The sequence below is a fragment of the Streptomyces sp. NPDC031426 genome (assembly GCF_055581585.1).
This window is the reverse complement of sequence record NZ_JBVIJE010000005.1, coordinates 351,395-465,592: the sequence shown is the minus strand read 5'-3', so window position 1 is coordinate 465,592 and position 114,198 is coordinate 351,395. Positions and strand designations below refer to the sequence as shown.

General features: G+C 71.3%; 102 protein-coding genes, 3 pseudogenes and 1 riboswitch (2 of these 106 only partly in view). Of the genes and pseudogenes, 20 read left to right on the top strand and 85 right to left on the bottom strand.

The genetic code is table 11. The annotated features are described in order from the left end of the window. On the bottom strand, positions 1–132 hold the start of the coding sequence (locus ACZ5NH_RS12935) for an acyl-CoA dehydrogenase family protein (RefSeq protein WP_468774826.1). Its footprint begins 1,041 nt before the window's first position; the window shows 132 of its 1,173 coding nt (coding positions 1–132); it begins with the start codon at positions 130–132; its stop codon lies off the left edge, out of view. Between the two features lie 334 nt (positions 133–466). Between ACZ5NH_RS12935 and ACZ5NH_RS12930 the strand changes: the two genes are divergently transcribed. Continuing rightward, on the top strand, positions 467–1,699 hold the full coding sequence (locus tag ACZ5NH_RS12930) for a glycoside hydrolase family 18 protein (protein WP_468774824.1): 1,233 nt from the start codon (positions 467–469) through the stop codon (positions 1,697–1,699). 57 nt (positions 1,700–1,756) lie between these two features. Here ACZ5NH_RS12930 and ACZ5NH_RS12925 read toward each other — a convergent pair whose 3' ends face one another. From ACZ5NH_RS12925 to ACZ5NH_RS12905, 5 genes are all read right to left on the bottom strand, one after another. Next, the gene (locus ACZ5NH_RS12925; RefSeq protein WP_468774822.1) at positions 1,757–2,410 is read right to left on the bottom strand and encodes a TetR/AcrR family transcriptional regulator; all 654 of its coding nucleotides are present in this window, start codon (positions 2,408–2,410) and stop codon (positions 1,757–1,759) included. Between the two features lie 81 nt (positions 2,411–2,491). After that, positions 2,492–2,638: an SCO1431 family membrane protein gene (locus tag ACZ5NH_RS12920; protein WP_468774820.1), complete on the bottom strand. Its 147-nt coding sequence runs from the start codon at positions 2,636–2,638 to the stop codon at positions 2,492–2,494. 69 nt (positions 2,639–2,707) lie between these two features. Continuing rightward, complete coding sequence (locus tag ACZ5NH_RS12915) at positions 2,708–4,078, bottom strand: peptidase C39 family protein (RefSeq protein ID WP_468774818.1); 1,371 nt, start codon at positions 4,076–4,078, stop codon at positions 2,708–2,710. A gap of 256 nt (positions 4,079–4,334) precedes the next feature. Further along, positions 4,335–5,876, bottom strand: coding sequence for an amino acid permease (locus ACZ5NH_RS12910; RefSeq protein WP_468774816.1), 1,542 nt, complete (start codon positions 5,874–5,876; stop codon positions 4,335–4,337). A 51-nt stretch (positions 5,877–5,927) separates the two neighbouring features. Further along, positions 5,928–6,884: a hypothetical protein gene (locus tag ACZ5NH_RS12905; protein WP_468774814.1), complete on the bottom strand. Its 957-nt coding sequence runs from the start codon at positions 6,882–6,884 to the stop codon at positions 5,928–5,930. Between the two features lie 216 nt (positions 6,885–7,100). On the opposite strand from ACZ5NH_RS12905, the gene ACZ5NH_RS12900 reads away from it, so the two are divergent. Then, entirely contained in the window at positions 7,101–7,664 is a 564-nt protein-coding gene (locus tag ACZ5NH_RS12900) for a uridine kinase family protein (protein WP_468774903.1), read from the top strand. A gap of 485 nt (positions 7,665–8,149) precedes the next feature. Then, positions 8,150–10,012 carry an AAA family ATPase gene (locus ACZ5NH_RS12895; protein WP_388626066.1) on the top strand — a complete coding sequence of 621 codons (1,863 nt, stop codon included), beginning with the start codon at positions 8,150–8,152 and terminating at the stop codon, positions 10,010–10,012. A 106-nt stretch (positions 10,013–10,118) separates the two neighbouring features. Here ACZ5NH_RS12895 and ACZ5NH_RS12890 read toward each other — a convergent pair whose 3' ends face one another. The 9 genes from ACZ5NH_RS12890 to ACZ5NH_RS12850 form a co-directional block, all read right to left on the bottom strand. Further along, on the bottom strand, positions 10,119–11,192 hold the full coding sequence (locus ACZ5NH_RS12890) for a hemolysin family protein (RefSeq protein WP_388626067.1): 1,074 nt from the start codon (positions 11,190–11,192) through the stop codon (positions 10,119–10,121). Continuing rightward, positions 11,189–12,523, bottom strand: coding sequence for a hemolysin family protein (locus ACZ5NH_RS12885; protein WP_388626069.1), 1,335 nt, complete (start codon positions 12,521–12,523; stop codon positions 11,189–11,191). Before ACZ5NH_RS12885 ends, ACZ5NH_RS12890 begins: the two co-directional genes overlap by 4 nt. 226 nt (positions 12,524–12,749) lie before the next feature. Further along, complete coding sequence (locus tag ACZ5NH_RS12880; RefSeq protein ID WP_468774811.1) at positions 12,750–13,202, bottom strand: PH domain-containing protein; 453 nt, start codon at positions 13,200–13,202, stop codon at positions 12,750–12,752. A gap of 15 nt (positions 13,203–13,217) precedes the next feature. Further along, positions 13,218–14,066, bottom strand: a complete 849-nt coding sequence (hisG, locus tag ACZ5NH_RS12875) for an ATP phosphoribosyltransferase (protein WP_388626072.1) — start codon at positions 14,064–14,066, stop codon at positions 13,218–13,220. Between the two features lie 54 nt (positions 14,067–14,120). After that, on the bottom strand, positions 14,121–14,393 hold the full coding sequence (locus ACZ5NH_RS12870) for a phosphoribosyl-ATP diphosphatase (RefSeq protein WP_351809542.1): 273 nt from the start codon (positions 14,391–14,393) through the stop codon (positions 14,121–14,123). A 34-nt stretch (positions 14,394–14,427) separates the two neighbouring features. Next, positions 14,428–14,913, bottom strand: coding sequence for a 6,7-dimethyl-8-ribityllumazine synthase (gene ribH / locus ACZ5NH_RS12865; RefSeq protein ID WP_388626074.1), 486 nt, complete (start codon positions 14,911–14,913; stop codon positions 14,428–14,430). Between the two features lie 24 nt (positions 14,914–14,937). Continuing rightward, positions 14,938–16,251 carry a bifunctional 3,4-dihydroxy-2-butanone-4-phosphate synthase/GTP cyclohydrolase II gene (locus ACZ5NH_RS12860; RefSeq protein ID WP_451553038.1) on the bottom strand — a complete coding sequence of 438 codons (1,314 nt, stop codon included), beginning with the start codon at positions 16,249–16,251 and terminating at the stop codon, positions 14,938–14,940. After that, positions 16,248–16,889 carry a nicotinamide mononucleotide transporter family protein gene (locus ACZ5NH_RS12855; protein ID WP_451007526.1) on the bottom strand — a complete coding sequence of 214 codons (642 nt, stop codon included), beginning with the start codon at positions 16,887–16,889 and terminating at the stop codon, positions 16,248–16,250. Before ACZ5NH_RS12855 ends, ACZ5NH_RS12860 begins: the two co-directional genes overlap by 4 nt. Further along, a complete protein-coding gene (locus tag ACZ5NH_RS12850; protein ID WP_468774807.1) occupies positions 16,886–17,494 on the bottom strand; it encodes a riboflavin synthase in 609 nt (202 codons plus the stop codon). Before ACZ5NH_RS12850 ends, ACZ5NH_RS12855 begins: the two co-directional genes overlap by 4 nt. A gap of 158 nt (positions 17,495–17,652) precedes the next feature. Continuing rightward, positions 17,653–17,783, bottom strand: a riboswitch (FMN riboswitch). 292 nt (positions 17,784–18,075) lie between these two features. On the opposite strand from ACZ5NH_RS12850, the gene ACZ5NH_RS12845 reads away from it, so the two are divergent. Together ACZ5NH_RS12845 and ACZ5NH_RS12840 are read left to right on the top strand one after the other, a co-directional pair. Continuing rightward, the gene (locus tag ACZ5NH_RS12845) at positions 18,076–18,966 is read left to right on the top strand and encodes an RNA polymerase sigma-70 factor (protein WP_468774805.1); all 891 of its coding nucleotides are present in this window, start codon (positions 18,076–18,078) and stop codon (positions 18,964–18,966) included. Between the two features lie 104 nt (positions 18,967–19,070). Then, positions 19,071–19,814 (top strand): SDR family oxidoreductase, encoded by a 744-nt coding sequence (locus ACZ5NH_RS12840; protein ID WP_468774803.1) that lies wholly within the window; start codon positions 19,071–19,073, stop codon positions 19,812–19,814. A 39-nt stretch (positions 19,815–19,853) separates the two neighbouring features. Here the strand turns inward: ACZ5NH_RS12840 and ACZ5NH_RS12835 are convergent, their stop codons facing one another. After that, a complete protein-coding gene (locus ACZ5NH_RS12835; RefSeq protein WP_468774801.1) occupies positions 19,854–21,140 on the bottom strand; it encodes an ROK family transcriptional regulator in 1,287 nt (428 codons plus the stop codon). Between the two features lie 130 nt (positions 21,141–21,270). Between ACZ5NH_RS12835 and ACZ5NH_RS12830 the strand changes: the two genes are divergently transcribed. Beyond that, the gene (locus tag ACZ5NH_RS12830) at positions 21,271–22,485 is read left to right on the top strand and encodes an MFS transporter (RefSeq protein WP_468774799.1); all 1,215 of its coding nucleotides are present in this window, start codon (positions 21,271–21,273) and stop codon (positions 22,483–22,485) included. Here ACZ5NH_RS12830 and ACZ5NH_RS12825 read toward each other — a convergent pair. Both ACZ5NH_RS12825 and ACZ5NH_RS12820 read right to left on the bottom strand, forming a co-directional pair. Next, a complete protein-coding gene (locus ACZ5NH_RS12825) occupies positions 22,445–22,903 on the bottom strand; it encodes an acyl-CoA thioesterase (RefSeq protein ID WP_468774797.1) in 459 nt (152 codons plus the stop codon). The genes ACZ5NH_RS12830 and ACZ5NH_RS12825 overlap by 41 nt on opposite strands. 76 nt (positions 22,904–22,979) lie before the next feature. Continuing rightward, a complete protein-coding gene (locus ACZ5NH_RS12820; protein WP_468774795.1) occupies positions 22,980–24,260 on the bottom strand; it encodes an alginate lyase family protein in 1,281 nt (426 codons plus the stop codon). Positions 24,261–24,404: 144 nt separating this feature from the next. Between ACZ5NH_RS12820 and ACZ5NH_RS12815 the strand changes: the two genes are divergently transcribed. From ACZ5NH_RS12815 to ACZ5NH_RS12805, 3 genes are all read left to right on the top strand, one after another. After that, positions 24,405–25,811, top strand: a complete 1,407-nt coding sequence (locus ACZ5NH_RS12815) for a uracil-xanthine permease family protein (RefSeq protein ID WP_468774793.1) — start codon at positions 24,405–24,407, stop codon at positions 25,809–25,811. 500 nt (positions 25,812–26,311) lie between these two features. Then, complete coding sequence (locus tag ACZ5NH_RS12810; RefSeq protein WP_468774791.1) at positions 26,312–26,998, top strand: DUF5995 family protein; 687 nt, start codon at positions 26,312–26,314, stop codon at positions 26,996–26,998. Positions 26,999–27,100: 102 nt separating this feature from the next. Then, on the top strand, positions 27,101–28,030 hold the full coding sequence (locus tag ACZ5NH_RS12805) for an LLM class F420-dependent oxidoreductase (RefSeq protein ID WP_468774789.1): 930 nt from the start codon (positions 27,101–27,103) through the stop codon (positions 28,028–28,030). Between the two features lie 39 nt (positions 28,031–28,069). Here the strand turns inward: ACZ5NH_RS12805 and ACZ5NH_RS12800 are convergent, their stop codons facing one another. From ACZ5NH_RS12800 to ACZ5NH_RS12750, 11 genes are all read right to left on the bottom strand, one after another. Then, on the bottom strand, positions 28,070–29,767 hold the full coding sequence (locus tag ACZ5NH_RS12800) for a flavin monoamine oxidase family protein (protein ID WP_468774787.1): 1,698 nt from the start codon (positions 29,765–29,767) through the stop codon (positions 28,070–28,072). A 53-nt stretch (positions 29,768–29,820) separates the two neighbouring features. After that, positions 29,821–30,609: a carbon-nitrogen hydrolase family protein gene (locus ACZ5NH_RS12795; RefSeq protein ID WP_468774785.1), complete on the bottom strand. Its 789-nt coding sequence runs from the start codon at positions 30,607–30,609 to the stop codon at positions 29,821–29,823. Positions 30,610–30,781: 172 nt separating this feature from the next. Beyond that, a complete protein-coding gene (locus tag ACZ5NH_RS12790) occupies positions 30,782–31,402 on the bottom strand; it encodes a DUF4232 domain-containing protein (protein WP_468774784.1) in 621 nt (206 codons plus the stop codon). A 117-nt stretch (positions 31,403–31,519) separates the two neighbouring features. After that, positions 31,520–31,900 (bottom strand): DUF742 domain-containing protein, encoded by a 381-nt coding sequence (locus tag ACZ5NH_RS12785; protein ID WP_388626099.1) that lies wholly within the window; start codon positions 31,898–31,900, stop codon positions 31,520–31,522. Between the two features lie 7 nt (positions 31,901–31,907). Then, complete coding sequence (locus ACZ5NH_RS12780) at positions 31,908–32,345, bottom strand: roadblock/LC7 domain-containing protein (RefSeq protein WP_451007540.1); 438 nt, start codon at positions 32,343–32,345, stop codon at positions 31,908–31,910. Then, entirely contained in the window at positions 32,335–34,989 is a 2,655-nt protein-coding gene (locus ACZ5NH_RS12775) for a sensor histidine kinase (protein WP_468774781.1), read from the bottom strand. Before ACZ5NH_RS12775 ends, ACZ5NH_RS12780 begins: the two co-directional genes overlap by 11 nt. 94 nt (positions 34,990–35,083) lie before the next feature. Beyond that, complete coding sequence (locus tag ACZ5NH_RS12770) at positions 35,084–36,550, bottom strand: HAD-IA family hydrolase (RefSeq protein ID WP_468774779.1); 1,467 nt, start codon at positions 36,548–36,550, stop codon at positions 35,084–35,086. A gap of 14 nt (positions 36,551–36,564) precedes the next feature. Continuing rightward, a complete protein-coding gene (locus ACZ5NH_RS12765) occupies positions 36,565–37,641 on the bottom strand; it encodes an ABC transporter ATP-binding protein (protein ID WP_468774778.1) in 1,077 nt (358 codons plus the stop codon). Positions 37,642–37,650: 9 nt separating this feature from the next. Beyond that, positions 37,651–38,472 carry an ABC transporter permease gene (locus ACZ5NH_RS12760; protein ID WP_388626108.1) on the bottom strand — a complete coding sequence of 274 codons (822 nt, stop codon included), beginning with the start codon at positions 38,470–38,472 and terminating at the stop codon, positions 37,651–37,653. Beyond that, positions 38,457–39,356, bottom strand: a complete 900-nt coding sequence (locus tag ACZ5NH_RS12755) for an ABC transporter permease (protein ID WP_388626109.1) — start codon at positions 39,354–39,356, stop codon at positions 38,457–38,459. Before ACZ5NH_RS12755 ends, ACZ5NH_RS12760 begins: the two co-directional genes overlap by 16 nt. Next, positions 39,353–40,513, bottom strand: coding sequence for an ABC transporter substrate-binding protein (locus tag ACZ5NH_RS12750; protein WP_468774775.1), 1,161 nt, complete (start codon positions 40,511–40,513; stop codon positions 39,353–39,355). Before ACZ5NH_RS12750 ends, ACZ5NH_RS12755 begins: the two co-directional genes overlap by 4 nt. Before the next feature lie 204 nt (positions 40,514–40,717). On the opposite strand from ACZ5NH_RS12750, the gene ACZ5NH_RS12745 reads away from it, so the two are divergent. Next, a complete protein-coding gene (locus ACZ5NH_RS12745; protein WP_468774773.1) occupies positions 40,718–41,458 on the top strand; it encodes a GntR family transcriptional regulator in 741 nt (246 codons plus the stop codon). 21 nt (positions 41,459–41,479) lie between these two features. Beyond that, a complete protein-coding gene (locus ACZ5NH_RS12740) occupies positions 41,480–41,944 on the top strand; it encodes a hypothetical protein (RefSeq protein ID WP_468774771.1) in 465 nt (154 codons plus the stop codon). A 67-nt stretch (positions 41,945–42,011) separates the two neighbouring features. Here the strand turns inward: ACZ5NH_RS12740 and ACZ5NH_RS12735 are convergent, their stop codons facing one another. The 9 genes from ACZ5NH_RS12735 to fmt all read right to left on the bottom strand — a co-directional run bounded on the left by ACZ5NH_RS12735 (position 42,012) and on the right by fmt (position 51,235). Next, positions 42,012–42,464 carry an Lrp/AsnC family transcriptional regulator gene (locus tag ACZ5NH_RS12735; RefSeq protein WP_031174468.1) on the bottom strand — a complete coding sequence of 151 codons (453 nt, stop codon included), beginning with the start codon at positions 42,462–42,464 and terminating at the stop codon, positions 42,012–42,014. 27 nt (positions 42,465–42,491) lie between these two features. Continuing rightward, on the bottom strand, positions 42,492–43,982 hold the full coding sequence (locus tag ACZ5NH_RS12730) for an amino acid permease (RefSeq protein WP_388626115.1): 1,491 nt from the start codon (positions 43,980–43,982) through the stop codon (positions 42,492–42,494). Between the two features lie 288 nt (positions 43,983–44,270). Next, positions 44,271–45,713 (bottom strand): GuaB1 family IMP dehydrogenase-related protein, encoded by a 1,443-nt coding sequence (locus ACZ5NH_RS12725; RefSeq protein WP_468774759.1) that lies wholly within the window; start codon positions 45,711–45,713, stop codon positions 44,271–44,273. 132 nt (positions 45,714–45,845) lie between these two features. Next, complete coding sequence (locus tag ACZ5NH_RS12720; RefSeq protein ID WP_468774757.1) at positions 45,846–46,160, bottom strand: barstar family protein; 315 nt, start codon at positions 46,158–46,160, stop codon at positions 45,846–45,848. Further along, a complete protein-coding gene (locus tag ACZ5NH_RS12715; protein WP_468774755.1) occupies positions 46,157–46,597 on the bottom strand; it encodes a guanyl-specific ribonuclease in 441 nt (146 codons plus the stop codon). Before ACZ5NH_RS12715 ends, ACZ5NH_RS12720 begins: the two co-directional genes overlap by 4 nt. 257 nt (positions 46,598–46,854) lie before the next feature. Next, positions 46,855–47,898 (bottom strand): sugar-binding transcriptional regulator, encoded by a 1,044-nt coding sequence (locus ACZ5NH_RS12710; protein WP_055704927.1) that lies wholly within the window; start codon positions 47,896–47,898, stop codon positions 46,855–46,857. Between the two features lie 90 nt (positions 47,899–47,988). Continuing rightward, entirely contained in the window at positions 47,989–48,675 is a 687-nt protein-coding gene (gene rpe, locus ACZ5NH_RS12705; RefSeq protein WP_468774753.1) for a ribulose-phosphate 3-epimerase, read from the bottom strand. Between the two features lie 129 nt (positions 48,676–48,804). Beyond that, on the bottom strand, positions 48,805–50,223 hold the full coding sequence (locus ACZ5NH_RS12700; protein WP_468774751.1) for an RsmB/NOP family class I SAM-dependent RNA methyltransferase: 1,419 nt from the start codon (positions 50,221–50,223) through the stop codon (positions 48,805–48,807). A gap of 79 nt (positions 50,224–50,302) precedes the next feature. Next, positions 50,303–51,235 (bottom strand): methionyl-tRNA formyltransferase, encoded by a 933-nt coding sequence (fmt, locus tag ACZ5NH_RS12695; protein WP_468774749.1) that lies wholly within the window; start codon positions 51,233–51,235, stop codon positions 50,303–50,305. 533 nt (positions 51,236–51,768) lie between these two features. Here fmt and ACZ5NH_RS12690 point away from each other — a divergent pair. Beyond that, entirely contained in the window at positions 51,769–52,317 is a 549-nt protein-coding gene (locus ACZ5NH_RS12690; RefSeq protein ID WP_468774747.1) for a hypothetical protein, read from the top strand. Positions 52,318–52,486: 169 nt separating this feature from the next. On the opposite strand, the gene ACZ5NH_RS12685 is transcribed toward ACZ5NH_RS12690, so the two are convergent. The 14 genes and pseudogenes from ACZ5NH_RS12685 to pyrR all read right to left on the bottom strand — a co-directional run bounded on the left by ACZ5NH_RS12685 (position 52,487) and on the right by pyrR (position 69,164). After that, positions 52,487–54,646, bottom strand: a complete 2,160-nt coding sequence (locus ACZ5NH_RS12685) for a primosomal protein N' (protein WP_468774745.1) — start codon at positions 54,644–54,646, stop codon at positions 52,487–52,489. A gap of 247 nt (positions 54,647–54,893) precedes the next feature. Continuing rightward, positions 54,894–56,102: a methionine adenosyltransferase gene (gene metK, locus ACZ5NH_RS12680; protein ID WP_450983187.1), complete on the bottom strand. Its 1,209-nt coding sequence runs from the start codon at positions 56,100–56,102 to the stop codon at positions 54,894–54,896. A 240-nt stretch (positions 56,103–56,342) separates the two neighbouring features. Beyond that, positions 56,343–57,545: a bifunctional phosphopantothenoylcysteine decarboxylase/phosphopantothenate--cysteine ligase CoaBC gene (coaBC, locus tag ACZ5NH_RS12675; protein ID WP_468774742.1), complete on the bottom strand. Its 1,203-nt coding sequence runs from the start codon at positions 57,543–57,545 to the stop codon at positions 56,343–56,345. A gap of 88 nt (positions 57,546–57,633) precedes the next feature. Then, entirely contained in the window at positions 57,634–57,906 is a 273-nt protein-coding gene (gene rpoZ / locus ACZ5NH_RS12670; RefSeq protein ID WP_003982715.1) for a DNA-directed RNA polymerase subunit omega, read from the bottom strand. Between the two features lie 52 nt (positions 57,907–57,958). Next, positions 57,959–58,549, bottom strand: a pseudogene (gene gmk, locus ACZ5NH_RS12665) (guanylate kinase); the annotation flags it as partial. Between the two features lie 27 nt (positions 58,550–58,576). Continuing rightward, positions 58,577–58,900, bottom strand: a complete 324-nt coding sequence (locus ACZ5NH_RS12660) for an integration host factor (protein ID WP_003977346.1) — start codon at positions 58,898–58,900, stop codon at positions 58,577–58,579. Positions 58,901–59,199: 299 nt separating this feature from the next. Further along, on the bottom strand, positions 59,200–60,045 hold the full coding sequence (pyrF, locus tag ACZ5NH_RS12655; RefSeq protein WP_388626137.1) for an orotidine-5'-phosphate decarboxylase: 846 nt from the start codon (positions 60,043–60,045) through the stop codon (positions 59,200–59,202). Further along, the gene (locus ACZ5NH_RS12650; protein WP_468774740.1) at positions 60,042–61,148 is read right to left on the bottom strand and encodes a quinone-dependent dihydroorotate dehydrogenase; all 1,107 of its coding nucleotides are present in this window, start codon (positions 61,146–61,148) and stop codon (positions 60,042–60,044) included. Before ACZ5NH_RS12650 ends, pyrF begins: the two co-directional genes overlap by 4 nt. A 76-nt stretch (positions 61,149–61,224) precedes the next feature. Then, entirely contained in the window at positions 61,225–64,533 is a 3,309-nt protein-coding gene (gene carB / locus ACZ5NH_RS12645; protein ID WP_388626140.1) for a carbamoyl-phosphate synthase large subunit, read from the bottom strand. Next, positions 64,526–65,668 carry a glutamine-hydrolyzing carbamoyl-phosphate synthase small subunit gene (gene carA, locus ACZ5NH_RS12640; protein WP_468774737.1) on the bottom strand — a complete coding sequence of 381 codons (1,143 nt, stop codon included), beginning with the start codon at positions 65,666–65,668 and terminating at the stop codon, positions 64,526–64,528. The genes carB and carA overlap by 8 nt, the downstream gene beginning before the upstream one ends. After that, on the bottom strand, positions 65,665–66,225 hold the full coding sequence (locus ACZ5NH_RS12635) for a PH-like domain-containing protein (RefSeq protein ID WP_388626144.1): 561 nt from the start codon (positions 66,223–66,225) through the stop codon (positions 65,665–65,667). Before ACZ5NH_RS12635 ends, carA begins: the two co-directional genes overlap by 4 nt. Further along, entirely contained in the window at positions 66,222–67,508 is a 1,287-nt protein-coding gene (locus ACZ5NH_RS12630) for a dihydroorotase (RefSeq protein ID WP_468774735.1), read from the bottom strand. Before ACZ5NH_RS12630 ends, ACZ5NH_RS12635 begins: the two co-directional genes overlap by 4 nt. A gap of 6 nt (positions 67,509–67,514) precedes the next feature. Continuing rightward, complete coding sequence (locus tag ACZ5NH_RS12625) at positions 67,515–68,495, bottom strand: aspartate carbamoyltransferase catalytic subunit (RefSeq protein ID WP_388626147.1); 981 nt, start codon at positions 68,493–68,495, stop codon at positions 67,515–67,517. A gap of 90 nt (positions 68,496–68,585) precedes the next feature. After that, entirely contained in the window at positions 68,586–69,164 is a 579-nt protein-coding gene (pyrR, locus tag ACZ5NH_RS12620) for a bifunctional pyr operon transcriptional regulator/uracil phosphoribosyltransferase PyrR (protein ID WP_388626149.1), read from the bottom strand. A 253-nt stretch (positions 69,165–69,417) separates the two neighbouring features. On the opposite strand from pyrR, the gene bldD reads away from it, so the two are divergent. Further along, positions 69,418–69,921: a transcriptional regulator BldD gene (gene bldD / locus ACZ5NH_RS12615; RefSeq protein ID WP_043498969.1), complete on the top strand. Its 504-nt coding sequence runs from the start codon at positions 69,418–69,420 to the stop codon at positions 69,919–69,921. Between the two features lie 157 nt (positions 69,922–70,078). On the opposite strand, the gene nusB is transcribed toward bldD, so the two are convergent. The 13 genes from nusB to ACZ5NH_RS12550 form a co-directional block, all read right to left on the bottom strand. Beyond that, positions 70,079–70,513, bottom strand: coding sequence for a transcription antitermination factor NusB (gene nusB, locus ACZ5NH_RS12610; protein ID WP_388626150.1), 435 nt, complete (start codon positions 70,511–70,513; stop codon positions 70,079–70,081). Between the two features lie 2 nt (positions 70,514–70,515). Continuing rightward, positions 70,516–71,082, bottom strand: coding sequence for an elongation factor P (gene efp / locus ACZ5NH_RS12605; protein ID WP_014671526.1), 567 nt, complete (start codon positions 71,080–71,082; stop codon positions 70,516–70,518). A 49-nt stretch (positions 71,083–71,131) separates the two neighbouring features. Continuing rightward, a complete protein-coding gene (locus tag ACZ5NH_RS12600) occupies positions 71,132–72,250 on the bottom strand; it encodes an aminopeptidase P family protein (protein ID WP_468774731.1) in 1,119 nt (372 codons plus the stop codon). Positions 72,251–72,343: 93 nt separating this feature from the next. Further along, entirely contained in the window at positions 72,344–73,282 is a 939-nt protein-coding gene (locus tag ACZ5NH_RS12595; RefSeq protein WP_468774729.1) for a Pro-rich N-terminal domain-containing protein, read from the bottom strand. Positions 73,283–73,457: 175 nt separating this feature from the next. Then, positions 73,458–74,549: a 3-dehydroquinate synthase gene (aroB, locus tag ACZ5NH_RS12590; protein WP_468774727.1), complete on the bottom strand. Its 1,092-nt coding sequence runs from the start codon at positions 74,547–74,549 to the stop codon at positions 73,458–73,460. Further along, entirely contained in the window at positions 74,546–75,028 is a 483-nt protein-coding gene (locus ACZ5NH_RS12585) for a shikimate kinase (protein WP_450983270.1), read from the bottom strand. Before ACZ5NH_RS12585 ends, aroB begins: the two co-directional genes overlap by 4 nt. A 32-nt stretch (positions 75,029–75,060) precedes the next feature. Continuing rightward, positions 75,061–76,245, bottom strand: coding sequence for a chorismate synthase (gene aroC, locus ACZ5NH_RS12580; protein ID WP_388626158.1), 1,185 nt, complete (start codon positions 76,243–76,245; stop codon positions 75,061–75,063). A 163-nt stretch (positions 76,246–76,408) separates the two neighbouring features. Further along, the gene (locus ACZ5NH_RS12575) at positions 76,409–77,248 is read right to left on the bottom strand and encodes a shikimate dehydrogenase (protein WP_468774725.1); all 840 of its coding nucleotides are present in this window, start codon (positions 77,246–77,248) and stop codon (positions 76,409–76,411) included. Next, positions 77,229–78,896 (bottom strand): endolytic transglycosylase MltG, encoded by a 1,668-nt coding sequence (gene mltG, locus ACZ5NH_RS12570; protein WP_468774723.1) that lies wholly within the window; start codon positions 78,894–78,896, stop codon positions 77,229–77,231. Before mltG ends, ACZ5NH_RS12575 begins: the two co-directional genes overlap by 20 nt. A gap of 121 nt (positions 78,897–79,017) precedes the next feature. Continuing rightward, positions 79,018–79,482 carry a Holliday junction resolvase RuvX gene (gene ruvX / locus ACZ5NH_RS12565; RefSeq protein WP_388626163.1) on the bottom strand — a complete coding sequence of 155 codons (465 nt, stop codon included), beginning with the start codon at positions 79,480–79,482 and terminating at the stop codon, positions 79,018–79,020. 25 nt (positions 79,483–79,507) lie between these two features. Next, entirely contained in the window at positions 79,508–82,180 is a 2,673-nt protein-coding gene (gene alaS / locus ACZ5NH_RS12560; RefSeq protein WP_388626165.1) for an alanine--tRNA ligase, read from the bottom strand. Then, positions 82,180–82,551 carry a hypothetical protein gene (locus ACZ5NH_RS12555; RefSeq protein WP_468774720.1) on the bottom strand — a complete coding sequence of 124 codons (372 nt, stop codon included), beginning with the start codon at positions 82,549–82,551 and terminating at the stop codon, positions 82,180–82,182. The genes alaS and ACZ5NH_RS12555 overlap by 1 nt, the downstream gene beginning before the upstream one ends. A gap of 16 nt (positions 82,552–82,567) precedes the next feature. Continuing rightward, a complete protein-coding gene (locus tag ACZ5NH_RS12550; protein WP_209438828.1) occupies positions 82,568–83,002 on the bottom strand; it encodes a DUF948 domain-containing protein in 435 nt (144 codons plus the stop codon). 152 nt (positions 83,003–83,154) lie between these two features. On the opposite strand from ACZ5NH_RS12550, the gene ACZ5NH_RS12545 reads away from it, so the two are divergent. Then, a complete protein-coding gene (locus ACZ5NH_RS12545) occupies positions 83,155–85,344 on the top strand; it encodes an ATP-binding protein (protein WP_468774717.1) in 2,190 nt (729 codons plus the stop codon). A 415-nt stretch (positions 85,345–85,759) separates the two neighbouring features. Here ACZ5NH_RS12545 and rpsD read toward each other — a convergent pair whose 3' ends face one another. The 3 genes from rpsD to ACZ5NH_RS12530 form a co-directional block, all read right to left on the bottom strand. Continuing rightward, on the bottom strand, positions 85,760–86,374 hold the full coding sequence (rpsD, locus tag ACZ5NH_RS12540; protein WP_055705441.1) for a 30S ribosomal protein S4: 615 nt from the start codon (positions 86,372–86,374) through the stop codon (positions 85,760–85,762). A gap of 316 nt (positions 86,375–86,690) precedes the next feature. Then, positions 86,691–88,046: a replication-associated recombination protein A gene (locus ACZ5NH_RS12535; protein ID WP_468774715.1), complete on the bottom strand. Its 1,356-nt coding sequence runs from the start codon at positions 88,044–88,046 to the stop codon at positions 86,691–86,693. 46 nt (positions 88,047–88,092) lie between these two features. Next, the gene (locus ACZ5NH_RS12530) at positions 88,093–88,749 is read right to left on the bottom strand and encodes a vitamin K epoxide reductase family protein (RefSeq protein ID WP_468774713.1); all 657 of its coding nucleotides are present in this window, start codon (positions 88,747–88,749) and stop codon (positions 88,093–88,095) included. 208 nt (positions 88,750–88,957) lie between these two features. On the opposite strand from ACZ5NH_RS12530, the pseudogene ACZ5NH_RS12525 reads away from it, so the two are divergent. Both ACZ5NH_RS12525 and ACZ5NH_RS12520 read left to right on the top strand, forming a co-directional pair. Further along, positions 88,958–89,194 (top strand): annotated as a pseudogene (locus ACZ5NH_RS12525) (ATP-binding cassette domain-containing protein); the annotation flags it as partial. A 48-nt stretch (positions 89,195–89,242) separates the two neighbouring features. Next, a pseudogene (locus ACZ5NH_RS12520) lies at positions 89,243–89,800 on the top strand (response regulator); the annotation flags it as partial. Positions 89,801–89,843: 43 nt separating this feature from the next. Here ACZ5NH_RS12520 and hisS read toward each other — a convergent pair. Then, on the bottom strand, positions 89,844–91,106 hold the full coding sequence (gene hisS, locus ACZ5NH_RS12515; RefSeq protein WP_388626175.1) for a histidine--tRNA ligase: 1,263 nt from the start codon (positions 91,104–91,106) through the stop codon (positions 89,844–89,846). A gap of 12 nt (positions 91,107–91,118) precedes the next feature. After that, the gene (locus ACZ5NH_RS12510) at positions 91,119–91,832 is read right to left on the bottom strand and encodes an MBL fold metallo-hydrolase (RefSeq protein WP_388626177.1); all 714 of its coding nucleotides are present in this window, start codon (positions 91,830–91,832) and stop codon (positions 91,119–91,121) included. A gap of 170 nt (positions 91,833–92,002) precedes the next feature. Between ACZ5NH_RS12510 and ACZ5NH_RS12505 the strand changes: the two genes are divergently transcribed. After that, positions 92,003–92,830: a peptidylprolyl isomerase gene (locus ACZ5NH_RS12505; RefSeq protein ID WP_388626179.1), complete on the top strand. Its 828-nt coding sequence runs from the start codon at positions 92,003–92,005 to the stop codon at positions 92,828–92,830. Between the two features lie 155 nt (positions 92,831–92,985). Next, complete coding sequence (locus ACZ5NH_RS12500) at positions 92,986–94,215, top strand: DUF349 domain-containing protein (protein ID WP_468774710.1); 1,230 nt, start codon at positions 92,986–92,988, stop codon at positions 94,213–94,215. 66 nt (positions 94,216–94,281) lie between these two features. On the opposite strand, the gene ACZ5NH_RS12495 is transcribed toward ACZ5NH_RS12500, so the two are convergent. From ACZ5NH_RS12495 to pgsA, 15 genes are all read right to left on the bottom strand, one after another. Next, complete coding sequence (locus ACZ5NH_RS12495) at positions 94,282–96,819, bottom strand: RelA/SpoT family protein (protein ID WP_468774708.1); 2,538 nt, start codon at positions 96,817–96,819, stop codon at positions 94,282–94,284. 297 nt (positions 96,820–97,116) lie between these two features. Beyond that, entirely contained in the window at positions 97,117–97,656 is a 540-nt protein-coding gene (locus ACZ5NH_RS12490) for an adenine phosphoribosyltransferase (RefSeq protein WP_450983164.1), read from the bottom strand. Then, entirely contained in the window at positions 97,653–98,756 is a 1,104-nt protein-coding gene (gene secF, locus ACZ5NH_RS12485; protein WP_468774705.1) for a protein translocase subunit SecF, read from the bottom strand. Before secF ends, ACZ5NH_RS12490 begins: the two co-directional genes overlap by 4 nt. A 3-nt stretch (positions 98,757–98,759) precedes the next feature. Then, positions 98,760–100,547 carry a protein translocase subunit SecD gene (gene secD, locus ACZ5NH_RS12480; RefSeq protein ID WP_468774901.1) on the bottom strand — a complete coding sequence of 596 codons (1,788 nt, stop codon included), beginning with the start codon at positions 100,545–100,547 and terminating at the stop codon, positions 98,760–98,762. A gap of 137 nt (positions 100,548–100,684) precedes the next feature. Next, positions 100,685–101,188, bottom strand: coding sequence for a preprotein translocase subunit YajC (gene yajC, locus ACZ5NH_RS12475; protein ID WP_450983161.1), 504 nt, complete (start codon positions 101,186–101,188; stop codon positions 100,685–100,687). Between the two features lie 189 nt (positions 101,189–101,377). Further along, a complete protein-coding gene (gene ruvB / locus ACZ5NH_RS12470) occupies positions 101,378–102,460 on the bottom strand; it encodes a Holliday junction branch migration DNA helicase RuvB (protein ID WP_468774703.1) in 1,083 nt (360 codons plus the stop codon). Positions 102,461–102,521: 61 nt separating this feature from the next. Further along, on the bottom strand, positions 102,522–103,130 hold the full coding sequence (gene ruvA, locus ACZ5NH_RS12465; protein WP_388626192.1) for a Holliday junction branch migration protein RuvA: 609 nt from the start codon (positions 103,128–103,130) through the stop codon (positions 102,522–102,524). Beyond that, complete coding sequence (gene ruvC, locus ACZ5NH_RS12460; protein WP_468774700.1) at positions 103,127–103,666, bottom strand: crossover junction endodeoxyribonuclease RuvC; 540 nt, start codon at positions 103,664–103,666, stop codon at positions 103,127–103,129. The genes ruvA and ruvC overlap by 4 nt, the downstream gene beginning before the upstream one ends. Positions 103,667–103,792: 126 nt before the next feature. Beyond that, a complete protein-coding gene (locus ACZ5NH_RS12455) occupies positions 103,793–104,545 on the bottom strand; it encodes a YebC/PmpR family DNA-binding transcriptional regulator (RefSeq protein ID WP_228618861.1) in 753 nt (250 codons plus the stop codon). A 48-nt stretch (positions 104,546–104,593) separates the two neighbouring features. Further along, complete coding sequence (gene pdxT, locus ACZ5NH_RS12450) at positions 104,594–105,202, bottom strand: pyridoxal 5'-phosphate synthase glutaminase subunit PdxT (protein WP_468774698.1); 609 nt, start codon at positions 105,200–105,202, stop codon at positions 104,594–104,596. A 39-nt stretch (positions 105,203–105,241) separates the two neighbouring features. After that, entirely contained in the window at positions 105,242–106,147 is a 906-nt protein-coding gene (gene pdxS / locus ACZ5NH_RS12445) for a pyridoxal 5'-phosphate synthase lyase subunit PdxS (RefSeq protein ID WP_388626197.1), read from the bottom strand. Positions 106,148–106,273: 126 nt separating this feature from the next. Further along, the gene (locus tag ACZ5NH_RS12440) at positions 106,274–106,816 is read right to left on the bottom strand and encodes a LemA family protein (protein ID WP_388626199.1); all 543 of its coding nucleotides are present in this window, start codon (positions 106,814–106,816) and stop codon (positions 106,274–106,276) included. A 518-nt stretch (positions 106,817–107,334) separates the two neighbouring features. Next, a complete protein-coding gene (locus tag ACZ5NH_RS12435; protein WP_468774695.1) occupies positions 107,335–108,495 on the bottom strand; it encodes a glycosyltransferase family 4 protein in 1,161 nt (386 codons plus the stop codon). After that, positions 108,492–109,400 (bottom strand): phosphatidylinositol mannoside acyltransferase, encoded by a 909-nt coding sequence (locus ACZ5NH_RS12430; protein ID WP_450983154.1) that lies wholly within the window; start codon positions 109,398–109,400, stop codon positions 108,492–108,494. The genes ACZ5NH_RS12435 and ACZ5NH_RS12430 overlap by 4 nt, the downstream gene beginning before the upstream one ends. Next, a complete protein-coding gene (pgsA, locus tag ACZ5NH_RS12425; RefSeq protein ID WP_450983269.1) occupies positions 109,397–110,119 on the bottom strand; it encodes a phosphatidylinositol phosphate synthase in 723 nt (240 codons plus the stop codon). The genes ACZ5NH_RS12430 and pgsA overlap by 4 nt, the downstream gene beginning before the upstream one ends. Positions 110,120–110,360: 241 nt before the next feature. Between pgsA and ACZ5NH_RS12420 the strand changes: the two genes are divergently transcribed. Next, positions 110,361–112,562, top strand: a complete 2,202-nt coding sequence (locus tag ACZ5NH_RS12420; protein ID WP_468774692.1) for an elongation factor G-like protein EF-G2 — start codon at positions 110,361–110,363, stop codon at positions 112,560–112,562. A gap of 212 nt (positions 112,563–112,774) precedes the next feature. Next, on the top strand, positions 112,775–114,198 hold the 5' portion of the coding sequence (locus ACZ5NH_RS12415) for a hypothetical protein (protein WP_451555276.1). Its footprint extends 223 nt past the window's final position; the window shows 1,424 of its 1,647 coding nt (coding positions 1–1,424); it begins with the start codon at positions 112,775–112,777; the stop codon falls past the right edge of the window.

Here is a 114,198-nt window from a genome sequence, read left to right as displayed (position 1 = left end):
TCCCGCGTCCTCCTCCTCGGCCGCCCTCGGCGCTATCTCGCGCTGGGCGATGTCCCGGACGAGGGCGAGCAGATCCCGCGCCTCCTCCGTCGGCAGCTGACGCTCCACCGGCTGCGGGTCGCGGTCGGACATGGCGTCGGTCTCCTCCCTGGTCGGGCACCGGCGGTCTGGCCCGTGGGGTGGGGGCGGCTCCGCCTGGTCTTTCCGGATGGCCGAAGGCGCCCTCTCCCGGGTCTCGGAAGCGGCTGACCAGCGGCTGTGCGCTGTGAGTATGCCCGATCAGCGACCTCCAGTCACCAGTTAACGACCGCTCACTTCAAGAATCCAGTCGGACGCCGCCACGAGCCCGAAATTGGTCCGAACCATTGACGCAGTGGTCTAGTCCTCCCCACTGTGCATGACCAACGCTTTACCGCGTTCATGCCAATCGGCACGCGTTCCCCTCTCCCCCAGGAGGAGACACCCGATGCACACTCCCCACCGCTCGCGACTGCGGGCGTTCGTCGCGACCGCGTGTACCGCCGTCCTCGGCGCCGGACTGCTCGCCGGCGCGGGCACCGCCACCGCGGCGGCCCCGGCCGCACCGCAGGTCAAGGCCGGCTCGAAGGTCGTCGGCTATTTCACCGAATGGGGCACCTACGACCGCAAGTACTACGTCAAGAACGTCGAGACCTCGAGGTCCGCGGCCAAGCTGACCCATATCAACTACGCCTTCGGCAATGTGACCGCCGGCAAGTGCGCCATGGGCGACTCCTACGCGGCCACCGACCGCGCCTACACCGCCGCCGAGTCGGTGGACGGCGTCGCCGACACCTGGGACCAGCCGCTGCGCGGCAACTTCAACCAGCTGCTGAAGCTGAAGAAGAGGCACCCGGGCCTGAAGATCCTTTGGTCCTTCGGCGGCTGGACCTGGTCGAGCGGCTTCGGCGAGGCCGCGAAGAACCCCGCCGCCTTCGCCCAGTCCTGCTACGACCTGGTGAAGAACGCCAAGTGGGCCGGGCTGTTCGACGGCATCGACATCGACTGGGAGTACCCGAACGCCTGCGGCAACACCTGCGACACCAGCGGCCGGGAGGCGTTCAGGAACGTGCTGGCGGCCCTGCGGTCGAGGTTCGGCGGCAGCGCCCTGGTCACGGCGGCGATCACCGCGGACGCCTCCGGCGGCGGCAAGCTCGACGCGGCGGACTACGCGGGCGCCGCGCAGTACGTGAACTGGTACAACCCGATGACGTACGACTACTTCGGCGCCTGGGACGCGAGCGGCCCCACCGCCCCGCACTCCCCGCTCACCTCCTACCCGGGCATCCCGAAGGCCGGCTACAACACCTCCGCGACCATCGCCAAGCTCAAGGGGCTCGGCATCCCGGCGTCCAAGCTGCTGCTCGGCATCGGCTTCTACGGCCGCGGCTGGACCGGGGTCACCCAGGCGGCGCCCGGCGGAACGGCCACCGGACCGGCGGCGGGAACGTACGAGCAGGGCATCGACGACTACAAGGTGCTCAGGACCAAGTGCCCGGCGACCGGCACCGTGGGCGGCACGGCCTACGCCAAGTGCGGCAGCGACTGGTGGAGTTACGACACCCCGGCGACCATCGCCACGAAGATGACGTACAAGAACCAGCAGGGCCTCGGCGGCACCTTCTTCTGGGAACTCAGCGGCGACACCGCGCACGGTGAGCTGATCAAGGCCATCCACTAGCCCCGCACCAGGGGGACTCGGGAGCGGAGGACCACGAGCCCTCCGCTCCCCGGTGTGTCAGGAGTCGCGGCGGGCCGGCAGCGGCGCCGGGTAGGCCGGGTCCAGTTCCTCGACGGCGCGCAGGGCTCCGCCGAGCGTCTTCACCAGCAGCTCGCGCACGGTGTCACGGGACAGCTCGGGGCGGTCGATCCAGTCCAGGGTCGCGCCCTCGACGCTGCACACCCAGGAGAGCAGGCCCATCCGGGCGAGCGGGGCGATGTCGCTGCGGCCGTAGGCCCCTTCGGCGATGGTGGCGATGATCGCCTCGCGCACGCCGTCCCGGATGGCGTGGACCTCGGTGTCGAAGCCGACGCCGCCGCTGACGATGGTGCGGTAGGCGGCCTGGTGGTGCTCGGCGTAGCGCAGATAGCCGTCGATGGTGCGGTGGACCCGGTCCACGGCGGGCATCTCCAGGCCGTTCGCGGCGAAGGTGACCAGGTCGGCGACCGAGTCCTGGACGATCGCCAGGTAATAGCCGCGCTTGGACTGGAAGTAGTAGTAGATCAGCCCCTTGGCGACATGCGCCTGGCGGGCGATGTCGTCCATGGACAGCGCGTCGTACGACGTGTCGGCGAACAACTTCCGGCCGATGGCGATGAGTTCGGCGCGACGGGCCATCGAGCGCTCGGTGCCGCGCATCCGGGGACGGGCGGCGGCACGCTGATGCGGCATGTTCAATTTCGGCCCTGTTCCAGGCGGTCGGCGGGACCACCGCAGTATGTCAGAACATGCCGCACACGTGAGCGGGTCGAGTCAGAGCAGGCCGAGCTGGGTCACGAACATCGCGACGACCGCCACGAGGACCCAGCCCATGACGTGCTCGAGGATCTTCGGGCCGTCCTCCTGGGGGCCGCCGGTGCGGGCGCGGGTGGCGGTGGCCGGGTGCGTGGTCATGTCCATTTGTCCACCTTGCCACCCGCGACGGCGTTCGCGGGCGATGAGCTTGCTCACACCCTCGTGCTCACCTGATCAGTGCACGCCCACCGCCGCGAGCGCCTTGCACTGGCGCGGGCTCGGGTGGGCCGGGAAGTAGAGGTAGCAGACTCCCCCGGTGCCGGAGACGACCTTGCCGGAGGCGTTGTACCGCTTGGTGCGCAGCCAGATGTTCTCGAACTCCCGGCGCAGATAGACCCGTCGTACGGCGTCGTCGCTGGGCGAGGCCGGGTCGTTGGCGATCACGTCGCCGTCCGCGGTGAAGCCGATCACCGTCATCAGATGGCCGGAGGTGCCGTAGCCGGCGCCGGTCAGCTCGGTCTTCAGGAACGACTGGGACGTTATGGCCGGGATGCCGGCCGCGATCAGCGTCTCCAGGTCGGTGAGCGAGGCGAGGCGGGTGACCACGCCCTGGAGACCCTCGAAGGTGGCCGCGTAGGCGGCGTTGAACGGCCAGTTGCCGCAGCCCTCGTACTGGTAGTCGTAGGTGAAGCGGGCGGCGTGGTCCACCTGCGGGTCGGCGTACGCCGGGTCGACCCAGGACAGCTGCTCGGGGGTGAGCCGGCCGCCCCAGTACTCGATGATCATCTGCGAGGAGGTGGGGCTGCACCAGGCCTCGCCGCCGTTGTCGTACTGCGGGTACTGGCCCTTGTGGATCTCCTGCGAGTAGCGCGGGACGGCCAGTTCCTGGGCGAGGCCGGGGGTGGAGGCGGGGACCGTGAAGCGGTCGGGGATGTCGGACCCCATGGCGCCCAGCCGCCACACGGTCGGCGTCAGCCGCGTCCCCGGCCTGCGGTAGAGGGTGAGGCGCAGCCGGTACGAGGTCAGGCGCAGGCCGGTGCTCGCGTCGTCGATGGCGAAGGTGTCGGTCCAGACGGTGCTCTTGCCGTCGGTCTGGCCGTCCACGGAGGTCCGCTTGATGTCCTGGTCACCGGCCGCCCAGCGACCCATCACGTACCACGGGGTCCCGGTGCCGTCGGAGTACGTGCCCTGGAGTTCCACCTGGAGCCAGGTGCCGTCCGGGGTGTGGGCGTTCCAGGAGGAGACGACCTCGGTGGCGGGGACGGTGAGCTTGTGGACCGGGGAGGTCCAGGTGGCGTACTCCCAGGTGGCGGTCGTACCGGTGTGCGGGTCGGTGTAGTCGGTGCGGCCGGCGGGGGCGCCGATCACGACGGCGGGGCGGGCGCCGGCGACGGGCCGGACGCCCTGGGGGGCGCCGAGGCGCCACTCGCTGTACGTGGTCCAGGCGTGGTAGTCGATCGGGCGGGCCGGCGCCCTGCCGGGGTCGTCGGCTTCGGTGCCGGGTCGCTGCGCGGCGGCGGCAGCGGGGACCGTTCCACCGGCCACCGCGACGGCGACGGCTGCGGTGAGGACGGTTCTGCGGGACGGCTGTTGGGCTCTGCTCATGGGCGCGATTACCCCCAGGTGTCCGGTGATCCGGTGCGGTGTGTGCGCCAACTATGGAGCAGGCGGCAGGGCGCTGCCAGCACTTCTGCGCGTACGGCGCCATCAATATTGGTCTCGGCCACTGGAACGGCAGAACGGGACGGTCGCGCCGTCCCCCGAAGGGGCGCGGGGAACCGCGCGACCGGGCCACCGGCCCGCAGCCGCACAATTCCCCGCAACCACCCGAGCCGGACGCCTCCTGCTGTGGTGCTCCGCGTCAGACGAGGTCCATCGCGGCGACCTCGTCGGGCCGCCCGTAGCTGATCGGCCCCTGGAAGCGGCGGCGGGCCGTGGCGAACCACCACACCGTCGCCACGACCAGCACGGCGGCGAGCGCGATCGGCGCGTAGTTGAAGGAGTCGACCGTGATCGGCGAGGCCTGCGGCAGCATGAACAGGACGCTGCTGAGCACGATCCAGATCACCGCGAGCCAGCCGACCGGCCGCCCCCAGCGGCCCAGCTGCCAGGGCCCCGGCTGGAACTCGTCACCGAGCCGGAGGCGGAGGAAGATCGGCACGGCGTAGGCGAGGAAGAGGCCGACCACGTTGACGCTGACGATCGCGGTGAACGCGGTGTGCGACCACCAGCCCGGCACGACCAGGGCCACCGAGCAGGCGACCGCGAGCCACACCGCCTTCACTGGCGTACGGGTGCGCGGCGAGACCGAGTGCCACCAGCGGGAGCCCGGCATGGCGCCGTCGCGGGAGAAGGCGAAGATCTGCCGGGTGTTGCTGGTGAGGTTGGCGAGCCCGCAGAAGAGCATCGCGCCGATGACGACGAGGAGCATGACCTTGGCGGTGCCGAGGCCGAGGCCGTCGATGAGGATCTGGACGGGCGGCGCCGCCGAACCGGCCACCTTGGCGTAGTCGCCGATGCTGTAGACCAGCGCCAGCATCAGGATCAGACCGGTGATCGCCGAATAGCCGATGGAGCGGGTGATCCCCTTGGGCGCGTTGATCGTCGCGTGGACCGTTTCCTCGGACATGTGGAAGCTGCCGTCGAACCCGGTGAACGTCCAGCTGGTGACCAGTAGGCCGAGCATGCCGCCGTAAAGTCCGTTCGTGAAGCCGGTGTTGTTCTCGAAATGCGTCACGAAGGACACCGGCTGATGGTGATCCGGCATCACTATGAGTGCGCCCACGATCACGACGAGTCCGATCAGCAGCCACCACACGGAAATGCGGTTCAGTACGGCGACGAGCTGCACCGTGTAGGTGTTGGCGAGGCCCTGCACGACGATGATCAGGGCCGTGATCAGCACCGTCTGGTGCGCGGTGGGCTGGTAGGAGGGCCACTGCAGCTGGATGAAGGCCTGGATGAAGGTGGCCGCCGCATAGCCGGTGGCGGCGGTGCCGCCGATCTGCCCCACGAAGTTCAGCCAGCCCGTGAACCAGGACCAGGCGCCCTTGTGCCGCTTTGCGAGTTTACCGGCGGAGAAATACAGGGCACCGCTCGTCGGATAGGCCGAGGCGACTTCCGCCATGGCCGCGCCGATGAGCAGCACCATGACGCAGACCCCGATCCAGCCGAAGACGAGAATGCGCGGTCCGCCCGCGTTCATACCGAATCCGAAGGACGAGAAAATGCCCGAGAGGATATTGATGATGGTGAAGGAGATCGCGAAATTGTCGAACGCCTGGAAGCGCCGGGTGAGTTTCCGCGGATAACCCATCGCGTGCAGGGTCGCGTCGTCGTCGAGCACGACCGCGCCCTCGCCCGCGCGGGCCTTCGCCCGGGACGCCGATGTCCGTTCCGACACAGTTCGGCCTTTCTCTGAGTGAATCGAGTGAATGGGCAGAGCATGTGCAGATCAGTCGGGCCGCGGGACGGGCAGGCCGCAGGCGCGGCGGGCCCGGGAGAGCTGCTCGGCGGGATCGCCGAAGGCGCTCCAGGGCATGCGCGAGGCGTACGGACCCATCGCCGTGAACACCGCCCGGGCCTCGAACTCGCGCTGGGCCATGACCAGGGCGTGCGCGAGGTAGGCCAGGTCGAGCACCGGGGTGAAGCGGTAGCGGGACACCGCCGGCAGCCAGTTCTGGTAGATCGCCAGCGCGGCGGAGCGCCACTGCGGCTCCTCCCAGACGCGTTCGGCGAGCAACTGGGTGGGGTTGTAGCTCTCCACCAGGGCCACCAGCGGCAGCAGCCGGAGGGCGGAGTCGGCGGGCGCCCGCTGGCTGAGGAAGGCGGCCACGTCCCAGGCCGCGTTGACCGAGCCGCCGTGGCGCGTGAAGAAGCAGGACAGGAAGCGGTGGTGGCCCTCGCGGTGCCAGGGGTCCAGCGAAAGGACGTGCGCGAACAGCCGCCAGGGGCCGGGCGGGGCGGTGAGCAGGCCCCGCGGGGCCGGGTCGCGCAGCCGGTGCAGCCGGGCCATGGCGAGCTTGGCGACCCAGGGTGTGGGGTCCTCGGGAGCCATGGCGGCGGCACGGTCGCAGGCGGTGAGCGCGATCCGCTCCAGCGCCTCGGCGCGCTCGTCGCGGGCGTCGGCGGCCCGCAGCGCGCGCTGCACGGCGACCCGGGCCCACATCAGCGCCGCCTCGGGTGTCGGCTCCTCGGCGAGCCAGCGCTCGACCAGGTCGGTGCCGGCCGCCTCGGAGGCGAGGACCAGCGAGCGATGGGCGCGCAGGGCGAAGTCGGTGCGCGTCTCGGCGAGGGCCTCGTGCGCGTATCGATAACGCCCGGCACGCACATCGACGCATACGCTCGCCAGGACACGGTCGTCGGCCGCCGGATGCCACACATAGTGCCCTTCGAATAGCTCCGCGGCCATGTCTCCCTGCCAGTCCCCGTACGGCGCACAGCGGTTGCGCTGGAGGCACCCTACTCAGCCGCGGGCATGCCCGGAACGCCTAATTCGACATATCGGTCAGGGGATTCGCAAATGTTTATCCGCGCCATTGACTGGCTGCCAGCCGATGGTTCAAAACGCGACCACTACTACACTGTTTCCGGAAAACCTCGCACACCGACCACCCCGGGAACCACCATTCATAACCTCGCCGCCCGGCTGCGCGGGCTTCCCCCCTCCCTCGGGCCGGTCCGGCTGATCGGCGTCGACGGACACGCCGGCTCGGGAAAGTCCACCTTCGCCGGACACTTGGCCGCCGCGCTCGGCGGGGCTCCGGTGCTGCACCTCGACGACATCGCCAGCCACGAACAGCTCTTCGGGTGGACCGACCGGCTCATGTCCCAGGTGATCGATCCGTTCACCCACGGCGAGAGCGCGTTCTACGAGCCCTACGACTGGCGCGCCCGCACCTTCGGCGCACCACGCCCGCTGCCGGCGGCGCCCGTGGTGCTCGTCGAAGGGGTCGGCGCCGGCCGCCGGGCGCTGCGGCCGCATCTGGCGCTGCTGCTGTGGATGGAGCTGCCCCGGGAGGAGTCCTGGACGCGCGGCCGGCAGCGGGACGGGGCGGAGCAGCGGGAGTTCTGGAGAGGCTGGGTCGAGGCGGAGCGCGCACACTTCACCGAGGACCCCTCGCGCCCCCATGCCGATCTTCTGGTGCTGCAGACGCAGGAGGGGTACGAGGTGCTGCCGGGTCCCCGGTGAACGCGTGGACCGGACCAAGGTGTGACCCAGAGTAATGGACCGTCCGCGTTGTGGTGAAGCTGTGAAGACCCTTGCGGAGGAACTTCTCCGACTGTCTCAACTCCGCTTGACCGGGGGGCCGTACAGGTCTTACGTTCTCAATGAGCGGTCATTCGGGACCGCCCCCAGACGCGAAGCCCCCGGTTGTTCCCCCGTGACCGGGGGCTTCGTTCTGTCCACGCACCCCTTTCCGGGCGCCCGGCGCACCGATCCGCTCACCCTCAGTCACCGAGCCGTGTGCGCCCCGTCTGCTCCCACCTCGCCAAACGGCCTGTGCGGCACACTTCGGCACGCGGTCATCGCGCGGGTACGATGCCCTCGGTGCGACCTTCGAGGCTGCCTGGCGCACCGGTAACTCCGGTCCGCGGCACGGCGGTTCGACCGCGGCGGCCGTCGGGCGACTGCCCGGTGGTGAACCACGGGGACACGGTCTGTGGGGGGACGGGATGGACTTCGGCACGCAGGGCCCCGAGGCCCCGGCCGACCTGGCCTGGCTGCGGGGTGTGGACGCCTACACGATGGGCGCCTATCCGCAGGCGGAGGAGGAGTTCCGCACCGCGGTGCGGATGGACCCGGGGATGGCCGACGGCTGGCTCGGGCTGCACGCGCTCCGGGTCGACACGACGACCTCACTGCTCAGGATGTTCCGGCACCGCGACCGCTTCGGCGAACAGCGCGCCCGGCACCGCCGCGCCCTCAACTCCTGGTACTGGCTGGGCTGGTGGGTGCAGCCGGTGCTGGAGAGCCCGCGCGATCTGCTGCTCGCGCACGCCTCTCACTGGCTGGACGGCCGGCATGTGCCCGAGCTGGACCGGGCCCTCGCCGGACTGCCCCCGGTCGACACCGACCCGCAGGTCCGCTTCCTGCACGCCTGCCGCGCCTATCTGGTCAAGGACTGGGAACAGCTGGTACGGCACACCGACCCGCTGCTGGACGATCCCATGCTCGGCATCGAGGCGGGCCTGTTCGGCGGCATGGCCAGAGTCCGGCTGGAGATGTACGGCCAGGCCGAGCCCCTGCTGTCGGCGGCTCTGATGCGCTGCCGCAGCGAGCAGCCGCAGCGCAAGGAGCTGCGCTACTGGCTGGCGCGGGCGCACGAGGGCACGGGCCGCTCCGCGGCGGCGCTCCCCCTGTACCGGGCCGTGCACCGGGTCGACCCGGCCTTCATGGACACCTCGGCACGGCTGGCCGCGATCTCCGAGGGCGACGGGTACGACGACACCGCCGACCTGGCCGCGATCACCCTGACCGGTGCGGGACAGGACAGCGTGGACGGGCCGGACGGATTCGATCCGCTCTTCGGCACCGAGGGGCGTGATCTGCGGCTGCCGGAACCGGATCTGCCGACCGGGCCCCTGCCGTCGGTGAGCGATCCGGGTGTCCGGGTGAAGACCGGGGTCTCCTCCTCCCCCATCCCGGCCGGTCCGACCGATCCCGCCCTGCTGGAGGAGGCGCTCGCCGAGCTGGAGCGCATGGTGGGGCTGGAACCGGTGAAACGTCAGGTCAAGGCGCTGTCCGCGCAGCTGAACATGGCCCGGTTGCGGGCCGGGCAGGGGCTGCCGGTGCAGCCGCCGAAACGGCACTTCGTCTTCTCGGGGCCGTCGGGGACCGGGAAGACCACGGTGGCCCGGATCCTGGGGCGGGTCTTCTACGCGCTGGGCCTGCTCGGCGGCGATCACCTGGTGGAGGCCCAGCGGGCCGATCTCGTCGGCGAGTACCTCGGGCAGACGGCCGTGAAGGCCAACGAGCTGATCGACTCCGCGATCGGCGGGGTGCTGTTCGTGGACGAGGCGTACTCGCTGTCCAACTCCGGATACGGCAAGGGGGACGCGTACGGCGACGAGGCCTTGCAGGTGCTGCTGAAGCGGGCCGAGGACAACCGGGACCATCTGGTGGTGATCCTCGCCGGCTATCCGGAGGGCATGGACCGGCTGCTGGCCGCGAACCCCGGCCTCTCCTCCCGGTTCACGACCCGCGTCGACTTCCCCTCCTACCGGCCGCAGGAGCTCACCGAGATCGGGAAGGTGCTGGCCGCGGAGAACGGGGACGTGTGGGACGAGGAGGCGCTGGAGGAGCTGCGCTCGATCGCTGGGCACGTGGTCGAGCAGGGGTGGATCGACGAGTTGGGCAACGGGCGGTTCCTGCGGACGCTCTACGAGAAGAGCTGCGCCTACCGGGATCTCCGGCTGTCGACGTATGCGGGGACGCTGTCGCGGGAGGACCTGGCGACGCTGCGGTTGCCGGATCTCATGCAGGCGTACGGGGAGGTGCTGTCGGGGCGGGGGCCGCAGGATCCGCCGGGTATCTGATGCGCCGCGAAGGGGTGCGGGGCCGTGTTTGGTCTGCGGCTCCGCTGCGCGGGCGCGACCGGCCACGACGCACCCGCGCCCGCGCAGCTCTCCGTGACCGCCCGAGCTAGGAGGCGAGCACCTGCTCAGGCTCCCCGCTCACCCGCGGCTCCGGCATCTCCCGGTGCGCCGGATCCCGTACCTCGCCCACCAGCAGTTCCAGGACGTCCTCCAGAGCGACCAGACCCAGCACCTTGCCGGAGGCATCGGCGACCTGGGCCAGGTGTGTAGCCGCTCGCCGCATGACCGTGAGGGCGTCGTCGAGCGGCAGCTCGGCCCGCAGGGTGGTCATGGGACGCCAGACGTGCTGCGGGACGGCCCGGTCGGAGTGCTCCAGGTCGAGGACGTCCTTGACGTGGACATAGCCCATGAAGGGGCCCTTGTCCGTCGCCGAGACCGGGAAGCGGGAGTACCCCGTGCGGGCCGTCAGCTCGACGATCTGGCCCGGGGTGACCGACGGAGCCACCGTGACCAGGGACTCCCGGCGCAGCAGGACGTCGGTCACCGGGCGGGAGCCCAGTTCCAGCGCGTCCTCCAGGCGTTCCCGCTCCTCGGGGTCGAGCAGGCCCGCCTGGCCGGAGTCCTCCAGCAGGCGGTTGAGCTGCTCGCTGGTGACGACGGCCTCGACCTCGTCCTTGGGCTCGACCCGGAAGAGCCGCAGGATGCCCTGGGCGCAGGCGCCGAGGGCCACGGTGATGGGCCTGCACAGGCGGGCGAACCAGACCAGGCCTGGGCTCAGCCACAGCGCCGCCTTCTCGGGGGCCGCCATCGCCAGGTTCTTCGGCACCATCTCGCCGATGACCAGGTGGAAGAAGACCACGGCGGCCAACGCGATGACATAGCCCAGCGGGTGGATCACGCCGTCGGGGAGGCGGACCGCGGCGAACACCGGCTCCAGCAGATGCGCCACCGTCGGCTCGGCCACCGCGCCCAGCGTCAGTGAGCAGACCGTGATGCCGAACTGGGCCGCCGCCATCATCTGGGGCAGGCGTTCGAGGCCGTGGAGCACCTGGCGGGCCCGGGCGGTGCCGAGCGGTTCGATCTGGCTGCGGCGCACGGAGACGAGCGCGAACTCGGCACCGACGAAGAAGCCGTTGGCGAGCACCAGCAGCGCGGCGAAGACCAGTTGGAGGACGCTCATCGGGCGGCCTCCAGCACGTTCACCGCGGGGGCCGTCCTGACCAGGCGGACCCGTTCGGCGCGGTAGTGGCCGACCTGGCGGACCGAGAGCCGCCAGCCGGGCAGTTCGGCCCGGTCGCCGGGGGCCGGGATACGGCCGAGCAGGTCGGCGACGAGTCCGGCGACCGTCTCGTACGGCCCCTCGGGCACGTCGAGGCCTATGCGCTGGAGGATGTCGACGCGGCAGCTGCCGTCGGCGTCCCAGGCGGGCCGGCCGTCCTCGGGCGGGGCGGGGGCCAGCTCGGGCATGTCCTTGGCGTCGTGCTCGTCGCGCACCTCGCCGACGAGTTCCTCGACGATGTCCTCCAGGGTGACCACGCCCGCCGTGCCGCCGTACTCGTCGACGACGACCGCGATGGGCTGCTCGGAGCGCAGCCGGGCGAGCAGGGGCCGAACCGGCAGGGTCTCCGGGACCAGCAGCGCCTTGCGGGCGATGCGGCTCACCGGGGTGCGCAGCCGGTCGTGCACGGGGACCGCGAGGGCGTCCTTCAGATGGGCCATGCCGACGATCTCGTCGATCTTCTCCCGGTAGACGGGGAAGCGGGACAGGCCGGTGGCCCGGGTGAGGTTGACGACGTCCTCGGCGGTGGCCGTGTCCTGAAGGGCGCTGACCTTCACGCGCGGGGTCATGACGTGCTGCGCGGTCAGCTCGCCCAGGGACAGGGTGCGGACGAACAGGTCGGCCGTGTCCTGTTCCAGGGCGCCGGCCTGGGCGGAGTGGCGGGCCAGGGAGACGAGTTCGCCCGGGGTGCGGGCGGAGGCCAGTTCCTCGGCGGGTTCGACGCCGAGAGCGCGCACCAGCCGGTTGGCGACGGTGTTGAGCGCGGCGATCACCGGGCGGAACAGGAGGGCGAAGCGGTGCTGCGGGCCGGCCACGAACCGGGCGACCTGCAGTGGCTTGGACACCGCCCAGTTCTTGGGCACGAGCTCGCCGATCACCATCTGGATCGCGGAGGCCAGCAGCATGCCGACGACCACGGCGACACCGGAGGCGGCGCCGTCCGGGATGCCGGTCGCGGCGAACGGGCCGCGCAGCAGCCCGGCCAGGGCCGGTTCGGCGAGCATGCCGACGACCAGGGAGGTGATGGTGATGCCGAGCTGGGTGCCGGAGAGCTGGAAGGACAGCTCCCTGAGCGACTCGGCGACCCTGTGGGCCCGTCGGTCGCCCTCGGCGGCCGCCTTCTCGGCCTCGGTCGCCTCGACGGTCACCAGACCGAACTCGGCGGCCACGAAGAAACCGTTGGCGAGGATCAGCAGGAAAGCCGCTCCCAGGAGCAGCAGGGAGATGGTCACGCTGCCACCGCCTTCCCGGTATGTCGGGTCGGGGCGGCGCAGGTACTACAGGACGATCCGTCCATCGCTGGAGGGAGTCACTCCTCGGGTAGCAGGAACCCCCGTGCACCGGGTGGTGCTCCAGGGGCGGGGCCGCAGCGAAACGGCCTCCGTCACCAGATTAATCAAGACACGGGCCGCTCGGGCAGGGTGTGCGCCCCCGAGTCAGCCCCGATCTGCCCCCGATTCAGCCCTGATCTTCCGCCGGGTGGGCCGTGGAGCGGGCTTCGGCGAGGGCTCGCAGGGCCTGCGCGTCGGCGATGGCGCGCTGCTTGGCGAGGCCCGGCTGGATGCCGAGCGCGGGCAGGCTGGTGCCGTCACTGAGGTTGAGGAACACCCAGGGATCCCCCGGACGGAGGTTCACCTGGACGATCTCCGCCCAGTCCAGGCGCCGCTGACCTGCGATGTTGACCACGGTGACCCCGGACTCGTCGGCGACGACCTTCACCCGGGACAGCCGGGCCAGCACCCAGAAGATCAGCGCCCCGGTGACGACGAAGCTCGCCCGCTCCCCCGGGCCGAGCTTCAGCAGCAGCGCGATCCCCGAGATGGTCAGGAAGATCAGCACACCGGCGGTGAGCAGGATCGCCCGGGTGTGGCCCGGCCGGAAGGTGACGGGAAGGGTAGGAGTGTCGGACATCTCGGTGCGCACCCCTTACAGGCGGCAGGCGTGGATGGCCGTGGTGAGGATGGCGCGGGCGCCGATGGCGTAGAGGTCGTCCATGATCCGCTGCGCCTCCTTGGCGGGGACCATGGCGCGGACCGCGACCCAGCCCTCGTTGTGCAGCGGGGAGACGGTCGGGGACTCCAGGCCGGGGGTGAGCGCGACGGCCTTCTCCAGCTGCTCGACGCGGCAGTCGTAGTCCATCATCACGTACGTCCGTGCGACCAGGACGCCCTGGAGGCGGCGCAGGAACTGCCGGACCTTCGGCTCCTCGCCGTCGGTGCCGGTGCGGCGGATGACGATCGCCTCGGACTTCATGATCGGCTCGCCGAAGACCTCCAGGCCCGCGTTGCGCAGGCTGGTGCCGGTCTCCACGACATCGGCGATGACCTCGGCGACGCCCAGCTCGATCGCGGTCTCCACGGCGCCGTCGAGGTGGACGACGGAGGCGTCGACGCCGCTGTCCTCCAGGTGCTTGGCCACGATGCCCTCGTAGGAGGTGGCGACCGTCCTGCCCTTGAGGTCCTCGATGCCGTCGGCGGTGCCCGGCTTGGCGGCGAAGCGGAAGGTGGAGCGGGCGAAGCCGAGCGGCAGGATCTCCTCGGCGTCTGCGCCGGAGTCGATCAGCAGGTCGCGGCCGGTGATGCCCACGTCGAGGCGGCCGGAGGCGACGTAGATCGCGATGTCGCGCGGGCGGAGGTAGAAGAACTCGACCTCGTTCACCGGGTCGACGATCCGCAGCTCCTTGGACTCACGGCGCTGCTGGTAGCCGGCCTCATGCAGCATCTCCGCCGCAGGGCCGGACAGTGAACCCTTGTTGGGGACGGCGATGCGCAGCATGAGGTCGGCTTCCTTTGCGTGAAGGGGTTTCTACGGCGGTTGTGGCGGGGCGGCTTACAGGTGGGCGTAGACGTCGTCCAGGGAGATCCCGCGCGCGACCATCATCACCTGGATGTGGTACAGCAGCTGGGAGATCTCCTCGGCGGCCGCCTCCTTGCCCTCGTACTCGGCGGCCATCCAGACCTCGGCGGCCTCTTCGACGACCTTCTTGCCGATGGCATGAACGCCCTTGCCGACCAGCTCTGCGGTGCGGGAGGTGGCGGGGTCCCCGTGGGCGGCCTTCTGCTGGAGCTCGGTGAAGAGCTCCTCGAACGTCTTCTTGGACATGGTGGTCCTTACCCTACGCGCTCCGGCCGGTGCCTCAGTGCCAGGGTTCGGATACCGAGCGGAGCGTGGCGGCGGTCGAGACCGCCGCGGTCACCGCCTCGTGGCCCTTGTCCTCGTTCGAGCCCTCCAGGCCGGCCCGGTCCAGGGCCTGCTCCTCGGTGTCGCAGGTGAGCACGCCGAAGCCGACGGGCACGCCGGTCTCGACGCTGACCTGGGTGAGGCCCTGGGCGACGCCCTGGCACACGTAGTCGAAGTGCGGGGTGCCGCCGCGGATGACGACACCGAGGGCGACCACGGCGTCGTAGCCGCGCCCGGCCAGCACCTTGGCGGCGACCGGGAGTTCGAAGCTGCCGGGGACCCGGATCAGGGTCGGCTCGTCGATCCCCAGGTCGTGCAGGGCGCGCAGGGCGCCGTTCACCAGACCGTCCATCACCTTCTCGTGCCACTGCGCCGCGATGACGGCGACCCTGAGGTCGCTCGCGTTGCGTACGGACAGTTCCGGTGCACCCTTGCCGCTCACGTGTGTCCTCTCAGTGCTTCTTGCTTACTGGTTGCCGCAGCCGGACGCGACCGCGGCCGCGGAAGCGGTCACGGCGGGCGTCTCCAGCCAGGGCAGGTCGTGTCCCATACGGTCGCGCTTGGTGCGCAGGTAGTGGAGGTTGTGCTCGCCCGCCTGAACGGGCATGGGCTCGCGGCCGGTGACCTTCAGGCCGTGGCGCAGCAGCGCGTCGGTCTTGTCGGGGTTGTTGGTCATCAGCCGGACGCTGTGCACGCCGAGGTCCGCGAGGATCTGGGCGCCGGCGCCGTAGTCGCGGGCGTCGGCGGGCAGGCCGAGTTCGAGGTTGGCGTCCAGGGTGTCGCGGCCGCGCTCCTGCAGCTCGTACGCCCGGAGCTTGGACAGCAGGCCGATGCCGCGCCCCTCGTGGCCGCGCAGGTAGACGACCACGCCCCGGCCCTCCTCCTGGATGCGCCGCAGGGCGGTGTCCAGCTGGGGGCCGCAGTCGCAGCGCAGGGAGCCGAAGACGTCACCGGTGAGGCATTCGGAGTGGACGCGGACCAGGACGTCCTCGCCGGCGCCGAGGTCGCCATGGACGAGGGCGACGTGTTCGACACCGTCGACGGTGGAGCGGTAGCCGTAGGCGGTGAAGGTGCCGTGCCGGGTGGGCAGGCGGGTCTCGGCCTCGCGGCGGACGGTGGGCTCGCTGCCGCGGCGGTAGGCGATCAGGTCCTCGATGGAGATGATCGTCAGGCCGTGCTTGCGGGCGAACGGGATCAGCTCGGGCAGACGGAGCATCCGGCCGTCCTCGCCGGCGATCTCCACGATGGCGCCGGCCGGGCGCAGGCCCGCGAGCCGGGCGAGGTCCACGGCGGCCTCGGTGTGGCCGTTGCGGACGAGGACGCCGCCGGGCTTGGCGCGCAGCGGGAAGACATGGCCGGGGCGGACGAAGTCCGTCGGCTCCGCCGTGCCGCTCGCGAGGAGCTGAAGCGTCGTCGCGCGGTCGGAGGCCGAGATGCCGGTGCTCACACCGTGCGCGGCGGAGGCGTCAACGGAGATGGTGAACGCGGTCTTCATCGACTCGGTGTTGTCCTGGACCATCTGCGGCAGCCGCAGCCGGTCCAGTTCCTCGCCCTCCATGGGGGCGCAGATGAGTCCCCGGCACTCGCTCATCATGAAGGCGACGATCTCGGGGGTGGCCTTCTCGGCGGCGATGACGAGGTCGCCCTCGTTCTCCCGGTCCTCGTCGTCGACGACCACGACCGGGCGGCCGGCCGCTATGTCGGCGATGGCCTGCTCGACGGGGTCGAGCCCGAAGTTCTCGATGGTGTCCAGGTCGTACAGGGGCGGTGCCGAGGTCATGCCGGGGCTCCTTCCAGGACGGGCTGCGGATTCCTGCGGGAGCGCAGCCACCAGTCGCGCATGCCCCACAGGACGAGTGCGCCGTAGATGACGTAGACGAAACCGGAGAAGGCGTAGCCGTTGGCGAAGTTGAGGGGGACGCCGACGAGGTCGACCAGCAGCCAGGCGATCCAGAACTCGACCATGCCCTTGGCCTGGGCGTACATGGCGACGACCGTGCCGACGAAGATGTAGGCGTCGGGCCAGGGGTCCCAGGACAGCGACGGGTACGCCGTGAAGAGCAGGGCCACCGCGACCGTGCCGGCGGCGGCCGCGCCGAGCATCGCCGCGCGCTCGCGCCAACTGGCGAACCGGGGGGCGATGTGGCCGTCCTCGGCCCGGCCCTGGTTGCGCCGCCACTGCCACCAGCCGTACAGCGCGACGGCCATGACGACGGCCTGCTTGCCGGCGCTGCCGGTCAGATGGCCGTAGAAGGCGGCGAAGAGGACGAGACCGGAGAGGAACTGCACGGGCCAGGTCCACAGGGAGCGGCGCCAGCCGAGCGCGAGGGTGATCAGGCCGAGGATGTTGCCGGTCATGTCCGACCAGATGATGCGCTGCCCGAAGAGGGTGAAGGCCTCGGAGTTCAGCCAGTTCACTTGGTGGCTCCCTGGGCACGGTCGCCGAGGAGCCGCTCGACGTACTTGGCGACGACGTCGACCTCGAGGTTGACCGGGTCGCCGGGCTGCTTCAGGCCCAGCGTGGTCAAGGCGAGGGTGGTCGGGATGAGGCTGACGGTGAAGTGGTCCGGTCCGGCGTCCACGACCGTGAGGCTGATGCCGTCGACGGTGATGGAGCCCTTCTCCACGACGTAGCGGGAGAGGTCCGCCGGGAGGGAGATCTTCACGATCTCCCAGTTCTCGGAGGGCTTGCGCTCCAGCACCTCGCCGGTGCCGTCGACGTGGCCCTGCACGATGTGCCCGCCGAGACGCGCGCCCACGGCCATGGGGCGTTCCAGGTTGACGCGGGAGCCGACGCCGAGCGCGCCGAGGCTGGAACGGTTCAGGGTCTCCGCCATCACATCGGCGGTGAACTCGTCGCCCTCGTGCTCCACGACGGTGAGACAGACCCCGTTCACGGCGATGGAGTCGCCGTGCTGCGCGCCCTCGGTCACGACGGGGCCGCGGAGCCGGAAGCGGGAGGCGTCGCCGAGGTTCTCGACGGCGGTGATCTCACCCAGCTCTTCGACGATTCCGGTGAACACTTCCCGGGTCCTCCTGCCTCTTGGGGCACGGACTCCGGGGCCTGTCGATGACGACAGAATGTACGGGTGAACACACCTGCGGCGACGCCGAAAGAGGCCCGTCCGCATACGGACAAGCCCCAGATACGGCGACGCGCACACGTACGTGTGCCCGCCCGCCGCGCACTGCCTCCCATCCGGACTTTAACCGTCGGTCCAGGAATTTCACCTGGTCAACCGGCCGCTGGAAGCGACCGGGTCGCGGACTGTAACCGCCGGTTCGGACTTTCACCGACCCCGGAGTGCGCTGCTTCTGGTACAGGGCCAGTGTGCCACGCCTAGCGGTGCTCAAGACAGACAGAGGGTGTGGGCTCCCTCACAGCATGTGTCGCCGGGCTTGCGCGGCCGGGCCGGGCCGCGCAACTGCTGTACCTCCAGGGCGCTTTGACCTATGGTCCGGACCTATTGACCGTACTGGTCTAGTCCTCTTATCGTGCGGGCGGGTCCGGTGGCGGTGACGACGGCCCTTGCCCGCCGCCGGGCCGCCAAGGCGCCGGACGCCACGACCGGGGCGCCGGCGGGCGTCTGGCACGCTGAGGCCCATGACGCCTTCGCCGCCCTCCGAAGAGTTCGAGTCCCACCGGCCCCGGCTGTTCGGCCTGGCCTACCGCCTGCTCGGCTCCGCCCATGAGGCGGAGGACGCGGTGCAGGACGCCTATCTGCGGTTCAGCGGCGCCGACCGGGCGGCGATCGAGCACCCTGGGGCATGGCTCGCCAAGGCCGTCACCAATCTCTGTCTGACCCGGCTGACCTCGGCCCGGGCGCGGCGCGAGGAGTACCCCGGGACCTGGCTGCCCGAGCCGGTGGTCACCTCCGACGGCACCCTCGGGCCGCTGGAGTCGGCGGAGCGGCGCGAGCAGGTCTCCTTGGCCCTGCTGGTCCTGCTGGAGCGGCTGACGCCGACCGAGCGGGCCGTGTACGTGCTGCGCGAGGCGTTCGGTTACGCCCACCGGGAGGTCGCGGAGGTCCTGGACCTGAGCGAGTCCAACTGCCGTCAGCTGTACCGGCGGGCGGTGGCCCGGGTCGCCGTGCCGGAGGGCCGCTTCGAACCGGCGCCGGAGCGGCGGGAGGAGCTGCTCCTGTCCTTCCTGGCGGCGGCCCGCGGGGGCGACCTGGCCGGTCTGGAGAAGATGCTCGCGGCGGACGTCACCTACTGGGGCGACGGCGGCGGCAAGGTGTCCGCGGTCCGGCGGCCGGTCGAGGGACGCGAGAAGGTGGTGCGCTTCCTGGTGGGCGGGGCCGAGCGGTTCACGGGCGGCCTGGACATCGTGGTGGCGGAGGTCAACGGCGCGAGCGCGCTGGTCGCGTGGGCGGGCGACGTGCTCGCCGGGGTGGCGGCCTTCGAACTGCGGGACGGGCTGATCACCCATGTATGGACCGTGATGAACCCCGACAAGCTGGCCTACATGCAACGGCAGTTGACGCGGTCGTAGCGGAGCCGTCCCGGGGCCTGTCACTTTTGCGGAGGCTGCGTGGTCTCAGCGGAGGAGGGTGCTCCGACCGAGGGGCACCCCGAGTCCGGAGGGACGGGAACAGCATGACCAGCATCCTGGTGACAGGCGGGACGGGCACGCTCGGCACGCGCGTGACGGAGCGACTGCGGGCGGACGGGCACGAGGTGCGGGTGCTCAGCCGGCACACGCCGCCGTACGCCGTCGATCTGCGGGTCGGCGGGAGCGGGCTGGACGCGGCGCTCGCCGGCGTGGAGACCGTGGTGCACTGCGCGACCACTCAGCGGGGCGGCGACGAGACCGCCGCCGATCATCTGATCGAGGCGGCCCGGCGGGCCGGGGTGGGTCATCTGGTCTACATCTCGATCGTCGGCATCGACCAGGTGCCGCTCGGCTACTACAAGACCAAGCTGGCCGTGGAACGCAAGGTCGAGGCGTCGGGCCTCGGCTGGACCGTCCTGCGCACGACCCAGTTCCACGACCTGCTCGTCACCGCCCTGGGCGGACTGGCCAGGCTGCCCGTCATGCTGGTCCCTGCCGGGGTCCCGGACCAGCCGGTGGAGGTGGGCGAAGTCGCGGACCGCCTGGTGGAGTTGGCGCTCGGCGTGCCGGCCGGGCGGGTGGCGGACATGGGCGGCCCCGAAGTGCGGTCCCTGGACTCGCTGGCCCGCGCCTACCTCCGCGCGACCGGGCGGCGCCGGGCGGTGGCACAGGTGCCGCTGTTCGGCCGGACGTATCGCGCCTGCCGGGAGGGCGGACTGGTGGCGCCGGAGCGGGCGGTGGGGAAGACGACGTTCGAGGAGTATCTGGGGCGCCGCTTCGGCGGCTGACCCGGCGGCCGGGTGGGACAGGGGGAGACGGGCGTGCCGTCAGTTCCGGTCCTGCGGTGCGAACAGCTCGTCCTGGGCGCGGTCCCGGGCGGTGAGCAGGGCGCCGCGCAGGACCGCGGTGCCGCCGAGGGTGCTCGGCCGTACCTCTGTGAGCAGGGGTGACATACGGCGGAGCCGCTCCTCCACCAGCCCCGCGAGCACCGTGCCGCCGGCCTGCCCGGCCTCTCCGCCGAGCACCACACAGCCGGGGTCGAGCATGGCCACCACGGACGCGGCGCCGATGGCGATCCGGTCGGCGAGAGCGTGCAGAAACCGGTCGGCGGGGCGTTCGGAACCCGAACCGTCCGAACCGGCGGGGCGTTCGGCGTCCGCGCGAGACGCCTGCCCCGCCACCTGCGCCACCGCCTGCCGGATCACCACCGCCGCGCCGGGTCCGTCCATCCTGGCCGGTACCGGCAGGCCGTGCTCCGCCGCCAGGGCGCCGATCGCCGCCGCGCCCGCCAGCGAGTGGAAGCCTCCGTCGCAGTCCCGTGCCGAGGGCAGCGAGTCGGTGCCCGGCACCGGCAGGAAGCCGATCTCGCCCGTGCCGCCCGAGGCACCGCGGCGCAGCGTGCCGTCGAGGACGACCGCCGCGCCGACGCCATGCCCCAGCCAGAGCAGGACGAAGGTGTCCCGGTCCCGGGCGGCGCCCTCGCGCTGCTCGGCCAGGGCGGCGAGGTTGGTCTCGTTCTCCACGGTGACGCGGGCCCCGGGCAGCCGTTCCTGCAAGGCGGCGGCCAGGCTGCGGTGCCAGGCGGGCAGCCCGCCCGAGTCGCGCAGGTCGCCGGTGGCCGGGTCGACGAGGCCCGGCGCGCCGATGCCGACGGTGTGCAGCCTCCCCCACGCTCGTACGCCCTCGCGCGGGGGCGCCCCCATCGCCTCGGCCTCCTTGGCGGTCCGCTCCACCGCGGCCACCGCCTGCTCCACGGCGGGACCGGTCCCGGTGTCGCCGCCGATCGGCACGGACGCCTCGGCCAGGACCCGGCCGACCAGGTCGGAGACGAGGACGAAGACCCCTCCGGTGCGGACGTCGAGCGCGGCCAGATGGGCCCGGTCGGCGACGATGCCGTACAGCCGGGCGTTGGGGCCCCGGCGCTGCTCGCCGGACTCGCCGACGACCGTGATCAGCCCGGCGTCGCTGAGCCGTTCCACGAGGTCGGCGACCGTCGGCCGGGACAGACCCGTCAGCTGCTTCAACTGCCCGGCCGTGAGCGGGCCTTCCTGCTGCAGCAGGCGCAGGGCCAGGCGGTCGTTGATGGCCCGGGCGGTGCTGGGTGATGCGGGCATGACGGGAATCCTTCCAGATCGACGCAGCAGGGGCGCCGACGGCGGCCGTAGGACCGACTATCTATCAGGCAGGGTCCCTGATAGTTTACGGCGCGTGCCGTGAGGGCGAGCTGCGGGGAGGGACCGGAACATGAGTGACGTGGGCTTCGCGCGCGACGAAGTGCGGCGCGCCCGGTACGCCGTGGCGGCCGTGTTCGCCGTGCACGGCGCCGTGACCGGGACGTTCGCCACCCGGGTGCCGTGGATCCAGGACCATGCCTCGCTCGGTGCGGGCCAGTTGGGGTTCGCGCTGGCCTTCACGGCGTTCGGCGCATCCTGTGCGATGCCGCTGGCGGGCCGGATCAGCCACCGGTTCGGCAGCCGTACGGCCCTGCGCGGACTGCTGGCGCTCTGGACGCTCTCCCTGGTCCTGCCGTCCCTAGCGCCGAACCTGTACACCCTGTGCCTGGCGATGTTCGCCTACGGCGCGAGCGCGGGCATGGCCGACGTGGCGATGAACGCCCTCGGCGTCGAGATCGAGCGGCTGCTGGGCAAGTCGATCATGTCGGGGCTGCACGGCATGTGGAGTGCGGGCGCCCTGATCGGATCGGCGGCCGGCACGCTCGCGGCGCACCTCGGCTCGGACGCCCGGCTGCACTTCTCCCTCGCCGCGGCCGTGCTGACCGTGCTCGGCCTGGTGGCCTGCACCTGGGTGCTGGATCTGCAGCCCGCAGAGGACGAGGAGCCGCCGCCGCGGTTCGCGCTCCCGCCGCGCTCGGCGCTGCTGATCGGCACGGTCGGCTTCTGCGCGGTGTTCGCGGAGGGCGCGAGCCTTGACTGGTCGGCGGTGTTCCTGCGGGACCGGCTGGCCAGCTCGGCCGGTGTCGCGGCGGCCTGTACGACCGGCTTCATGCTGACGATGGCGGTGGCCCGCATCGCCGGGGACGCGGTGGTGAACCGGTTCGGCGCGGTCCGCACCGTCCGGGCCGGCGGCGTCCTGGCCGTGCTGGGCGGTCTGCTGATCGTGTTCGCCGGGTGTCCGGCGGTGGCGATGGGCGGGTTCGCGCTGATGGGACTGGGTATCGCGGTGGTCGTGCCGCTGTGCTTCGCGGCGGCCGGGCACGCCGGGCCCCATCCCAGCCAGGCCATCGCGGGCGTGGCGACGATCACCTACACCTCGGGGCTGATCGCGCCGAGCCTGATCGGCGGGGTGGCCCAGGCGACCAGCCTGGTGGTGTCGTTCTGCGTGGTGACGGCGCTGGCGTGCGGGCTCGCGGTGTTCGCGGGCGTCGTGCGCAGCGCCGAGCGCGGCGGCCGGACCGAGGTCAGCCGGCCGGCCGCAGCAGTTCCCGACCCACGGCCCTGAAGGCGTCGGTCCAGGGCGCCGGGCGCAGGGTCGTGGCGTCGAGCCGGACCAGCACCCGGGTGCCCTGGGCGTAGGTCCGCATCCCGTCGGCCGAGCAGAAGCGGAAGCCGTAGGTCAGACCGGTGGTGCCGAGCCGGTCCAGCCAGAGGTGGACGGCGTAGGTGCCGGGACTGGTCACGGGCGCCTCGTAGCTGATGCGCAGTTCGCGGACCGCGTTGCAGGCGTCGCCGGCCGCGTGCCAGTCGCCGTCGAAGCGCACGCCGTGCGCGTTCCACAGCTCGGTCCAGGCGCGCTCGACCAGCAGCGGGTAGCGGGCGTTGTGCAGAAGGCCGAGCGCGTCGAGGTCGTCGAAGTGCACGGTGACGGGGATCAGCCGGCCGTAGGAGACGAGGGGCGCGATCGGGGCTTCGGCGGTCACGGGAGAGGCTCCTGAACATAGCTGGTGAGACGGTTACATACTAAGCGACCGCTCAGGAGCCCTGGCCGAGTGCCCGTCAGCCCGCGATGGAGTCCAGTTGCTCGGCGGCGGGCCGCAGCGCCCACAGGTCGCCGCCGGGCGGCGCCTCCAGCCGGGCCACGGCCGCCTCGGCCGCCGGATCGCCCGCGTCGGCCGCCGCGTGCACGACATCCGTGGCCGCGTACCGGTGGAACTCCAGCTCCGGGTGCGGCCACGCGGCGGCGCCGGTCGCGGCCGGCAGCAGACAGCCGACCGCCTTGAACAGGCTCTGCCCGTCCGGGCCCTGGTACGCCCACAGGTTCACGCCCACGTGCCGGCCGATGGCCGCGAGCCGGGCGTAGGCGACGAGGTCGAAGGCGGAGTAGTGCCAGCTGCGGGTGCGGGCGAGTTCCTGGGGCTGGCTGCCGTCGGCCGCGATCTGCGGGTCGATCCGCTTGGCGCGCGCGTCGAGGACGGTCCGCCGGGCCAGCGCGATGTCGCCGGTGGAGTAGGCGAGGGCGGCGAGCTGCATGTCGTAGAAGGTGCCGTGATTGTTGGCGGCCGCGCCCTCCTGCTTGCCGAAGTCGCTGTTCTTCAGCCAGTTCAGGAAGTCGGCGTTCCACTTGCCCATCGCGGTGCGGTCCTCGGCGCTCCAGCCGGGGGCGCCGGCGGCCAGGATGGCCTGGGCGTCGAGGACGCTGGTGTACGACTGGGAGAAGTCGATGACGCCGATGGCCCGGCCGTCGTACTTGCACGGGATGAACTGGGCGTGGTCCAGGTCGGGGTTCATCCGGGTGGCCGGGTCCAGGAACCAGGTGCGCAGGATCTGCCCGGCCTTCTCGGCGTAGGCCCGCTTGCCGGTGTAGTACCAGGCGAGCGCGAGGTCGTACGTCGAGTCGAAGACCTTCTCGGCGTCCTGCCGGTCCGTTCCGCTGTCGACCTCCGGATTGCGCTGCCCGTCGCGCTGGACGTACGGGCAGCCCCAGGGGTTGTCGGCGGTGGGGGTGGTCGTGGGCCACCAGTAGGGGGCCTGGCTCAGGTACTCGTGGACGTCACCGCCGGGTGCGGGCCTCGGCTTGTCGACGACCGTCCAGGGGCCCTGGTCCAGCCAGGTGTCGGCGCGGGTGGTCAGGTCCCGCAGTGCGCGCTGGAGTCGGGGGTCATGGCCGAGGCGGGCGCGGGTCTGCCGGAGCCGGCCGCCGTCGAGGACGGCGGTCCTCGGGGCCATCGGCGCGGCGTGCGCGGAGGGGGCGTACGCGGCGTGCGCGGACGGGACGAGCGCGGCCCCGAACGTCACCATCGCGGCCAGCAGCACGGCCGCACGGGATCTTCCACTCATCGGGCACTCCGATCTGTCAGCGATCAGCGTGGATCAGATATATGAACTGAGTTCATGAGTAGGACCGTGCGAGCGTAGAACCGCTCGTTGCCCGTGACAATGGTGCGGACCGTCTTCACGTACGTAAGAAAGCGAAACTGCACCATGGACCTCGGCGTGCGCTGGAAGCTGCACGGTGACGGGCGCACCCCCGCGCCCGGAGCGGTGGTACGCCCCGACGAGCGGCTCTCCTGGCCGCGCACGGTGGGCCTGGGCGCCCAGCACGTGGTCGCGATGTTCGGCGCGTCCTTCGTGGCGCCCGTTCTGATGGGGCTCGACCCGAACCTGGCCATCATGATGTCGGGCGTGGCGACCACGATCTTCCTGCTCGCCACCCGCGGCCGGGTGCCGAGCTATCTGGGCTGCTCCCTGTCGTTCGTGGGCGTGGCCGCCGTCATCCGCGCCCAGGGCGGCACGAGCGCCACGGTCACCGGCGCGGTGTTCGTCGTCGGTGTGGCGCTGTTCCTGGTGGGACTCGCGGTGCAGCGCTTCGGGGCCCGGATCATCCACGCGGCCATGCCCCCGATCGTCACCGGCGCGGTCGTCATGCTGATCGGCTTCAACCTCGCCCCGGTGACCGCCTCCACCTACTGGCCGCAGGACCAGTGGACGGCCCTGCTGGTCATGCTGTTCACCGGGCTGGCCGTGGTCTGCCTGCGGGGCTTCTGGTCCCGTATCGCGATCTTCCTCGGTCTCGTCTTCGGCTACGGCATCTCCTGGGCCTTCGACCGGATCTTCGGCAAGATCCACTCCATGAGCGCCGGAGGCAAGGTCACCGACCACTGGCGGCTCGACCTCTCCGGTGTCTCCAAGGCGGACTGGATCGGCCTGCCGCACTTCCATGGACCGTCCTTCCAGTGGTCGGCGATCCTGGTCGCGCTGCCGGTCGTCATCGCCCTCGTCGCGGAGAACGCGGGGCACGTCAAGGCGGTCGGCGAGATGACCGGCGACCCGCTCGACGACAAGCTCGGTACGGCGATCTCCGCGGACGGTGTCGGGTCCATGCTGTCCACCGCGGTGGGCGGCCCGCCGAACACCACCTACTCCGAGAACATCGGCGTGATGGCGGCGACCCGTGTCTACTCCACCGCCGCCTACTGGGCCGCGGCCGGCTTCGCCCTGCTCTTCGGCATCTGCCCGAAGTTCGGCGCCGTCGTGGCCGCGGTTCCGGGCGGGGTCCTCGGTGGCATCACCGTGATCCTCTACGGCATGATCGGCCTGCTCGGCGCCCAGATCTGGCTGCACGCCAAGGTCGATCTGCGCAACCCGCTGAACCTGGTGCCGGCCGCCGCGGGCATCATCATCGGCGTCGGCAACGTCAGCCTGAAGTTCACCAGCAACTTCTCGCTCAGCGGCATCGCCCTCGGCACTCTGGTCGTCATCACCGGCTACCACGCGCTGCGCGCCCTCGCGCCGGCCCATCTGAAGCAGCAGGAGCCGCTGCTGGACGAGGGCACCTCCGCCTACGACACGGAGGCCGAGGGGGAGGGGGCTCCGCGCACCAAGTCGTAGGTGACCCACAGCTAGGCGTCGATCCGGGCCTCGCCGGTGTCCAGGGTCGGCGCCCGGCCGATCTTTGTGGCCGGCTGCTTTCTCCTGGTCGGGGTGGGTGTCGTGCTCTCCGGGGCGGGCGACGGCGCCCGGTCGACCGTCGTACTCGACGAAGGCGAGGGAGACGGAACAGGAGAAGGTGTCCGCGGCACGGGAGCCGCGGTCGGCGCCCGGGTCGCCTCGGTCGGGCCTGGTCGGAGCCGTGGACGCCGGAGCCGCGCGCCTCGATCACACCGGTGAGGGAGCCGGCCAGGGTCACCACAGAGGCCACCGCGACCATCACCCCGTGCCGTACGGCACGCCTGCGCGCGGCACGGCGCTCGGCCAAGCGCCGGGCACGTGAGCCTGACACCGGTGCCACTCCCCCTCGCGTCGCGCACTGCGGCGGTCCGTTCCTCCGTTCCGGCGATGTCTCCGGCCGGTCGGCCCGCCCCTCGGCCCAGGGCTGGGACCCTTCCCCCATGGCGCAGCTGGAACGCTTCACCACTCCCGTCGACGCGGTCGTCTCCCGGATGCGCGCTCTCGGCGCGATCCTGCCCGAACGGGACGGTGTCGCCGTGTTCAACCGCGTCTACCTCACCGTCACCGAGGAGATCGACCGGCGCCTGGACACCGGGGAGTTCCGGGACCCACGGGCGGCGATCGCGCTGGACGTGCGGTTCGCCGAGCGCTACCTGGCGGCGGTCGACGCGGCGGCCGCCGACCGCCGACCGCCCGCCTGCTGGCGTCCGTTGTTCCAGCTCCGCCGCCATCCCGGAGTACGGCCACTGCAGTTCGCGCTGGCGGGCGTCAACGCGCACATCGGGCACGACCTGGCGCTCGCCGTGGTGGACGCCTGTCGCACCCTCGGCTGCGAACCGCCGGACCTGGAGGACGAGTTCGACCGCGTGGGCCAGCTCCTCGTGTCGCTGGAGGAGCGCATCCGCGAGGATCTGATGCCGGGCCCCGATCTGCTGCAGATCGCCGACCCGCTCACCCATCTGCTGGGCTCCTGGAGCCTGGAGCGGGCCCGGGACGGGGCCTGGGTGGCGGCACGGACCCTGTGGACGCTGCGCCACTGCGCCGACATGGCCGAGGAGTTCGCCGAACGGCTGGATGCGGCGGTGGGGTTCGCGGGGCGGATGCTGCTGACGCCGCTCGCCGACTGAACCTGGCCGGATTCCGCCCCTGCGCGAGCGGCCCTCGGAACACGCTGGTGATCGCCGTACGTTGCCGACGAGTATCCGATCCGGTCACAGAGGAGCAGCGGTATGGCGACCCGCCTCGGCCTGAGTCTTCCCCAGATGCGGCAGTACGCAATCGGCACGGACGTGCCCGCGGTGGCACGCGCCGCCGAGCGGATCGGCTACGACAGCCTGTGGGTCTTCGAGCGGGCGCTGTTCCCCGAGCCCGCCACCCAGGGCCTGTACGGCGTCGAGGGCATGCCCTGGCCCGACCAGTACCGCAACGTGGCGGACCCGCTGGTCACCCTGACCCTGGCCGCGGCGGCCACCGAGCGGGCGGAGCTGGGCTCCAGCGTGCTGGTGGCGCCGCTGCACGTGCCGTTCCAGCTCGCCAAGGCCCTGGCCTCGCTGGACGCGGCGAGCGGGGGCCGGGTCATCGCGGGTCTCGGCACCGGCTGGTCCTTGGACGAGTACGCGGCCTCGGCCGTCCGGCCGTTCGCGGAGCGGGGCGCGGCCCTGGACGAGATCATCGCCGTGTGCCGGGCAGTGTGGGGTCCGGATCCGGTTGTGTACGAAGGCCGGTTGACCAGGATCGCCTCGGCCGTGGTCGGGCCCAAGCCCGCCCGGCCGATCCCGGTGATGCTGGCGGCGAGCAACGATCGGGCCTTCCGCAGGCTCGTCGACCATGCCGACGGCTGGCTGCCCGCGGGGTTCAGCGCGGAGGGAGTCAGGGCACAGTGGCGGCGGTTGCGGGAGCTGGCCGAGGAGCGCGGCCGTACGAAGCCCATCCGGACCGTGCTGCGGGTGAACACCAGCCGCCAGGCGAAGCCGTACGACGGGGCGGACCGCCAGCCCTTCCAGGGCGATGTCGACCAGATCGTGGCGGACCTCGTGGAGTACGCCGGCATCGGCCTGGACGAGATCCTGATCGACCTCCAGGGCACCGCGCGGGACGCGCGGGAGCTGGCGGACGTCGCCGCGGAGGTGTTTGAAAAGGCGCGGGCGGCCGGAGTCTGAGGCCGGCCGCCCGCGCCTTGGTCCTTGCTCGTTTCCTGGTCAGTCCTCGGGCAGCTCCACAGGGGCGATCTCGTCGTACACGTCACCCGGGCCGGGGTTGGCCGGGTCGCTCTCGCCGCCGAAGTGGTGCATGACGCCCCAGACCGCGTTCAGCGCGGTCTGGATCGCGCCCTCGGCCCAGCCGGCCGTCCAGGAGATGTCGTCGCCGGCGAGGAAGATGCCCCGCTTGTCCTCGGGCAGCCGGTCCTGCATGAAGTGGGTGAACAGGCGCCGCTGGTAGCGGTAGTGGCCGGGCAGGTTGGCCTTGAACGCCCCCATGAAGTAGGGCTCGTTCTCCCAGGAGACCGTCACCGGGTTGCCGATGATGTGCTTGCGGATGTCGACCTTCGGGTAGATCTCGCCGAGCGACTTCAGCATCACCTCCATCCGCTCGTTCGCGGACAGCGGCAGCCACTTCAGGCTGTCGTCGCACCAGGTGTAGGAGAGGCAGATGACGGCGGGCTGGTCCGGGCCGTTGTCGAGGAGGTAGGTGCCGCGGGTCATGCGGTCGGTGAGCGTCATCGACATGACGTCCCGGCCGGTCTCCTCGTCCTTGTCCAGCCAGAACGGCCGGTCGACGGGGACGAAGAGCTTGGAGCTCTCCATGTAGTGGGTGCGCTCGATCGCCGTCCAGTGGTCGATCGGGAACAGCGAGTCGTCGCAGGCGATCTTGGACAGCAGCATCCAGGACTGGGCGGTGAAGATCGCCGCCTTGTAGGTGCGGATGTCGCCGTTCGCGTCGGTCACGGTGATCTGGTTGCCCGCGGTGCGGTGCAGCCGGGTCACGGCCGGGCGCGGCTCGCCGTCCACGTGCAGGGACTTCAGCGAGGTGCCGTAGGGCCAGTGGACGATCTTCTCCGGCTCGCGCTCCCACAGGCGCAGCGGCAGCTGCTGGGAGCCGCCGACGATGCCGCGGTGGTGGTCGTCGGCCTCGGTGTAGACGACGCGCAGGATCTCCAGGATGGAGTTCGGGAAGTCGGTGTCCCAGCCGCCGGTGCCGAAGCCGACCTGGCCGAAGATCTCGCGGTGCCGGAAGGACTTGAAGGCCTCGGACTCGCAGAGGAAGCCGTAGAAGGTCTGGTTGTCGAGCTTCTCGACGAGCTTCGCCCAGATCTCGCGGATGCGCGGGACGTCCCGCTCGCGCATGGCGCGGTTCATGTCGGAGAAGTCGGCGCCCTCGTCGAGGCACTTGTTCCAGGCGCCGGCGACGTCCCGGTAGACCTGGGGCAGATCGTCGATGGTCTCGGCGTAGTGCGACTCGCCCTTGAGGTCCACGACGGTCGAGGGGGTGGCCTCGGCCAGCGGGTTCGGGAAGGGCTTGGTCTCCAGGCCCACCATGTCGATGTAGTGCTGGAGGGCGGTGGAGGACGGCGGGAAGCGCATGGCGCCCATCTCGGCGGTCAGCGACTCGGCGCAGCCCTCGAAGCCGACCGTGCGCAGCCGGCCGCCGATCTGGTCGGCCTCGTAGACGACGGGCTTGAGGCCCATCTTCATCAGCTCGTACGCCGCCACGATGCCGGACAGACCGCCGCCGATGATCGCGACCTCGGTGCCGTGCTCGGTCGCGGGTATCTGACCGAGGCCCGCCGGGTGGGCGAGGAAGTCGTCGTAGGCGTAGGGGAAGTCCGGGCCGAACATGGTGATCGGCGGCTGCTGCTCGTCGGTGTGCTCGACGGCGTTGGGCACCGTGGACGTCATGGGGTACGGACTCCTTGCACGAGGTGAAACAGGGGGGAGGCTTGTGCGGCGGCTCAGCCGAGGGACCCGTACAGACCGGGGCGGCGGTCCTTCAGGTACGGGTTGGCCTCGCGGGAGGCGGCCAGGAAGGCGGGGTCGGCGTCGGCGATCACCAGCTGCTCGGTGCGGCCGGCCCGGGTGCGGGCGACACCGTCGGGACCGGCGAGGACGGAGAGACCGACGAACTCGAACTCCCCTTCGTGCCCGACCCGGTTGACGTACGCGACGTACATCTGGCTCTCCCAGGCGCGCACCGGCACCAGGGACTCGGCGACGAACTGGAAGGGGTGCATCTGCGCGGTCGGGACGACGAGAAGGTCGGTGCCGGCCAGGGCGTGGGCGCGGACGTTCTCCGGGAACTCGACGTCGTAGCAGATCATCAGGCCGACGGTGAGGCCGTTCAGCTCGGCCTGGACGACCGGCTGCTCGCCCGGCGTGAAGTGATCGCGTTCGAAGCAGCCGAAGAGGTGGGTCTTGCGGTAGTTCGCGAGCCGGGTACCGTCCGCCGAGATCAGCTGGGCGGAGTTGTGGACGGTCTCGCCGTCGCGCTCCGGGTAGCCGTAGACGATCGCCAGGCCGTGTCGGTGGGCCAGCTCGGCGATCGCGTCCGCGCTGTCGCCGTCGGCGGGCTCGGCGAGGCGGGCGATGTCGTCACCGATCGCGTACCCGGTCAGGAACATCTCCGGTGCGGCGAGCAGCGCGGCGCCGGCGGCGGCGGCACGGCCCGCGGCCTCGTCGAGGACCTTGAGGTTCTCGGCGATCGAGCCGGGGCGGCCGGAGCTCTGGAGCAGGGCGGTGCGCATGCGTGAACCTCACCGGACGGGGATTTTGGGGGGCCACGAAGAAGGTACGGTCGGCGTGCTCCGCCGGACAAGAAGGAGCCGTTGCGCGCCCGTGCGCGGTTCATTGCGTGGAGAGCCGGTCGGACGGCGATTCGTTGCGCGCCCCCGGGTGTGGTTCCCGTCCTGGGTGCGGCTACTTGCCGGTGCCGACGGGGTCGACGGTGATGGCGGAGCCGCTGCCGTCCGAGACCGGCACGTTGATGCTGACGGGCAGCGTGCGGGGGTGCGTCTCGTTCGGCGGGGTCACGACGAGGCTGGTGAAGGTCTCGCCGCTGCCGCCGGAGGTGTTCGGCGGGTAGTGCAGGGTGAAGCGGGTCTCCTCGCCCGGCTTGACGCTGACCAGCGGGGCGGCGAGCTTGCTGCGCCGGGCACTGACCGTGCCGTCCTTGCTCTTGAGGTCGGCGCCGGGGAAGCCCTTGAGGGTGCAGGCGGTGGTACCGGTGTTCTTCAGGTTGACGACGAGGGTGCCCTCGGCCATGCCGCCGGAGGTGCTGAACACGAGCTGGGACGTGGTGCAGGCGGACGTCATGGCGCTGCCCGTCCGGGACGCGGTGGGGGTGCCCGTGCCGCTGGACGCGCCGGTGCCGTCGGAGGCCCGGGAGCCGGAGCCCTGGGAGCCGGAACCCTGCGAGGCGGCGCTCGGCGAGCCGGAGTCGCTCGCGCCGGACGAGCCCTTGTCACCGCCCTGGCAGGCGGTGAGCGACAGGCCTGCCACGGCGGCGACGGCGAGCAGCGAGAGCTTCTGGACGCGCATGGTTCCCCTTCAGCGGTACGGGTTCGGCGGTGCGGATGACGTGCTGCCCCGTGAGACACCTGCCGCGGTTGACGCGTTCCGGTCGACACCGCTCCCGTACACGGCTGTGACAAACGGCTAGATCTCCCGCAGCCGTCGCACGATGTCCCGCAGCAGCCCCGGGTCGGTGGCCGGGTCGCCGGCCGGGTGGCGGCGGGGCTCGTCGATGCGGATCAGGCCCGCCTCGGCCAGGTCACCGAGCAGCACCCGGAGGACGGTCAGGGGCAGGTCGGCGTCCGCGGCCAGCTCCACCACGGGTCGCGGGCCGCGCCGGATCAGGTCGAGCAGGGCGGCACGGGCGTGGTCGACGGCCGGTCCCGGCGCGTCGGCGTCCAGCGCGGTGACCCGGGACATCAGGTCGATGGCCTGCGCGCCCGCGGGCCGGGTGCGGCCGCGCGTCACCGTGTAGGGGCGCACCATCGACCCGGTCTCGTCCTCGTACCAGTGCTCGTCGCTCACCGCGGGATCATCTGGGGGTGCGGGCGGCCGCGTCCAGGTGGCGGCCGAGGCGGCGGACGAGCAGGGCCATCTCGTGGGCGAGCTGACCGACGTCGGTGCCGGCCTCGCTGAGGACGGCGAGCCGGCTGCCGTGGCCGGCCGGGGTGATGAAGAGGTAGGCGTCGTCGAGCATCACCATGGTCTGCCGCACCTCGCCCGCGGCGAACCGCTCCCCCGCCGAGCGGGCCAGGCCGTGGAAGCCGGAGCAGACGGCGGCCAGGTGCTCGATGTCGCGCCGGCGCATCCCGTCCGAGCTGCTGAGCGGGAGGCCGTCGGCGGTCAGCAGCACGGCCTGGCGGACGTGCTCGGTGCGCGCCACGAGATCGTCCAGCAGCCAGCCCAGGTCCGTGCCGGGCGCTCCGGCGTGCGGGTCGTGCGGCTCCGGGGTCTGGTCGTCACCGTTCATGATCGGCGTCGGTCCCTTCGTCGGCGTGGCTGGTCAGGGGGTCGGTGTCGGCGTCGGTGGGGGCATTGTGGGCGTGGGCGGCTGCGGGTGCCCGGTCAGGTGCGGCGGTGTGTTCGGGTGCGGGTGCGTGGGGGCTGGTCGCGCCGTTCCCCGCGCCCCTTGGGAGCCGCGCTTCCGTCGGGTTCGTGGTAGCGGAGCCTCGGGCAGTCGCGTCGGTCGCCGGGAGGCCCTTGCGGCCGCGGTCGAGGCCGCGCTGGAAGGCGCCGAAGATCGCGCGCATCTCCTCGGCGTCGATCTCACGTCCGGGTCCGGCGTCCCGCGGCGGCGGTTCGTCCCGCAGCTCCCGGACGAGGGAGGCCTGCCGGGTCCGGCTGGGCAGGGCGGGCGGGGTGACCGGCGCCTCGGACACGGCCTCGGGGCCGGTGCCGGCCGAGGCCGTCGGCCGCTCCCCCGACGACGGCGTGGACCCGGCCCCCGAACCGGCGGCAGCCACAGGTGTCGCGGCGTCCGACGGCAGCTCGCGCACCGGCCCCGGATCAGGGACGGCCCGGGACGACGGCCCCTCCGCCGCCGCGGACCCGGACACGGCCCCCGTACCCGGCGCAGGCACGGACGCGAGCCGGTTCCGTCCGGGCGGGTCACCGGCGGGCGCGCGTCGCGGCTCACCCGGCCCGGACTCAGCCGGCCGCTTCCTGGACGGCAGCTCACGTACAGCCGTCCCCTGTTCGCGTGGCTCCGGCTCCGCCAGCACCCCCTGTGGCAGCAGGACCACCGCCGTCGTACCGCCGTACGGCGAGTCCGTGAGGCTCACCTCGATGCCGTGGCGGGTGGCGAGGCGTCCGACGACGTAGAGGCCGAGGCGGTCGTGGCGGGTGGGGTCGAAGCTGTCGGGGTCGGTGAGGGTGGCGCGGGCGTGGGTGCGCGCCTCGGCGTCGAGGCCGAGGCCGCGGTCGTCGATCTCCAGCACGAACCCGCTGCCGACGCGCCCGGTGCGCAGGGTGACCTGGGTGTGCGGGGGTGAGAAGGCAGTGGCGTTCTCCAGGAGTTCGGCGACGAGATGGACCACGTCGGCCACCGCGTCCGCCGCCACGCCCACCTCCGGCATCGGCGGGACCACCACGCGCGCGTAGTCCTCGATCTCACCGACGGCCGAGGCGACGACGTCCGCGACCGGCACGGGCCGGCGCCAGCGGCGGCCGGGCGTGGCGCCGGAGAGGATGATCAAACTCTCCGCGTGCCGGCGCATGCGGGTGGTCAGATGGTCGATGCGGAACAGCTCGCGCAGGACGTCGGGGTCGTCGGTGCGCCGTTCCAGGGTGTCGACGAGCTTCAGCTGACGGTGCACCAGCGCCTGGTTGCGGCGGGCGATGTTGAGCAGCACCGCGAACAGGCCGCGGCGCAGGGTCGCCTGCTTGACGGCCGCTTCGACGGCGGCGAGCCGCGCGGTGTTGAAGGACCGACCGACCTGCCCGATCTCGTCGTCGCGCACCTCGTCGGCGGCCAGCGGCGGCGCCTCCGCCACCGCATCGACCTCCTCGCCGACGCTCAACCTCCGCATGACATCGGGCAGCTGACGCTGAGTCAGGACATCGGCCGCGTCCCGCAGGATCTCCAGGCGCCGCGAGATGCGCCGCGCACCGCGCACCGCGAACCACAGCGACAGCCCCACGGCCGCCAGGCCCACCACGCCGACGACGGCCGACTTGGTCAGCTCCCGGTAGGCGAAGGCCCGGCCGCGTGCCGCGGAGTTCTCGGCGGACCGCGTACACAGTTGCATGTACCGCCGCACGGCCCGGTCGGTGGTGGACCGCCAGGTGTCCGCCGCGACGGCCCGCCCGGCGCCCGCGGCCCCGGCCCGCAGCAGCGCGTCCTCGCCGCGCACCAGCGAGCCGTACAGGTTCCCGCGCTGGAAGTCCTCGAACAGCGCACGCGAGTCGGCGGGCAGGTCCGGGACATAGGTCCGCTGGAACACCCGCCGGTCCTCGATGGTTGCGGTCAGCGTGTCGTACTGCCGGTCGGTCAGCGTGCCGGCCGCCCGCGCCCCGGCGACCAGCGCGTCCTCCCGGGAGACGAACTCCCGCACCCGCACGAGCTCGCTCACGACCTGCGCCTCTCGGGCGAGCTGTCCGGCCTGGAGGGCGGTGAGCGTGGACTGCACGTCGAAGCCGGGCTCGACCAGCGCGCTGTACTGGTCCACGGCCCGGTCCCAGGTGATATGCCGGGACAGCACCTGCGAGCGCAGCCCGTCCAGTGTGCCGGTGGCCGTGACCATGGCGTCCAGCGCCTGCCGCTGCCGGGCCGTCAGCCGGCCGCGGTCGCCGCCCCGGATCGCCTGCCGCATGGCGTCCACGGCCCGGTCGGTACGGCGCTGCTGCTCGAGCAGCTGACCGGCCGTCGCCGTGTCGAGGCGGGAGCCCAGGTAGGCGGCGGACATCCGGCGCTCGATCTGGATCTGCCCGACGGCGGTGTCCACGGGGGTGCCGAAGTCCTCGTACACCCCCTGGAGCCGGATCAGCGCGCGCAGTTCGGCGGTGACGGACACCATCGCGAAGCTCCACAGCGCCATCAGCGCGACGGCCGGGGCGAGCGCGAGCGCCACGATCCGCGTGCGGACGGTGGTGGGACGGCCGAGGGGCCAGCGCATGGAGTACCTGCCGGGGTTACCAGTCAGTAGAAAGTGCGGCACAAGCTACGGGACGCTCACCCCGGACCGCAATGTGACCTGCGGTAACCCCCGGTCACATCCTGGTCAGGACGAAGGTCGTGACGACCGCCGCGTGGTCGGAGGGCCAGTCGTTGTCCGCGACGTCCGGCCAGGGGCGCGGGCTGCCGGTGACGACGGTCCGCGCGTCCCGTACGGTCAGGCCGCGGTGCAGGACGTAGTCGATCCGGTCCTGCGGCTCGGGCCGTCCGCTGCCGTCCTCGTGCACCGGATGGATCGGCGACCAGGTGTGGCCGGGCTCGGCGACGGGGTCCGGGTGGGCCTCGCGGTAGGAGTCGGCGAAGCCAGCGTCCTCGGCGGCCCTCGTCACCGGCCAGGCCACGTCCGGCCAGTCCAGGTGCGAGGGACAGTTGAAGTCGCCGACGAGCACGACCGGGACGCCGTCGCGCGAGGAGTCCGCGATACGCGCCAGTGCGTCCCGCATCTGGGTCATCCGCAGTTCCTCGTGCGCGATCAGCTCCGCCGCCGGCAGCCCGTCGAAGACGGACTCGTAGGGGCCGTACGGCGTGTAGTGCAGATGCGCCGTCCACACGTCGACCTCGCGGCCCGGTGCCACGGCGATCCGGACGCCCGCGGCGCCGTAGAAGCCGACCTCCGGGTCGCCGAAGCGGGCGGTGATGGGGTGGCGGCTGATGATGCCGAGGTTCTCGCCGGCCCGGTGGTGGTGCCAGCCGAGCGCCTCGGCCAGTTCCTGGGCCGCCGTTCCGCCCGTCTCCTGGAGTCCGACGACGTCGGCGCCGCTGTCCAGGACGACCTTGAGCTGCTTGGCCCGGTGATCGTCGACCTCGCTGCCGCCGAGCCACAGGTTCCAGCTCATGACCCGGAGTTCGGGCGCGACCATGCGCCGCAGCTCGTGGACCGTGACCCCGACGAGGCTCTGCCGGACGGTGCGGCCGGCCGCGGTGCCGATCGGCGCCAGGGACGGTACGGCGAGGACGGCGCACCCGGCGGCCTCGGCGGAGGTGACGCCGGTCTCGGTGTCCTCCACGGCCACACAGGCGGCGGGATCGACGCCGAGGGCCCGGCAGGCGGCCCGGTAGGGGTCGGGGGCCGGCTTGGTGCGGGTGGTGTCGTCGGCGGTGACGGAGGCCGCGAACCGGTCGGCGCCGAGCGCGTCGAGGACGACGTCGGCGACCGCGCGCGGGGACGCGGTCACCAGGGCGGCGGGGACGCCGGCGGCGGCCAGCGCGTCCAGCAGGTCCAGCGCGCCGGGCCGGGGCACGATCCCGGTGCGGACGCGGTCGGCGAACTCGCGGTGCAGTTCGGCCGCGAGGTCCGCCGCCGGCCGGCCTGTCGCCGTACCGAGCCAGGCGGCGGTGTGCTCGACCGGACGGCCGAGCACGTCGGGCTGGTCGGCCTCGGTCAGCGGGCGGCCGGCGACCTGCTCGACCGCCTCCCACCACAGCCGCTCGGTGTCGACGAGCGTGCCGTCCATGTCGAACAGAACGGCCTGCAGCGGGTGTTGATGGATGTGGGGGGTCACGTTCGGGGAATTCCTCACTTCTGGATGCGTTCGGCCACGAGCACCGGCCGCTCGGGCAGCGACACGCCGACGGCGGTTCCGGCGCCGAGCCCGCCGGCCTCGTGGGCGGGCAGGTCCGCCTTGACCTCGGTGCCGTCGGCGAGCCGTACGGTGACCCGGACGACCGCGCCGAGGAAGGCGGTGGCGACGATCCGGGCGGTGCCCTGCTCGTCCGGGCGCACCTGTACGGCCTCGGGCCGCACCAGCACGTCCACCGCACCGCCGGGCACCTCGCCGTCGGCCGGCAGCCGCTGACCGAGCACCTCGACCGTGCCGTCCTTCAGCTCGCCCGGGATCCGGCTCATGGTGCCGACGAACTCGGCGACGAAGGCGGTGGCGGGGCGGCCGTACAACTCGGCGGGTTCGGCGCACTGTTCGAGGCGGCCGGCGCGCATGACGGCGACCCGGTCGGCGACCGAGAGCGCCTCTTCCTGGTCGTGCGTCACGAACAGGGTGGTGATGCCGAGCTCCTGCTGGAGGCGGCGGATCTCCTCGCGCAGGGTGAGCCGCACCTTGGCGTCCAGCGCGGACAGCGGCTCGTCGAGGAGCAGCACGCGCGGGCGCAGGGCCAGGGCGCGGGCCAGGGCGATGCGCTGCTGCTGGCCGCCGGAGAGCTGGTGCGGATAGCGCTCGCCCTTGTCGGCGAGGCCGACCAGCTCCAGCAGCTCGGCGGCGCGTGCGCGGCGTTCGGCCGTACGGACGCCGCGCATGCGCAGCCCGAAGGCGACGTTGTCGACGGCGTTCAGATGCGGGAAGAGGCTGTACGACTGGAAGACCATGCCGGCGTCGCGGCGGTGGGCCGGGACGTGCGTGACGTCCTCGCCGTCCACCAGGACGGCGCCGGAGTCGGGGTGTTCGAACCCGGCGAGCATGCGCAGCGCGGTGGTCTTGCCGCAGCCGGAGGGGCCGAGCAGGGCCAGGAACTCCCCCGGGCGGACGGTCAGGTCGAGCCCGTCGAGGGCGACGGTGGCCCCGAACTCCCGCCGCAGCGAGCGGAATTCGACGGTGGCGGCCTTTTCTGCGACGGCCTTCTCAAGCGTGGTGGCGGTCATGGTGTGTGTTCATCCCCGGGAGTTGGCGGTTCGGTTGCGTCCGCCGCCGGCACCGGCGAGCGCGAGGAGCAGGGCCCAGGTGACGAGCAGGCTGAGCACGGACACGGCGACGGACATCTGGGCCTGCTCGCCGCCGACGTTGTAGATCCACACGGCGAACGGGGTGTAGCCGAGCAGATGGGACACCGTGAACTCGCCGAGGACCAGGGCCAGGGTGAGGAAGGAGGCGTTCAGCAGGGCCCCGCGCAGATTGGGCAGGACGGCCCGGACGAGGGCCTTGGGCCAGGAGGCACCGCAGCTGCGGGCCGCCTCGACGAGGGTCCGTACGTCGATGGCGCGCAGGCCGGCGTCCAGGGCCCGGTAGACGAACGGCAGGGCCATCACGACGTAGGCGAGGACCAGCACGACGGGGAAGTTGTCGTTCTGGATCACCACGAACGTCTCGAACAGCGGGGTGCGGGACAAATGCTCCGGGCCCCACTTGAGCACGGTGGCGATCCCGGCGACGAACGCGATGGGCGGCACCACCAGCGGCAGCGAGCACACCACCTCCACCACCGGCCGCAGCCGGGGCGAGCCGAGCCGGAGGGCGACCACGGCGGGCACCATCAGCAGCAGCACGACCGCGATGGTGGCCACGGCCAGCTCCAGCGAGAGCAGCAGACTGGAGAGGAAGCCGTCGGCGGAGAGGATCTTGGTGTAGGCGTCGAAGGTGAGACCTTGGCCGGGCACGTCCACCGTGAAGATCGCGGAGGCGGCGAGCGGCACCAGGAAGTACAGGGCGGCGAGGCCGAGGACGACCCACCGCCAGAGGGTCAGGCGTCGAGCCATCGGGCACTCCGTCGCTGAAGGGGCAGGTACACGGCCATCACCAGGCCCGCCACCAGCACCATGTCGAGGCTGAGGGCGAGGGCGACGTTCTCCTGGCCGACCAGCACGTTGCCGGACAGGGCGTCGGCGATCTGCAGGGTGACCAGCGGGACCGCGCTGCCGACCATGGCGGCGGCGGTGGCGTAGGCGGCGAAGGCGCTGCCGAACAGCAGTACCAGGCCGCCGAGCAGCGAGGGCGCGAGCACGGGCAGGGCCACGTGCCGCCAGTACTGGGCCCCGGTGGCGCCGTTGTTCAGCGCGGCCTCACGCCACTGGGAGCGCAGGCCGTCCAGCGCCGGGGTGATGGTGAGGACCATGAGCGGGATGAGGAAGTACAGGTAGACCAGGATCAGGCCCCAGAAGCTGTAGAGGTCCCAGCCGGTGCCGTTCAGGCCCAGGTGCACCGTGAGCACGCCCGCGTTGCCGAGGGTGGCGACGAAGGCGAAGGCCAGCGGGACGCCGCCGAAGTTGGCGAGCACGCCGGAGGCGGTCAGCACGGCCTCGCGCAGCCAGCGGGAGCGGGAGCTGACCACGGCCTGAGCGAGCGGCAGCCCGAGCAGGGCGCCGAGCGCGGCGGAGATCGCGGACAGCTTGACGCTGCCGAGCAGGGCGGTGAGGTACGGGCCCTGCAGCGAGGCCGTCATGTTGGCGCCGGTGTAGGTGGTGGCGCCCGTGGTGGCGTCGTCGACCGAGAAGGCGCCGTTGACGATGGCCAGCGCGGGCAGGCCGAAGGCGACGGCCGTGAACGCCAGGAGCGGCACCACGGCGAGCCAGCCGGGGGCGCGGCGCCGCCGCTTCGCCGAAGCGACGGGCGCCACGTCCGCGCGCGGGAGAGCGGCGGTCATCCGGAGACGGCCTTCCCCCAGCCCTGGGCGATGACCGTCTTGGCCTTGCTCTGCTGGGTCTCGGTCGGAAAGGACGGCGTGCCGGTGACCTTCGGGAGCTTGGCGGCGGCCGTCTTGTCGAGGGTGCCGGCCTTGTCCATGGCGGCCATCAGGGCCGGGCGGGCGTAGCCCTTGAGCCACAGGTTCTGGCCCTCGGTGCTGTACAGGTACTCCTGCCACAGGCGGGCGGCCGCCGGGTGCGGGGCGTCCTTGGTGATGGCCTGGGAGTAGTACTGGGCGTACTGGCCGTCGCTCGGGATGACGACCTTCCAGTCGAGGCCCTTGGACTTGAACTCGTCGGCGTAGCCGGCGTTCAGGTAGTCCCAGTCGATCGAGATCGGCGTCTCGCCCTTCTCGACGGTGGCCGGGGTGGACTCGACCGGCGTGTAGTTGCCGTTCTTCTTCAGCTTGGCGAAGAAGTCCAGGCCGGGCTGGATGTCGTCGAAGGAGCCGCCGTTCGCCAGGGCCGCCGCGTAGACGCCGCCGAAGGCCGAGCCGGACTTGGTGGGGTTGCCGTTGAGGGCGACCTGGCCCTTGTACTCGGGCTTGAGGAGGTCCTTGAAGCTGGTCGGGCAGGTCTTCACGCGCTTGGCGTCGCAGCCGATGGAGACATAGCCGCCGTAGTCGTTGAACCAGCGGGCCTGCGGGTCCTTCTGGGCCTCGGGGAGGTCGGCGTAGGAGGCGACCTTGTAGGACGCGAGCAGGCCCTGCTGGGCGGCGCTCAGCGCGAAGGAGGAGCCGAGGTCGAGGACGTCGGGGGCGCGGTCCTGGCCCTTGCGGGTGGTGACGGCGTTGATCTCGTCCTGGCTGGTGCCGTCGGGGCTCTCGTCCTGGATCTTGATGCCGTACTTCTTCTGGAAACCGTCGATGATCGCGCCGTAGTTGGCCCAGTCGCGAGGCACCGCGATGATGTGCAGCGTGCCTTCCTTCTTGGCCGCCTTGACCAGGGCGTCCATGCCGCCGAAGTCGGCCGCGGAGGTGGCGGTGGCGGCGTTCTTGCCGTCCTTGGTCGTGGTGGACGCGTTGTCGGGGGCGGCGCCGCAGGCGCTGAGCGCGAGCGCGGCGACGACGGCGAGGGAGCCGCCGAGGACGGCGTTTCTCGGCAGGGACACGATCACGGTCTCTCCAGGGGACGCATCAGGGTTGCGGAGAACTTGTCTGAACAAGTTGCGTCACAGTACGCCCGCTCGCGGTGTCCTGTCTGTAAACGGGAGCGAAACTTTGGGCCCTGGTTGGCTGCACAATCCAGACCGTTTCAGATCACGCTCAGGTCTCGATTAGGCTGGTCACGCTGTGCACAGTGACCTGAGCAGAGGGGAAGCATGACCGCGCGACACGAGGAGATCGCCGACGAGCTGCGGCGGGCGATCGACCGCGAGGAGTACACGGTCGGCAGCCGACTGCCCTCGGAGTCGGAACTCGCCACGCAGTACGGCGTCTCACGCGGCACGGTCCGCCAGGCCGTCGCGACCCTCACCTCCGAAGGCCTGATCGGCTCCCGTCAGGGTGCCCGGCGCGTCGTCCTGGCCAGCCGCCGCAGCCAGAGCTTCGAGGAACTGCGCAGCTTCGCCCAGTGGGCCCGGGCGATGGGCCGCGAGGCCACCGGCCAGGTGGTGTCCCAGGAGTACCGCCCGGCGACCCACGAGGACGCCGTACGCCTCCAACTGTCCGTCGGCACACGGGTGTTGCACGTGCTCCGGGTGCGCGGCCTGGACGGCGAGCCGGTGCTGCTGGAGCGCACGGTGTACGCCGACTGGATCTCCCCCGCCGTCGAGTCGATCGAGCCGGAATGCCCGTCGGTCACCCAACGCCTCTACGACGACTCGGGGTTGGTCTTCGCCTACGGCGAGCACATCATCGACGCGGTGGCGGCGGGCGCCCAGGACGCCGAACTGCTCGGTGTCCGCCGTACGAGTCCGCTGCTGCGCGTCCGCCGGGTGACGACGACCCGCGAGGGGCGCCCGGTGGAGTGGTCGGACGACCGGTACCGCTCGGACGCGGTGAGCTTCAGCGTGCACAATTCCATCGGGAACAACGCCCTGGCCCGCAAGACCGCGGAGTGAGGGCTGCCGAAGGGGGATCACATGGCGTACGTCCGGACCGTGTCGCTGCCGTACGTGGACACGCACACGACCGTCGTCCCCGCCGGCGCGGACGTCGTCTGGCGGACGATCGGCGAGGTCATGCGCCGGTCCTTCGCCGGACGGGCGGGAGCCGGCTACGCCCGCCTGGTCGGCGTCGCCGACCGCACGACGTCCGGTCCGCACACGCCGGCCGTGGGCTCCACGGTCCGCGGCTTCCGCGTCACGACGGCGGATCCGCTGCGCGAGCTGGTCCTCACCGGCCGCCACCGCTTCTCGGCGTACACGCTGACCTTCCGCCTGGCACCGGAAGGCCCGGGCCGCACGCGCGTGAGCGCGGAGACCCGGGCCGTGTTCCCCGGCCCGGCCGGGAAGCTGTACCGCTTGCTGGTGATCGGCAGCGGCGCCCACGCGGCGGTGATGCGCCGCATGCTGACCTCGATCAGCGCCCCGAAGGGGGCGCGGTGAACCGCGCGCCGAACCACGGATCACCCGCACCCGGCACACGGCAGAGCGCCCCGAGCCGTAGTCCGGATCAGCCCGGCGCCCCGGAAGAAAAGCGCCGCAGCAACGGCGACAGCACCAGCACCGACTTGGTCCGCTCCACGAACGGCTCGCCGGCGATCCGCTCCAGTACTCGCTCGAAGTGCCGCATGTCGGAGGCGAAGACCTGGGCGATCGCGTCCGCGTCCCCGGTGACGGTGGACGCGGCCACGACCTCCTGATACCGCTCCAGCCCCCGCTGAATGGTGTCCGGCGAGGTGTTCCGCCGGCAGTAGATCTCGATGTAGCCCTCGGTCTCCCAGCCGAGCGCCGCCGGGTCCACCCGCACGGTGAATCCGGTGATCGCTCCGGTGGCGCGCAGCCGGTCCACGCGCCGCTTCACCGCGGGCGCGGACAGGCCGACCATCTGCCCGATGTCCGCGTAGGAGCGGCGGGCGTCCTCGGCGAGGGCGTGCACGATGCGTTCGTCGAGATCGTTCAGCACAGGGGGTGGTTCACTTCTTCGGTCCGGTCACTTCTCTGCCGTCACCGCGAGGTCGTCACCGGTCGCGAGACGGGAACGGCGATAGCCGTACACGAAGTAGAACACGAGCCCGACGGCCATCCAGACACCGAACACGATCCAGGTGACGGTCGACAGGCTGCCCATCATCCACACGCAGAAGGCGAAGCCCAGCGCGGGCAGCAGCGGCGACAGCGGGACCCGGAAGGAGCGGTGCATGGCCGGGCGGGTCCGGCGCAGCACCACGACGGCGACGTTGACCAGCGCGAAGGCGAACAGCGTGCCGATGCTGGTGGCGTCCGCCAGCTGGCCCAGCGGAATGGCGGCGGCGAGGACACCGCAGAACAGCGACACGATGACCGTGTTGGCGCGCGGGGCACCGGTCTTCGGGTGGACCTTGGCGAAGACCTTGGGCACCAGTCCGTCGCGGGACATGGCGAACAGGATGCGGGTCTGGCCGTAGAGCACGGTCAGCACGACGCTCGCGATGGCGATGACGGCGCAGAAGGCCAGCAGGGTGCCCCAGAAGCTCTGCCCGGTGACGTCCTTCATGATCTGGGCGAGCGTGGCCTCGGAGTCGTTGAAGCTCCGCCACGGCTTGGCACCGACGGCGACGGCGGCGACCAGCACGTACAGGGCGGTCACGATGACCAGCGACAGCATGATCGCGCGGGGCAGGTCGCGCTGGGCGTCCTTGGCCTCCTCACCGGCGGTGGAGGCGGCGTCGAAGCCGATGTACGAGAAGAACAGCGTGGCCCCGGCGCCGCTGACGCCCGCCATGCCGAGCGGCATGAAGTGGGAGTAGTTGCCGGACTTGAAGCCCATGAAGCCGATCGCGCAGAACAGGATCAGGGCGGCGATCTTCACGGACACCATGACGGTGTTGGCCCGCGCGGACTCCTTGGCGCCGCCCATCAGGAACACCATCGCGAGGATCACGACGATCAGGGCGGGCAGGTTGAAGACACCGCCGTCGACGCCGGGCGGGTTGGCGAGGGCGTTCGGGATGGTGACGCCGATGGTGCCGGACAGCAGCTCGTTCAGGTACTCGCCCCAGCCGACGGCCACGGCGGCGACCGAGACGCCGTACTCCAGGAGCAGACACCAGCCGCAGACCCAGGCGATCAGTTCGCCCATCGTTGCGTATGCGTACGAGTACGAGGAGCCGGAGACGGGGATGGTGCCCGCCAGCTCGGCGTAGGACAGGGCCGAGAACAGCGCGGTGAGACCGGCGATCACGAACGAGAGGACGACGGCCGGGCCCGCCTTGGGGACGGCCTCGCCGAGGACGACGAAGATACCGGTGCCGAGCGTGGCACCGATGCTGATCATGGTCAGCTGCCACAGGCCGAGGGAGCGCCGAAGCGAGCCTCCCTCGCCCTGGCCGCCCTCCGCGACCAGGCGTTCCACGGGCTTGCGCCGCATGAGGCGCGCGGCGAGGCCCTGGGGTGCGGGGGCGGTCGCTGTGCGGTCGTGCGGGGGTGCGCCTTGGTCGAGCACGCGTTGGCTCCTTCATCCTGCCGGTCATTGCGGACGGGGACCTGGGGCAGCCCTGCGCGGGCAGGGGCCCACCGAGCGGGGTCCCCGCCACGCCACGTACAGCGCAGCACCTTACGGGGGTGGCCTTCACGGGCGTAATGCAGCAACCTTGCGCGTCCCCGCATGATCATTGCGTTCCTCGGCCCGGAATGACAAATCGTTGTGCGCCGGCTGTCGACCGTTGCACGGCAACGGCCCCCGTTCTCCCGGCCAGCGGGAACAACGGGGGCCGTGAGGAAGGGAGTCGGATCAGTTCCAGCTCGCGTGCAGCGGCTTGCCCTCGGCGTAGCCGGCCGCGCTCTGGATGCCCACGATCGCCTTCTCGGCGAACTCCTCCAGGGAGGCGGCACCGGCGTAGGTGCAGGAGGAGCGGACGCCCGCGATGATCGAGTCGATCAGGTCCTCGACGCCCGGGCGGGCCGGGTCGAGGAACATGCGCGAGGTGGAGATGCCCTCCTCGAACAGCGCCTTGCGGGCGCGGTCGTACGCCGACTCCTCCGACGTGCGGTTGCGCACCGCGCGGGCGGAGGCCATGCCGAACGACTCCTTGTAGGCACGGCCGTTGGCGTCGTGCTGGAGGTCGCCCGGCGACTCGTACGTGCCCGCGAACCACGAACCGACCATCACGTTGGACGCGCCGGCCGCGAGCGCCATGGCCACGTCGCGCGGGTGCCGGACACCGCCGTCGGCCCACACGTGCTTGCCGTACTTCTTCGCCTCGGCGGCGCACTCCAGCACCGCGGAGAACTGCGGGCGGCCCACGCCGGTCATCATCCGGGTGGTGCACATGGCGCCGGGGCCCACACCGACCTTGATGATGTCCGCGCCGGCGTCGATCAGGTCCTTGACGCCCTCGGCCGAGACGATGTTGCCGGCGGCGATCGGCACCTGCGGGTCGAGCGCGCGCACCAGCTTGATGGCGCTGATCATCGACTCCTGGTGGCCGTGCGCGGTGTCGATGACGAGCGTGTCCACGCCCGCGTCGAGCAACTGCTTGGCCTTGCCCGCCACATCGCCGTTGATGCCGACGGCGGCGGCGATGCGCAGCCTGCCCTTCGCGTCGACGGCCGGGGTGTACAGCGTGGCGCGCAGGGCGCCCTTGCGGGTGAGGATGCCGGCCAGCTTGCCGTCCTTGTCGACGGCCGGGGCGTAGCGGCGGTTGTGGTGGTCGAGGGTGTTGAAGGCCTCGCGCGGGTCGATGTCGGCGTCCAGCAGGAGCAGGTCCTTGGACATGACCACTTCGAGCTGGGTGAAGCGGTCGACGCCGGTGAGGTCCGCGTCGGTGACGACACCGACGGGCCGCTGCTCCTCGTCCACGACCACACCGGCGTTGTGGGCGCGCTTGGGCAGCAGGGCCAGCGCGTCGGCGACGGTCTGGTGCGGGGCCAGGACGATCGGCGTGTCGAGCACGAGGTGGCGGCTCTTCACCCAGGAGACGACGTCGGTGATGACGTCGATCGGGATGTCCTGCGGGATGACCACCAGACCGCCGCGGCGGGCCACCGTCTCGGCCATGCGCCGGCCGGCGATCGCGGTCATGTTGGCCACGACGAGCGGGATGGTGGTGCCCGTGCCGTCCGGCGAGCTGAGGTCCACGCCCTGACGCGAACCGACCGCGGAGCGGCTCGGCACCATGAACACGTCGTCGTACGTCAGGTCGTACGCGGGCTGGATGTCATTGAGGAAACGCACGTGCTGCACATCCCAGTCGATCAGAGGTGACCCCCCGACGGGTGCGCCAGGGGGAAAAGAGCACGTACTTCATTGTCCCATGCCGGCGTCGCGGTCCTGCCTCACGGAACATCCAGGGTGGGCGCCGATCACCTAGGAGGATCCTCCAAGGGCCAGGGCCACCGAGAGGGCGGGGGTGTGGTCCGCGGCCTCGGCGAACACCTCCCGCGCGATCTGCCACTCGTCCGGCCGCGCCTCGGCGTACGGCTGCCAGTTCCGTACGACGACCAGCAGTCCCCGCTCGACAGCGCCCTCGGGCCACACGGAGTGGTCGCCGAGCGAGTCGGCCAGGGCGTCCCAGTTGCGGCCGAACCAGTCGGGCAGCCCGAGGGCACGGGCGGCGCGGTCCATCAGGCCGGCCTTGTCCGTGACCCCGTCGAGGTCCAGCGTGATCACGAGGTCCGTCATCTCAGCACCGCCCGGAACGAGTTGTAGTGATCGCCGGTGTAGTAGATCTCGCCGCCCTGTCCCGTGACAATGCGCCGGGCCCCGCGATCGTGGGAGCCCGGCGTCCTGACGGTGTACTCGTGGTAGTAGCCGCGCTGGTGCCTCGGAAGCCGCCCCTCGAAGTTCCCGAACACGACGCCGTCCCTGGCGTACGGGAAGGGGCCGCCCCGGTCGATGAGCGCGAGCGTCCTGCGCGCCTCGGCCGGCAGCTGGGACTCCTGGACCGTGCCCATACCGTGGGCCCACGCCGGACTGCTCGCGGCAGCGCGCACGCCCGCACTCGCCCCGGCACCGGAGCCCGGCCCCGAACCGGACGAACATCCGGCGACCAGAACGGCGAGGACGACGGCCACCAGCCCCACGAGCAGGCGGGCCGGCGGCAGGGAACCCCTCGGCATGCGGGGGACCCGTCTCGGCTTGTGGGGGACGAACGGCGGCGACATGCCGACGATGCTGCCACGGCGGTCCCGCTGCGAGGGCGGCACGACCCGCCGCGCCGGGCCTCGTCTCGGCCCCACCACGCCGGGGCCGAAGGCCGACGACGGGCTGACGGGCCGGCCCTCCCCCGTCCCGGGCCCGGCACGGCCACCACGCCCCCGGCGTCCGTCCCGGCCGGTGCGGCCCGCTCGTGTGCCGGGAGGAGCGTCGGGGTCCGTCAGTGGCCGTCCGGGTCCGCTCGGCCGAGGGTGGGCTTGGGGGTCGGGCCGGCCGTCATCAGGTAGTCCGCGGCGGAGGTGTCCGTGACCAGGCTGGTGACCAGCCCGGACCGCAGCACCGCGTCGATCGCGGACGCCTTGCGCTGACCACCGGCGATCGCCACGACCTCCGGGATACGGCGCAGCTGGTCGGCCTTGACGGTGATGCACCGCTCCCCCAGGTCCCGCCCGATCCGGCGCCCCTCGGCGTCGAAGAGGTGCGCGGCCATCTCGGCGGCGACGCCGAGCGAGGCGTAGTGCGCCCGCTCCTCGTCGCTGAGCATGTCGTGCACGGTCGAGATGCCCGGCTCCCAGGAGCCGATGGAGACACAGGCGACCGTGACCTTGTCGAAGTACTCGAAGGCCCGGGCGATCCCGGTCTGGTTGCGCAGCGCGGCCGCGGTCGCCGCGTCCGGCAGCAGCATCGGCGCGTAGATGGGGTGGGCGTCGCCGCCCGACACCTGGGCGGCGCGGCGCACCGCCTCGACGGAGCCGCGCTCGGAGGTCCCGGCGTCGTACACGCCCGTCAGCTGCACCACCGTGCACGGCGGCAGCCGGTCGAGCGCCGCCGCCATGTGGATCGTGGACCGGCCCCAGGCCAGCCCGAGCACGTCGCCCTCGTTGACGAGCTCGCCGAGCAGGTCTGCGGCCACTTCCCCCAGGTTCTCGGGGTCGGGGGTCTCCTCGGCCTCGGCCGGGGACTCGACCACGACGGCGTGCCTCAGGCCGTAACGGGCGCGGAGCGCGTCGGAGCGCTCGGCGTCCAGTTCGGCCGGGACACGGATCTCGATGCGTACGAGATCCCGTTCGAGAGCAGTCTCCAGAACCCGGGCCACCTTGAAGCGGCTGACGCCGAACTCCTCCGCGATCTGGATCTTGGACTTGCCCTCGAGGTAGAAGCGGCGGGCCATGGCCGCCGCCTGCACCAGCTCAGCGGGTCCCATCCGCATGGCTGACCGGCCCGCCGACATACCCGACACGGCGATCTCCTCACTGCTGTTCACACTCTGGATTCGCCGTTCATCCTTGCAGATTCGGCGCTACGGATCGGCCCTGATAGGGGCCGTTCACTTAACCGTTCATGTAGCTGTGGCTCAGTGGTCGCATGCCCAGGACGCCTTGGCGGTAGCCGTCCCGGCCTGCGCGCGCAGGGCACGGACCGCCTCCGCCGGGTCCTTAGCCCCGTACACCGCCGAGCCTGCCACGAACACGTCCGCTCCCGCGTCCGCGCACTGCTCGATCGTCGAGGCCGAGACACCGCCGTCCACCTGGAGCCACAGCTGCAGGCCGTGCTTGCTGATCAGCTCACGGGAGCGGCGGATCTTCGGCAGCATGATGTCGAGGAACGCCTGGCCGCCGAAGCCGGGCTCGACCGTCATGATCAGCAGCATGTCGAGTTCCGGGAGCAGGTCCTCGTACGGCTCGATCGGAGTCGCCGGCTTCAGGGCCATGGACGCGCGGGCGCCCTTGGCGCGGATCTCCCGGGCGAGCCGCACGGGGGCGGCCGCCGCCTCCACGTGGAAGGTCACGGAGGAGGCGCCCGCCTCGACGTACTGGGGCGCCCAGCGGTCGGGGTCCTCGATCATCAGATGGCAGTCCAGCGGGGTGTCCGTCGCACGTGCCAGGGACTCCACGACCGGCACGCCGAGCGTGAGGTTCGGGACGAAGTGGTTGTCCATGACGTCGACGTGGAGCCAGTCGGCGCCTTGGACCGCCTTGGCCTCCTCCGCGAGGCGGGCGAAGTCGGCGGACAGGATGCTGGGGTTGATCTGCACGGCCATGCCCCAAGCCTGCCATGCCGCTGCGCTTGGCTGTAACGGCGGTCTCTTGCGGTTGTGGTTTGTCTGCAGGCCGGTGGGGGCTTGTCGCGCAGTTCCCCGCGCCCCTGGTTGGCTGCCCGCAGCGGTGTTTCAGCTTGTTCTGCGGATCAGGGCCAGGTACATCGCGTCCGTGCCGTGGAGGTGGGGCCACAGCTGGATGTCGGGGCGGTCGCCCAGGTCTGGCACGCCCGGGAGCAGGGGGCGGGCGTCGATCAGTTCCGCTTCCGGGCGCTGCTTGAGCACGTCGGCCACGACGGCGCGGGTCTCCGCCAGGTGCGGGGAGCAGGTCGCGTAGCCGACGATTCCGCCGACGCGCACCGAGTCGAGCGCGGTGCGCAGCAGGGCGCGCTGGAGGGGCGCGAAGTTGTCCAGGTCCTCCGGGCGCCGACGCCAGCGGGCCTCGGGGCGCCGACGCAGCGCGCCGAGCCCGGTGCACGGCACGTCCATGAGCACGCGGTCGAAGGTGCCGGGCCGCCACGGCGGCCGGGTGCCGTCGGCGGCGATCACCTGGTACGGCCCCGGGTTGCCCGCCAGTGCCTTGGCTACGAGGCCCGCCCGGTGCGGCTGCTTCTCGGAGGCGAGCAGCGTGGCCCCGCGCTCGGCGGCGAGGGCGGCCAGCAGCGCGGCCTTGCCGCCGGGCCCGGCACACCCGTCGAGCCACATGCTGTCGGAGCCCTCCAGGGGCGCGCCCGCGAGCGCGAGGGCGACCAGCTGGCTGCCCTCGTCCTGCACTCCGGCCCGCCCCTCGCGCACGGCCTGCACCGCACCCGGCTCACCGCCCTCGGCGAGCCGCACGGCGTACGGCGACCAGCGCCCCGGTACGGCGGCCTCCTCGCCGAGCAGTTCCTCGGCGGTGGCCCGCCCCGGGCGGGCGACCAGGGTCACCTCGGGCCGTTCGTTGTCGGCCTCCAGCAGGTCCTCGATTCCGGCACGCCCGCCGCCGAGGGAGTCCCACAGCGCGGAGACGACCCAGCGGGGATGCGAGTGCACGACGGCGAGGTGGTCCTCCGGGTCCTCGTCGTAGGGCGGCGCGACCTTCTCCAGCCATCCGTCGAGGTCGTCCTGGGCCACCTTGCGCAGCACGGCGTTGACGAACTTGGCGCGCCCGTCGCCGAGCACCACGCGCGCGAGTTCCACGGCGGAGGACACGGCGGCGTGCGTCGGGATCCGGGTCCCGAGCAGCTGGTGCGCGCCGAGGCTGAGCACGTCGAGCACCGGCGGGTCGACCTCGCGGAGCGGCCGGTCGACACAGGCGCTGATCACCGCGTCGTACGTCCCCTGCCGGCGCAGTGTGCCGTAGACCAGCTCGGTGGCGAGGGCGGCGTCCCGCGCGTCGAAGTCGCCCTTCTCGCGCGCCTTGCGCAGCAGCGGGGGCAGCACGAGATTGGCGTACGCGTCCCGCTCGTCGACCGCGCGCAGCGCCTCGAAGGCGAGGATGCGGACGGGGTCCTTCTGCGGACGACGGTAGGGCTTGGCAGGCTTACGCGGCCGCCGGGACTGCTCGCTCACGAAAAAGGTGCTCCGGATGTGAAGAAGGGGTGCGGTGTCCAGCCTACGTCGGCGCACCGCCGCCCCCGCCGCCCGGGGCTCAGCCGCCGAGTGTCTCGCTCTCGGCGATGCGCACGCCGCGCGCCCAGTCCGCCGCCCGCATCGGCTTCTTGCCCTGTGCCTGCACCCAGAGCAGCTCGACGGCGTACGAGCCGGTGCCCACGTGCACGCTGTTCTTGCCGACGGCCATCCGCCCCGGCGCGAGATCGGTGCGTTCGGGCACGGGGGTGACCTGGATCAGCTTGAGCCGCTCGCCGCGGAAGGTGGTCCAGGCGCCGGGCGCCGGGGTGCAGCCGCGCACGACCCGGTCGACGCGCAGCGCGGGCGTGGCCCAGTCGACCCGGGCGTCCTCGACGGTGATCTTCGGCGCGAGGGTGACGCCCTCGGCCGGCTGCGGTACGGCCTTCAGGGTGCCGTCCTCGATCCCGTCCATGGTGGCCGCGAGCAGGCCGGCACCGGCGAAGGCGAGTCGGGTGAGCAGGTCGCCGCTGGTGTCGGTGGGCCGGATCTCCTCGGTCACGGTGCCGTAGACGGGCCCGGAGTCCAGCCCCTCCTCGATGAGGAACGTCGACGCCCCGGTGATCTCGTCGCCGGCCATGATGGCGTGCTGCACGGGAGCGGCTCCGCGCCAGGCGGGCAGCAGCGAGAAGTGCAGGTTGACCCAGCCGTGGGCGGGGATGTCGAGGGCCACGCGGGGCAGCAGGGCGCCGTAGGCGACGACGGGGCAGCAGTCCGGCGCGATCTGCGTCAGCCGCTCCAGGAACTCCGGGTCCCGCGGCCTGACCGGCTTCAGCACCTCAATCCCGGTCTCCTCCGCCCGCTCGGCCACGGGCGACGCGACCAGCCTGCGCCCACGACCGGCCGGCGCGTCGGGCCGCGTGACGACGGCGGCCACCTCGTGCCGCCCGGAGGCGATCAGAGCGTCCAGGGCGGGGACGGCGACCTCGGGGGTACCGGCGAAGACAAGCTTCATGGGCGGGATCGGGCCTCTCGGGCGGGGGTTGGGCGGGCAGCGCACCAGTCTATGACCAAGCAAGGAGCGACACCCCATGCCCGCGGACGGACGCGCGGCGGGGACGAAGAAGGCCAGGCGAACGGGGACGCGGGGCGACCGTCGGAACGGTGCGGGCCGCGCCCCCGGCGGACACGCGCGCGAACGGGAAAGCCACCGGGACAGCGAACCCGCGGCCGAACGACGGACGCCAGGCGTACAGCGGACGCACAGAAGGACGGGGAAGGCGACACACACACGCGGACGCCGACGGCGAGCAGCCCCCACAGGTTGTCCAGCCTCTCGGGCGGCTGGAATCGGGGTGGTGCGCGGGCGGGAGAACATACAACCCGAACCACACACGGCGCGCACCCGAACGACCGGCGTACGCATATGCCCGTACGCCCCCACCCCGTGACCAGCGGAGCGCACACGCGTTGGTCAAGAAAGAGTTGACCACATAGGGCCGCCTTCGCGGCCCAATTCCTTTCAACGCCGGTTCGAGAGGCTTGTTCATGGCCGACCACGCAACCCACGACGCCCAGGCCCGGGCCAGCCTGCACTTGCTGGTGCGGGACATCGAGCGAGTCCGCCGGCAGGTGGACGCGCTGCGCACGCTCACCGCCCAGCTGGGGAACGTCTACCGCCCGCGCCGCTCCGGCCCGTCCACGGGCTTCGTCGTCTACGGACGCGCCCCCGCCCCGACGGTGCGCCTTGCCCAGGAACTCCGGGACAGTGTCGAAACCCTGGTGACGGCCGCGGTGGACTTCGACCGCTCACTCGGCTTCTCGTGGGACGCGGTGGGCTCGGCTCTCGGAGTCACCAAGCAGGCGGTGCACCGCCGTTACGGCGCCCGCCGCGCCGCGGCACAGGCGTCCGCCGAGGCCGAGCGGACCGGGGAGCCGTCCGCCGCCGGCCCGCTCAATGTGAACACCGGTCTCCCCACGGTCCCGACCGTCCCCGCGGCCCGCTCGATGCCCACACAGCCGACAGCCGGCAGCCCGGCCCTGCGCGACCGCGACGACGCCCGCCCGACGGCCTTCCCGGGCCCACGCAACGGCTGAGCAACGGCCGAGCAGCGGCCGAGCACCGACTGCCACCTCCGCCCTGCCCTCCCGGACGGACGCCCGGGAGGGCAGCCACCCGCCTGGACAGCCAAACCGGGGCGCCAACACACCCACCGAACAGCCGTCGACGGTGAGCAACCCCCCGAGAACACCCGGAACACCACCCTCACCCGATGTCCGGCGGATCGATCCGCACCCGCACCGCCTCCCCGCTCCCCCGCGCCATACGAGCGGCCTGCGCGGTCTTCAGCGCGGCGGCCAGCGCAGCTCCGCTCCCCGGCGGCACCCGGACCAGCGCCCGGTCCCAGTGCTCACCCGTCGGCGGCGCGCCGGGTCTGCGGGGCCGGCCGGGCGGCGACGCAGGCAGCGGCACGGGTCCCAGCACCTCTGCGTCCGACGGCAGCTCGACCGAGGCCAGGAACTCGGCGACGGCCGCGGGCGTCCCGGAGACCGCCGCCATCCGCGACACCGGCGGAAAGCCCAGTTCCGCCCGCTCGGCCAGTTCCCGTACCGCGTGCCCGACGGGGTCCCAGCGCACGAGCGCCTGCACCGGCCGCAGGGTCGGCTCGGCCACCACGACCACCGTGCCCCCCTCGCTCTGCGGCCGCACCAGCGCGCCCGCCGCGATCCACCGGCGCAGGGCGTCCTCGCCGGCCCGCAGGTCAGGTCGTACGAGCATGGCCCAGCCGTCCAGCAGAAGGGCCGCCGCGTAGCCGCCCTCGGCGACCGGTTCGGCTCCCGGTGTGCTCACGACCAGCGCCGGCGTGCCCGGCACCGTGTCCAGCACATGCTCCCGCCCCGAGGTGCGCACCGGGACGGCGGGGAAGGCGCGCCCCAGCTCCTCGGCCGTCCGCCGCGCCCCCACGACCTGGGCCCGCAGCCGGAGGCCCCCGCACTCCGGGCAGTGCCACGCGCTCTCCTCGCGCCCGCACCAGCCGCACCGCAGGACCCCCGCGTCCTGCCCCTGGAGCGGCCCCGAGCAGGGCCGGCACCGGGCGGGCGCCCGGCACCGGTCACAGGCCATGCGGGGCGCGTAGCCGCGCCGCGGCACCTGTACGAGCACCGGCCCGTGCCGCAGCCCGTCGCGGGCCGCCTGCCAGGCGAGCGTCGGCAGCCGGGCGGCGCGGGCGGCCTCGTCGCGGGCGAGGTCGTCGTCCCCGACCGTGCGGACCAGGGGGGCGGACCGTCGCACCTGCTCCCGACCGGCGACCAGCGGCCGGGCCCAGCCGCTCTCGACGAGCTGGGCGGCCTCCACGGTGCAGCTCCAACTCCCCAGCAAGAAGGCGCACTTGTCCAGCGCGGCCCGCAACAACAGCACATCCCGGGCGTGCGGCTGCGGGGCGTGCTGCTCGCTGTGGCTGTCGTCGCCGTCGTCCCAGATGGCGACGAGCCCCAGGTTCTGCACGGGCGCGAACATGGCGGCCCGGGTCCCGACCACGGCCCGCACGGAACCCCGGCGCACCGCGAGCCACTGCGCGTACCGCTTCTCGGGCCCCGCGTCGGCCGTGAGCAGCGCGTGCCGGCCCGTGCCGAGCAGCGCGGTGAGCGCGGCGTCGACCCGCGCGGCGGCCCGCCCGTCCGGTACGACGACGAGGGCGCCGCGGCCGGAGGCGAGCGTGGCGGCGACGGCGCGGGCCAGTTCCTCGCTCCACAGCGGGCCCGGCAGAGCGTTCCAGACGGCCCTGGGCGAGCCGCCGGAGGCCAGGGCATGGAGGAATGCCTCCCCCTGCTCATACCGCCCCCAGGAGGCCTTCTCCGGCGCCTGCGGCGGGGGTGGCGGCGGGGGCGACGGCCGCTGCTCGGCCCGGGCGCTGCGCGGCGGCACGGCCAACTGGAGCACGTCGGCGAGGCTTCCGGCATACCGGTCGGCGACGGCCCGGGCGAGGGTCAGCAGCTCCTCGCTCAGCACCGGCTCCGGCGACACGACCTGGGCCAGCGCGGCCAGCGGCCCGGAGTAGTCGGACTCGGCCCGCCGCTCGACGAGGAACCCGTCGATGAGCCCGCCGCCCTCCCTGCGCCCGTCCCGCACCCGGCCCCGCCCGGCCCCGAACCGCACCCGCACCCGCACGCCCGGCTGCGCGTCGGCGTCCAGTTCGGCGGGCACGGCGTAGTCGAAGTACCGGTCGAGATGCAGCACGCCTTTGTCGACCAGGACCCGCGCGACGGGCAGCTGCGGGGCGAGCGCGGCTCCCCGCCAGGTCCGCGGCTTGGCCCGCGGCACCTTCGCCTTGCGCACGCTTTCCCGGATGAGCGCGAGCTGCTCCGGCGGCGCCCCTTCGGCCCCGCCGTCCCCGTCTGCCCGGGGCGCCCCGTTCTCGCTGCTCACGCCTGCATTCTTACCAAACGGCACTGACAATGCCGTCCGCCCGAGATCCGGATCGGCAGCGGTACGGATTCAGCTTCACCGCACGCCCCGGAGGGCGCACTCCACGAAGTAACCGCGGCCTTCGCACCGGGCGGCGTCGACGGCGTCAGCGTAGACACCGCCCGCCCTGGCCCGCCAGTCAGTTCGGCATGCCGAAGCCCGGCCCCCGGGAAGGGAACCGGGCCTCGGCGAGAAGAGTGGTCGGGCCTTACAGGCCCACGGCGGCGCGCAGGGCGTCCACGCGGTCCGTGCGCTCCCAGGTGAAGTCGGGCAGCTCGCGGCCGAAGTGGCCGTAAGCGGCCGTCTGGGCGTAGATCGGGCGGAGCAGGTCGAGGTCGCGGATGATCGCGGCCGGGCGGAGGTCGAAGACCTGGTCGATCGCCTTCTCGATCTTCTCGGCGTCCACCTTGGCGGTGCCGAAGGTCTCCACGAACAGGCCCACCGGCTCGGCCTTGCCAATCGCGTAGGCGACCTGGACCTCGCAGCGCGAGGCCAGGCCCGCCGCCACGACGTTCTTGGCGACCCAGCGCATCGCGTACGCGGCCGAGCGGTCCACCTTGGACGGGTCCTTGCCGGAGAAGGCACCGCCGCCGTGGCGGGCCATGCCGCCGTAGGTGTCGATGATGATCTTGCGGCCGGTCAGGCCGGCGTCGCCCATCGGGCCGCCGATCTCGAAGCGGCCGGTCGGGTTGACCAGCAGGCGGTAGCCGTCGGTGTCCAGCTTGATGCCCTCGTCCAGGAGCGCCTTCAGCTCCGGCTCCACGACGAACTCGCGGATGTCGGGCGCCAGCAGCGACTCCAGGTCGATGTCGGAGGCGTGCTGCGAGGAGACGACCACCGTGTCCAGACGGACGGCCTTGTCGCCGTCGTACTCGATGGTGACCTGCGTCTTGCCGTCCGGGCGCAGGTAGGGGATCGTGCCGTTCTTGCGCACCTCGGACAGGCGCTTGGACAGGCGGTGCGCCAGGAAGATCGGCAGCGGCATCAGGGTCGGCGTCTCGTCGGACGCGTAACCGAACATCAGGCCCTGGTCACCGGCGCCCTGCCGGTCCAGCTCGTCGTCGTCGCCCTCGACCCGGCTCTCGTACGCCGTGTCCACGCCCTGCGCGATGTCCGGGGACTGCGCGCCGATGGACACCGACACACCGCAGGAGGCGCCGTCGAAGCCCTTCTTGGAGGAGTCGTAGCCGATCTCGAGGATCTTGTTGCGGACCAGGGTCGCGATGTCCGCGTAGGCCTTGGTCGTCACCTCGCCGGCCACGTGCACCAGGCCGGTGGTGATCAGCGTCTCGACGGCGACCCGGGAGGACGGGTCCTCGCGCAGAAGCGCGTCGAGAATGGTGTCGCTGATCTGGTCAGCGATCTTGTCGGGGTGACCCTCGGTCACGGACTCCGAGGTGAACAGGCGACGGGACACAACGCTCCCTGTGGTTGCAGCGGCTGCTGGCTGATCATTTGCGGCGACGCTCGGGGCTGCGCCCGGCGTCGACCGTGAACAGTTTATCGGTCGCACTCGGCCGATGGGTCACCCGTCTCGCCACTCGGGAGCGCTGTGACCTGCGGCACGGGCATTCTGCACAATGCCGGGCGGCCTTGGCCAGGGTCGCCACACCTGATTTCGGTGTGGCGTGAAGCTGCCGTCGAGCGCGCGCGGACGTCAGCTCAGGCGCTGCGCGACGAGGTTCCAGACGATGTCGGCCAGGGCTTCCTTGGGGCCGTGCGGCACCGGGGTCTCGCTGCCGTCGGCACCCAGCACCACGGCTTCGTTCTCCTCGGAGCCGAACGTCTTGCGCTCCCCCACCTCGTTGACCACGAGCAGGTCGCAGCCCTTGCGGGCGAGCTTGGTGCGGCCGTTGACGAGGACGTCGTCGGTCTCGGCGGCGAAGCCGACGATCACCTGACCGGGACGGGCGCGCTCGGCCGAGATCTCCGCGAGGATGTCCGGGTTGCGGACCAGGACGATCGGGTCGGGGTCCTGGCCGTCCTTCTTCTTGATCTTGCCGGTGGCGTAGGCCGCGGGGCGGAAATCGGCCACGGCGGCGGCCATGACGACCGCGTCGGCGTCCGCCGCCGCCTTCAGTACGGCTTCGCGCAGCTGCACGGCCGTGCCGACCGGTACGACGTCCACGCCCGCCGGGTCGGGCAGGCCGGTGTTGGCCGCGATCAGCGTGACCCGGGCGCCGCGGGCGGCGGCGGTGCGGGCGAGGGCGTAGCCCTGCTTGCCGGAGGAGCGGTTGCCGAGGAAGCGGACCGGGTCGAGGGGCTCGCGGGTGCCGCCGGCGGAGACGACGACGTGCCGGCCTTCGAGGTCGGGCTCGGTGACGCCGCGGGCCAGCACCCGGCGGCACACCTCGAAGATCTCCACCGGGTCGGGCAGCCGGCCCTTGCCGGTGTCGACGCCGGTGAGCCGGCCTACCGCGGGCTCGATGACGACGGCGCCGCGGCGGCGCAGCGTGGCCACGTTCTCCTGGGTGGCCGGGTGCTCCCACATCTCGGTGTGCATGGCGGGCGCGAAGACCACGGGGCAGCGGGCGGTGAGGAGGGTGTTGGTCAGCAGGTCGTCGGCGAGCCCGTGGGCCGCCTTGGCGAGCGTGTCGGCCGTGGCGGGTGCGACAACCACCAGGTCGGCGTGCTGGCCGATGCGCACGTGCGGGACCTCGTGGACGGCGTCCCAGACCTCCGTCGAGACGGGGTTGCCGGACAGGGCGGACCAGGTGGCGGCGCCGACGAAGTGCAGCGCGGAGGCGGTGGGCACCACGCGGACGTCGTGGCCCGACTCCGTGAACCTTCTCAGCAGCTCACAGGCCTTGTAGGCGGCGATGCCGCCGCTGACGCCCAGAACGACCCTCGGCTTGTCCACCGGGACTCCCATTCGTTGAACCTACGCCTCCATGACACACCACAGGCCCGGCAGTCGCGCCGCCGGGCCTGTCATGCGAAACGAACGGTTACTGCGCCGGGCCCTCGACGGCCTCGGACGTGAGCAGACCCGCGTTGATCTCACGCAGGGCGATCGAGAGCGGCTTCTCGTGGACGTGGGTGTCGACGAGCGGACCGACGTACTCGAGGAGGCCCTCGCCGAGCTGCGAGTAGTACGCGTTGATCTGGCGGGCACGCTTGGCCGCGTAGATCACGAGGCTGTACTTCGAGTCGGTGGCCTCGAGAAGCTCGTCGATCGGCGGGTTGATGATGCCCTCGGGCGCGGTGATGGAAGAGGACACGCTCTACCTTCCGATGGGTGGGAAAAGATCAGTCGTGATCACACATTCGCGATCACACAACATCCATCAAGGCTAGCAGCTCGCGCGCCACGTCCTCGACGGAGGTGTTGACCAAGGTCGTGTCGAACTCCGGCTCGGCCGCCAGCTCGGTCCTGGCAGCCTCCAGGCGGCGCTCGATGACCTCGGGCGGCTCGGTGCCCCGGCCGGTCAGCCTGCGCACCAGCTCCTCCCAGGAGGGCGGAGCCAGGAACACCAGCCGGGCGTCGGACATCGACTCCCGGACCTGCCTGGCACCCTGGAGATCGATCTCCAGCAGAACCGGCTCGCCCTTCTCCAGCCGCTCCAGCACGGCCGCGCGGGGCGTGCCGTAGCGGTTGCCGGCGAACTCGGCCCACTCCAGCAGCTCGCCGTTGGCGATCAGCTTGTCCATCTCGTCGTCGGTGACGAAGAAGTAGTGGACTCCGTGCTTCTCGCCGGGGCGCGGCTTGCGGGTGGTGGCCGACACCGAGAGCCAGACCTCGGGGTGTTCCTTGCGCATATGGGCGACGACCGTGCTCTTGCCGACCCCCGAGGGGCCGGAGAGCACGGTCAGCCGCGGACGTTCACTCATGCAGCGATTATTCCAGCAATCCCGGAGTGCCCGGGACTCCCGGTCCGGCCGGCCCCGGACTCAGGAGCCGGTGCTGCCGAACTCACGCTCCAGGGAAGCGATCTGGTTGGAACCGAGACCGCGCACCCGGCGGCTCTCGGAGATGCCCAGACGCTCCATGATCTGCTTGGCGCGGACCTTGCCCACGCCGGGCAGCGACTCGAGCAGTGCGGAGACCTTCATCTTGCCGATGACGTCGTTCTCCTGGCCCTGCTTGATGACCTCGTGCAGGGAGGCGCCGGAGTGCTTGAGTCGATTCTTGACCTCGGCCCGCTCCCGGCGAGCCGCGGCGGCCTTTTCGAGCGCGGCTGCGCGCTGTTCGGGGGTAAGGGGCGGAAGAGCCACGCCTACGTCACCTCGGATGTCGAACTGTCGGATACGGACCGGTGAGGAACCTAGTCGCCCCACACCTGGGGAGCTACGAGCAACACGCTTCGCCCGTTCTCCCCCACTACCTAATGGGTGTGGGGGTGTCCCCACAGCTCGGAGACTAGCGGTCAAGTCCGCCAGAGTCAGCGAGAACAGCGGAAAAGTCCTGGTCAGCCTCCGCCAGGACGGACATTTCAGACATAATGCCCCCGATTTGAGGATGTATTCACACTCAAATCGCCGCTCCGCCGCTCCACGAAGCCCCCCAGGAGGTCTCAGGCACCCGCGACGGCGGCCTGGATCTCCTCCGCGAAGCGCCCGGCGGACGCGCGCAGGGCCCCCACGTCGGGCCCGTGCCGCAGCACGCCCCGGCTGACGTTCGGCACGACGTTGCGCACCGCCTGCCCGAACACCGCGGGAAGGTCGGCCGCGGTCGCCCCCTGAGCGCCGACGCCGGGCGCGAGGAGCGGACCGTTGATGGCGAGGTCGTACGACGACAGGTCGCCGACCGTGGCGCCGACCACGGCGCCGAAGGAGCCCAGCGGCTCCTCCCCCGCGTTCTCGGCGGCCAGGTGGGCCAGCATGGTCGCGCCCACGGTGCGGCCGTCGGCGCGGACCGCGTGCTGGACCTCGGGACCCTCCGGGTTGGAGGTCAGCGCCAGCACGAACAGGCCGGCGCCGCTCTCCCGGGCCAGCGCGACGGCCGGGCTGAGCGAGCCGTAGCCGAGGTAGGGCGAGACGGTCAGGGCGTCGGAGAACAGCGGGGCGTCCTTGTGCAGGTAGGCCTCGGCGTACCCGGCCATGGTCGAGCCGATGTCGCCGCGCTTGGCGTCCATCACGACGAGGGTGCCGGCCGCGCGGGCCTCCTGGACGACCTTCTCCAGGACGGCCACGCCACGCGAGCCGAAGCGCTCGAAGAAGGCGCTCTGCGGCTTCATCACGGCGACCCGGTCGGCCACCGCCTCGACGACCGTGCGGCTGAACCGCTCCAGACCGGCCACGTCGTCGTTCAGGCCCCACTCGGCGAGCAGGGAGGCGTGCGGGTCGATGCCCACGCACAGCGGGCCACGCTCGTCCATGGCGCGGCGCAGCCGGGCGCCGAAGGGCTCGTACGAAGTCATGCGGGCTTCCTCACGTCGGCGCCGACCGCGTCGGCGAGGGTGGCGTACGGGCTGGTGCGCAGGCGGGCGGCGAGGCCCTTGTGGATCGCGCGGGACCAGAAGGGGCCCTCGTAGATGAAGGCGCTGTAGCCCTGGACCAGGGTGGCGCCGGCCAGGATGCGCTGCCAGGCGTCCTCGGCGGTCTCGATACCGCCCACGCCCACGAGGGTGATCCGGTCGCCCACGCGGGCGTACAGGCGGCGCAGGACCTCCAGGGAGCGCGCCTTGAGCGGGGCGCCGGACAGGCCGCCGGTCTCGCTCACCAGCGAGGGTTGGGATTTCAGACCTAGTCCCTCGCGCGCGATGGTGGTGTTGGTCGCGATGATGCCGTCCAGGCCCAGCTCCACGGCCAGGTCGGCCACGGCGTCGATGTCCTCGTCGGCGAGGTCCGGGGCGATCTTCACCAGCAGCGGGACACGCCGGTTCGCGACCGTGCGGTCGGCGGCCTCGCGGACGGCGGTGAGCAGCGGGCGAAGCGCCTCGGTGGCCTGCAGGTTGCGCAGTCCGGGCGTGTTCGGCGAGGAGACGTTGACGACCAGGTAGTCCGCGTACGGCGCGAGCCGCTCGGCCGACTTCACGTAGTCGCCCACGGCCTCCGCCTCCGGGACGACCTTGGTCTTGCCGATGTTGACACCGACGACCGTCCTGAAGACCGGCTCCCGGGTGGCGAGACGGGCGGCGACGGCGAGCGAGCCGTCGTTGTTGAATCCCATGCGGTTGATCAGCGCGCGGTCCGCGACGAGGCGGAACAGCCGCTTCTTGGGGTTGCCGGGCTGCGCCTCGCCGGTGACCGTGCCGACCTCGATGTGGTCGAAGCCCAGCATGGACATGCCGTCGATCGCGACGGCGTTCTTGTCGAAGCCGGCGGCGAGCCCGAAGGGGCCGTGCATGCGCAACCCGAAGGCCTCCGTGCGCAGCTCCTTGTAGCGCGGCGCGAGGGCGGCGGCGACGAAGGTGCGCAGCACCGGGATGCGGACGGCGAGGCGGATCCAGCGGAAGGCCAGGTGGTGGGCCTTCTCGGCGTCCATCCGTTGGAAAACCAGACGGAAGAAAAGCTTGTACATGTCCTGTGTCCTCTTGAAGCTTCAGGGAGCCTCATGAAGAGGGGGACACCGTTTCCGGTGTCCCCCTCAAGGGCTGCTAGTCGCGGGCCGCGGTCAGGTGTTCCGCGTGTTCCTGGAGCGAGCGGACGCCCACGTCACCGTGGTTGAGGGCGTCGATGCCCTGGACCGCCGCGGCGAGCGCCTGGACCGTGGTCAGGCACGGCACGGAGCGGGCCACCGCGGCCGTACGGATGTCGTAGCCGTCGAGGCGGCCGCCGGTGCCGTACGGGGTGTTGACGATGAGGTCGACCTCGCCGTCGTGGATCAGCTGGACGATCGTCCTCTCGCCGTTCGGGCCGGTGCCCTCGGACTGCTTGCGCACGACCGTGGCGTTGATGCCGTTGCGCTTGAGGACCTCGGCGGTGCCGGAGGTGGCGAGCAGCTCGAAGCCGTGGGCGACCAGTTCGCGCGCCGGGAAGATCATCGAGCGCTTGTCCCGGTTGGCGACCGAGATGAACGCGCGGCCCTTGGTGGGCAGCGGGCCGTAGGCACCCGCCTGCGACTTGGCGTACGCCGTGCCGAAGACGGAGTCGATGCCCATGACCTCGCCGGTGGAGCGCATCTCCGGGCCGAGGACGGTGTCGACGCCGCGGCCGTGGATGTCGCGGAAGCGCGACCACGGCATGACGGCCTCCTTGACCGAGATGGGCGCGTCCAGCGGCAGCTCGCCGCCGTCGCCCGTCTTCGGCAGCAGGCCCTCGGCGCGCAGCTCGGCGACGGTCGCGCCCAGCGAGATCCGGGCGGCGGCCTTCGCCAGCGGCACCGCGGTCGCCTTGGAGGTGAAGGGGACCGTGCGGGAGGCGCGCGGGTTGGCCTCCAGGACGTAGAGGATGTCCCCGGCCATCGCGAACTGGATGTTGATCAGACCGCGCACGCCGACACCGCGCGCGATGGCCTCGGTGGAGGCGCGCAGCCGCTTGATGTCGAAGCCGCCGAGGGTGATCGGGGGCAGGGCGCACGCCGAGTCGCCGGAGTGGATGCCGGCCTCCTCGATGTGCTCCATCACGCCGCCGAGGTAGAGCTCCTCGCCGTCGTAGAGGGCGTCGACGTCGATCTCGATCGCGTCGTCCAGGAACCGGTCGACGAGCACCGGCCGGGAGGGGCTGATCTCGGTCGACTCGGCGATGTAGGCGGCGAGGCGGGTCTCGTCGTAGACGATCTCCATGCCGCGCCCGCCGAGCACGTACGACGGCCGGACCAGGACCGGGTAGCCGATCTCGTCGGCGATGGCCTTGGCCTCGCCGAAGGTGGTGGCCGTGCCGTGCTTCGGGGCCGGCAGGCCCGCCTCGGCGAGGACGCGCCCGAAGGCGCCGCGGTCCTCGGCCGCGTGGATGGCCTCGGGCGAGGTGCCGACGATCGGCACGCCGTTGTCCTTCAGGGCCTGCGACAGGCCGAGCGGGGTCTGGCCGCCCAGCTGCACGATCACGCCCGCGACCGGCCCGGCCTGCTGCTCGGCGTGGACGATCTCCAGCACGTCCTCCAGCGTCAGCGGCTCGAAGTACAGCCGGTCGGAGGTGTCGTAGTCGGTGGAGACGGTCTCCGGGTTGCAGTTGACCATCACGGTCTCGTAGCCCGCGTCGCTCAGCGCGAAGGAGGCGTGGACACAGGAGTAGTCGAACTCGATGCCCTGGCCGATGCGGTTGGGGCCGGAGCCGAGGATGATGACGGCCGGCTTCTCGCGGGTCGCGACCTCGTTCTCCTCGTCGTAGGAGGAGTAGAAGTACGGCGTCTTCGCGGCGAACTCGGCGGCGCAGGTGTCGACCGTCTTGTAGACCGGGCGGATGCCGAGCGCGTGCCGGACCTCGCGGACGACGTCCTCGCGCAGGCCGCGGATCTCACCGATCTGCTGGTCGGAGAAGCCGTGCCGCTTCGCCTCCGCGAGCAGCTCGGCGGTCAGCTCGGACGCCTCGGCCAGCTCGTCCGCGATCTCCTTGATCAGGAAGAGCTGGTCCACGAACCACGGGTCGATCTTGGTGTACTCGAAGATCTCCTCGGGCGTGGCGCCCGCGCGGATGGCCTGCATGACGGTGTTGATCCGGCCGTCGGTGGGCCGTACGGCCTCGCGCAGCAGCGCTTCCTTGTCCCCGGGCACGCCGGTGAACGTGAACTGGCTGCCCTTCTTCTCCAGCGAGCGCAGCGCCTTCTGGAAGGCCTCGGGGAAGTTGCGGCCGATGGCCATGGCCTCGCCGACCGACTTCATGGTGGTGGTCAGCGTGGAGTCGGCCTGCGGGAACTTCTCGAAGGCGAAACGCGGGGCCTTGACGACCACGTAGTCGAGCGTGGGCTCGAAGGAGGCCGGGGTCTCTCGCGTGATGTCGTTCGGGATCTCGTCCAGCGTGTAGCCGACGGCCAGCTTGGCGGCGATCTTGGCGATCGGGAAGCCGGTCGCCTTGGAGGCGAGCGCCGAGGAACGCGACACGCGCGGGTTCATCTCGATGACGATCACACGACCGTCCTCGGGGTTCACCGCGAACTGGATGTTGCAGCCGCCGGTGTCGACGCCGACCTCGCGGATGACGGCGATGCCGATGTCGCGCAGGATCTGGTACTCGCGGTCGGTCAGCGTCATCGCGGGCGCGACGGTGATCGAGTCGCCGGTGTGCACGCCCATGGGGTCGAAGTTCTCGATGGAGCAGACGACCACGACGTTGTCGTGCTTGTCGCGCATCAGCTCCAGCTCGTACTCCTTCCAGCCGAGGATGGACTCCTCCAGGAGCACCTCGGTGGTCGGGGAGAGCGTGAGGCCCTGGCCCGCGATGCGGCGCAGCTCCTCCTCGTCGTGCGCGAAGCCGGAGCCGGCGCCGCCCATGGTGAAGGACGGGCGGACGACGACCGGGTAGCCGCCGAGGGTCTCGACGCCCTTGAGCACGTCGTCCATGGAGTGGCAGATCACCGAGCGGGCGGACTCGCCGTGCCCGATCCTGGCCTTGACGGCCTCCACGACGGCCTTGAACTGGTCGCGGTCCTCGCCCTTGTGGATCGCCTCGGGCTTGGCGCCGATCAGCTCCACGCCGTACTTGGCCAGGACACCGTTCTCGTGCAGCGAGATGGCGGTGTTCAGGGCCGTCTGGCCGCCCAGGGTGGGCAGCAGGGCGTCGGGGCGCTCCTTGGCGATGATCTTCTCGACGAACTCCGGGGTGATCGGCTCGACGTAGGTGGCGTCGGCGATCTCCGGGTCGGTCATGATCGTCGCCGGGTTGGAGTTGACGAGGACGACGCGCAGGCCCTCGGCCTTGAGCACACGGCACGCCTGCGTGCCGGAGTAGTCGAACTCGGCGGCCTGGCCGATGACGATCGGGCCGGAGCCGATGACCAGGACGGACTGGATATCGGTGCGCTTAGGCACGCTGGCCCTCCATCAGGGAGACGAAGCGGTCGAACAGGTAGGCGGCGTCGTGCGGCCCCGCTGCCGCTTCGGGGTGGTACTGGACGGAGAAGGCCGGCTGGTCGAGCAGCTGCAGCCCCTCCACGACGTCGTCGTTCAGGCAGACGTGCGAGACCTCGGCGCGGCCGAACTTCGTCTCGCTGACCTGGTCGAGCGGCGCGTCCACGGCGAAGCCGTGGTTGTGCGCGGTGACCTCGACCTTGCCGGTCGTACGGTCCTGGACCGGCTGGTTGATGCCCCGGTGGCCGTACTTCAGCTTGTAGGTGCCGAAGCCGAGGGCGCGGCCGAGGATCTGGTTGCCGAAGCAGATGCCGAACAGGGGCGTCTTCCGCTCCAGGACGGCGCTCATCAGCGCGACCGGGCCGTCGGCGGTCGCCGGGTCGCCGGGGCCGTTGGAGAAGAACACACCGTCCGGGTTGACGGCGTAGACCTCGTCGGCCGTGGCGGTCGCGGGCAGGACGTGCACCTCGATGCCGCGCTCGGCCATCCGGTGCGGGGTCATGCCCTTGATGCCGAGGTCGATCGCGGCGACGGTGAACCTCTTCTCGCCGATCGCCGGGACGACGTACGCCTCCCGGGTCGCGACCTCCTCGTAGAGGCTCGCGCCCTTCATGTGCGGCTGGGCCAGCACGCGCGCGAGGAGCTCGGACTCGGCGGTGATCGCCTCGCCGGAGAAGATGCCGGCGCGCATCGAGCCGCGCTCGCGCAGATGGCGGGTCAGCGCGCGGGTGTCGATGCCGGAGATCCCGACCACGCCCTGCCGCTCCAGCTCGTCGTCCAGGGAGCGCTTGGCGCGCCAGTTGGACGGCACGCGCGCGGGGTCGCGCACGACATAGCCGGAGACCCAGATGCGGCTCGACTCGTCGTCCTCGTCGTTCCAGCCCGTGTTGCCGATCTGCGGCGCGGTCGCGACGACGATCTGCCGGTCGTACGACGGGTCGGTCAGCGTCTCCTGGTAGCCGGTCATACCGGTGGAGAACACGGCCTCGCCGAAGGTCTCCCCCACGGCCCCGTAGGCCCGGCCGCGGAAGATGCGGCCGTCCTCCAGGACGAGTACGGCGGAAACCCTGGCGGCTCCCCTTGTGGAGGTCGTCATCGTGCGCCTTCCGTGTTGTCGATCAGGTGGTTCAGGGTGTCGACCCATTCGGTGTGTTCGGCCGCGTGGTCCGAGCGGAAGCCGGAGTCGATCAGTTTGTCGCCGAGCTCCCAGGTCACCACCAGCAGGCCGCCCTCGGTGAGGACCTTGCCGGCGATGCCCTTGTCGAGTCGGGCCCCGCGCAGCGCGGCGGTGGGGATGAAGAAGTCGCTCGCTCCGGGACGCTCGACCTCCAGCCCCTGGTCGGTCAGGGTGAGCTCGGCCCGGCTGCGGGTGCCCAGGCCGTGGGCCACGATCCGGTCCAGCCACTGTCCTGCGGTGGTCGAGCCGTGGTAGCGACCGCTCAGTTCAAGTCTGGCCGGGCCGGTCTCCTCCGGCGCGCTGGGCGGCGCGGGCAGGTCGCTCTGCAGGGTGCCGCGCCACTTCCAGCCCTCGCGCATCAGCCAGTAGACGAGCGCGATGAAGAGCAGGAGTCCGACGAGCCAGCCGATGCGGGCCGGCCAGTCGGTGACCTCGGCCGACCTCTTGGCCTCGGCCAGCAGGATTACAGGTGTCACGTGAGCTTCCCGTCGACGAGCGTGGCCTTGCCCCGCAGCCACGTGTGCGTCACACGGCCCGGCAGCTCACGCCCCTCGTAGGGGGTGTTGCGGCTGCGCGAGGCGAAGCCCGCGGGGTCCACCTGGCCACGGTATTCCGTGTCGACGAGGGTGAGGTTGGCGGGCTCACCAGCCGAGACGGGACGGCCGTGTCCGGTGGCCTGTCCGATCTGCGCGGGCTTGACGGACATCCGGTCGGCGACGCCGGCCCAGTCCAGCAGGCCCGTGTCGACCATGGTCTCCTGGACCACTGACAACGCGGTCTCCAGGCCCACCATCCCCATGGCGGCCGCGGCCCACTCGCAGTCCTTGTCCTCGTGCGGGTGGGGGGCGTGGTCGGTGGCGACGATGTCGATCGTGCCGTCCGCCAGGGCCTCGCGCAGCGCGTGCACGTCCCGCTCGGTGCGCAGCGGCGGGTTGACCTTGTAGACCGGGTTGTACGTCCGCACCAGCTCGTCGGTGAGGAGCAGGTGGTGCGGGGTGACCTCGGCGGTGACCTGGATGCCGCGGGACTTGGCCCAGCGGACGATCTCGACGCTGCCGGCGGTCGACAGGTGGCAGATGTGGACGCGGGAGCCGACGTGCTCGGCGAGCAGCACGTCCCGCGCGATGATCGACTCCTCGGCGACGGCCGGCCAGCCGCCCAGGCCCAGCTCGGCGGAGACGACGCCCTCGTTCATCTGGGCGCCCTCGGTCAGCCGCGGTTCCTGCGCGTGCTGGGCGACGACACCGCCGAAGGCCTTCACGTACTCCAGCGCGCGGCGCATGATCACGGCGTCGTCCACGCACTTGCCGTCGTCGGAGAAGACGGTGACCCCGGCGGCCGACTCGTGCATGGCGCCCAGCTCGGCGAGCTTCCTGCCCTCCAGGCCCACGGTGACGGCACCGATGGGCTGCACGTCGCAGTAGCCGTGCTCCCGGCCGAGCCGCCAGACCTGCTCGACGACGCCGGCGGTGTCGGCGACGGGGAAGGTGTTGGCCATGGCGAAGACCGTCGTGTAGCCGCCGGACGCGGCGGCGCGGGTGCCGGTGAGGACCGTCTCGGAGTCCTCGCGGCCCGGCTCGCGCAGGTGGGAGTGCAGGTCGACCAGGCCCGGCAGCAGCACCTTGCCGGCCGCCTCGACCACCTCCGCGCCCTCGGCGCTGAGACCGGTGCCCACCTCGGCGATCGTCTCGCCGTCGATCAGCACGTCCTGCGGCTCACCGCCGAGCACCTTCGCACCACGGATCAGGATCTTGCTCATGGGGTCCTACTTCTCCTCGTTGGTGCGGGCGTGGGTGACGGCAGGCTCGTTCCCGCCGAGCAGCAGGTACAGCACGGCCATCCGGATGGACACGCCGTTGGCGACCTGCTCGATGGCGGTGCAGCGGTCCGAGTCGGCGACCTCGGCGGTGATCTCCATGCCGCGCACCATCGGGCCGGGGTGCATCACGACGGCGTGCTCGGGCAGCCGGGCCATGCGGTCGCCGTCGAGGCCGTAGCGGCGGGAGTACTCGCGCTCGGTCGGGAAGAAGGCGGCGTTCATCCGCTCGCGCTGGACGCGGAGCATCATCACCGCGTCGCACTTGGGCAGCGTGCTGTCGAGGTCGTACGACACCTCGCACGGCCACGTCTCGACGCCGACCGGCACCAGGGTGGGCGGGGCGACCAGGGTGACCTCGGCGCCGAGGGTGTGCAGCAGGTCCACGTTGGAGCGGGCGACCCGGCTGTGCAGGACGTCACCGACGATGGTGATGCGCTTGCCGGACAGGTCCTGGCCGAGGCCTGTGTCCCGGCCGATCAGCCGGCGGCGCATGGTGAAGGCGTCCAGCAGGGCCTGGGTGGGGTGCTGATGGGTTCCGTCGCCGGCGTTGATGACCGCGGCGTCGATCCAGCCGGAGTTGGCCAGGCGGTACGGGGCTCCGGAGGCGCCGTGCCGGATGACGACGGCGTCGACGCCCATGGCCTCCAGGGTCTGGGCGGTGTCCTTCAGGGACTCGCCCTTGGAGACGCTCGACCCCTTGGCGGAGAAGTTGATGACGTCGGCGGACAGGCGCTTCTCGGCGGCCTCGAAGGAGATCCGGGTGCGCGTGGAGTCCTCGAAGAAGAGGTTGACGATCGTGCGGCCGCGCAGGGTCGGCAGCTTCTTGATCGGCCGGTCGGCGACCCGGGCCATCTCCTCGGCGGTGTCGAGGATCAGGACGGCGTCGTCGCGGGTGAGGTCGGCGGCCGAGATGAGATGACGCTGCATCTGTCAGGCTCCGTAAGGCAGTTCAGTCGGGAGAATTCAGGCAATCCGCTGCGCAGGTGGGCACGCCGGAGCGGCCCTGCGCCGGATCTGCTACTGGCCGGCCTTCACACCGAGCAGCACGGTGTCGCGACCGTCCTCCTCGGCGAGCTGGACCTTGACCGTCTCCCGCAGCGACGTGGGGAGGTTCTTGCCGACGTAGTCGGCACGGATGGGCAGTTCGCGATGGCCGCGGTCGACCAGGACCGCGAGCTGGACCGCGCGGGGGCGCCCGATGTCGTTCAGGGCGTCGAGGGCGGCGCGGATGGTACGGCCGGAGAAGAGCACGTCGTCGACGAGGACGACCAGCTTGCCGTCGATGCCGTCACCGGGGATCTCGGTGCGGGCCAGCGCACGCGGCGGGTGCATGCGCAGGTCGTCGCGGTACATGGTGATGTCGAGCGAGCCGACCGGCACCTTGCGGTCGGTGATCTGCTCCAGCTTGACGGCGAGCCGCTGGGCGAGGAAGACGCCCCTGGTCGGAATGCCGAGAAGCACCACGTCGTCGGCGCCCTTGGCGCGCTCGACGATCTCGTGGGCGATACGGGTCAGCACCCGCGCGATGTCGGGGCCCTCGAGAACGGGCCGCGCATCGGACGCGTGCGGGGTGGCGTGCGAGTCCTGCTTGTCCATACGGAAAGGACCTCCTTCTCCGCCTCACGGGACGGACCTTAAAGGACGTCTGATTTGCGCCAACCACCCTAGCAGGTCATCGGGCGGCCCCCGATCACCCCCCTGGCGCAATCGGCCGGCGCTTCCACGGAAGAGTCGGTGTGGACCATTCGGCTTGACGCAGCAGAGTCACGCTGCGTAACCTCACAGTGAGTTACCAGCCGCGCGGCGGGAACCCAGTCCGGCCGCGTCGACACAGTGTCCGGGGAGCTATATGTCCAGCGAATACGCCAAACAGCTCGGGGCCAAGCTCCGGGCCATCCGCACCCAGCAGGGCCTTTCCCTCCACGGTGTCGAGGAGAAGTCCCAGGGTCGCTGGAAGGCCGTGGTGGTGGGGTCGTACGAGCGTGGCGACCGTGCGGTGACCGTGCAGCGGCTCGCCGAGCTGGCCGATTTCTATGGCGTTCCGGTGCAGGAACTGCTGCCGGGCACCACGCCGGGCGGCGCCGCCGAGCCGCCGCCGAAGCTGGTCCTGGACCTGGAGCGGCTGGCCACCGTGCCGGCCGAGAAGGCGGGCCCCCTGCAGCGCTACGCGGCCACCATCCAGTCCCAGCGCGGCGACTACAACGGCAAGGTGCTCTCCATCCGCCAGGACGACCTGCGCACACTCGCCGTCATCTACGACCAGTCCCCCTCGGTCCTCACCGAGCAGCTGATCAGCTGGGGTGTCCTGGACGCGGACGCGCGCCGCGCGGTGGCCGCGCACGAGGAGAGCTGAGCCGCTCGACATCTGAGCAGAAACGTGCCGCCGGGGTGGCCGGAACTTTGCGGTTCCGGACAGCCCGGCGGCCTCTTCCGTGCGCTGAGGAATCGCCGGAGGGCCCGCAGCACAGGCATGCTGCGGGCCCTCCGGCGATTGTCGTACCGGGGCGGCCTTACGCCTCGTCCCGGCGCAGGGACGGCTTGAGCTCCTTCAGCCGGCCGAGCAGGCCGTTGACGAACGACGGCGACTCGTCGGTGGAGAACTCCTTCGCCAGCTGCACCATCTCGTCCAGGACGACGGCGTCCGGGGTCTCGTCGACCCAGATCAGCTCGTACGCGCCCAGCCGCAGGATGTTGCGGTCCACGACCGGCATCCGGTCGAGCGTCCAGCCGACCGCGTACTGGGCGATCAGCTCGTCGATCCGCCGCGTGTGCTCGGCGTAGCCCTCGACCAGCTGCATCGTGTACTCGCTGACCGGCGGCTGCCGGGTGTCGGACCGGGACAGCCGGATCCAGTCCGCGAGGACCGTCAGGACGTCGGCGCCGCGCTGGTCGCCCTCGAAGAGGATCTGGAAGGCGCGCTTGCGGGCCGTGTTGCGGGCAGCCACGGTTAGCTGTTCACCCGGCCGAGGTAGTCGCTCGTACGGGTGTCGACCTTGATCTTCTCACCGGTGGTGATGAAGAGCGGGACCTGGATCTGGTGGCCGGTCTCCAGGGTGGCGGGCTTGGTGCCACCGGTGGAGCGGTCGCCCTGGACGCCCGGCTCGGTCTCGGCGATGGTCAGCTCGACCGCGGCGGGCAGCTCGACGAAGAGAACCTCGCCCTCGTGCTGCGCGACGGTGGCGGTGAAGCCCTCGACGAGGAAGTTCGCGGCGTCGCCGACGGCCTTCCGGTCGATGTGCAGCTGGTCGTAGGTCTCCATGTCCATGAAGACGAAGTACTCGCCGTCCATGTACGAGAACTGCATGTCGCGCTTGTCGACAGTGGCGGTCTCGACCTTGACGCCGGCGTTGAAGGTCTTGTCGACCACCTTGCCGGACAGCACGTTCTTCAGCTTGGTGCGCACGAAGGCCGGGCCCTTGCCGGGCTTGACGTGCTGGAACTCGACGACGGACCAGAGCTGGCCGCCTTCGAGCTTGAGCACCATGCCGTTCTTGAGGTCGTTCGTGGAAGCCACGGTTGCGGAATCTCCTGGACTGACGTACGACCCCGGCGCACGCCACTGCCTACAGGGCGAGCAGCTCCTTGGTCGTGATGGTGAGTAGCTCGGGTCCGCCGTCCGCCTCGGGGCGTACGACGAGCGTGTCATCGATCCGGACACCGCCCCGGCCCGGGAGGTGGACCCCAGGTTCGACGGTGACCGGCACGCAAGCGTCCAGTTTACCCATGGCGGCGGGGGCCAACTGCGGGTCCTCGTCGATTTCGAGTCCGACGCCGTGTCCGGTCAGCGGTGGCAGTGCCTCCGCATAGCCGGCGGAGTCCAGTACCTGGCGGGTCGCCCGGTCCACATCGCCATAGGCGGCGCCGGGTGCCAGGGACTCGCGTCCGGCGCGCTGGGCGGCGAAGACGAGGTCGTACAGCTCGATCTGCCACTCGGCGGGCGAGGTGCCGATCACGAAGGTACGGCCGATCTCGCAGCGGTAGCCGCGGTAGGTCGCGCCCAGGCACACGGTGAGGAAGTCGCCCTCCTCCACCCGCCGGTCGGTGGGACGGTGCCCGCGGCGGCCGGAGTTCGGTCCGGTCGCGACCGAGGTCGGGAAGGCCGGGCCGTCGGCGCCGTGGTCGACCAGACGGCGCTCCAGCTCCAGGGCGAGGTGCCGTTCGGTGCGGCCGACCAGGATGGACTCCAGCAGTTCACCGAGGGCCTGGTCGGCGATCTCGGCGCCGATGCGCAGGCACGAGATCTCCTCCTCGTCCTTGACCACCCTGAGCTGCTCGACCGCTCCGCCGAGGTCGCCGAGGCGGAGCGTGGGGGCGACCGAGGCGATCGCTCTGTGCCGGGTGACCGTGAGGTGGTGTTCCTCGACGGCCAGGGAGTCGGCGTCCTGTGCCGCGACCAGGTCCGCCGCCACGACCGCGGCGTCGCCGCCGGTGCCGACGCCGTTCGGTGGGATGACATGCAGGCGCAGGCTCTCGTCCGGACGGCCCTCGGAGGGCTGGTCGTCGGGCTGGCCGATGCATACGAGGAGGTCCTCGCGTTTGCCGAGCAGCAGCGCGGAGCCCTGCGGGGCTGCGGCGGCGAGGTAGCGCACGTTGGCTGGGCGGGTGACGAGCGCTGCCGCGGTGCCGGCCGCGGTGAAGTGGTCCCTCAGCCGGGATCGGCGGGTCGCGTACACCTCTGACATGAGATGAGCGTAGGAGTTTTATGGCGGTTGTGCCGATTTGTGGGGGCCGAGTGGGGTGCGGAGCAGGTGGGGGTGGGACCACTTGCCCCTTGTTCACCAGCTGGGTGGGCTGGCTATTGCCCTCGCCAGGACCTCGTCCAGGACCCTCGCCGTGCCCGGGACGTCCAGTTGGGAGTTGTCGATGATCGGGAGGCCCGAGCCGTACCAGCCGGCCATGCGGCCGTGGATGCGGGCCACCTCCTCGTCGGTGAGGCGGCGGTTGCCGGTGCGTTCGGCGTTGCGCTCCAGGACGACGTCCAGACCGGGAAGGAGAACGACGGGCAGCAGGCCCGGGCCGACGTGGCGCTTCCAGCCGCCGAGGCCTACGACCGGGCGGTCCGGGAAGACCGCGTCGTCCAGGATGCAGGAGATGCCGTTGGCGAGGAAGTTGCGGGCGGCGAAGCCGCAGGTGCGGCGGGCCAGGCGGTACTGGGCCTCGGAGTTGTCGTTCCAGCCGGTCTGGGGGTCGGCGAAGCCGGAGCGCACCCATTCGCGGACGTCGTCCAGGCTGATGTGCGCGGTGGGCACGCGGCGGTGGTCCGCCCAGTACTTGGCGACGCTTGTCTTGCCCGCGCCGGCCGGGCCGATCAGCAGCACGGCCAGCGTGGTCGTCGCCGGGTCGGGCGCCGCGGCGGGGGCAGGGGGCGCCGTGGGCACGCCGACGGGGCCGCCGGGTGGCAGCGGGACGTGGCCGGTGGTATCGGGGGCCGGCGGGGCAGCGGGCTGCGAGGCCGGGGGCTGGGGCGCGGGGGGCTGCGGGGGGTGAGGCTGAGGCGCGACAGGCTGCTGGGGCTGGGGCGCCGGGGGTTGCGGGGGCGTGGGCGGGACTGCGCCGGTCGGGGCCGGGACGCCCGGCGGCGGGGGCACGGGGGCAGGCCCCTGGGCGGCTCCCGGGTGCGGGCCCGGGTGGTGTGCGGCCGACGCCCAGCCGGCGTTCGGCACCTGCCCCGGCTGGTGGGGCGGCGGCAGCGGAGTCCCCACTGCGTGCTGCATCCGTTGCCACTCCGTCTCGTACAGGCAGTTCGTGCTGGCAGCGGGGGTGAACCCGCTGCCTACCGAACGGTACCGTCCCCCGCCATCGATTGGTGAAACGGCCGGGGGCGGCCCGAAGTGCCCGTTCCGCAAAGGAAGTCGAGGTCGGAACCGGGCAGACGGAGCGAAGGGGGACCTACTGGCCGACCTCTCCGTACGCGGCGAGGAGGACCGCCGGGTCCGGTCCCTCCAGGACGGTCGGCTTGCCCAGGCCGTCGAGGACGATGAAGCGCAGCAGATCGCCGCGGGACTTCTTGTCGATCTTCATCGTCTCCAGCAGCTTGGGCCACTGGTCGTAGCGGTAGTGCAGCGGAAGGCCGACCGCCTCCAGGACCGTGCGGTGGCGGTCCGCCGTCGCGTCGTCCAACCGGCCCGCCAGACGGCCGAGTTCGGCGGCGAAGTGCATGCCGACCGCGACCGCCGCGCCGTGCCGCCACTTGTAGCGCTCGTTCTTCTCGATGGCGTGGCCGAGCGTGTGGCCGTAGTTGAGGATCTCGCGCAGGCCCGACTCCTTCAGGTCCGACGAGACGACCTCCGCCTTCACCCGGATCGAGCGCTCGATCAGCTCGGCGGTGTGCGGGCCCTCGGGGGTCCGGGCGGCCACGGGGTCGGACTCGATCAGGTCCAGGATCACCGGGTCGGCGATGAAGCCGGCCTTGATGACCTCGGCGAGCCCGGAGACGTAGTCGTTGACCGGGAGCGAGTCCAGCGCGGCCAGGTCGCACAGGACGCCGGCCGGCGGGTGGAAGGCGCCGACGAGGTTCTTGCCCTCGGCGGTGTTGATGCCGGTCTTGCCGCCGACCGCCGCGTCCACCATGGCGAGCACGGTGGTCGGGATGGCGATCCAGCGCACCCCGCGCAGCCAGGTCGCGGCGACGAAGCCGGCGAGGTCCGTGGTCGCGCCACCGCCCACGCCGACGACGACGTCGGAGCGGGTGAAGCCCGACTGGCCGAGCGCCTTCCAGCAGTAGGCCGCGACCTCGGCCGTCTTGGCCTCCTCCGCGTTCGGCACCTGGATGGCGACCGCCTCGTAGCCCTGCTCGGCCAGGTCGGCGCGGAGCGCGTCACCGGTCTCGGCCAGCGCCTCGGGGTGGATCACCGCGGCCCGCTTGGCCTTCGGACCGATCAACCCGCCCAGCTCACCGAGCAGTTGACGCCCGACCAGCACCTCGTAGGGATCGGTGCCCGCGGTGCCGGCGACCTGGATCCGGGTGACTGACTCGCTCATGCTTCCTTCAACTCCAGTGCGTCCAGCGCTGCTTGGGTGACCTCTTCGGGGCTACGGCCGTCCGTCGCCACGACGGCGGTGGCGACCTCCTCGTACAGGTGCCGCCGGGCCTCCATCAGCTCGCGCCACTGCTTGCGCGGGTTGACCGCGAGCAGCGGCCGGGCCACGTTCAGGCCGGTGCGCTTGACGGCCTCCTCCACGTCCATGGAGAGGTAGACCACCCGGTGCCCGGCGAGCAGCGCGCGCGTGTCGGCGTCCAGGACCGCCCCGCCGCCGAGCGCGAGGACCCCTTCGTGTTCGGCCAGCGCGGTGTGCACGGCCCGCTTCTCGATGGCGCGGAAGGCGGGCTCGCCCTCGTCGACGAAGATCTCGGCGATGGTGCGGCCCTCGTGGGCGACGATGTCCTCGTCGGTGTCCCGGTACCCGAGCCCGAGGCGCTCGGCGAGCAGCCGCCCGACGGTGGACTTGCCGACGCCCATCGGGCCGACCAGTACGACGGCGGGCACGACGCTCACCGGATCCGCAGGTTGTCGAGGTACGACCGCACGTTGCGCCGGGTCTCGGCCACGGAGTCGCCGCCGAACTTCTCGGCGACCGCGTCCGCCAGGACGAGCGCGACCATCGCCTCGGCGACGATGCCCGCGGCGGGCACCGCGGAGACGTCGGAGCGCTGGTGGTGGGCCTGGGCGGCCTCGCCGGTCGTGACGTCCACGGTCTGCAGGGCGCGCGGCACGGTCGCGATCGGCTTCATCGCGGCCCGCACCCGCAGCAGCTCGCCGGTGCTCAGGCCACCCTCGGTGCCGCCGGCGTGGCCGGAGACGCGCTTGATGCCCTCGGGCGTGCTGACGATCTCGTCGTGCGCCTTGGAGCCGGGCACCCGGGCCAGCTCGAAGCCGTCGCCGAGCTCGACACCCTTGATCGCCTGGATGCCCATCAGGGCACCGGCGAGCCGGGCGTCCAGCTTGCGGTCCCAGTGCACGTGCGAACCGAGACCGACCGGGACGCCGTAGGCCAGCACCTCGACCACACCGCCGAGGGTGTCGCCGTCCTTGTGGGCCTGGTCGACCTCCGCGACCATCGCCTTCGAGGCGTCCGCGTCCAGGCAGCGCAGCGGGTCGGCGTCCAGTTTCTCGACGTCGGCCGGGGTGGGGTACACACCCTGCGGAGCCTTCACGGAGCACAGCTCGACGACGTGCGAGACGATCTCGATGCCCGTGGTCTCCTTCAGGTACGACCGGGCCACCGCGCCCAGCGCCACCCGGGCGGCGGTCTCGCGGGCAGAGGCGCGCTCCAGGATCGGGCGGGCCTCGTCGAAGCCGTACTTCTGCATGCCGGCCAGATCGGCGTGGCCGGGCCGCGGCCGGGTCAGCGGCGCGTTGCGGGCCAGAGCCGCGAGGATCTCCGGGTCGACCGGGTCGGCCGCCATGACCTGCTCCCACTTGGGCCACTCGGTGTTGCCCACCATGATCGCGACCGGGGAGCCCAGCGTCAGACCGTGCCGGACACCGCCCAGGAAGGTGACCTCGTCACGCTCGAACTTCATCCGCGCACCGCGGCCGTAGCCGAGCCGCCGCCGCGCCAGGTGGTCCGCCACCATCTCCGTGGTGATCGGCACGCCGGCGGGAAGCCCCTCCAACGTCGCGACAAGTGCGGGACCGTGGGACTCCCCCGCGGTCAGCCAACGCAGCCTGCTCAACGGTGCTCCTCAGTTTTCGCGCCCGGTACTGCCCGGCGTACACGCGTCCTCGTGTACGGCGACGGCGCCACCGGGTGCGCGGCCCCGGCCCGCCACCTCCGATCCTCCCACGTCCGGGGCCGGAATCCGGACGCCGGTCCACAAGGCGGACGTGGTGAAGCGATCAGCGGCCGGCGAGTGCCTTCTCACCGGCGCGGCGCATGGCCTCCAGGGGCGCCGGGGAGCGGCCGGTCATCCGCTCGACCTGCAGCACGGCCTGGTGGACCAGCAGGTCGAGGCCGCTGACCACGGCACCTCCGAACATGGACCAGCGGGCCGCCAGCGCGGTGGGCCAAGGGTCGTAGAGCACGTCGAAGAGGGTGGCGGGGCGCTCGGGTACGGCGGCGGCCAGGGCGTCGGTGGTGCCGGCGGGCGTGGTGGCGATCACCAGCGGGGCGCACAGCGCCCGCTCTGCGTCGGCCCAGTCCGCCGTACGCACCTCCACGTCGAGCCGTTCGCCCCACTGGCGCATCTCGGCGGCGCGGGCCTCGCTGCGGACGTAGGCCACGACCTCGCCGGTGCAGATCCGGGCGAGCGCGGCGAGGGCGGAGGAGGCAGTGGCGCCGGCACCGAGGATCGCGGCGGAGTCGACCTGCTCGACGCCGTGCTCGCGCAGGGCGGCCACCATGCCCGGGATGTCCGTGTTGTCACCGACGCGGCGGCCGTCCTCGGCGAAGACGACCGTGTTGACCGCGTCCACGGAGGCGGCCGTCTCGCTGATCTCGTCCACCAGCGGGATGACCGCCCGCTTCAGCGGCATGGTCAGCGACAGCCCCGCCCACTCGGGCCCGAGCTTCCCGAAGAAGCCGGGCAGACCGGCCTCGTCCACCTCGAAGCGGTCGTACGACCAGTCGGTGAGCCCGAGTTCGTCGTACGCGGCGCGGTGCAGTACCGGGGAGAGCGAGTGGGCGATGGGCTTACCGAGCACGGCGGCACGGCGGGCGTCAGTTGCCCGAGTTGGCATTGAACTTGTCCTTGAGGCGCTGGAATTCGGCAAGGGTCTTGGCGAATTCGGTGTTGTTCACTCCGTCCGTCGCGACGAAATAGATCCAGCCGTCGTGAGTCGGATCCAGTGCCGCGTTCAGCGCGTCCTCGCCGGGGTTGCCGATCGGGCCGGGCGGGAGTCCCTTGTGGGTGTAGGTGTTGTACGGGCTGTGGTTGCCGTTGATCTCTTTGAGAGAGATGTGGATGTGGCTGGTGCCCTTGATGTAGTTGTACGTCGAGTCGAACTGCAGGTACTGGTTCGTCTCGGTGTTGGTGGGCTTGAGGCGGTTGTAGACCACCTCCGCCATCTTGCGGAAGTCGTCCTGCGTCTTGCCCTCGGCCTGCACCAGGCTCGCGACCGTGACCAGCTCGAACGCGTTGTTCAGGCCCAGCGCCCGGGCCTTCGCGGTGAGACCGTGGGCGTCGTACCTGGACTTGGCCTGCGCGACCATCTCCTTGAGGATGCTGTCCGGCTTCATGCCCTTGGCGGCCGGATAGGTACCCGGGAAGAGGAAGCCCTCCAGCGGGTCCTTGATCTCGCCGGCGTACTGCGTGTTCTGTGCCCAGCTCGGCAGGCCGAGGCTCTTGTATTCCTTCTGGGCGACGGTCTGGGTGGTTCCGTCGGCGAGTTGGAGTTTCTTGTCGATGGCCGCGTATACCCCCGCGTTGCGCTCGCCCGGGGTCACGATGACATTGTTCTGACTCTTCGGGTCCAGCATCATCTTCACGGCGCTGGCGGCGGACATCTCCTTCTTCAGGAGATACGCGCCGGCCTGGATGGTGCCACCGCCCGGGACGGTGCTCTGCGCATGCACGAACGCCTCGGCGCTCTTGACGACCCCGGCCTGCTTCAGGCGGTTGCCGATGTCCCAGCCGCCCGCACCCTTGGGAATCTCGACCACCACGGTCTGGCCGATGCCGTCGCCCGTGTAGTCGGGCGCCGGGGCGAAACGATTTTTGTAGAACTGGTAGCCGTAGTAACCCGCCGTGGCGACGCCGCCGCCGAGGACCAGGACGACGACCATGCAGGCACAGCCGCTGCGTCGCTTCTGACCCTTCTTGCCGGGTTTCTTCCCCTTGCCGCGCCGGTCGCTGCGGCTCTGGAGCTCGTGCTCCTCGTCGTCGTCATCGCCGCCGCCCGCGAAGAAGGGGTGAGCCTCCTCCTCGGGCGTGTCCTCGGGCTCGGGTTCCGGTTCGGGGCGCCTGCGGCCGGGCGGCTGCGGTGGCGGGTACGCGTCCTCGGTGCCGTAGAAATCGGGCTGCTGCCCGTCGTAGGCATGGAGCTGCTGGCCGTAGGGGTCGCCCGGGTCGGTGGGGTACGGCATCTGGCCCTGGCCGCCGGCCGCGTCCCAGCCGCCCTGGTGCTGGTACTGCTGCGGGGTCTGGCCGACGTACTGCTGATGGCCCTGTTCGTCGTAGTACGGGTACTGCTCATGGCCGTACCCCTGCTGGGGCTGCTGGCTCCAGTCGCCGTACTGCGGCTGCTGCGGGTAGTACTGCTGCGGCTGGCCGCCGTAGGCAGGCTGCTGGCCGCTGTCGGCCTGCTGCCCTTCCCATCCGCCGTCCCCGTACAACGGGTCCTGCGGATGCCACGGTTCGGGGCCTGGGCCCCGGCCATACTCAGTCATCGATCCCCTAGAGCCGCGGCTGACCGGTCACGCGGCCGGTGGGCCCGCTTCCGTTCCGCCTCTTGCTGTGTGCCGGCTGTTCGAACACCGGCACATCGCGCGGAACGTTACCGTATCGCGATCAGATGACCACTTCGACGCCCTCGCCGGGTGCTTTACCTGACATTCGTTCGGATTCGAGGGCCTGCTGCAGGATGATGACCGCGGCCGCCTGGTCGATGACCGCGCGGCCCTTCTTCGATTTCACGCCCGAGGCGCGCAGCCCCTGACTGGCCGTCACGGTCGTCATCCGCTCGTCCACCAGCCGGACCGGAACCGGCTTGATGCCCTTGGCCAGCTCCTGGGCGAAGGCGCGGACCTTGACGGCGGCCGGGCCCTCGCCCCCCTTGAGGGAGCGAGGGAGTCCGATGACGACCTCGATCGGCTCGTACTCCTCCACCAGTTGACGCAACCGGCGGTGGGCGGCGGGGATGTCCCGGCCGGGGACCGTCTCCACCGGGGTGGCGAGGATCCCGTCGGGGTCGCACGAGGCGACCCCGATCCGGGCGTCCCCGACGTCGATCGCAAGTCGACGTCCTCTGCGCATTTCCGACCGTTTCCTTACTTCGCCGTCACTTGGCGGTGTCGGCGACGAGCCGCTCTACGGCGTCGACGGCCTCACCGACGGCGGCCGGGTTCTGACCGCCGCCCTGGGCGACGTCCGGCTTGCCGCCACCGCCGCCGCCGAGGGTCTTGGCGGCGGTGCGGACCAGGTCACCGGCCTTGAGGCCACGCTCGCGGGCGGCCTCGTTGGTGGCGATGACCGTCAGCGGCTTGCCGTTGTTCACCGTGAACAGGGCGACCACGGCGGCACGACCGCCCTGGATGCGGCCGCGCACGTCGAGGACCAGCTTGCGCAGGTCGTCCGGCGTGGTGCCGTCCGGGACCTGGCCGGTGACGACGGCCACCCCGCGCACGTCCTTGGCGGACTCGGCGAGACCGGCGGCGGCCTGCAGCACCTTCTCGGCGCGGAACTTCTCGATCTCCTTCTCGGCGTCCTTCAGCTTGCCGAGCATCGAGGAGACCTTCTCGGGCAGCTCCTCCGGGCGGCCCTTGAGCAGTTCCGTCAGCTGGTTGACGACCGTGTGCTCGCGGGCGAGGAAGGTGTAGGCGTCCACACCGACGAGGGCCTCGATACGACGGACACCCGAGCCGATGGAGGACTCGCCGAGCAGCTTCACCAGCCCCAGCTGGGCGGTGTTGTGCACGTGCGTGCCGCCGCACAGCTCCTTGGAGAAGTCGCCGATGGTCACGACACGGACCCGCTCGCCGTACTTCTCGCCGAACTCGGCGATGGCGCCCTGCTTCTTGGCCTCGTCGATGCCCATGATCTCGGCGTGCACGTCGAGGTCCCGGGCGAGCACCTCGTTGATCTTCTGCTCGACGTCGGTCATCACGGCCGTCGGCACGGCGGAGGGGGAGCCGAAGTCGAAGCGGAAGCGGCCAGGCTGGTTCTCGGAACCGGCCTGGGCGGCCGTCGGGCCGAGGGCGTCGCGCAGGGCCTGGTGGGTCAGGTGGGTGGCCGAGTGGGCGCGGGCGATGGCCTTGCGGCGGCGGTTGTCGATGGAGGCGTGGGCCTTGGCGCCCACGGTGACCTCGCCGACCTGGACGACGCCCTTGTGGACGTAGACGCCGGGGACCGGCTTCTGGCAGTCGCGGACCTCGATGACGGCACCGGAGTCCACCCTGATGCGGCCGGTGTCGCCGATCTGGCCGCCGCCCTCGGCGTAGAACGGGGTGCGGTCGAGGACGATCTCGACCTCGTCGCCCTCGGTGGCGGCCGGGGAGGAGAGGCCGTCGACCAGGATGCCGACGATCGTGGTCTCGCCCTCGGTGTCGGTGTAGCCGATGAAGTCGGTCTCGCCGGCGGTGTCGGCGATCTCGCGGTAGGCGCCCATGTCGGCGTGGCCGGTCTTCTTGGCCTGGGCGTCGGCCTTGGCGCGCTCCCGCTGCTCCTTCATCAGGCGGCGGAAGCCCTCCTCGTCCACGGAGAGGCCCTGTTCGGCGGCCATCTCCAGGGTGAGGTCGATCGGGAAGCCCCAGGTGTCGTGGAGCAGGAAGGCCTTGTCGCCGGAGAGGACCTTACCGCCGGCCTGCTTGGTCTCGGTGACGGCGGTGTCGAGGATGTTGGTGCCGGCCTTCAGCGTCTTGAGGAAGGCGTTCTCCTCGGCGATGGCGACCTTCTCGATGCGCTCGCGGTCGGTGACCAGCTCCGGGTACTGCCGGCCCATCATCTGGATCACGGTGTCCAGCAGGTCCTTGACGACCGGACCGGTGGCGCCCAGCAGCCGCATGTTGCGGATGGCCCGGCGCATGATGCGGCGCAGGACGTAGCCGCGGCCCTCGTTGCCGGGGGTGACGCCGTCGCCGATGAGCATGGTGGCGGTGCGCATGTGGTCGGTGACGACACGGAGGGAGACGTCCGAGTCGTGGGCGTCTCCGTAGCGGACGCCGGTCAGCTCGGTGGCCTTGTTGATGACGGCCATGGAGGTGTCGATCTCGTACATGTTCTGCACGCCCTGCAGAATCATGGCGAGCCGCTCCAGGCCGAGGCCCGTGTCGATGTTCTTGCTCGGCAGTTCCCCGAGGATCTCGAAGTTGTCCTTGCCGGTGCCCTCGCCGCGCTCGTACTGCATGAAGACGAGGTTCCAGATCTCCACGTACCGCTCGTCGTTGACGGCGGGGCCGCCCTCGACGCCGAACTCGGGGCCGCGGTCGTAGTTGATCTCGGAGCAGGGGCCGCAGGGGCCGGGGACGCCCATGGACCAGTAGTTGTCCTTCATGCCGAGGCGCTGGATGCGCTCCTTGGGCACGCCGACGACCTCGTGCCAGATGCGCTCGGCCTCGTCGTCGTCCTTGTAGACGGTGATCCACAGACGCTCGGGGTCGAGGCCGTAACCGCCCTTGTCCTGGGGCGTGGTCAGCAGCTCCCAGGCGTACTTGATGGCGCCTTCCTTGAAGTAGTCGCCGAAGGAGAAGTTGCCGCACATCTGGAAGAAGGTGCCGTGGCGCGTGGTCTTGCCGACCTCTTCGATGTCGGGCGTGCGCACGCACTTCTGCACGCTGGTGGCGCGCGGGAACGGCGGCTTGACCTCACCCAGGAAGTAGGGCTTGAAGGGCACCATGCCGGCGGGGACGAGGAGCAGAGTCGGGTCGTCCGCGATGAGCGACGCCGAAGGGACGACGGTGTGCCCGCGCTCCTCGAAGAAGCTCAGCCAGCGGCGGCGAATCTCGGCCGACTCCATCAGTGGTCCTCATTCCGGTTGTACGAGTACATCGGGGCTTCGATGTACTTCGGTGTGCTGCGGTGGTCGCTGTGGTCGTTGCTGCGGTCGCTCTCGATGGCGGTGTAGCGCCGAGGGGCGGGGAGTTCGGGGTTCTCGTGGATTCCCAGCGCCTCCTCCAGTTCGGCCTCCCGCTGGGCCATGTTGTCGCGGACGTCCAGCGCGAAGACGACCGCGCGGTCCTTCAGGCGCTGACCGGTCTCCAGGGCCTTGTTCGCCGCGGTCGCGGCGAGGCTCTCCGGGGTCAGCTGCTTGAGCTTGCGGTTGACCTTGGTGGTCGCCCACACACCGGCGGCGACACCGGTGGTGAACCAGAACGTACGGCGGAACATCGCTCGGTCTCAGTCCTTACTTCCGCTTGCGTCGTGCGGCAGGGACCGTGCGGCCCACGATCACGGTACGCCGGGGCGCCTTCGCGGGCACGTCCTCCTTGCGGCCGCCGAGCGCGCGGCGCACGCCGTAGCCGAACGCCGCGACCTTGACCAGCGGGCCACCGAAGGTGGAGGCGACCGTGGTCGACAGCGCGGAGGCGTTCGACGTGACCTCCTGGACGTCGGAGGCGATCGCGTCGACGCGGTCGATCTGGGTCTGCGCGGAGCGCACCGCCTGGGACGCGTCGGCGAGCAGCGGGACGGCCTGGTCGGTCACGTCCGCCACCAGCTTGGTGGTCGCCTTGAGCGTCTGGGCCAGCCTCGCGAGAGCCACCGCGAGGAAGGAGACCAGGATCGCCCAGAAGACGGCCACCAGGATCCCGGCCACCTCTCCACCGGACACTGTGCGCACCCGCTCCCTGAAACGTGCCTCACCATCGAAAAAGTCGTGTCCGAGCCTATCGCGCCATGGCCTGGGCTCCGTACCGGATTACCGGGCGGCAGGGACGGAGTTGCGGGAAGCGATTGTACGCATTGAACACACTTCAGTACGCTCCGTGTCCCATGCGAGGTCCTCAGCGCCCAGATCCGTTCTCCGCCGGCGATCCGCCTCTGGAACTGACCACGTTCGTCGGGCGCCGGCCCGAGCTCGCCGGGTTGACGGACCTGCTCGGCGGGGCGCGGCTGGTGACCGTGACCGGGGTCGGCGGCGTCGGCAAGTCGCGGCTGGCCGCGCGGCTCGCCGCCGGGTGGACCGACGGGTCCGGGCGGGTGGAGCTGGCTCCGGTGCGCGATGCGCAGTTCGTGGAGTACGCGGTGGCGGAGGCGCTGGGGCTGACCGACCACACCGCCCGGCCGCCCCGGGAGGCGCTGCTGGAGCATCTCGCCGGCCGTCCGGTCCTGCTGGTGCTGGACGGGTTCGAGCATCTGCTGGATTCCTGCGCCGAGTTGACGGCGGAGCTGCTGCGGAAGCTGCCTCGGCTGCGGGTGCTGGCGGTGGGCCGGCGTCCGCTGGGGCTGGCGGGCGAGCGGCTGTTCCCGCTGGCGCCGCTCGCCGAGGACGAGGCGGTGGAGCTGTTCACCGACCGGGCCCGGGCGCAGGGCCAGGAGGTGTCCGACGGTCCCGAGGTGCGCGAGCTGTGCCGGCGGCTGGAGGGGATCCCGCTGGCGCTGGAGCTGGCGGCCGGGCGGCTGCGGGCGCTGTCGCCGGCGCAGTTGCTGCAGCGGCTGGACGACCGGTTCCGGCTGCTGGCCACGAGCGGCTGGGAGGGTGCCCCGCGCCCGGTCCCCGGCGGCCCTCCGTCCCGCCACCGGACGCTGCGCACGGCGATCGGCTGGAGCCATGAGCTGTGCACGCCCGCCGAGCGGCTGTTGTGGGCGCGTCTCTCGGCGTTCGCGCAGACCTTCGACCTGGAGGCGGCGGAGTACGTGTGCAGCGGGGACGGGCTGCCGGCCGAGGACGTCCTGGACGTGCTGTCGGAGCTGGTGGCCCAGTCGGTCGTGACTCGCGAGGAGACTTCGGCCGGCCCCCGCTACCGGATGCTGGACACGGTCCGGGCCTACGGCGCCGAGTGGCTGGAGGGGATCGGGGACGCGGGCCGGCTGCGCAGACGGCACCGGGACTGGTACCTGGGCCTGGCCACCTGGTGCGAGCTGGACTGGTTCTCACCCCGGCAGGGCGAGGTCGCCGCGCGGGTGGAGGCGGAGCTGCCCAATCTGCGGGCGGCGCTGGAGTTCTGTCTGACCGAGCCGGAGGAGGCCCATCTCGGCCAGTACCTCGCGGGGTCGCTGTGGTTCTGCTGGGTCGGCTGCGGGCGGCTCGCGGAGGGCCGCCGCTGGCTGGCGCGCAGCGTGGAGCTGGAGTCGGGGTACGAGCAGTCGCGGCTGAAGGCGCTGTGGGTGCTCGGCTATGTGGCGATCCTCCAGGGCGACACCGTGCCGGCGCTTGCGGCGCTGCGGGAGTGCCGGGAGCAGGCCGAGCGGGTCGCGGATCCGGCGGCGGTGGCGTACGCCGAGCACCGCACCGGCTGTCTGGCCCTGGTCACCGATGACCTGGCCCGTGCAGAAACGCTGCTGCGGTCGGCGCTGGACCGCTATCAGGAGATCGGCGAGCTCAACAGCAATGTGCTGATGGGCCAGGTGGAGCTGGCGATGGCACGGGCCTTCCAGGGGGATCTGCCGGACGCGGTACGGCTGTGCGAGGACGTGCGCCGGGTGTGCGAGGACCACGGGGAGCGCTGGGCCCGCTCCTACGCGCTGTACGCGCTGGCGTACGCGGCCTGGCTGGAGGGCGCCCCGGACAGGGCGCGTGAACTGCTCACGGACTGCCTGGCCAATGCGCACGCCTTCCACGACCTGCTCGGTTCGGTGCTGTCGATGGAGCTGCTGGCACTGGTGACGGCGGCCCAGGGCGAACCGGCCGAGGCGGCGCTGCTCCAGGGGGCGGCCGGCCGGATGTGGCCGTCTGTGGGGCTGCCGCTGTTCGGCTCGGCGTACTTTAACGCGCCGCACGATCAGTGCGAGGCGATCGCACGGCAGGCACTGGGGGACGCGCGCTACGAGGAGTGCGCTGCGGAAGGGGCCCGACTGGACCGCGCGACAGCGGTGGACCGGGCACTGGGCCGTGGCCCGGTACGGCCACTGGGCGCCCTGCCGACTCCCCGTGGACCGATGCCGCAGAGCGGCGGAGCCGCCAACCGCACTGAATCCACTGAGCCCGCCACCGACCCGGCACGGGGCTCACGCGCCACGTAGGGGTGGTGGGCGGTAGAGACGGTGGGCAGTAGAGGTGGTGGGACGCTGGGGCGGCGGACCGCAGGGGCGGCGGACCGCAGGGCAGCGGACGGTAGCCACGACGGACCGCAGGGATAGCCGAGCACAGCGGTGGCGGGCCGCAGCGGCCGCGGACCGCAGAGGCAGCGGATCGTTGCGGCGGCGGACCGCGGGGGAAGCAGACCGCAAAGGGGCCGATCGCAGGGCCAGCAGACCCGTAGCGGCGGCGGGCCGCAGGGGTGGTGGGCCGTATCGCCGGGCGGCTTCGCCGTGGGGTGCGGCCAGGCCGCGCCCGCCCGTGCTGGCCGAAGGAGCGGAAGCGCGAACCCGCCGCCTCGCCCGCCCGGCAGGACCGGGTGGGGAGACGGCGGGCTGAGGTGTTACGCCGTGGCTGGGGTCAGCGGGCGTAGTACTCGACGACGAGCTGCTCGTCGCAGATCACCGGGATCTCCTTGCGGTTCGGCTCGCGGTCCAGGCGGAACGCCAGGGCCTTGAGGTTCACCTGCAGGTAGCGCGGGGTCTCACCCTCGGGGGCGAAGCCACCCTCGCGGGCGATGGTGAAGAGCGTCTTGTCCTTGGACCGGTCGCGGACCTGCACGACGTCATCCGGACGGACACGGAAGGACGGCTTGTCGACCTTCTGGCCGTTGACCTGGATGTGGCCGTGGACGACCATCTGACGGGCCTGGTAGATGGTGCGGGCGATGCCCGAACGCAGGACCAGGGCGTCGAGACGGCGCTCGAGCTCCACGATCAGGGCCTCACCGGTCTTGCCCTGGACCTTGGACGCGCGCTCGTAGGCGCGGACCAGCTGGCGCTCGGAGATGTCGTACTGAGCGCGCAGACGCTGCTTCTCCAGCAGACGGACCTTGTAGTCCGAGTTCTGCTTGCGGCCGCGGCCGTGCTCACCCGGCGGGTAGGGGCGGGCCTCGAAGTACTTGACGGCCTTCGGAGTCAGCGCGATGCCGAGGGCACGCGACTTCTTGACCTTGGGGCGGGACTGGTTCGCCACTGTCTCAATCTCTTTCGTAGTTTTCGGCTCGTCAGCGTTAGGGAGGTCGCATCCGCAGCCGGGAAAACCCGCCGGGCCCCTGCGGGACCTGCCGGGCAGCCGCTTCCCTGGTCTGGGCACATACGTGCAGCACGCGAGTGGCCCACCGACCGTCCCGGGGCTCCGGGTGGTGGTGGGCTGCCCGCGACACCGTTCGACGGTGCGCGACGCTCCTGGAGTCCGTTTTCCCGAGGACTGGCCCCGGGGGCCGGACTCCGGCCGGGTGTCCCGCTCTGACTGCGCGGGACTCAGCACTTCGGGCAAGTCTACAGGGCGCTCACGACCGCCTGCGACCAAGGTGCTTGCGGGTCCACTCCACCGCGTCCGCGTACCGCGCCTCGGCGCCGTGCCGGCCCGGGGTGTAGTACTCGCGGTCCTTCAGGGCGTCCGGGGCGTACTGCTGCTGGGCGATGCCCTCGGGCAGGTCGTGCGGGTACACATAGCCCTGGGCGTGGCCCAGCTTGGCGGCGCCCTTGTAGTGCCCGTCGCGCAGATGCGGCGGGACCGGGCCGGCCTGGCCCTTGCGGACGTCCTCCATGGCGGCGCCGATGGCGGTGGTCGCCGAGTTGGACTTGGGGGCGAGCGCGAGGGCGATGGTGGCGTGGCTGAGGGTGAGGGCGGCCTCCGGGAAGCCGATCATCGCGACGGCCTGGGCCGCGGCGACCGCGATGGGCAGGGCGTTCGGGTCGGCCAGGCCGATGTCCTCGCTGGCGGAGATCATCAGGCGGCGGGCGATGAAGCGGGGGTCCTCGCCGGCCTCGATCATGCGGGCCAGGTAGTGCAGGGCGGCGTCGACGTCGGAGCCCCTGATCGACTTGATGAGGGCGCTGGCGACGTCGTAGTGCTGGTCGCCGTCGCGGTCGTACTTCACCGCCGCCCGGTCGACCGTCTGCTCCAGCGTCTCCAGGCTGATCTCGCTCTCGCCCTTGTCGAGGGCGGCTCCGGCGGCGGCCTCCAGGGCGGTCAGGGCCCGGCGGGCGTCGCCGCCGGCGATGCGCAGCAGGTGCTCCGCGGTGTCCTCGGGGAGGCCGACGGCGTCCTTCAGGCCGCGCTCGTCGGTCAGGGCGCGGCCCAGCAGGCCGCGGATGTCGTCGTCGGTGAGCGGTTCGAGCGTCAGCAGCAGGGAGCGGGAGAGCAGGGGTGAGATCACCGAGAAGTACGGGTTCTCGGTCGTGGCCGCGATCAGGGTCACCCAGCGGTTCTCGACCGCCGGGAGCAGGGAGTCCTGCTGGGCCTTGCTGAAGCGGTGGATCTCGTCCAGGAAGAGGACGGTCTCCTTGCCGAAGCCGCCGGTGGCGCGGCGGGCACCGTCGATGACCGCGCGGACCTCCTTGACCCCCGCGGTGATCGCGGACAGCTCCACGAACCGCTTGTTCGTCGCCTTGGAGACGACGTACGCCAGGGTGGTCTTGCCGGTGCCGGGCGGACCCCAGAGGATCACCGAGGACGGTCCGGCCGGGCCGCCGGAGCCCTCGCCGACCAGCCGGCGCAGCGGGGAGCCGGGCTTCAGCAGATGCTGCTGGCCCACGACCTCGTCGAGGCTGCGCGGGCGCATCCGCACGGCCAGGGGGCTGGCTGCCGGGTCCTTCTCCTGGCGTTCTTCTGCTGCGGCGGTGAAGAGGTCGGGTTCCACGCTGAAACCCTAAGACACGCCACTGACAACGCGGCCGGGCCGGGGGTCAGGCCCAGAGCTGGCTGCCCCAGCGGGTCAGGATCAGCATGGCGATGATGCCGCAGTGCGTGACCGGCACCACCCAGGTGAACTCGCCGAAGAAGGACTTCAGCCGGCGCGGGGCGCGCAGGAAGTCGTTGCGGACGTTGAACGAGGTCACGTACCAGAACATGGTGATCGTGGCGACCCAGGCCAGCGAGCACCACAGGCACAGCGCGTTGATCCGGTACAGGGACTCGAACTGCAGCCAGGTGACGAAGCCGACGCCGAAGAGCGTGCCGAAGTTGAAGGTCAGCCAGTACCAGCGCGGGAAGCGGGCGCGGGCCAGCAGGCTCATGCCGACGCAGATCACGATGCCGTAGCAGACCAGGCCGAGCATGGGGTTCGGAAAGCCGAAGACCGACGCCTGCTTGCTCTCCATGACGCTGCCGCAGGAGACGACCGGGTTCACGCTGCAGCCGGGCGTGAAGGTCTTGCCCGCGACCTTGGCCTCGAGGATCTTGAACTTGTCGATCGTGATGACCCAGGCGGCCAGCAGTCCGGCCGCGCCGGTGATCACCAGCAGGAGGGCGAAGGCACGGCTGCCGCCCACCGCGCGCGGGGCATCGGTGGCCCGCTCGGGACCCGACTCCGTGGAGACGTCGTTGACTGTCGTCTTGCTCATCCGCCGATTCCGTCACTTGAGAGTTGGACCATCTTCGGGCACGGCTCATTGTGCCGCACGCACGTGTGTGTCCACCGTTCAATGGACATAAGGAGGTACGCACGGTGGTCACGGAGCGTTCGGTTCCGGCCGATGCTCGGGGACATGACAGCACACGCGAACGAACTCGCGGTGGACGTCCGGGGGCTGCGCAAGGCGCTACGGGGACGTGACCACGGTGGACGGGCTCGATCTCGGCATCCGGCGCGGTGAGGTGTTCGGCCTGCTCGGGCCCAACGGCGCCGGCAAGAGCACCACGGTGGAGATCCTCCAGGGCAACCGGGACCGGGACGGGGGCGAGGTGTCCGTCCTCGGCGCGGACCCGGCGACGGGCACGCGCGCGTGGAGGTCCCGAGTGGGGATCGTCTGGCAGGACGAATCGGCACCGGCGGAGTTGACGGTCCGCGAGACGGTACGGCACTTCGCCCGCTACTACCCGCGTCCGCGCCACCCGGAGGAGGACCTGGAGGTGGTCGGCGACGCGGTCAGCGGGCCGCAGGCCGAGGCGCTGGCGGCCGAACTGCGCCCGGACATCGTGCTGATGGACCTGCGCATGCCGGGCGGCGGCGGTGTGGACTCGATCGTGCGGATGACGGCGGCAGGTCTGCCGTGCCGGGTGATCGTGCTGACGACGTACGAGACGGACCGGGACATCCTGCGGGCCGTGGAGGCGGGCGCCGCGGGCTATCTGGTCAAGGACCTGCCCCGGCGGGAACTGGCGGACGCGGTGCGGGCCGCAGCGCGGGGCGAGACCGTACTGGCTCCATCGGTGGCGGCCCGCCTGGTCGACCAGCTGCGCACCAAGCCGGAACGCCCCCGGCTGTCCGAGCGCGAGACGGCGGTCCTCCGCCTGGTGGCCGACGGCTGCACCAACACCGAGATCGGACGCCGGCTGTTCATCGGCGAGTCGACCGTGAAGACCCATCTGCTGCGTGTCTTCGGCAAGCTGGGAGTCGACGATCGGACGGCAGCGGTCACCAGCGCGATGCGGTACGGGTTGCTGGAACAGTGAGAGGGCGCCGGGAATGCCCGGCGCCCTCTTGTCGTCGCTGAACTCAGCCGAGCCGGGACTCCAGCTCCGCCACGATCTCGTTCACGCCGATCGGCGTCTGCTCGCCGGACTCCATGTCCTTGAGCTGGACGACGCCTTCGGCGAGGTCGCGTTCGCCGGCGACGATCGCGTAGCGCGCCCCGCTGCGGTTGGCGTTCTTCATGGCGCCCTTCAGGCCCTTGCCGCCGTAACTGAAGTCCGCCGAGATGCCGACCTTGCGCAGCTCGGTGATCTTCGCGAACAGCACTCGGCGGGCCTCCTCGCCGAGCGGGACGGCGTACACCGACGTCGTCGACGGGAGGGCCAGCTCCACGCCCTCCGCCTCCAGGGCGAGCACCGTGCGGTCGACGCCGAGGGCCCAGCCGACGGACGGCAGCGCGGGGCCGCCGATCATCTCGGACAGTCCGTCGTAGCGGCCGCCGCCGCCCACCGCGGACTGCGAGCCCAGGCCGTCGTGGACGAACTCGAAGGTGGTGCGGGTGTAGTAGTCCAGGCCGCGCACCAGCTTCGGGTCGTTCTCGAACGACACCCCCGCCGCCGTGATCAGCTCGCGGACCTCCTCGTGGTACGCCTTGCAGGCGTCGCACAGGTAGTCGCGCAGCAGCGGGGCGCCGGTCAGCTGCTTCTGCACCGACTCGCGCTTGTCGTCGAGGACCCGCAGCGGGTTGATGTCGACGCGCCGGCGGGTGTCCTCGTCCAGGTCGAGGCCGCGCAGGAACTCCTGCAGCGCGGCCCGGTACACCGGACGGCACTCCTTGTCGCCCAGACTGTTCAGCAGGATCCGGAAGTCGCGCAGGCCCAGCGAGCGGTACGCCTGGTCGGCCAGGATGATCAGTTCGGCGTCCAGCGCCGGGTCCTCCGCGCCGATCGCCTCGGCGCCGACCTGGGAGAAGTGCCGGTAGCGGCCCTTCTGCGGGCGCTCGTAGCGGTACTGCGAGCCCGAGTACCAGACCTTCACCGGGAGGTTGCCCGTCTTGTGCAGGTTGGCCTCCAGGACCGCGCGCAGCACGGGGGCGGTCGTCTCCGGGCGCAGGGCCAGCCTGTCACCGCCCTTGGTCTCGAAGACGTACATCTCCTTCGTCACGATGTCGGTGGACTCGCCGACGCCGCGCGCGAACAGCTCCACGTTCTCGAAACCGGGCGTCTCGATGTAGCCGTAGCCGGAGTTCCTGAGCGGCGCGGCGATCGCCTCGCGGACGGCCAGGAACTCGGCGCTCTCCGGCGGCAGCAGGTCGTAGGTGCCCTTGGGGGCCTTGAAAGTGCTCACGGAAGTCTCTCGTCACATTCCTCGTCGGGGAGCGTCGTCGGTCCGCGCTCCCTGGCCGGCCGCCACCTGCCGCAGATAGGGGTTGGTGGCGCGCTCCTGGCCGATGGTCGTCTGGGGGCCGTGACCGGACAGCACCACGGTGGAGTCGTCGAGCGGCAGGCACACGCGGGCCAGCGACTCGAGCATCTCCGCCATGGATCCGCCCGGCAGGTCGGTGCGTCCGATGGAGCCGGCGAACAGCAGATCCCCGGAGAAGAACACCGACGGGATGTCGGAGGTCTCGGGCATCCGGAAGGTCACCGACCCCTTGGTATGGCCCGGCGCGTGCGCGACGGAGAACTCCAGACCGGCCAGTTCGAGGGTGGTGCCGTTCGTCAGCTCGCGGACGTCGTCCGGCTCCCCCACGGTCAGCTCGCCCATCAGGGGCATGCCGATGGACCGGCCGAGTGACTTCTCGGGGTCGCTCATCATGTACCGGTCCTCGGGGTGGATCCACGCCGGCACGTCGTGCGCGCCGCAGACCGGGACGACCGAGGCCACGTGATCGATGTGCCCGTGGGTGAGGACGACGGCGACGGGCTTGAGCCGATGCTTCTTCAGTGCTTCCTCGACGCCTTCGGCGGCCTGGTGGCCGGGGTCGATGATCACGCACTCCTCACCGGCGGCGGGGGCGACGAGATAACAGTTCGTCCCCCAGGCCCCGGCGGGGAACCCGGCAATGAGCACGATCGTCCTTCGTTGTGTCGACACGGATGGCCACAAGCTGTGGTCCAGAGCCTACCGGCGCTGCCGTTTCCTCAGCGAACCCATATACGGTACGGGGCTACACGCACCAGTCGGCTCACGAGCACGCACGCGTACCGGTCGACACACGACACGTATGAGGAGAGAACCCGGTGGTCAGCCAGGAGCAGCGGCGGCGTCAGCTCGCCCGGGAGAAGTTCTTGCGGCAGCAGCAGCGGCGCACCCAGGCGCGCCGCAAGTCCCGCACGCGCAACTCCGTGATCGCGTCGGTACTGGGCGTGGTCGTCATCGGCGGTGTCGCGTTGTACTCGACCGGGGCGCTGAAGGGCGACGACAAGAAGACCAATGCCGCCGCCGACGTCACGCCCAGCGCCACGCCGAGCAAGGCCCCGGACCCGTGCGCGAAGCCGGCGGCCGGCTCGGCGAAGAAGCTGAGCTGGAAGAAGGAGCCGGCGATGGCGATCGACACGTCGGCGAAGTACACGATGAAGCTCGCCACGACGTGCGGTGACATCGACATCGCGCTGAAGACGGCCGCCGCCCCGCACACGGTCAACTCGTTCGACTTCCTGGCGGGCAAAGGCTACTTCGATCACACCAAGTGCCACCGCCTGGTCACGTCCGGCATCTACGTGCTCCAGTGCGGCGACCCGCAGGGCACCGGCATGGGCGGGCCGGGCTACACGCTTCCGGACGAGAACCTCAAGGACACGAGCCTGAAGGGCAACACGTACCCGGCGGGCACGGTGGCGATGGCCAACACCGGTCAGAAGCACACCGGCGGCAGCCAGTTCTTCCTGGTCTACAAGGACAGCCCGTTGCCGCCCAGCTACACGCCGTTCGGCACGGTCTCGGACGCGGGCATGAAGGTGCTGCAGAAGATCGCCGCCGCGGGTGCCCAGGCAGCCGATCCGACCTCGGGCAACACCGCGCCCAACGCGACCGTGGTGATCAACAAGGCGACGGTGACGAAGTCCTGACGCCGTCCTGGAACTCAAGACGGCCAGCTGCGGAATTTCGGTCGCGCTGGATGCGGACAGGCAACCCGCTGGTCGCCTATGTTGGCCGTGACGAAACTGTGGACGATGCCCGGGGGTGCTGAGACCCACCGCAGGCATCATGTGGAGGAGGCGCTGTGAGCAGCGACCCGTGGGGCCGCGTCGACGAGACGGGGACCGTGTACGTGCGTACGGCCGACGGCGAGAAGGTCGTCGGCTCCTGGGCGGCCGGCTCCCCTGAGGAGGCGCTGGCCTACTTCGAGCGCAAGTACGAGGGCCTGGTTGTCGAGATCGGCCTCCTCGAGAAGCGAGTGCGGACCACCGACCTGTCGGCGAAGGACGCCATGGCCGCGATCGACCACCTGCGGGAGCAGGTGGAGGCGCACCACGCGGTCGGCGACCTGGACGCGCTGCGAGGGCGGCTGGACAAGCTGGTGGAGACCGTCGAGGCCCGCCGCGAGGAGCGCAAGCAGCAGCGGGCCAAGCAGTCGGACGAGGCGCGCAAGGCCAAGGAGGACCTGGTCACCGAGGCGGAGCAGCTGGCGCAGTCCGATCAGTGGCGGGCGGCCGGTGAGCGGCTGCGGGCGCTGGTGGACACCTGGAAGGGTCTGCCGCGTCTGGACCGCAAGTCCGACGACGAGCTGTGGCACCGCTTCTCGCACGCCCGGTCGGCGTTCTCCAAGCGGCGCAAGGCGCACTTCGCGCAGCTGGACGCGCAGCGCGAGGAGGCCCGCCGGACCAAGGAGCGGCTGGTGGCCGAGGCCGAGGCGCTGTCGGGTTCGACGGACTGGGGTCCGACGGCGGCGCGTTACCGCGAGCTGATGGCGGAGTGGAAGGCCGCGGGCCGCGCCCAGCGCGAGCACGAGGACGACCTGTGGAACCGCTTCCGCGGCGCCCAGGACGTGTTCTTCGCCGCCCGTAGCTCGGTGTTCGCCGAGCGGGACGCGGAACAGGCGGAGAACCTGAAGCTGAAGGAGGAGCTGGCCGAGGAGGCCGAGAAGATCCTCCCGGTCACGGACCTCAAGGCCGCGCGGGCCGCCTTCCGCTCGATCAACGAGCGCTGGGAGGCCATCGGCCATGTCCCGCGGGACGCCCGGCCGAAGGTCGAGGGCCGGATGCACGCGGTCGAGCGGGCGATCCAGGACGCCGAGGAGGCCGAGTGGCGCCGGACGAACCCGGAGGCACGCGCGCGTGCCGAGGGTCTGACCGGTCAGCTGCAGGCCGCCGTCGACAAGCTGCGGGCGCAGATCGACCAGGCCCGCGCCCAGGGCAACAACTCCAAGGCCGACAAGCTGGAGCGCGAGCTGGAGGGCCGCCAGGCGCTCCTGGACCAGGCTCTGAAGGGCCTGCAGGAGTTCGGCGGCTGAAACCCCCCGCGGTGCACATGCGAAAGGCCCCGTACGGCGCGCGTACGGGGCCTTTCGCTTGCGTGCTCACGACCGGGAGCGTCCCGAGGTCACGCGGTACACGTCGTACACGCCCTCCACGCCCCGTACGGCCTTCAGGACGTGGCCGAGGTGCTTGGGGTCGCCCATCTCGAAGGTGAACCGGGAGGTGGCCACCCGGTCGCGCGAGGTCTGGACGGCCGCGGAGAGGATGTTGACGTGCTGGTCGGACAGGACTCGGGTGACGTCCGACAGCAGCCGGGAGCGGTCCAGTGCCTCGACCTGGATGGCGACCAGGAAGACCGAGGACTGGGTCGGCGCCCACTCGACGTCGAGGATGCGCTCGGGCTCACGGGACAGCGAGTCGACGTTGACGCAGTCGCTGCGGTGAACGGACACGCCGCTGCCCCGCGTGACGAACCCGATGATCGGGTCGCCCGGCACCGGCGTGCAGCAGCGGGCCAGTTTGACCCACACATCGTCGACGCCCTTCACGACGACGCCCGGGTCGGCGCTGGAGCGGCGCTTGCGGCCACGGGTACGGGACGGCGGGACCGCCTCGTCGATCTCCTCGGTGGCGGCCTCCTCGCCGCCGAGGGCCTGCACGAGCTTCTGCACGATGTGCTGCGCGGAGACATGGCCCTCGCCGATCGCCGCGTACAGCGCGGAGATGTCCGAGTAGCGCATCTCGTGCGCGAGGGTCACGAGGGAGTCGCCGGTGAGGATGCGCTGGATCGGCAGGTTCTGCTTGCGCATCGCCCGTACGATCGCGTCCTTGCCCTGCTCGATCGCCTCGTCCCGGCGCTCCTTGGAGAACCAGGCCCGGATCTTGTTGCGCGCCCGGGGCGACTTGACGAAGCCGAGCCAGTCGCGGGACGGTCCGGCGCCGGGCGCCTTGGAGGTGAAGACCTCCACCAAGTCGCCGTTGTCCAGGGTGGATTCGAGCGGTACGAGCCTGCCGTTGACCCGCGCGCCTATGGTGCGGTGGCCGACCTCGGTGTGGACGGCGTACGCGAAGTCGACGGGCGTGGCCCCCGCGGGCAGCGCGATGACATCGCCCTTGGGGGTGAAGACGAAGACCTCGTTGCGGGACAGGTCGAAGCGCAGGGACTCCAGGAACTCGCCCGGGTCCTCGGTCTCCTTCTGCCAGTCCAGCAACTGCCGCAGCCACGCCATGTCGTTGATGGCGTCCTTGTCCTTCGCGGACGTCCTGGGCGCGTCCGTACGGACCTTGGAGGCGCCGGCGACGGCCTCCTGCTTGTACTTCCAGTGCGCGGCGATGCCGTACTCGGCGCGGCGGTGCATGTCGAAGGTGCGGATCTGCAGTTCGACCGGCTTGCCGTTGGGCCCGATGACCGTCGTGTGCAGCGACTGGTACATGTTGAACTTGGGCATCGCGATGTAGTCCTTGAACCGGCCGGGGACCGGGTTCCATCGCGCGTGCACGGTGCCGAGGGCGGCGTAACAGTCGCGGACCGTGTCGACGAGGACACGAATGCCCACCAGGTCGTAGATCTCGGCGAAGTCGCGGCCTCGCACGATCATCTTCTGGTAGACGCTGTAGTAGTGCTTCGGGCGTCCGGTGACGGTCGCCTTGATGCGGGCGGCCCTCAGGTCGGCCTGGACCTCGTCGGTCACTATGGCCAGGTACTCGTCACGCTTCGGCGCCCTTTCGGCCACCAGCCGTACGATCTCGTCGTACATCTTGGGGTAGAGGATCGCGAAGGCGAGGTCCTCCAGCTCCCACTTGATGGTGTTCATGCCGAGGCGGTGGGCGAGCGGCGCGTAGATCTCGAGGGTCTCGCGCGCCTTCTTCTCCTGCTTCTCGCGCTTGAGGTAGCGCATGGTGCGCATGTTGTGCAGGCGGTCGGCGAGCTTGATCACCAGGACGCGCGGGTCCTTGGCCATCGCGACGACCATCTTGCGCACGGTCTCGGCCTGGGCGGCCTCGCCGAACTTGACCTTGTCGAGCTTGGTGACGCCGTCGACGAGCAGGGCGACGGTGTCGCCGAAGTCGCGGCGCAACTGGTCGAGGCCGTACTCGGTGTCCTCGACAGTGTCGTGCAGCAGCCCCGCCATGAGCGTGGCGGGGTCCATGCCCAGCTCGGCGAGGATGGTGGTCACGGCGAGCGGGTGCGTGATGTACGGGTCGCCGCTCTTGCGCTTCTGTCCGCGGTGCCAGCGCTCGGCGACCTGGTAGGCGCGCTCGATCTGGCGCAGCGTCGAGTTCTCGATCTTCGGGTCGTTGCTGCGCACTATCCGCAGCAGCGGCTCCAGGACCGGGTTGTAGGGGTTCGCGCGCTGCACGCCGAGGCGGGCCAGGCGGGCGCGGACGCGGTTGGAGGAGCCGGTGCGGCCGGGCTGGACGACGGGCGGGCGCACCACGGGCGGCTGGGCCGGGCGCTCGGCGGGTGCGGGCTTGGGACGCGAGGCCTCGGCAGCCTTCTCGACGGGCGCGGACTGGGCGTGCTCGATCGGCCCGCGGGTGTCGTTCTTCGCGTTGGACACGTGCGACGCGGGTTTCGCCGCGGCGGCCGAGGCGGACTCGGGCTTTGCGGCGGTCAGGTGCTGGGCCTCGTCTGGCAAGAGGGCTCCTCGTGCGCGATCCGGGTCCCCCGGTCAGGCTCCGGAGACCCCATGGTAGCGATCCTGCGGCTGGTCATCGCCTTCAGCCGGAAGTGAGGACCGTCCACCTGTGCAACGCGGGGAGCCTCCGCCGGATTCCGGGAGGTGGATTCCGGGTGATTCGGGGTCGTGCGGGAGGTGTCCCGGGGGTGGCCTCGACCGTGGGTGGTACCTGCACGCGCGTGCGGCTCGGGTGGTGCGGGCGGGAAGCACGAAGCGGCCTTCGGCGATGCCGAGGCCGCTTGTGCAGCGATCCGCTCAGACCTGAAGCAGCGCCTCCAGCGGCGCCCCGTCCAGCGCCGGTTCCAGCCGGACCCGGCCGCCCAGGAAGCCCAGCTCCATCAGCACCGCGAGGCCGGAGACATCCGCCCCGGCGCGCTGGATCAGCTGGATCGCGGCCTCGGCCGTACCTCCCGTGGCGAGGACGTCGTCCACGATCAGCACCCGGTCACCGGATGCCAGGTCCTCCGCGTGCACCTCGATCTCGGCCGAGCCGTACTCCAGGTCGTACGCCTGGCGCAGCGTCGCTCCGGGCAGCTTGCCCGCCTTGCGGACGGGGATGAAGCCGAGGCCCGCGCGGACGGCGACCGGGGCTCCCAGGATGAAGCCCCGGGCCTCCAGGCCGACGACCTTGGTCGCGCCGGTGTTCGTGGCGATCTCGGCCAGTGTGTCCGTGAGCGCCGTGAACGCGGCCGGGTCCGCCAGGAGCGGGGTGATGTCCTTGAACATCACGCCCGGCTCGGGGTAGTCGGCGACGTCACGGATCCGGCTGAGCAGCAGCTCCTCGATGTCGGTCATCGGCGCTTCCCGGAGGGGCGGCCACGGCCCCGGCTGCGGGACGCGGGCTGGTTGCGCGGGCCCACGACGGCGGGGGCCGCATCGTCGTCATCGGCGGCGGCACGCTCCGCGACGAGGCCCTCCTCGGCCGCGGCCTGGGCACGCTTGGCCATGACCCGCTTGGTGAGGGCCTTCATCGCCGGCTCGCGCTCCTTGAGGTCGGCGACGAGCGGCGTGGCGATGAAGATCGACGAGTAGGCGCCGGCCGCGAGGCCGACGAACAGCGACAGCGAGATGTCGTTCAGCGTGCCGGCTCCGAGGAATCCACCGCCGATGAACAGCAGGCCCGCCACCGGCAGCAGGGCGACGACCGTGGTGTTGATCGAACGGACCAGGGTGCCGTTGATCGACTGGTTGGCGATGTCGCTGAAGGTGAACCGGGTCTGCTTGGTGATGTCCCGCGTCTGCTCCTTGAGGCTGTCGAAGACGACGACCGTGTCGTAGAGCGAGTAACCGAGGATCGTCAGCAGACCGATCACCGTACCGGGCGTGACCTCGAAACCGACGAGGGCGTAGATACCGGTCGTGATCGTGATGTCGTGGATCAGCGCGACCAGGGCCGCGATGGCCATGCGCCATTCGAAGGCGATGGCCAGGTAGATCACGACGAGCACCATGAAGATCGCCAGGCCCTCCCAGGCCTTGTTGGCGATCTGCTGGCCCCAGCTCGGGCCGACCAGATCGGCGGCGAGCTTCTCGGGGTTGAGGTTGAGGTCCTTGGCCAGCTCCTGCTTGATCTTGTCGGACTGGCCGGTGTCGATGCCGGCGATCTGGATGCGCAGGCTGCCGTTGCCGAGCTTCTGCACGATCGCCTCATGGCCGGAGGCGTCCTTGGCGTAGGTCTCCGCCTGGGTCACCGAGGTGCTCATGTGGGTCGGCGTGGTGAAGACCGCGCCGCCCTTGAACTCGATGCCCATGTTCAGCCCGCGCACCGCCAGGCCGAGGATGGCCGTGATGGTGATCAGGATGGAGACGCCGTACCAGATCTTGCGCTTGCCGACGAAGTCGTACGAGATCTCGCCGCGGTGCAGTCGAGCGCCGAGGTTGCCGAGTTTCGACATTGCTCAGGCCTCCTTCGGGTCGACAGAGCCGGCGGCGGGGCCGGCGGGACGGCGGGTGCGGCGCAGCGGCGGCTTGGCACCCAGGCTCTTCGGGTCGAGGCCGGACCACTTGTGTCCGCCGGCGAAGAACTTGCGGCGGGCGAGGAGGGTCATCAGCGGCTTGGTGAACAGGAAGACGACGACGACGTCGAGCACGGTGGTCAGGCCGAGGGTGAAGGCGAAGCCCTGGACCTTGCCGACGGTCACGATGAACAGGACGGCGGCGGCGAGGAACGACACGAAGTCGGAGACCATGACGGTGCGCCGGGCGCGCGGCCAGGCCCGCTCGACGGCGGGGCGCAGCGAGCGGCCCTCGCGGATCTCGTCCCGGATGCGTTCGAAGTACACGATGAACGAGTCCGCGGTGATACCGATGGCGACGATGGCACCGCAGACGGCCGGCAGGTTCAGCGCGAAGCCGATGGCCGGGCCGAGCAGCGACATGATCACGTAGGTGAGGATCGCGGAGACCACGAGGGAGGCCATGGCGACGACCGACAGGCCGCGGTAGTAGATCACCAGGTAGATCACGACCAGGGCGAGGCCGATCGCGCCGGCGAGCAGACCGGCGTGCAGCTGCTCACCGCCGAGCGCGGCGGTCACGGTGGTGACGGACTGCTCCTGGAAGGACAACGGCAGGGCGCCGTACGACAGCATGTTGGCGAGGCTCTGGGCGTCCTGCTGGGTGAAGCTGCCGGAGATCTCCGCCTGGCCGCCGGTGATGGCCTGGCTGACGTACGGGCTGGAGACGACCTCGCCGTCGAGGACGATGCCGAACTCGTTCTGCGGGGACTGGTTCTTCGCCAGCCGGCCCGTGATGTCGGCGAACTTCTTGGAGCCGCTGGAGCTGAAGGTCATCTGGACCTGCCAGCCGGAGGCGCCCTGGGTGTCGAAGATGGCCTGCGCCTTCTTCACCTCGGTGCCGTCGACGGCGGCCGGGCCGAGCACGTACTTGTACCAGACCTTCCGGATCTGGCCGCAGGCCACCGTGGGCTCACCGGGCTTGGCGGCGCCGCCCACCTTGGCCCGCTCGGCGGGCTTGGTGCAGTCCAGGGCGGCGTACTGGGCCTGGAGCTTGGCGGCGGTGGTGCCGGCGCTGGAGGAGGCCGAGGGGGTGGTCGACGGCGTGGAGCTGCCGGAGGCGGACGGGCTCGGCGTGGGGGTGGAGCCGGCCTTCAGCGCGTCGGTGACGGCACGGCCCTGGGAGGTCGCCGAGGCCTTGGGGGACGCGGTGGAGGACGAGGACGCCTTCTCCTTGGAGGAGGAGCTCGCGGAGGGGCTCGTGCTCGGCTTCGGCGAGGAGCTGCCGCTGGGGGAGGCGCTCGGCGAGGGGCGCTGCGTGGCGCCGCCGCTGGGCTCGCTGGCCAGGACCGGGCGGAAGTACAGCTTGGCGGTGGTACCGACCTGCTGCTGGGCCTCCTTGGAGTTGGTGCCCTTGGGGATGTTGACGATGATGTTGTCGGTCCCCTGGGTCTGCACCTCCGCCTCGGAGACGCCGAGGCCGTTGACACGGCGGTTCATGATGTCGACCGCGGTGTCCATGTTGGCCTTGTTGACGGCGGACCCCTGGTCCGCCTTCGCCTTGAGCGTGATGCTCGTACCACCGGCGAGGTCGATACCGAGACGCGGAGTCTTGTTCCCGGAGAGGAACATGCCTCCGGTGAGCGCCACGATGGCGATCAGGATGAGGGCCAGCGAGCGTCCCGGCTTGCTCTGGGCGCTCGCGCTCCGGCCCCTCTTAGGTGCTGCCACCTTCTCGTACTCCCTCTCGGGCCGTCCCGCGCGGTCGGCGCGGTCGGCCATGACATGGTGTCGGGCTGTTCCGGGAAACAGACGCCCGGTGGTGCGCGGGGCGCGATTATGCCGCGCGGCGCACCACCGGGGCGTGACTACTTCGCGTCGGAGTCGCCGTCGGTCTTCTTCGGCTCGTCGTCCGCCTTGGTCTCGGCGGCCTCGGCCGTGTCGGTGCCGTCCTCATCGGCGTCCTTCTTACCGAGGTCGACGGCCTTGTCGTCGGAGGCGGCGGCAGCGGGCGAGTCGGACTCGTCGGTCTCGGTGAGGGAGGAGGCGTCGTCCGGGACGATGTCGGCGTCGGACTTCAGGTCGTGCTCGATGCCGTGGACGATGCGGTTGTACTCGTCGTCCGTGAGGACGGCGCCGATCGCGTTCTTGGCGAAGAGGAGCTCGACGCCGGGGCCGGCGTCGAGGAGGACGGTGTCCTCGTTGACCTCCTTGACCGTCGCGTACATTCCCCCGATCGTGCGGACACCGGAGCCGGGCTGCATCTCGTTCCGCATATTGGCGGCCTGCTGCTGCTTCTTCTTGGCCGAGCGCGTCATCAGGAACATGGCCGCGATGAGCACGATGAAGGGGAGAAGGGTAAAGGCATTCACGGGACGGGGTTTCCTTCGCGCGACCGCGACGGAGAGCGGCCTGTTGATGGGGGTGTGGGTCGGCGCCGCCCACAAGGGCGGCATCGGCGGAGTCTAAGCGAGTCCGTGTGCATGGAACAACGCTCAGCATGGCACCTGAGTTCCTGACCGGGCCAATGTCCTCGCCGCCACCGAGACATCATCGCGCCGTCAGGACCCGAACAAGTCCTGTTGTCCGTTTCCCCCGGTCGGCCCCCCGCTCGCCGAGTGGGGCGGGGTCTGGCCGAGGTGTGCCCAGGCCGCCGGGGTGGCGACCCGGCCGCGCGGGGTGCGGGCGAGCAGTCCCTCCCGCACGAGGAACGGTTCGGCGACCTCCTCGACGGTTTCCCGCTCCTCCCCCACCGCGACGGCGAGCGTGGACAGGCCGACGGGGCCGCCGGCGAAGAGCTTCAGCAGGGCCTCCAGGACGGCGCGGTCGAGGCGGTCGAGGCCGCGCGCGTCGACCTCGTAGACGGCGAGGGCGGCGGCGGCGATCTCGCGGGTGATCACACCGTCCGCCTTGACCTGCGCATAGTCGCGGACGCGGCGCAGCAGGCGGTTGGCGATACGGGGCGTGCCGCGGGAGCGGCCGGCGATCTCCGCGGCGCCGTCCGGCACGATCTCCACGTCCAGCAGGCTCGCCGAGCGGTGCACGACCCGCTCCAGTTCGCGCGGCTCGTAGAACTCCATGTGCGCGGTGAAGCCGAAACGGTCGCGCAGCGGCGGCGGCAGCAGGCCCGCGCGGGTGGTGGCGCCGACCAGGGTGAACGGCGGCAGCTCCAGCGGGATGGCGGTGGCGCCGGGGCCCTTGCCGACGATGACGTCGACGCGGAAGTCCTCCATCGCCATGTACAGCATCTCCTCGGCGGGCCGGGACATGCGGTGGATCTCGTCCAGGAAGAGGACCTCGCCCTCCTGGAGGGAGGAGAGGATCGCGGCGAGGTCGCCGGCGTGCTGGATGGCGGGGCCGGAGGTGATCCGGATCGGGGCGCCCATCTCGGCGGCGATGATCATCGACAGGGTGGTCTTGCCGAGGCCGGGCGCGCCCGACAGCAGCACATGGTCGGCGGTGGCGCCACGCGCGCGTGCGGCCCGCAGGACGAGGTCGAGCTGTTCGCGGACCTTCTCCTGGCCGATGAACTCGCCGAGGTCCTTGGGGCGCAGGGCGGCCTCGACGGCCTGGTCCTCCCGGTCGGCGGACGCAGCGACGAGCCGCTCGGGGGCGGGGGTGTCGGTCGTGTCGTCCCAGTTCATGTGGTGTGCCTCGATCGTCGTGGGTCAGCGGGCGCGGTGCGGCGGGCCGGGTTCGCGTGGGTCAGCGGGCGCGGTTCAGGGTCTGCAGGGCGGCTCTCAGCAGCTGTCCGACCTGCGGGGTGCCGCCGGCGGCCTCGGCCTGGGGCGCCACGGCGGCGACGGCCTCGTCGGCCTCGCGGGTGGCGTAGCCCAGGCCGATGAGGGCCGCGTGCAGCTGGTCGCGCCAGCCCTGGGTGACCGGCGCGCCGATCGCGGGGGCCGTGCCGAGGGGCTCGCCGAGCCGGTCCTTCAGCTCCAGCAGGAGCTTCTGCGCACCCTTCTTGCCGATGCCGGGGACGGCGGTGAGGGCCTTCTCGTCACCGGTGGCGACGGCGCGGCGCAGCGCGTCCGGGGTGTGCACGGCGAGCATGGCCTGGGCCAGGCGCGGGCCGACTCCGCTCGCGGTCTGCAGCAGCTCGAAGACCTGACGCTCGTCGTCGTCGGCGAAGCCGTACAGGGTCAGCGAGTCCTCGCGGACGACGAGCGAGGTGTGCAGCTTGGCGGGCCGGCCCATGCGGAGCGCGGACAGCGTGTTCGGCGTGCACTGGACGGCCATGCCGACGCCGCCCACCTCGACGACCGCGGCGTCCGGGGCGAGCGCGGCGACCGTGCCGCTGACGAAGGCGATCATGTCGTACGGCCTTTCGTTGCGTGGACTGTGTGGCGGGCGACCGCCTGCTGAAGCCGGTTCTGGGCGGGGGCGCGCCAGATGTGGCAGATGGCCAGCGCGAGAGCGTCGGCGGCGTCGGCCGGCTTCGGTGGCGCGGAGAGCCGGAGCAGCCGGGTGACCATGGCGCCGACCTGCGCCTTGTCGGCGCGCCCGGAGCCGGTGACGGCCGCCTTGACCTCGCTCGGGGTGTGCAGCGCGACCGGGATGCCGCGCCGGGCGGCACACAGCATGGCCACGGCGCTGGCCTGGGCGGTGCCCATCACCGTGCGCACGTTGTGCTGGCTGAAGACGCGCTCTACGGCGACGAACTCGGGCCGGTGCTCGTCCAGCCACTGCTCGATGCCCTGTTCGACGGCGAGGAGGCGGTGGCTGAGATCGGCGTCCACGGGCGTGCGCACGATACCGACGCCGAGCATGGTGAGCGGGCGGCCCGCCATCCCCTCGACGACGCCGACACCGCACCGGGTCAGTCCCGGGTCCACCCCCAGTACCCGCACCGGGCCCCTCCCTCCGATCGCCTCGATCACGTGTTTGTGCAGGCTATCGGGTCCCACTGACAATGACGGCGGGCCGGTGGGACGTGTCCCACCGGCCCGCCGGGAATCCGCTGAACCCGCGGAGGGTTACGCGTCGACCTTCTCCATGATCTCGTCGCTCACGTCGAAGTTGGCGAAGACGTTCTGCACGTCGTCGCTGTCCTCGAGCGCGTCGATCAGCTTGAAGATCTTCTTGGCGCCCTCCTCGTCCAGCTCGACCTGCATGGTCGGGACGAAGTTGGCCTCGGCGGACTCGTAGTCGATGCCGGCCTCCTGGAGGGCGGTGCGGACCGCGACCAGGTCGGTGGCCTCGCTGATGACCTCGAAGTTCTCGCCGAGATCGTTGACTTCCTCGGCACCGGCGTCCAGGACCGCGCCGAGCACGTCGTCCTCGGTCAGCTCGCCTTTGGGGACGATCACGACGCCCTTGCGGTTGAACAGGTACGACACCGAGCCCGGGTCGGCCATGGAGCCGCCGTTGCGGGTCATGGCCACGCGGACGTCGGAGGCGGCGCGGTTGCGGTTGTCGGTGAGGCACTCGATGAGCACCGCGACACCGTTGGGGCCGTAGCCCTCGTACATGATCGTCTCGTAGTCGGCACCGCCGGCCTCGAGACCACCGCCGCGCTTGATCGCGGAGTCGATGTTCTTGTTCGGCACCGACTGCTTCTTGGCCTTCTGGACGGCGTCGTAGAGCGTCGGGTTGCCGTCGAGGTCGACGCCGCCCATGCGCGCCGCGACCTCGATGTTCTTGATCAGCTTCGCGAAGAGCTTGCCGCGCTTGGCATCGATCACGGCCTTCTTGTGCTTCGTCGTGGCCCATTTAGAGTGGCCGGACATCTGCCTGTCTCCTTCGCGTAACCAATCTCTGTACGAACGTCAGAGATCCTACAAGGACTCCGACGCCCGGTTGGTGCGCACCATGTCGACGAACAGGGAGTGCACGCGGTGGTCGCCGGTCAGTTCCGGGTGGAACGACGTGGCGAGCGCGTTGCCCTGGCGGACGGCGACGATGTGGCCGTCGTGCTCGGCGAGCACCTCGGCCCCGGCGCCCACGGACTCCACCCAGGGAGCGCGGATGAACACGCCCTCCACAGGATCGCCCGGGATGCCCTTCACGTCGACCGCGGCCTCGAACGACTCGTTCTGCCGGCCGAAGGCGTTGCGGCGCACGATCATGTCGATGCCGCCGATGGTCTTCTGGCCCGAGCGCGGGTCGAGGATCTTGTCGGCGAGCATGATCATGCCCGCGCAGGTGCCGTAGACGGGCATGCCGTCGGCCACGCGCGCGCGAAGGGGCTCCATCACGCCGAAGAGGACGGCCAGCTTGGAGATGGTGGTGGACTCGCCGCCGGGCAGGACGAGGCCGTCGACCTCGGCGAGTTCCTCGGGGCGCCGCACCGGCCTGGCCACGGCGTCGGCCGCGGCCAGGGCGATGAGGTGCTCCCGTACGTCGCCCTGGAGGGCCAGGACGCCTATGACGGGTGCATCAGTCATGTGTGTCGTGCAGTCCTTGGAAGAGTCCTCGGCAGGTGGTCACCAGCCGCGGTTGGCGTAGCGCTCGGTCTCGGGGAGGGTGTCGCAGTTGATGCCGACCATGGCTTCACCGAGGTTGCGGGACGCGTCGGCGATGATCTTCGGGTCGTCGTAGAAGGTGGTGGCCTTCACGATGGCGGCGGCGCGCTTGGCCGGGTCGCCGGACTTGAAGATGCCGGAGCCGACGAACACGCCCTCGGCGCCGAGCTGACGCATCAGGGCCGCGTCGGCCGGGGTGGCCACGCCGCCGGCGGAGAAGAGGACCACCGGGAGCTTGCCCAGCTCGGCGACCTCCTTGACCAGCTCGTACGGGGCGCGCAGCTCCTTGGCGGCGGCGTACAGCTCGTGGTTGTCGAAGCCGCGCAGCTTGGCGATCTCGTTCTTGATCTGGCGCAGGTGGCGGACGGCCTCCACGACGTTGCCGGTGCCGGCCTCGCCCTTGGAGCGGATCATCGCGGCGCCCTCGGCGATGCGGCGCAGGGCCTCGCCCAGGTTGGTGGCACCACACACGAACGGGGTGGTGAAGGCCCACTTGTCGGAGTGGTTGACCTCGTCGGCCGGGGTGAGGACCTCGGACTCGTCGATGTAGTCGACGCCGAGGGACTGGAGCACCTGGGCCTCGACGAAGTGGCCGATGCGGGACTTGGCCATGACCGGGATCGAGACGGCGTCGATGATGCCCTCGATCATGTCCGGGTCGGACATACGGGCCACGCCGCCGTCCTTGCGGATGTCGGCCGGGACCCGCTCCAGGGCCATGACGGCGACGGCGCCCGCGTCCTCGGCGATCTTCGCCTGCTCCGGCGTGACGACGTCCATGATCACGCCGCCCTTGAGCTGCTCGGCCATGCCGCGCTTCACGCGGGCGGTGCCGGTCTCGGGAGCCTGGTTGTCGATGGTGGACACGGGTGACCTCACTGATGGTGAAGAGGATTTTCTGCACCACCGAGGAAACGCGAGTGGACCAGGCCACAGCAAGGGCCAATGGCAAGCAGGTGGATCCTTTTCGTCCAGGGAGGGTTTCCCCGGGGTTCAGGAGGCCCGCTCCACCAGGGCCGCGGGGGGCTCGTCGTCCATCTCGAAGGCCAGGGGGAACGGGGCGTGGCCGGCCAGCCGGAACCAGCGGACCTTGCGATGCTCACGGAGCCTTCTGGCGGCTCCTACGGCGTCGTTGTGGAAGCGGCGGGCCATCGGGACCCGGCGCACCGCCTCGGCCAGCTCACGCGCCGCCTCCTCCCCTCCTGGGGCCTCCCTTACGGCCTCCACCTGCGCCGGATCCCCGAAGACCGCGCGCAGGGCCTGGCTCAGCTCGCTCTCGGCGACTTCCCGCTGCTCCTCCTCGGCCTGCCGGGCGGCGTGCGCGGCCTCGTACAGCACGATCGAGGCGGCTGGGTCCAGCACGCCCGAGGTGGCCAGTTCCTGTGCCACGGAGGCCCGGCGCAGCAGCTGCGCGTCGAGCGCGGCCCGCGCGGCGTCCATCCGCACATGCAGCCGGTCCAGCCGCCCGGCCGTCCAGCTCAGGTACACGCCGATCGCGAGGAGGGCGACGAGGATCCAGATGAGGGTTGCGGTCACGGGCGAAGGCTATCGGCACGCTCGGTCCGCCCTCGAAGCCCGTTCGGCCCCGGCCAGTGGGCAGCGAGCCTCCGCGATCCCACCATTCCCACACCGGCCCGAGCGCCACCCGCGACTCCGTCGGTCCCGCCCCACCGGTCCTGGGCCAGCCGGAAACAGGCTCCCCGCAATCCCACCGTTCCCGCACCGGCCCGAACCCCGCCCGCGGGCCGGCCGCCCACCGCATCGGCCCGAAACGCTGTCGCACCCACCGGCGCCCCGCATCGGCCCGAAACGCGTCGGTCGCACCCACAGGCACCCCCCGCACCGGCCCGAGCGCCACCCGCGACTCCGTCAGTCCCGAGCCCGCCGGAAGCTACGGCGCCAGCCCGGTCTGTCCCGGGCGCGCCCGAATCCACTGCCCCGCCCCGTCAGCCCAGCCCACCCGAAGCCAGCACCCAGTCCCGTCAGCCCAGCCCACCCGAAGCCAGCACCCAGTCCCGTCAGCCCAGCCCACCCGAAGCCAGCGGGCAGTCCCGTCAGTCCCGGGCCAGGCCGAAGCGGGCGCGGAGGCCCGACCGCTCGTCCGTGGCGACCGCCGCCGTGCCGGTGGTGACGGTTTCGTACACCGACAGGATGTCCGCGCCGACCGTGGACCAGTCGAAGCGCCGTACATGGGCGCTGCCGCGTTCGCGCAGCTCCATGCGACGGGCCGGGTCCGCCAGGAGGCGGACGGCGGCCCCGGCGAGCGCGTCGGCGTCCTCGTTGGCGAAGACCTCGCCGGCCTCGCCCTTGTCGAGGACCTGCACGAAGGCGTCCAGGTCGGAGGCGAGCACAGGCGCGCCCGCCGACATCGCCTCGACCAGGATGATGCCGAAGCTCTCGCCGCCGGTGTTGGGCGCGACGTACAGGTCGACGCTGCGCAGGAAGCGCGCCTTGTCCTCGTCGCTGATCATGCCGAGGAACTCCACACGCGCCCGTAGCTCCTTCGGCAGGTCCTCCACGGCCGCCTCCTCGTCGCCCCGCCCCGCGACCAGCAGGCGCGTCTGCGGGCGGGCCGCAAGGATCTTCGGCAGCGCCTTCATCAGGACCGGCAGGCCCTTGCGCGGCTCGTCGATACGGCCGACGAAGCCGATCGTGTCGCCCTGCCACTCCGGCTTCGGCTCGGCCTTGGCGAAGAAGTCCACGTCGACGCCGTTGGGGATGACCACCGCGTCCCCGCCGAGGTGCTCGACCAGCGTCCGGCGGGCGTACTCGCTGACCGCGATCCGGGCGCTGATCTTCTCCAGGGCCGCCTGGAGGATGGCGTACGCGGCGATCATCGCGCGCGAGCGGGGGTTGGAGGTGTGGAAGGTGGCCACGATCGGGCCGGAGGCCGCCCAGCAGGTCAGCAGGCCCAGCGAGGGCGAGGTCGGCTCGTGGATGTGGACCACGTCGAAGGCGCCGTCGTGCAGCCAGCGCCGCACTCGCGCGGCCGACAGGAAGCCGAAGTTCAGGCGGGCCACCGAGCCGTTGTACGGCACCGGGACCGCGCGGCCGGCCGAGACGACGTACGGCGGCAGCGGCGTGTCGTCGTCGGCCGGGGCAAGGACGGACACGTCGTGGCCGAGGCGGAGGAAGTACTCGGCGAGGTCGCGGATGTGGAACTGGACGCCGCCGGGCACGTCCCAGGAGTACGGGCAGACGATCCCGATTCTCACGAGGGTCCCTTCGCGGGGTCGAGGTCGGCGAGCCACAGCCGCTGCAGCATGTGCCAGTCCTCCGGATGGTCGGCGATCCCGGTGGCGAAGGCGTCGGCCAGCGCCTGTGTCATGACAGACGTCTTCTCGGCCCGGGTACCTGACTCGGGCACCTCGACCGGGGGATGCACACGGCCCTGCATGACGGGCGAGTCGTCGTACCAGAGCGTGACCGGCAGCAGCAGCGCGCCGGTCTGCTGGGCGAGCAGCGCCGGGCCCGCGGGCATCCGGGTCTTCTCGCCGAAGAAGTCCACCTCGACGCCGGAGGCGGACAGATCGCGGTCGGCGACCAGGCAGACCAGGCCGCCGTCGCGCAGCCTGCGGGCGAGGGTGCCGAAGGCGGAGCCGCCGCTGTGCGGCAGGACCTCCATGCCGAGGCCCTCGCGGTAGGCGACGAAACGGTCGTACAGCGTCTCGGGCTTGAGCCGCTCGGCGACCGTGGTGAACGGCGTCTCCAGCTTGGTGGTGACCCAGGCGCCGGCCAGGTCGTAGTTGGCCATGTGCGGCAGCGCGAGGATCACACCCCCGCCGGCGGCCAGTCCGTCGGTCAGGAAATGTATGTCCTTGGGATCGAAGCCCGACTTCACGCGCTCGCGGCTCCAGGCGGGCAGCCGGAAGGACTCCATCCAGTAGCGCAGGTACGAGCGCATGCCCGCGCGGGACAGTTCGCGCAGGCGCTCGGGGCCTGCGCCGGGCACCACGCGCGCGTAGTTGCTCTCCAGCCGCTGCACGCCCTTGCCGCGCTGCTTCCAGGCGAGATCGGCGATGCTCTGCCCGAGCCGCACCGCGACGGGTTCGGGGAGCTTCTTGACGGTGCTCCAGCCGAGCCCGTACAGCCCGTCGGTGAGCCGTTCGGCGGCGCTCACTTCGCGGCCTCGCTGGGGCTCTGCCGGGCCGCGGCGGCCTCCGCCTCGGCGGACTCGCGGCGGACGGTGACGACCCGCTGGATCAGCGTGACGAGGCTGCCGACGGCGACGATCCACAGGGCGATCGGCAGCAGCCACTGGATGCCCGGCACACCGAACTTGTGCAGGCCCGCGAAACCGGCCGCGACCAGCGAGATCACCAGCCGCTCGGCGCGTTCGACCAGGCCGTTGACCGCGACCGGCAGCCCGATGGACTCGCCGCGCGCCTTGGTGTACGACACCACCTGCCCGCTGGCCAGGCAGAAGATCGAGACGGCGCACAGGACGTCGTTGTTCCCGTTGCCCGCGTACCAGAGCGCGAAGCCGCCGAAGATCGCGCCGTCGGCGACCCGGTCGAGGGTGGAGTCCAGGAAGGCGCCCCAGCGGCTGGAGCGGCCCAGCTGGCGGGCCATGTTGCCGTCGACCAGGTCGGAGAAGACGAACAGGGTGATCACGACCGTGCCCCAGAAGAACTCGCCCCGGGGGTAGAAGACCAGCGCGCCCGCGACCACACCGGCCGTGCCGATGAGCGTGACCGTGTCGGGGCTCACGCCCCGGCGGATGAGAAACGCGGCGAACGGCGTGAGGACACGCGTGAAGAATGCACGCGCGTACTTGTTCAGCATGGCCTTCCCGACGGTCGGTGTCGCCGCGGCCCTGGTGGCCTCCGGCTGGCCCATCGTAGCCACGCGCGCGTGCGCGTGACGGGCGGGCACCCGCGGCCCGTGGCACGAACCGGTGCGGGCCGCCGTGCACGGCGCGCGCGTGGCGCGATCGGCGTGCGCGATTGTCGTTCGTATGGACGCAGCATGACGGGAGTGGAAAGCTCGAATAACCGCGGGCGTCGCCGGAGCCGCCAGTGCACGCGGGTCCCGCGTGTCCGCGCCCACAGTGACCTCACCGTGCACGGGAGGCAGGATCATGGGCGACAAGACTCAAACGCACCACCCCGGGGCCGCCGGCAGGGCTCTGGAGGCCGACCAGCCCGCATCCGTACGGAACGTGGTGCTGGTCGGCCACTCCGGTTCGGGCAAGACGACTCTGGTGGAGGCCCTCGCGCTGGCCGCGGGGGCGGTGAACCGGGCGGGCCGCAAGGAGGACGGCGGCACCGTCTCGGACTACGACGAGATCGAGCACCGGCAGCAGCGCTCGGTACAGCTCTCCCTGGTGCCGGTCGCCTGGGACGGCATCAAGATCAACCTGCTCGACACCCCCGGATACGCCGACTTCGTCGGGGAGCTCAGGGCCGGTCTGCGCGCAGCGGACGCGGCCCTCTTCGTCGTCTCGGCCTCGGACGGCGTGGACGGCTCCACCCGGATGGTGTGGGAGGAGTGCGCGGCCGTCGGCATGCCGCGCGCGATCGTGATCACGCACCTGGAGGCGGCCCGCGCCGACTTCGAGGAGATGACCCGCGTCTGCGCGGAGGCCTTCGGCGGCGACGACCCCGATGCCGTGCTGCCGCTGTACCTCCCGCTGCGCGGCCCCGAGGGACCCGACGGGCACGCGCCCGTGACCGGGCTCGTCGGACTGCTGTCGCAGAAGCTGTTCGACTACTCGACCGGGGAGCGCAAGGAGTCCGAGCCCGGCGAGGACCAGCTGCCGGACATCGAGGAGGCCCGCAACCGGCTCATCGAGGGGATCATCGCCGAGAGCGAGGACGAGACCCTCATGGACCGCTATCTCGGCGGCGAGCAGGTCGACGTCAAGACGCTGATCCAGGACCTGGAGCGGGCCGTCGCCCGCGGCTCGTTCTTCCCCGTCCTGGCGGCCGCCCCCGCCGTCGAGGGCGCCAAACAGGGGCTTGGCACGGTGGAACTGCTGGAGCTGGTCACCGGCGGGTTCCCGACCCCGTTCGAGCACCCGCTGCCCGAGGTCACCACCATCGACGGCAAGGCGCGCGCGCTGAAGCCGTGCGACACCGGCGGCCCGCTGGTCGCCGAGGTCGTCAAGACCTCCTCCGACCCCTACGTCGGCCGGGTCTCCCTGGTGCGTGTCTTCTCCGGCACCCTGCGCCCCGACCAGACGGTGCACGTCTCCGGGCACGGGCTGGCCGACCGCGGCCACGAGGACCACGACGTCGACGAGAAGGTCGGCGCCCTGTCCATGCCCTTCGGCAAGCAGCAGCGCCCGGTGACGCACGCGGTCGCCGGCGATCTGGTGTGCGTGGCCAAGCTCGGCCGGGCCGAGACAGGGGACACGCTGTCCGCGAAGGACGACCCGCTCCTGATGGAGCCCTGGCGGATGCCCGACCCGCTGCTGCCGCTCGCCATCCAGGCGCACAGCAAGGCCGACGAGGACAAGCTCTCGCAGGGCCTGTCCCGGCTGGTGGCCGAGGACCCGACCATGCGTCTGGAGCAGAACCAGGACACCCACCAGGTGGTCCTCTGGTGCCTGGGCGAGGCCCACGCGGACGTCGCCCTGGAACGGCTGCGCAGCCGCTACGGCGTCCAGGTCGACGTCGTCCCGCACCGGGTCTCCCTGCGGGAGACGTTCGCGAACAAGGCCGGCGGACGCGGGCGGCATGTGAAGCAGTCCGGCGGGCACGGGCAGTACGCCATCTGCGAGATCGAGGTGGAGCCGCTGCCGGGCGGCTCGGGCATCGAGTTCGTGGACAAGGTGGTCGGCGGCGCGGTACCGCGCCAGTTCATCCCGTCCGTGGAGAAGGGCGTACGGGCACAGGCCGCCAAGGGTGTCGCCGCGGGATATCCGCTGGTGGACGTGCGGATCACGCTGCTGGACGGCAAGGCGCACTCGGTGGACTCCTCCGACGCCGCCTTCCAGACCGCGGGCGCGCTCGCGCTGCGCGAGGCCGCCGCGGACGCGAAGATCCATCTGCTGGAACCGGTGGCCGAGGTGTCCGTGCTGGTCGGCGACGACTACGTGGGCGCCGTGATGAGCGACCTGTCCAGCAGGCGCGGCCGGCTGCTCGGCACCGAACAGGTGGGTTCCGGGCGGACGCTGATCAAGGCCGAGGTGCCCGAGTTCGAGATCGGCCGGTACGCCGTCGACCTGCGCTCGCTGTCGCACGGCACGGCACGGTTCGACCGCGCCTACGCCCGGCACGAGCCGATGCCGCCGCAGATCGCCGAACGGATCCGGGAACAGGCAGGTGAGAACGGGTAGTTCAGCACCCGCGAGCCGGGTGCGCGGGCGGGCGGCTTCGGCCGTCCGCCCGCGGGTTGTCGGTGGCGGCGGATACGCTGATCACCTGATCGGGTCGTTCCGCAGCCGTCCGGTTGTGACGGGTAATCGATGCGACGGCCCGTTCAACAGGTGTGCGGAGCAGGGAAGTCGGGAAGGCCGCAGAAGCGACACCGGCGGCGATGGGGGCGGGAATGTCGTTCGGAACGGAGTGGGACGGGCCTCAGGTGCCCGTCTCGGGCGACGCGAGTCAGGCGGCGACCGCCGCGCTGGCCTCCGCGGCGTACCGGGACAGCCCGATGGAGGAGATCAAGAAGGCCGACAACGAGTGGCACGAGTCGACCCTCAAGCCCGGCAGGATCGCCCTGCTGCGGCCGAACCTCGGTGAGGCGTTCTCGCGGGCCGTGATCGGCCGGATGCTCGCTCCCGACCGCAAGCCGCTCATCCAGTCCTTCGGCACCGAGCCCCAGTTCGTCGTCGAGCACTGCCTCGCGGCGAACAACATCCGCCGGGAGCGCGACAACCGCCTGACCGCCGTGACGGTCCTGTGCGGCGTCCTCTTCCTGCCCGGGCTGCTCGCCTGGCTGCTCGTCTTCCAGCTGCGCACGTTCGTCGCCACGCGCGAGGACAAACGGGCGGGTGCGCTCGCCACCGCCCTGCTCCTCGGGGTCGGCGTGCTCGCCGCGCTGTTCCTCATCAAGATGCCGTTCACCGGCTTCTGGGCGTGGTACGCCCGGGCGTCGGTCGTGCTCCCCGTGCTCGGCTGGTTCTGGGCCAAGCGGATCTGCGAGCGCACGGCCAAGGATCTGCGGGCCCGCTGGGACGGCCTGCTCTCGGGGACCAGCGTCGGCGCCAAGGTGCCCGAGGCCGTGCCGCGCGGCCCCAACCAGACCGCGGCCGAGGAGCTGCGCCAGTCGCTGGCCCGGCTCAGCGCCGAGCAGCAGTCCAACTCGGTCTTCTACGCCGGTCCCAAGGGCATACTCGGCATGGGCACCCGGTGGGGCGCCTGGCAGCTCGCCGAGGACCTGGTGCCGGCCGACCCGGCCCGGGAGATCCACCCCTTCCGCAGCTGGGACGTGATACGCGCGATCCACGACCAGCTCTCCCTGCTGGAGCGCGGCCCGCTGAACACCGGCGGGTTCCCCAGGCCGTCCATCAAGCACTGGATCGTCACGCCGATCGGCGAGAAGGCCACGGCGGTGTCCCGGCCCGAGGGCACCGACGTCGAGGCCTTCCAGGTCAAGACGCACGCGATACAGGAGATCTGCAACAAGCAGCAGTTCGGCAGCGGCGACCGGCACTATCTGGGCGTGCAGTGGACGCTGTGGGACGGGCAGCTGGTCCTCACCATGCTGATCACGGTGACGGTGCTGCACGAGACGCTGCGCATCGAGGTGACCGGGCATGCGCTGGGTCCGGTGAACGCGCTGTTCACCTCCAAGCCGGAGCCGCCGAGCAAGGAGGTGGCCAAGTCCCTCAAGCCCTGGGAGACCAGGAAGATCATGCTGCCGCTGGTCACCACCGACGAGGTGGTACGGCTCGCCGCGCGCGCCCCGCTGACCTGGTACCCGCCGGTGCTCAACTGGCTCGGCGGCTCGCTCGTCCTGCCCGAGCCGTT

What these genes read in the sequence shown, in the direction of transcription:
- ACZ5NH_RS12630 (WP_468774735.1), bottom strand. Translation starts at nt 67,508, where the DNA reads ATGAGCAAGATCCTGATCCGTGGTGCGAAGGTGCTCGGCGGTGAGCCG.
- ACZ5NH_RS12830 (WP_468774799.1), top strand. Translation starts at nt 21,271, where the DNA reads ATGAGTGACGTGGGCTTCGCGCGCGACGAAGTGCGGCGCGCCCGGTAC.
- alaS (WP_388626165.1), bottom strand. Translation starts at nt 82,180, where the DNA reads ATGGAGTCGGCCGAGATTCGCCGCCGCTGGCTGAGCTTCTTCGAGGAG.
- ACZ5NH_RS12800 (WP_468774787.1), bottom strand. Translation starts at nt 29,767, where the DNA reads ATGACGTCCACGGTGCCCAACGCCGTCGAGCACACCGACGAGCAGCAG.
- hisG (WP_388626072.1), bottom strand. Translation starts at nt 14,066, where the DNA reads ATGCTGCGCATCGCCGTCCCCAACAAGGGTTCACTGTCCGGCCCTGCG.
- pgsA (WP_450983269.1), bottom strand. Translation starts at nt 110,119, where the DNA reads ATGGGCCAGCCGGAGGCCACCAGGGCCGCGGCGACACCGACCGTCGGG.
- ACZ5NH_RS12650 (WP_468774740.1), bottom strand. Translation starts at nt 61,148, where the DNA reads ATGTACAAGCTTTTCTTCCGTCTGGTTTTCCAACGGATGGACGCCGAG.
- ACZ5NH_RS12810 (WP_468774791.1), top strand. Translation starts at nt 26,312, where the DNA reads ATGGCGCAGCTGGAACGCTTCACCACTCCCGTCGACGCGGTCGTCTCC.
- ACZ5NH_RS12790 (WP_468774784.1), bottom strand. Translation starts at nt 31,402, where the DNA reads ATGCGCGTCCAGAAGCTCTCGCTGCTCGCCGTCGCCGCCGTGGCAGGC.
- ACZ5NH_RS12765 (WP_468774778.1), bottom strand. Translation starts at nt 37,641, where the DNA reads ATGACCGCCACCACGCTTGAGAAGGCCGTCGCAGAAAAGGCCGCCACC.
- bldD (WP_043498969.1), top strand. Translation starts at nt 69,418, where the DNA reads ATGTCCAGCGAATACGCCAAACAGCTCGGGGCCAAGCTCCGGGCCATC.
- ACZ5NH_RS12920 (WP_468774820.1), bottom strand. Translation starts at nt 2,638, where the DNA reads ATGGACATGACCACGCACCCGGCCACCGCCACCCGCGCCCGCACCGGC.
- ACZ5NH_RS12840 (WP_468774803.1), top strand. Translation starts at nt 19,071, where the DNA reads ATGACCAGCATCCTGGTGACAGGCGGGACGGGCACGCTCGGCACGCGC.
- ACZ5NH_RS12740 (WP_468774771.1), top strand. Translation starts at nt 41,480, where the DNA reads ATGGCGTACGTCCGGACCGTGTCGCTGCCGTACGTGGACACGCACACG.
- ruvA (WP_388626192.1), bottom strand. Translation starts at nt 103,130, where the DNA reads ATGATCGCCTTCGTCAGCGGCACGGTCGCCGCGCTCGCCCCGGACGCC.
- ACZ5NH_RS12845 (WP_468774805.1), top strand. Translation starts at nt 18,076, where the DNA reads ATGACGCCTTCGCCGCCCTCCGAAGAGTTCGAGTCCCACCGGCCCCGG.
- ACZ5NH_RS12890 (WP_388626067.1), bottom strand. Translation starts at nt 11,192, where the DNA reads ATGAGCGTCCTCCAACTGGTCTTCGCCGCGCTGCTGGTGCTCGCCAAC.
- ACZ5NH_RS12575 (WP_468774725.1), bottom strand. Translation starts at nt 77,248, where the DNA reads ATGCCAACTCGGGCAACTGACGCCCGCCGTGCCGCCGTGCTCGGTAAG.
- fmt (WP_468774749.1), bottom strand. Translation starts at nt 51,235, where the DNA reads ATGAAGCTTGTCTTCGCCGGTACCCCCGAGGTCGCCGTCCCCGCCCTG.
- ACZ5NH_RS12715 (WP_468774755.1), bottom strand. Translation starts at nt 46,597, where the DNA reads ATGCCGAGGGGTTCCCTGCCGCCGGCCCGCCTGCTCGTGGGGCTGGTG.
- ACZ5NH_RS12490 (WP_450983164.1), bottom strand. Translation starts at nt 97,656, where the DNA reads ATGACCGACATCGAGGAGCTGCTGCTCAGCCGGATCCGTGACGTCGCC.
- ACZ5NH_RS12745 (WP_468774773.1), top strand. Translation starts at nt 40,718, where the DNA reads ATGACCGCGCGACACGAGGAGATCGCCGACGAGCTGCGGCGGGCGATC.
- ACZ5NH_RS12455 (WP_228618861.1), bottom strand. Translation starts at nt 104,545, where the DNA reads ATGTCCGGCCACTCTAAATGGGCCACGACGAAGCACAAGAAGGCCGTG.
- ACZ5NH_RS12690 (WP_468774747.1), top strand. Translation starts at nt 51,769, where the DNA reads ATGGCCGACCACGCAACCCACGACGCCCAGGCCCGGGCCAGCCTGCAC.
- ACZ5NH_RS12555 (WP_468774720.1), bottom strand. Translation starts at nt 82,551, where the DNA reads ATGTTCCGCCGTACGTTCTGGTTCACCACCGGTGTCGCCGCCGGTGTG.
- pyrR (WP_388626149.1), bottom strand. Translation starts at nt 69,164, where the DNA reads ATGGACAAGCAGGACTCGCACGCCACCCCGCACGCGTCCGATGCGCGG.
- mltG (WP_468774723.1), bottom strand. Translation starts at nt 78,896, where the DNA reads ATGACTGAGTATGGCCGGGGCCCAGGCCCCGAACCGTGGCATCCGCAG.
- ACZ5NH_RS12815 (WP_468774793.1), top strand. Translation starts at nt 24,405, where the DNA reads ATGGACCTCGGCGTGCGCTGGAAGCTGCACGGTGACGGGCGCACCCCC.
- ACZ5NH_RS12780 (WP_451007540.1), bottom strand. Translation starts at nt 32,345, where the DNA reads ATGAACGGTGACGACCAGACCCCGGAGCCGCACGACCCGCACGCCGGA.
- ACZ5NH_RS12805 (WP_468774789.1), top strand. Translation starts at nt 27,101, where the DNA reads ATGGCGACCCGCCTCGGCCTGAGTCTTCCCCAGATGCGGCAGTACGCA.
- ACZ5NH_RS12915 (WP_468774818.1), bottom strand. Translation starts at nt 4,078, where the DNA reads ATGAGCAGAGCCCAACAGCCGTCCCGCAGAACCGTCCTCACCGCAGCC.
- ACZ5NH_RS12870 (WP_351809542.1), bottom strand. Translation starts at nt 14,393, where the DNA reads ATGTCCAAGAAGACGTTCGAGGAGCTCTTCACCGAGCTCCAGCAGAAG.
- ACZ5NH_RS12880 (WP_468774811.1), bottom strand. Translation starts at nt 13,202, where the DNA reads ATGTCCGACACTCCTACCCTTCCCGTCACCTTCCGGCCGGGCCACACC.
- aroB (WP_468774727.1), bottom strand. Translation starts at nt 74,549, where the DNA reads ATGAGCGAGTCAGTCACCCGGATCCAGGTCGCCGGCACCGCGGGCACC.
- ACZ5NH_RS12530 (WP_468774713.1), bottom strand. Translation starts at nt 88,749, where the DNA reads ATGAGCAAGACGACAGTCAACGACGTCTCCACGGAGTCGGGTCCCGAG.
- pdxT (WP_468774698.1), bottom strand. Translation starts at nt 105,202, where the DNA reads ATGACTGATGCACCCGTCATAGGCGTCCTGGCCCTCCAGGGCGACGTA.
- ACZ5NH_RS12795 (WP_468774785.1), bottom strand. Translation starts at nt 30,609, where the DNA reads ATGCGCACCGCCCTGCTCCAGAGCTCCGGCCGCCCCGGCTCGATCGCC.
- ACZ5NH_RS12625 (WP_388626147.1), bottom strand. Translation starts at nt 68,495, where the DNA reads ATGCAGCGTCATCTCATCTCGGCCGCCGACCTCACCCGCGACGACGCC.
- carA (WP_468774737.1), bottom strand. Translation starts at nt 65,668, where the DNA reads ATGACGACCTCCACAAGGGGAGCCGCCAGGGTTTCCGCCGTACTCGTC.
- secF (WP_468774705.1), bottom strand. Translation starts at nt 98,756, where the DNA reads ATGTCGAAACTCGGCAACCTCGGCGCTCGACTGCACCGCGGCGAGATC.
- ACZ5NH_RS12925 (WP_468774822.1), bottom strand. Translation starts at nt 2,410, where the DNA reads ATGCCGCATCAGCGTGCCGCCGCCCGTCCCCGGATGCGCGGCACCGAG.
- ACZ5NH_RS12755 (WP_388626109.1), bottom strand. Translation starts at nt 39,356, where the DNA reads ATGACCGCCGCTCTCCCGCGCGCGGACGTGGCGCCCGTCGCTTCGGCG.
- ACZ5NH_RS12835 (WP_468774801.1), bottom strand. Translation starts at nt 21,140, where the DNA reads ATGCCCGCATCACCCAGCACCGCCCGGGCCATCAACGACCGCCTGGCC.
- ACZ5NH_RS12775 (WP_468774781.1), bottom strand. Translation starts at nt 34,989, where the DNA reads ATGCGCTGGCCCCTCGGCCGTCCCACCACCGTCCGCACGCGGATCGTG.
- ACZ5NH_RS12595 (WP_468774729.1), bottom strand. Translation starts at nt 73,282, where the DNA reads ATGCAGCACGCAGTGGGGACTCCGCTGCCGCCGCCCCACCAGCCGGGG.
- ACZ5NH_RS12895 (WP_388626066.1), top strand. Translation starts at nt 8,150, where the DNA reads ATGGACTTCGGCACGCAGGGCCCCGAGGCCCCGGCCGACCTGGCCTGG.
- ACZ5NH_RS12585 (WP_450983270.1), bottom strand. Translation starts at nt 75,028, where the DNA reads ATGGGCGTCGGCAAGTCCACCGTCGGGCGGCTGCTCGCCGAGCGCCTC.
- ACZ5NH_RS12720 (WP_468774757.1), bottom strand. Translation starts at nt 46,160, where the DNA reads ATGACGGACCTCGTGATCACGCTGGACCTCGACGGGGTCACGGACAAG.
- ACZ5NH_RS12905 (WP_468774814.1), bottom strand. Translation starts at nt 6,884, where the DNA reads ATGGCCGCGGAGCTATTCGAAGGGCACTATGTGTGGCATCCGGCGGCC.
- ACZ5NH_RS12820 (WP_468774795.1), bottom strand. Translation starts at nt 24,260, where the DNA reads ATGAGTGGAAGATCCCGTGCGGCCGTGCTGCTGGCCGCGATGGTGACG.
- ACZ5NH_RS12930 (WP_468774824.1), top strand. Translation starts at nt 467, where the DNA reads ATGCACACTCCCCACCGCTCGCGACTGCGGGCGTTCGTCGCGACCGCG.
- ACZ5NH_RS12545 (WP_468774717.1), top strand. Translation starts at nt 83,155, where the DNA reads ATGCGAGGTCCTCAGCGCCCAGATCCGTTCTCCGCCGGCGATCCGCCT.
- ruvX (WP_388626163.1), bottom strand. Translation starts at nt 79,482, where the DNA reads ATGCGCAGAGGACGTCGACTTGCGATCGACGTCGGGGACGCCCGGATC.
- pyrF (WP_388626137.1), bottom strand. Translation starts at nt 60,045, where the DNA reads ATGACTTCGTACGAGCCCTTCGGCGCCCGGCTGCGCCGCGCCATGGAC.
- ruvB (WP_468774703.1), bottom strand. Translation starts at nt 102,460, where the DNA reads ATGAACTGGGACGACACGACCGACACCCCCGCCCCCGAGCGGCTCGTC.
- ACZ5NH_RS12760 (WP_388626108.1), bottom strand. Translation starts at nt 38,472, where the DNA reads ATGGCTCGACGCCTGACCCTCTGGCGGTGGGTCGTCCTCGGCCTCGCC.
- ACZ5NH_RS12600 (WP_468774731.1), bottom strand. Translation starts at nt 72,250, where the DNA reads ATGTCAGAGGTGTACGCGACCCGCCGATCCCGGCTGAGGGACCACTTC.
- rpe (WP_468774753.1), bottom strand. Translation starts at nt 48,675, where the DNA reads ATGGCCGTGCAGATCAACCCCAGCATCCTGTCCGCCGACTTCGCCCGC.
- ACZ5NH_RS12860 (WP_451553038.1), bottom strand. Translation starts at nt 16,251, where the DNA reads ATGACCTCGGCACCGCCCCTGTACGACCTGGACACCATCGAGAACTTC.
- ACZ5NH_RS12420 (WP_468774692.1), top strand. Translation starts at nt 110,361, where the DNA reads ATGGGCGACAAGACTCAAACGCACCACCCCGGGGCCGCCGGCAGGGCT.